This is a genomic window from Thiomicrospira sp. ALE5, assembly GCF_900112445.1.
GTDB lineage: Bacteria > Pseudomonadota > Gammaproteobacteria > Thiomicrospirales > Thiomicrospiraceae > Thiomicrospira.
This window is the reverse complement of record NZ_FOYY01000004.1, coordinates 1-115,343: the sequence shown is the minus strand read 5'-3', so window position 1 is coordinate 115,343 and position 115,343 is coordinate 1. Positions and strand designations below refer to the sequence as shown.

Annotated in this window: 114 protein-coding genes, 3 tRNA genes, 1 rRNA gene, 1 other RNA gene, 3 pseudogenes and 1 riboswitch (1 of these 123 running past the window's edge); of the genes and pseudogenes, 81 read left to right on the top strand and 41 right to left on the bottom strand. The window is 45.4% G+C overall.

Annotated elements, in window-relative coordinates; genetic code table 11:
- From BM293_RS07305 to BM293_RS07135, 35 genes are all read left to right on the top strand, one after another.
- Positions 1 to 321, top strand: the end of a protein-coding gene (locus BM293_RS07305) for a motility associated factor glycosyltransferase family protein (protein ID WP_093448061.1). Its footprint begins 2,148 nt before the window's first position; only the last 321 of its 2,469 coding nucleotides appear in the window; the start codon falls outside the window, past its left edge; the stop codon is at positions 319 to 321.
- Positions 322 to 395: 74 nt separating this feature from the next.
- Entirely contained in the window at positions 396 to 1,325 is a 930-nt protein-coding gene (locus BM293_RS07300) for a flagellin N-terminal helical domain-containing protein (RefSeq protein WP_093448060.1), read from the top strand.
- 267 nt (positions 1,326 to 1,592) lie between these two features.
- Entirely contained in the window at positions 1,593 to 2,522 is a 930-nt protein-coding gene (locus tag BM293_RS07295; protein ID WP_093448058.1) for a flagellin N-terminal helical domain-containing protein, read from the top strand.
- A 27-nt stretch (positions 2,523 to 2,549) separates the two neighbouring features.
- Positions 2,550 to 2,975, top strand: a complete 426-nt coding sequence (locus BM293_RS07290) for a flagellar protein FlaG (RefSeq protein ID WP_093448057.1) — start codon at positions 2,550 to 2,552, stop codon at positions 2,973 to 2,975.
- 146 nt (positions 2,976 to 3,121) lie between these two features.
- The gene (fliD, locus tag BM293_RS07285; RefSeq protein ID WP_093448055.1) at positions 3,122 to 5,149 is read left to right on the top strand and encodes a flagellar filament capping protein FliD; all 2,028 of its coding nucleotides are present in this window, start codon (positions 3,122 to 3,124) and stop codon (positions 5,147 to 5,149) included.
- A 23-nt stretch (positions 5,150 to 5,172) separates the two neighbouring features.
- Positions 5,173 to 5,619 (top strand): flagellar export chaperone FliS, encoded by a 447-nt coding sequence (gene fliS, locus BM293_RS07280; RefSeq protein WP_093448053.1) that lies wholly within the window; start codon positions 5,173 to 5,175, stop codon positions 5,617 to 5,619.
- A 25-nt stretch (positions 5,620 to 5,644) separates the two neighbouring features.
- Positions 5,645 to 5,947, top strand: coding sequence for a hypothetical protein (locus BM293_RS07275; protein WP_093448052.1), 303 nt, complete (start codon positions 5,645 to 5,647; stop codon positions 5,945 to 5,947).
- A 78-nt stretch (positions 5,948 to 6,025) separates the two neighbouring features.
- Positions 6,026 to 7,195: a sensor histidine kinase gene (locus tag BM293_RS07270; RefSeq protein WP_093448050.1), complete on the top strand. Its 1,170-nt coding sequence runs from the start codon at positions 6,026 to 6,028 to the stop codon at positions 7,193 to 7,195.
- A gap of 12 nt (positions 7,196 to 7,207) precedes the next feature.
- Positions 7,208 to 8,539 carry a sigma-54-dependent transcriptional regulator gene (locus BM293_RS07265; RefSeq protein ID WP_093448048.1) on the top strand — a complete coding sequence of 444 codons (1,332 nt, stop codon included), beginning with the start codon at positions 7,208 to 7,210 and terminating at the stop codon, positions 8,537 to 8,539.
- A gap of 71 nt (positions 8,540 to 8,610) precedes the next feature.
- The gene (gene fliE / locus BM293_RS07260) at positions 8,611 to 8,937 is read left to right on the top strand and encodes a flagellar hook-basal body complex protein FliE (protein ID WP_093448046.1); all 327 of its coding nucleotides are present in this window, start codon (positions 8,611 to 8,613) and stop codon (positions 8,935 to 8,937) included.
- 29 nt (positions 8,938 to 8,966) lie between these two features.
- Positions 8,967 to 10,643 (top strand): flagellar basal-body MS-ring/collar protein FliF, encoded by a 1,677-nt coding sequence (gene fliF / locus BM293_RS07255; RefSeq protein ID WP_093448045.1) that lies wholly within the window; start codon positions 8,967 to 8,969, stop codon positions 10,641 to 10,643.
- Positions 10,644 to 10,646: 3 nt separating this feature from the next.
- Positions 10,647 to 11,672 carry a flagellar motor switch protein FliG gene (gene fliG, locus BM293_RS07250; RefSeq protein WP_093448043.1) on the top strand — a complete coding sequence of 342 codons (1,026 nt, stop codon included), beginning with the start codon at positions 10,647 to 10,649 and terminating at the stop codon, positions 11,670 to 11,672.
- On the top strand, positions 11,672 to 12,412 hold the full coding sequence (locus BM293_RS07245) for a FliH/SctL family protein (RefSeq protein WP_093448041.1): 741 nt from the start codon (positions 11,672 to 11,674) through the stop codon (positions 12,410 to 12,412). Before fliG ends, BM293_RS07245 begins: the two co-directional genes overlap by 1 nt.
- A gap of 2 nt (positions 12,413 to 12,414) precedes the next feature.
- A complete protein-coding gene (gene fliI / locus BM293_RS07240) occupies positions 12,415 to 13,776 on the top strand; it encodes a flagellar protein export ATPase FliI (RefSeq protein WP_093448040.1) in 1,362 nt (453 codons plus the stop codon).
- Positions 13,773 to 14,219 (top strand): flagellar export protein FliJ, encoded by a 447-nt coding sequence (fliJ, locus tag BM293_RS07235; RefSeq protein WP_093448038.1) that lies wholly within the window; start codon positions 13,773 to 13,775, stop codon positions 14,217 to 14,219. The genes fliI and fliJ overlap by 4 nt, the downstream gene beginning before the upstream one ends.
- Before the next feature lie 53 nt (positions 14,220 to 14,272).
- The gene (locus tag BM293_RS07230; protein ID WP_093448037.1) at positions 14,273 to 15,661 is read left to right on the top strand and encodes a flagellar hook-length control protein FliK; all 1,389 of its coding nucleotides are present in this window, start codon (positions 14,273 to 14,275) and stop codon (positions 15,659 to 15,661) included.
- 9 nt (positions 15,662 to 15,670) lie between these two features.
- The gene (locus BM293_RS10420) at positions 15,671 to 16,708 is read left to right on the top strand and encodes a methyl-accepting chemotaxis protein (RefSeq protein ID WP_093448035.1); all 1,038 of its coding nucleotides are present in this window, start codon (positions 15,671 to 15,673) and stop codon (positions 16,706 to 16,708) included.
- 47 nt (positions 16,709 to 16,755) lie between these two features.
- Entirely contained in the window at positions 16,756 to 17,607 is an 852-nt protein-coding gene (motA, locus tag BM293_RS07220) for a flagellar motor stator protein MotA (RefSeq protein WP_093448034.1), read from the top strand.
- An 18-nt stretch (positions 17,608 to 17,625) separates the two neighbouring features.
- Positions 17,626 to 18,477 carry a flagellar motor protein MotB gene (gene motB, locus BM293_RS07215; protein WP_093448033.1) on the top strand — a complete coding sequence of 284 codons (852 nt, stop codon included), beginning with the start codon at positions 17,626 to 17,628 and terminating at the stop codon, positions 18,475 to 18,477.
- 14 nt (positions 18,478 to 18,491) lie between these two features.
- The gene (gene fliL / locus BM293_RS07210) at positions 18,492 to 19,031 is read left to right on the top strand and encodes a flagellar basal body-associated FliL family protein (protein ID WP_093448031.1); all 540 of its coding nucleotides are present in this window, start codon (positions 18,492 to 18,494) and stop codon (positions 19,029 to 19,031) included.
- Between the two features lie 6 nt (positions 19,032 to 19,037).
- A complete protein-coding gene (fliM, locus tag BM293_RS07205; protein WP_093448030.1) occupies positions 19,038 to 20,057 on the top strand; it encodes a flagellar motor switch protein FliM in 1,020 nt (339 codons plus the stop codon).
- Positions 20,050 to 20,526 (top strand): flagellar motor switch protein FliN, encoded by a 477-nt coding sequence (gene fliN, locus BM293_RS07200; protein WP_093448028.1) that lies wholly within the window; start codon positions 20,050 to 20,052, stop codon positions 20,524 to 20,526. The genes fliM and fliN overlap by 8 nt, the downstream gene beginning before the upstream one ends.
- On the top strand, positions 20,527 to 20,889 hold the full coding sequence (gene fliO, locus BM293_RS07195) for a flagellar biosynthetic protein FliO (protein WP_093448027.1): 363 nt from the start codon (positions 20,527 to 20,529) through the stop codon (positions 20,887 to 20,889).
- Positions 20,886 to 21,644, top strand: coding sequence for a flagellar type III secretion system pore protein FliP (gene fliP / locus BM293_RS07190; protein ID WP_093448025.1), 759 nt, complete (start codon positions 20,886 to 20,888; stop codon positions 21,642 to 21,644). Before fliO ends, fliP begins: the two co-directional genes overlap by 4 nt.
- Entirely contained in the window at positions 21,644 to 21,919 is a 276-nt protein-coding gene (gene fliQ, locus BM293_RS07185; RefSeq protein ID WP_093448024.1) for a flagellar biosynthesis protein FliQ, read from the top strand. Before fliP ends, fliQ begins: the two co-directional genes overlap by 1 nt.
- A complete protein-coding gene (gene fliR, locus BM293_RS07180; RefSeq protein WP_093448022.1) occupies positions 21,916 to 22,695 on the top strand; it encodes a flagellar biosynthetic protein FliR in 780 nt (259 codons plus the stop codon). Before fliQ ends, fliR begins: the two co-directional genes overlap by 4 nt.
- Positions 22,696 to 22,716: 21 nt before the next feature.
- A complete protein-coding gene (flhB, locus tag BM293_RS07175; RefSeq protein WP_093448021.1) occupies positions 22,717 to 23,841 on the top strand; it encodes a flagellar biosynthesis protein FlhB in 1,125 nt (374 codons plus the stop codon).
- A gap of 10 nt (positions 23,842 to 23,851) precedes the next feature.
- Positions 23,852 to 25,945, top strand: a complete 2,094-nt coding sequence (gene flhA / locus BM293_RS07170; RefSeq protein ID WP_093448019.1) for a flagellar biosynthesis protein FlhA — start codon at positions 23,852 to 23,854, stop codon at positions 25,943 to 25,945.
- A gap of 22 nt (positions 25,946 to 25,967) precedes the next feature.
- Positions 25,968 to 27,113, top strand: coding sequence for a flagellar biosynthesis protein FlhF (gene flhF, locus BM293_RS07165; protein ID WP_093448018.1), 1,146 nt, complete (start codon positions 25,968 to 25,970; stop codon positions 27,111 to 27,113).
- Positions 27,106 to 28,005, top strand: coding sequence for a MinD/ParA family protein (locus BM293_RS07160; protein WP_093448016.1), 900 nt, complete (start codon positions 27,106 to 27,108; stop codon positions 28,003 to 28,005). The genes flhF and BM293_RS07160 overlap by 8 nt, the downstream gene beginning before the upstream one ends.
- A gap of 26 nt (positions 28,006 to 28,031) precedes the next feature.
- On the top strand, positions 28,032 to 28,757 hold the full coding sequence (locus BM293_RS07155; RefSeq protein ID WP_093448015.1) for an RNA polymerase sigma factor FliA: 726 nt from the start codon (positions 28,032 to 28,034) through the stop codon (positions 28,755 to 28,757).
- A gap of 49 nt (positions 28,758 to 28,806) precedes the next feature.
- Complete coding sequence (locus BM293_RS07150) at positions 28,807 to 29,202, top strand: chemotaxis response regulator CheY (RefSeq protein ID WP_200770627.1); 396 nt, start codon at positions 28,807 to 28,809, stop codon at positions 29,200 to 29,202.
- A gap of 21 nt (positions 29,203 to 29,223) precedes the next feature.
- Positions 29,224 to 29,679 (top strand): protein phosphatase CheZ, encoded by a 456-nt coding sequence (locus BM293_RS07145; protein WP_093448012.1) that lies wholly within the window; start codon positions 29,224 to 29,226, stop codon positions 29,677 to 29,679.
- Between the two features lie 44 nt (positions 29,680 to 29,723).
- On the top strand, positions 29,724 to 31,856 hold the full coding sequence (locus BM293_RS07140) for a chemotaxis protein CheA (RefSeq protein WP_093448010.1): 2,133 nt from the start codon (positions 29,724 to 29,726) through the stop codon (positions 31,854 to 31,856).
- An 8-nt stretch (positions 31,857 to 31,864) separates the two neighbouring features.
- The gene (locus BM293_RS07135; protein WP_093448009.1) at positions 31,865 to 32,347 is read left to right on the top strand and encodes a chemotaxis protein CheW; all 483 of its coding nucleotides are present in this window, start codon (positions 31,865 to 31,867) and stop codon (positions 32,345 to 32,347) included.
- Here BM293_RS07135 and queG read toward each other — a convergent pair.
- Complete coding sequence (gene queG / locus BM293_RS07130) at positions 32,313 to 33,515, bottom strand: tRNA epoxyqueuosine(34) reductase QueG (RefSeq protein ID WP_093448007.1); 1,203 nt, start codon at positions 33,513 to 33,515, stop codon at positions 32,313 to 32,315. The two genes, BM293_RS07135 and queG, sit on opposite strands and share 35 nt — an antisense overlap.
- Between queG and tsaE the strand changes: the two genes are divergently transcribed.
- The 11 genes from tsaE (at position 33,507) to BM293_RS07075 (ending at position 45,288) form a co-directional block, all read left to right on the top strand.
- Entirely contained in the window at positions 33,507 to 34,010 is a 504-nt protein-coding gene (gene tsaE / locus BM293_RS07125; RefSeq protein ID WP_093448006.1) for a tRNA (adenosine(37)-N6)-threonylcarbamoyltransferase complex ATPase subunit type 1 TsaE, read from the top strand. The two genes, queG and tsaE, sit on opposite strands and share 9 nt — an antisense overlap.
- A 101-nt stretch (positions 34,011 to 34,111) precedes the next feature.
- Entirely contained in the window at positions 34,112 to 35,773 is a 1,662-nt protein-coding gene (locus BM293_RS07120; protein ID WP_093448004.1) for an N-acetylmuramoyl-L-alanine amidase, read from the top strand.
- A gap of 72 nt (positions 35,774 to 35,845) precedes the next feature.
- Entirely contained in the window at positions 35,846 to 37,690 is a 1,845-nt protein-coding gene (gene mutL / locus BM293_RS07115; RefSeq protein WP_093448003.1) for a DNA mismatch repair endonuclease MutL, read from the top strand.
- Positions 37,690 to 38,670 (top strand): tRNA (adenosine(37)-N6)-dimethylallyltransferase MiaA, encoded by a 981-nt coding sequence (gene miaA, locus BM293_RS07110; RefSeq protein ID WP_093448001.1) that lies wholly within the window; start codon positions 37,690 to 37,692, stop codon positions 38,668 to 38,670. The genes mutL and miaA overlap by 1 nt, the downstream gene beginning before the upstream one ends.
- Before the next feature lie 59 nt (positions 38,671 to 38,729).
- Complete coding sequence (gene hfq, locus BM293_RS07105; RefSeq protein ID WP_093448000.1) at positions 38,730 to 39,002, top strand: RNA chaperone Hfq; 273 nt, start codon at positions 38,730 to 38,732, stop codon at positions 39,000 to 39,002.
- 12 nt (positions 39,003 to 39,014) lie between these two features.
- Entirely contained in the window at positions 39,015 to 40,313 is a 1,299-nt protein-coding gene (gene hflX, locus BM293_RS07100) for a ribosome rescue GTPase HflX (RefSeq protein ID WP_093447998.1), read from the top strand.
- Between the two features lie 126 nt (positions 40,314 to 40,439).
- Positions 40,440 to 41,675: an FtsH protease activity modulator HflK gene (gene hflK, locus BM293_RS07095; protein WP_093447997.1), complete on the top strand. Its 1,236-nt coding sequence runs from the start codon at positions 40,440 to 40,442 to the stop codon at positions 41,673 to 41,675.
- A gap of 1 nt (position 41,676) precedes the next feature.
- Positions 41,677 to 42,525 carry a protease modulator HflC gene (gene hflC, locus BM293_RS07090; RefSeq protein ID WP_093447995.1) on the top strand — a complete coding sequence of 283 codons (849 nt, stop codon included), beginning with the start codon at positions 41,677 to 41,679 and terminating at the stop codon, positions 42,523 to 42,525.
- 43 nt (positions 42,526 to 42,568) lie between these two features.
- On the top strand, positions 42,569 to 42,757 hold the full coding sequence (locus BM293_RS07085; protein WP_093447994.1) for a DUF2065 domain-containing protein: 189 nt from the start codon (positions 42,569 to 42,571) through the stop codon (positions 42,755 to 42,757).
- 23 nt (positions 42,758 to 42,780) lie between these two features.
- The gene (locus BM293_RS07080; RefSeq protein WP_093447992.1) at positions 42,781 to 43,959 is read left to right on the top strand and encodes an ATP phosphoribosyltransferase regulatory subunit; all 1,179 of its coding nucleotides are present in this window, start codon (positions 42,781 to 42,783) and stop codon (positions 43,957 to 43,959) included.
- 12 nt (positions 43,960 to 43,971) lie between these two features.
- The gene (locus tag BM293_RS07075) at positions 43,972 to 45,288 is read left to right on the top strand and encodes an adenylosuccinate synthase (protein ID WP_093447991.1); all 1,317 of its coding nucleotides are present in this window, start codon (positions 43,972 to 43,974) and stop codon (positions 45,286 to 45,288) included.
- Positions 45,289 to 45,339: 51 nt separating this feature from the next.
- On the opposite strand, the gene BM293_RS07070 is transcribed toward BM293_RS07075, so the two are convergent.
- Both BM293_RS07070 and BM293_RS07065 read right to left on the bottom strand, forming a co-directional pair.
- Positions 45,340 to 45,555, bottom strand: coding sequence for a SlyX family protein (locus BM293_RS07070; protein WP_093447989.1), 216 nt, complete (start codon positions 45,553 to 45,555; stop codon positions 45,340 to 45,342).
- A gap of 2 nt (positions 45,556 to 45,557) precedes the next feature.
- Positions 45,558 to 47,357 (bottom strand): M61 family metallopeptidase, encoded by a 1,800-nt coding sequence (locus BM293_RS07065; protein WP_234968938.1) that lies wholly within the window; start codon positions 47,355 to 47,357, stop codon positions 45,558 to 45,560.
- A gap of 139 nt (positions 47,358 to 47,496) precedes the next feature.
- Between BM293_RS07065 and BM293_RS07060 the strand changes: the two genes are divergently transcribed.
- From BM293_RS07060 to BM293_RS07015, 11 genes and pseudogenes are all read left to right on the top strand, one after another.
- Positions 47,497 to 48,597, top strand: a complete 1,101-nt coding sequence (locus BM293_RS07060; RefSeq protein ID WP_093447986.1) for a mechanosensitive ion channel family protein — start codon at positions 47,497 to 47,499, stop codon at positions 48,595 to 48,597.
- A complete protein-coding gene (locus tag BM293_RS07055; RefSeq protein WP_093447984.1) occupies positions 48,594 to 49,478 on the top strand; it encodes a DUF5718 family protein in 885 nt (294 codons plus the stop codon). Before BM293_RS07060 ends, BM293_RS07055 begins: the two co-directional genes overlap by 4 nt.
- Before the next feature lie 66 nt (positions 49,479 to 49,544).
- The gene (gene gltX, locus BM293_RS07050) at positions 49,545 to 50,957 is read left to right on the top strand and encodes a glutamate--tRNA ligase (RefSeq protein ID WP_093447983.1); all 1,413 of its coding nucleotides are present in this window, start codon (positions 49,545 to 49,547) and stop codon (positions 50,955 to 50,957) included.
- A 3-nt stretch (positions 50,958 to 50,960) separates the two neighbouring features.
- Positions 50,961 to 52,349 (top strand): anti-phage deoxyguanosine triphosphatase, encoded by a 1,389-nt coding sequence (locus tag BM293_RS07045; RefSeq protein ID WP_093447981.1) that lies wholly within the window; start codon positions 50,961 to 50,963, stop codon positions 52,347 to 52,349.
- A 22-nt stretch (positions 52,350 to 52,371) separates the two neighbouring features.
- Positions 52,372 to 52,729: a transfer-messenger RNA gene (gene ssrA, locus BM293_RS07040) on the top strand.
- A 181-nt stretch (positions 52,730 to 52,910) separates the two neighbouring features.
- A complete protein-coding gene (locus BM293_RS07035; protein ID WP_093447979.1) occupies positions 52,911 to 53,153 on the top strand; it encodes a ribbon-helix-helix domain-containing protein in 243 nt (80 codons plus the stop codon).
- Positions 53,153 to 53,515 (top strand): type II toxin-antitoxin system PemK/MazF family toxin, encoded by a 363-nt coding sequence (locus BM293_RS07030; RefSeq protein ID WP_093447978.1) that lies wholly within the window; start codon positions 53,153 to 53,155, stop codon positions 53,513 to 53,515. Before BM293_RS07035 ends, BM293_RS07030 begins: the two co-directional genes overlap by 1 nt.
- 28 nt (positions 53,516 to 53,543) lie before the next feature.
- Positions 53,544 to 53,630 (top strand): annotated as a pseudogene (locus BM293_RS10455) (Fic family protein); the annotation flags it as partial.
- A gap of 299 nt (positions 53,631 to 53,929) precedes the next feature.
- Positions 53,930 to 54,220 carry a helix-turn-helix domain-containing protein gene (locus tag BM293_RS07025; RefSeq protein ID WP_093447976.1) on the top strand — a complete coding sequence of 97 codons (291 nt, stop codon included), beginning with the start codon at positions 53,930 to 53,932 and terminating at the stop codon, positions 54,218 to 54,220.
- Between the two features lie 19 nt (positions 54,221 to 54,239).
- The gene (locus BM293_RS07020) at positions 54,240 to 55,244 is read left to right on the top strand and encodes a YecA family protein (protein ID WP_093447975.1); all 1,005 of its coding nucleotides are present in this window, start codon (positions 54,240 to 54,242) and stop codon (positions 55,242 to 55,244) included.
- A gap of 120 nt (positions 55,245 to 55,364) precedes the next feature.
- Positions 55,365 to 55,826 (top strand): YaiI/YqxD family protein, encoded by a 462-nt coding sequence (locus BM293_RS07015; protein ID WP_006461063.1) that lies wholly within the window; start codon positions 55,365 to 55,367, stop codon positions 55,824 to 55,826.
- On the opposite strand, the gene recD is transcribed toward BM293_RS07015, so the two are convergent.
- From recD to folD, 4 genes are all read right to left on the bottom strand, one after another.
- Positions 55,806 to 57,398: an exodeoxyribonuclease V subunit alpha gene (recD, locus tag BM293_RS07010; protein WP_093447973.1), complete on the bottom strand. Its 1,593-nt coding sequence runs from the start codon at positions 57,396 to 57,398 to the stop codon at positions 55,806 to 55,808. The genes BM293_RS07015 and recD overlap by 21 nt on opposite strands.
- The gene (recB, locus tag BM293_RS07005; RefSeq protein ID WP_093447972.1) at positions 57,395 to 60,898 is read right to left on the bottom strand and encodes an exodeoxyribonuclease V subunit beta; all 3,504 of its coding nucleotides are present in this window, start codon (positions 60,896 to 60,898) and stop codon (positions 57,395 to 57,397) included. The genes recD and recB overlap by 4 nt, the downstream gene beginning before the upstream one ends.
- Positions 60,891 to 64,148: an exodeoxyribonuclease V subunit gamma gene (recC, locus tag BM293_RS07000; protein ID WP_093447970.1), complete on the bottom strand. Its 3,258-nt coding sequence runs from the start codon at positions 64,146 to 64,148 to the stop codon at positions 60,891 to 60,893. The genes recB and recC overlap by 8 nt, the downstream gene beginning before the upstream one ends.
- Before the next feature lie 197 nt (positions 64,149 to 64,345).
- Positions 64,346 to 65,194 carry a bifunctional methylenetetrahydrofolate dehydrogenase/methenyltetrahydrofolate cyclohydrolase FolD gene (gene folD / locus BM293_RS06995; protein WP_093447969.1) on the bottom strand — a complete coding sequence of 283 codons (849 nt, stop codon included), beginning with the start codon at positions 65,192 to 65,194 and terminating at the stop codon, positions 64,346 to 64,348.
- A gap of 174 nt (positions 65,195 to 65,368) precedes the next feature.
- On the opposite strand from folD, the gene BM293_RS06990 reads away from it, so the two are divergent.
- The 8 genes and pseudogenes from BM293_RS06990 to BM293_RS10335 all read left to right on the top strand — a co-directional run bounded on the left by BM293_RS06990 (position 65,369) and on the right by BM293_RS10335 (position 73,141).
- Positions 65,369 to 65,446, top strand: a tRNA-Pro gene (locus BM293_RS06990).
- 48 nt (positions 65,447 to 65,494) lie between these two features.
- Positions 65,495 to 65,571: transfer RNA gene (locus BM293_RS06985), tRNA-Arg, on the top strand.
- Between the two features lie 20 nt (positions 65,572 to 65,591).
- A tRNA-His gene (locus BM293_RS06980) sits at positions 65,592 to 65,667 on the top strand.
- A 203-nt stretch (positions 65,668 to 65,870) separates the two neighbouring features.
- Positions 65,871 to 68,777, top strand: coding sequence for a chemotaxis protein CheB (locus BM293_RS06975; RefSeq protein ID WP_159428466.1), 2,907 nt, complete (start codon positions 65,871 to 65,873; stop codon positions 68,775 to 68,777).
- Positions 68,758 to 70,956: a putative bifunctional diguanylate cyclase/phosphodiesterase gene (locus BM293_RS06970; RefSeq protein WP_093447966.1), complete on the top strand. Its 2,199-nt coding sequence runs from the start codon at positions 68,758 to 68,760 to the stop codon at positions 70,954 to 70,956. The genes BM293_RS06975 and BM293_RS06970 overlap by 20 nt, the downstream gene beginning before the upstream one ends.
- Before the next feature lie 2 nt (positions 70,957 to 70,958).
- Positions 70,959 to 71,537 carry a hypothetical protein gene (locus BM293_RS06965; RefSeq protein ID WP_093447964.1) on the top strand — a complete coding sequence of 193 codons (579 nt, stop codon included), beginning with the start codon at positions 70,959 to 70,961 and terminating at the stop codon, positions 71,535 to 71,537.
- 117 nt (positions 71,538 to 71,654) lie between these two features.
- Positions 71,655 to 72,268 (top strand): annotated as a pseudogene (locus BM293_RS10450) (diguanylate cyclase domain-containing protein); the annotation flags it as partial.
- A 21-nt stretch (positions 72,269 to 72,289) separates the two neighbouring features.
- Positions 72,290 to 73,141: a putative bifunctional diguanylate cyclase/phosphodiesterase gene (locus tag BM293_RS10335; protein WP_369793726.1), complete on the top strand. Its 852-nt coding sequence runs from the start codon at positions 72,290 to 72,292 to the stop codon at positions 73,139 to 73,141.
- Here the strand turns inward: BM293_RS10335 and BM293_RS06955 are convergent.
- Positions 73,138 to 74,232, bottom strand: a complete 1,095-nt coding sequence (locus tag BM293_RS06955; protein ID WP_093447963.1) for an ADP-ribosylglycohydrolase family protein — start codon at positions 74,230 to 74,232, stop codon at positions 73,138 to 73,140. The two genes, BM293_RS10335 and BM293_RS06955, sit on opposite strands and share 4 nt — an antisense overlap.
- Before the next feature lie 123 nt (positions 74,233 to 74,355).
- Here BM293_RS06955 and cobU point away from each other — a divergent pair, with 123 nt between their 5' ends.
- The 4 genes from cobU to cobS are packed head-to-tail and all read left to right on the top strand — an operon-like array spanning position 74,356 to position 77,385.
- Positions 74,356 to 74,877: a bifunctional adenosylcobinamide kinase/adenosylcobinamide-phosphate guanylyltransferase gene (gene cobU / locus BM293_RS06950; protein ID WP_093447961.1), complete on the top strand. Its 522-nt coding sequence runs from the start codon at positions 74,356 to 74,358 to the stop codon at positions 74,875 to 74,877.
- Positions 74,878 to 74,907: 30 nt separating this feature from the next.
- Positions 74,908 to 75,960 (top strand): nicotinate-nucleotide--dimethylbenzimidazole phosphoribosyltransferase, encoded by a 1,053-nt coding sequence (gene cobT, locus BM293_RS06945; RefSeq protein ID WP_093447960.1) that lies wholly within the window; start codon positions 74,908 to 74,910, stop codon positions 75,958 to 75,960.
- A 29-nt stretch (positions 75,961 to 75,989) separates the two neighbouring features.
- On the top strand, positions 75,990 to 76,601 hold the full coding sequence (locus BM293_RS06940) for a histidine phosphatase family protein (RefSeq protein WP_093447958.1): 612 nt from the start codon (positions 75,990 to 75,992) through the stop codon (positions 76,599 to 76,601).
- Between the two features lie 4 nt (positions 76,602 to 76,605).
- Positions 76,606 to 77,385, top strand: coding sequence for an adenosylcobinamide-GDP ribazoletransferase (gene cobS, locus BM293_RS06935; RefSeq protein WP_093447957.1), 780 nt, complete (start codon positions 76,606 to 76,608; stop codon positions 77,383 to 77,385).
- Here cobS and BM293_RS06930 read toward each other — a convergent pair.
- The 11 genes and pseudogenes from BM293_RS06930 to BM293_RS06880 all read right to left on the bottom strand — a co-directional run bounded on the left by BM293_RS06930 (position 77,344) and on the right by BM293_RS06880 (position 85,374).
- Positions 77,344 to 78,207, bottom strand: a complete 864-nt coding sequence (locus BM293_RS06930) for a cobalamin-binding protein (protein ID WP_093447955.1) — start codon at positions 78,205 to 78,207, stop codon at positions 77,344 to 77,346. The genes cobS and BM293_RS06930 overlap by 42 nt on opposite strands.
- Positions 78,194 to 79,138: an adenosylcobinamide-phosphate synthase CbiB gene (gene cbiB, locus BM293_RS06925; RefSeq protein ID WP_093447954.1), complete on the bottom strand. Its 945-nt coding sequence runs from the start codon at positions 79,136 to 79,138 to the stop codon at positions 78,194 to 78,196. The genes BM293_RS06930 and cbiB overlap by 14 nt, the downstream gene beginning before the upstream one ends.
- Positions 79,132 to 80,181: an aminotransferase class I/II-fold pyridoxal phosphate-dependent enzyme gene (locus BM293_RS06920; protein WP_093447952.1), complete on the bottom strand. Its 1,050-nt coding sequence runs from the start codon at positions 80,179 to 80,181 to the stop codon at positions 79,132 to 79,134. The genes cbiB and BM293_RS06920 overlap by 7 nt, the downstream gene beginning before the upstream one ends.
- Entirely contained in the window at positions 80,182 to 80,790 is a 609-nt protein-coding gene (cobO, locus tag BM293_RS06915) for a cob(I)yrinic acid a,c-diamide adenosyltransferase (RefSeq protein WP_093447951.1), read from the bottom strand. It lies immediately after the preceding gene.
- 184 nt (positions 80,791 to 80,974) lie between these two features.
- The gene (locus BM293_RS06910) at positions 80,975 to 81,229 is read right to left on the bottom strand and encodes a VF530 family protein (protein ID WP_093447949.1); all 255 of its coding nucleotides are present in this window, start codon (positions 81,227 to 81,229) and stop codon (positions 80,975 to 80,977) included.
- Positions 81,226 to 81,612, bottom strand: a complete 387-nt coding sequence (locus tag BM293_RS06905) for a YaeQ family protein (RefSeq protein ID WP_093447948.1) — start codon at positions 81,610 to 81,612, stop codon at positions 81,226 to 81,228. The genes BM293_RS06910 and BM293_RS06905 overlap by 4 nt, the downstream gene beginning before the upstream one ends.
- A gap of 98 nt (positions 81,613 to 81,710) precedes the next feature.
- Positions 81,711 to 82,382, bottom strand: a pseudogene (locus tag BM293_RS06900) (methylenetetrahydrofolate reductase); the annotation flags it as partial.
- Between the two features lie 21 nt (positions 82,383 to 82,403).
- On the bottom strand, positions 82,404 to 82,625 hold the full coding sequence (locus BM293_RS06895; protein ID WP_093447945.1) for a hypothetical protein: 222 nt from the start codon (positions 82,623 to 82,625) through the stop codon (positions 82,404 to 82,406).
- Between the two features lie 33 nt (positions 82,626 to 82,658).
- Positions 82,659 to 83,333 carry an FAD-binding oxidoreductase gene (locus tag BM293_RS06890; protein ID WP_093447943.1) on the bottom strand — a complete coding sequence of 225 codons (675 nt, stop codon included), beginning with the start codon at positions 83,331 to 83,333 and terminating at the stop codon, positions 82,659 to 82,661.
- 2 nt (positions 83,334 to 83,335) lie between these two features.
- Positions 83,336 to 84,373, bottom strand: coding sequence for a methionine synthase (locus BM293_RS06885; protein WP_093447942.1), 1,038 nt, complete (start codon positions 84,371 to 84,373; stop codon positions 83,336 to 83,338).
- 26 nt (positions 84,374 to 84,399) lie between these two features.
- The gene (locus tag BM293_RS06880) at positions 84,400 to 85,374 is read right to left on the bottom strand and encodes a DUF1852 domain-containing protein (protein ID WP_093447940.1); all 975 of its coding nucleotides are present in this window, start codon (positions 85,372 to 85,374) and stop codon (positions 84,400 to 84,402) included.
- A gap of 155 nt (positions 85,375 to 85,529) precedes the next feature.
- Here BM293_RS06880 and BM293_RS06875 point away from each other — a divergent pair, with 155 nt between their 5' ends.
- Together BM293_RS06875 and BM293_RS06870 are read left to right on the top strand one after the other, a co-directional pair.
- On the top strand, positions 85,530 to 86,336 hold the full coding sequence (locus BM293_RS06875) for a sulfite exporter TauE/SafE family protein (protein WP_200770614.1): 807 nt from the start codon (positions 85,530 to 85,532) through the stop codon (positions 86,334 to 86,336).
- Between the two features lie 16 nt (positions 86,337 to 86,352).
- Positions 86,353 to 87,243, top strand: coding sequence for a LysR family transcriptional regulator (locus BM293_RS06870; RefSeq protein WP_093447939.1), 891 nt, complete (start codon positions 86,353 to 86,355; stop codon positions 87,241 to 87,243).
- 27 nt (positions 87,244 to 87,270) lie between these two features.
- Here the strand turns inward: BM293_RS06870 and BM293_RS06865 are convergent, their stop codons facing one another.
- From BM293_RS06865 to purM, 21 genes are all read right to left on the bottom strand, one after another.
- Positions 87,271 to 87,606 (bottom strand): type II toxin-antitoxin system HicB family antitoxin, encoded by a 336-nt coding sequence (locus BM293_RS06865; RefSeq protein WP_093447937.1) that lies wholly within the window; start codon positions 87,604 to 87,606, stop codon positions 87,271 to 87,273.
- Positions 87,603 to 87,857 (bottom strand): type II toxin-antitoxin system HicA family toxin, encoded by a 255-nt coding sequence (locus tag BM293_RS06860; protein WP_006461017.1) that lies wholly within the window; start codon positions 87,855 to 87,857, stop codon positions 87,603 to 87,605. Before BM293_RS06860 ends, BM293_RS06865 begins: the two co-directional genes overlap by 4 nt.
- A 49-nt stretch (positions 87,858 to 87,906) precedes the next feature.
- Positions 87,907 to 89,394, bottom strand: a complete 1,488-nt coding sequence (locus tag BM293_RS06855) for a cobyric acid synthase (protein ID WP_093447935.1) — start codon at positions 89,392 to 89,394, stop codon at positions 87,907 to 87,909.
- A complete protein-coding gene (locus BM293_RS06850) occupies positions 89,395 to 91,239 on the bottom strand; it encodes a TonB-dependent receptor plug domain-containing protein (protein WP_093447934.1) in 1,845 nt (614 codons plus the stop codon).
- A 153-nt stretch (positions 91,240 to 91,392) separates the two neighbouring features.
- Positions 91,393 to 91,608, bottom strand: a riboswitch (cobalamin riboswitch).
- A gap of 20 nt (positions 91,609 to 91,628) precedes the next feature.
- Complete coding sequence (locus tag BM293_RS06845) at positions 91,629 to 91,856, bottom strand: hypothetical protein (RefSeq protein ID WP_093447932.1); 228 nt, start codon at positions 91,854 to 91,856, stop codon at positions 91,629 to 91,631.
- A 30-nt stretch (positions 91,857 to 91,886) separates the two neighbouring features.
- Positions 91,887 to 92,312: a DUF1841 family protein gene (locus tag BM293_RS06840; protein WP_093447931.1), complete on the bottom strand. Its 426-nt coding sequence runs from the start codon at positions 92,310 to 92,312 to the stop codon at positions 91,887 to 91,889.
- A 53-nt stretch (positions 92,313 to 92,365) separates the two neighbouring features.
- A complete protein-coding gene (nth, locus tag BM293_RS06835; protein WP_093447929.1) occupies positions 92,366 to 93,007 on the bottom strand; it encodes an endonuclease III in 642 nt (213 codons plus the stop codon).
- Positions 93,008 to 93,021: 14 nt separating this feature from the next.
- On the bottom strand, positions 93,022 to 93,441 hold the full coding sequence (locus BM293_RS06830) for a type II toxin-antitoxin system VapC family toxin (protein ID WP_093447928.1): 420 nt from the start codon (positions 93,439 to 93,441) through the stop codon (positions 93,022 to 93,024).
- A 14-nt stretch (positions 93,442 to 93,455) separates the two neighbouring features.
- A complete protein-coding gene (locus BM293_RS06825) occupies positions 93,456 to 93,698 on the bottom strand; it encodes a FitA-like ribbon-helix-helix domain-containing protein (protein ID WP_093447926.1) in 243 nt (80 codons plus the stop codon).
- Positions 93,699 to 93,881: 183 nt separating this feature from the next.
- Positions 93,882 to 94,586: an electron transport complex subunit E gene (locus BM293_RS06820; RefSeq protein WP_093447925.1), complete on the bottom strand. Its 705-nt coding sequence runs from the start codon at positions 94,584 to 94,586 to the stop codon at positions 93,882 to 93,884.
- Positions 94,579 to 95,202 carry an electron transport complex subunit RsxG gene (gene rsxG / locus BM293_RS06815; RefSeq protein ID WP_093447923.1) on the bottom strand — a complete coding sequence of 208 codons (624 nt, stop codon included), beginning with the start codon at positions 95,200 to 95,202 and terminating at the stop codon, positions 94,579 to 94,581. Before rsxG ends, BM293_RS06820 begins: the two co-directional genes overlap by 8 nt.
- Complete coding sequence (locus BM293_RS06810) at positions 95,199 to 96,227, bottom strand: RnfABCDGE type electron transport complex subunit D (protein ID WP_093447922.1); 1,029 nt, start codon at positions 96,225 to 96,227, stop codon at positions 95,199 to 95,201. The genes rsxG and BM293_RS06810 overlap by 4 nt, the downstream gene beginning before the upstream one ends.
- Positions 96,220 to 98,124: an electron transport complex subunit RsxC gene (gene rsxC, locus BM293_RS06805; protein WP_234968937.1), complete on the bottom strand. Its 1,905-nt coding sequence runs from the start codon at positions 98,122 to 98,124 to the stop codon at positions 96,220 to 96,222. Before rsxC ends, BM293_RS06810 begins: the two co-directional genes overlap by 8 nt.
- Positions 98,121 to 98,699, bottom strand: coding sequence for an electron transport complex subunit RsxB (rsxB, locus tag BM293_RS06800; protein ID WP_093447920.1), 579 nt, complete (start codon positions 98,697 to 98,699; stop codon positions 98,121 to 98,123). The genes rsxC and rsxB overlap by 4 nt, the downstream gene beginning before the upstream one ends.
- The gene (gene rsxA, locus BM293_RS06795; protein WP_093447919.1) at positions 98,696 to 99,274 is read right to left on the bottom strand and encodes an electron transport complex subunit RsxA; all 579 of its coding nucleotides are present in this window, start codon (positions 99,272 to 99,274) and stop codon (positions 98,696 to 98,698) included. The genes rsxB and rsxA overlap by 4 nt, the downstream gene beginning before the upstream one ends.
- A 12-nt stretch (positions 99,275 to 99,286) precedes the next feature.
- The gene (gene metG, locus BM293_RS06790; protein ID WP_093447918.1) at positions 99,287 to 101,314 is read right to left on the bottom strand and encodes a methionine--tRNA ligase; all 2,028 of its coding nucleotides are present in this window, start codon (positions 101,312 to 101,314) and stop codon (positions 99,287 to 99,289) included.
- Between the two features lie 63 nt (positions 101,315 to 101,377).
- Positions 101,378 to 102,514, bottom strand: coding sequence for an iron-sulfur cluster carrier protein ApbC (apbC, locus tag BM293_RS06785; RefSeq protein ID WP_093447916.1), 1,137 nt, complete (start codon positions 102,512 to 102,514; stop codon positions 101,378 to 101,380).
- Between the two features lie 81 nt (positions 102,515 to 102,595).
- On the bottom strand, positions 102,596 to 103,210 hold the full coding sequence (gene dcd, locus BM293_RS06780; RefSeq protein WP_093447915.1) for a dCTP deaminase: 615 nt from the start codon (positions 103,208 to 103,210) through the stop codon (positions 102,596 to 102,598).
- 16 nt (positions 103,211 to 103,226) lie between these two features.
- On the bottom strand, positions 103,227 to 103,943 hold the full coding sequence (locus BM293_RS06775) for a DUF3108 domain-containing protein (protein ID WP_093447914.1): 717 nt from the start codon (positions 103,941 to 103,943) through the stop codon (positions 103,227 to 103,229).
- Positions 103,944 to 103,959: 16 nt separating this feature from the next.
- Positions 103,960 to 104,622: a phosphoribosylglycinamide formyltransferase gene (gene purN, locus BM293_RS06770; protein ID WP_093447912.1), complete on the bottom strand. Its 663-nt coding sequence runs from the start codon at positions 104,620 to 104,622 to the stop codon at positions 103,960 to 103,962.
- Between the two features lie 6 nt (positions 104,623 to 104,628).
- The gene (gene purM / locus BM293_RS06765) at positions 104,629 to 105,669 is read right to left on the bottom strand and encodes a phosphoribosylformylglycinamidine cyclo-ligase (protein WP_093447911.1); all 1,041 of its coding nucleotides are present in this window, start codon (positions 105,667 to 105,669) and stop codon (positions 104,629 to 104,631) included.
- Positions 105,670 to 105,786: 117 nt separating this feature from the next.
- Between purM and BM293_RS06760 the strand changes: the two genes are divergently transcribed.
- From BM293_RS06760 to BM293_RS06730, 7 genes are read left to right on the top strand one after another with little or no spacing between them, the layout of a single operon-like run.
- Positions 105,787 to 106,866 (top strand): DUF2066 domain-containing protein, encoded by a 1,080-nt coding sequence (locus BM293_RS06760; protein ID WP_093447909.1) that lies wholly within the window; start codon positions 105,787 to 105,789, stop codon positions 106,864 to 106,866.
- A gap of 19 nt (positions 106,867 to 106,885) precedes the next feature.
- Positions 106,886 to 107,590 carry an HdaA/DnaA family protein gene (locus BM293_RS06755; RefSeq protein WP_093447908.1) on the top strand — a complete coding sequence of 235 codons (705 nt, stop codon included), beginning with the start codon at positions 106,886 to 106,888 and terminating at the stop codon, positions 107,588 to 107,590.
- Positions 107,591 to 107,628: 38 nt separating this feature from the next.
- Positions 107,629 to 108,144 carry a TlpA family protein disulfide reductase gene (locus BM293_RS06750; RefSeq protein ID WP_093447907.1) on the top strand — a complete coding sequence of 172 codons (516 nt, stop codon included), beginning with the start codon at positions 107,629 to 107,631 and terminating at the stop codon, positions 108,142 to 108,144.
- 10 nt (positions 108,145 to 108,154) lie between these two features.
- Positions 108,155 to 108,667, top strand: coding sequence for a thioredoxin family protein (locus tag BM293_RS06745; RefSeq protein WP_093447905.1), 513 nt, complete (start codon positions 108,155 to 108,157; stop codon positions 108,665 to 108,667).
- Between the two features lie 8 nt (positions 108,668 to 108,675).
- On the top strand, positions 108,676 to 109,977 hold the full coding sequence (locus BM293_RS06740; protein WP_093447903.1) for a TolC family protein: 1,302 nt from the start codon (positions 108,676 to 108,678) through the stop codon (positions 109,975 to 109,977).
- A complete protein-coding gene (locus BM293_RS06735) occupies positions 109,970 to 110,500 on the top strand; it encodes an efflux RND transporter periplasmic adaptor subunit (protein WP_093447902.1) in 531 nt (176 codons plus the stop codon). The genes BM293_RS06740 and BM293_RS06735 overlap by 8 nt, the downstream gene beginning before the upstream one ends.
- Positions 110,493 to 110,744, top strand: coding sequence for a hypothetical protein (locus BM293_RS06730; RefSeq protein ID WP_093447900.1), 252 nt, complete (start codon positions 110,493 to 110,495; stop codon positions 110,742 to 110,744). Before BM293_RS06735 ends, BM293_RS06730 begins: the two co-directional genes overlap by 8 nt.
- A gap of 43 nt (positions 110,745 to 110,787) precedes the next feature.
- Here the strand turns inward: BM293_RS06730 and BM293_RS06725 are convergent, their stop codons facing one another.
- On the bottom strand, positions 110,788 to 112,503 hold the full coding sequence (locus BM293_RS06725; protein ID WP_093448534.1) for a proline--tRNA ligase: 1,716 nt from the start codon (positions 112,501 to 112,503) through the stop codon (positions 110,788 to 110,790).
- A gap of 142 nt (positions 112,504 to 112,645) precedes the next feature.
- Between BM293_RS06725 and BM293_RS06720 the strand changes: the two genes are divergently transcribed.
- The 3 genes from BM293_RS06720 to BM293_RS06710 all read left to right on the top strand — a co-directional run.
- The gene (locus BM293_RS06720) at positions 112,646 to 113,260 is read left to right on the top strand and encodes a Maf family protein (RefSeq protein WP_093447899.1); all 615 of its coding nucleotides are present in this window, start codon (positions 112,646 to 112,648) and stop codon (positions 113,258 to 113,260) included.
- An 11-nt stretch (positions 113,261 to 113,271) separates the two neighbouring features.
- Positions 113,272 to 114,744: a ribonuclease G gene (gene rng / locus BM293_RS06715; protein ID WP_093447897.1), complete on the top strand. Its 1,473-nt coding sequence runs from the start codon at positions 113,272 to 113,274 to the stop codon at positions 114,742 to 114,744.
- 424 nt (positions 114,745 to 115,168) lie between these two features.
- Positions 115,169 to 115,343, top strand: a 16S ribosomal RNA gene (locus BM293_RS06710); the annotation flags it as partial.

Sequence of the window (115,343 nt, the reverse complement as noted above, 5' to 3'; positions counted from 1 at the left end):
CAATATGCTGCAGATATTGCTATTGACCTTCAGCGTTACCATGATGCGATGCAAGTTCTTGAAGAGTTGTGTCGATTCTCTATTGACTACATGTTGCCATACGCTGATCTTGTTGATTTGCTTGGTCAAACTGCGTTTGCTGTAGATATTTTAAATCTATATATCACTCAAAAGCCTGATGCATACCTTATAAATGTAAAAATAGCAAATATGTATACCAAGCTTGGGCAAAAAGCTGATGCAATTGCTGCATTACAAAGAGTTTTACTAGTGGAGCCAGAGAATAAAACAGCACTATCTCTATTGAAAGCGCTTCAATAATTGGCATGATTATAGCTTGTTAGAATGAAGAAGATCGTTTTTCAATTTTAACAATCTGTTTATGGAGACAAATCATGTCAATGGTAATTAACACAAACATGGGTGCTGTGAACGCGCAACGTATATTAGACACGACTTCACGTCAGCAAGCAGACTCAATGGAGCGCTTAACATCTGGGTTAAGAATCAATAAGGCGGCTGATGATGCGGCAGGTCTTGCCGTAGTTACCGGCATGGATACCCAGTCAATTGGTACACAGCAAGCAATACGCAATGCTAACGACAGTATTGGAATGGTTCAAACATTGGATGGCGCATCTGAAGAAGTCGTTAATATGTTGCAACGCATGCGTGAACTTTCCCTGCAGTCGATGAATGGTACCTACAACAACGAAAACCGGGTACAGATGCAGTCTGAGTTTACTCAGCTGCAAAATGAAATTGGTCGTATTGCAGATACGACTAAATTTAATGGTCAGAATATTATGAACTCAGCAAGTTTTGTCGGTTCAGCTGTTCTTGGTATTGGTTCGGCAAATAACGCGGATTTTGCCATTGCAGCCAGTGCAGCAGGAGCATTTAGGGCGCATGTTGGCTGGGAAGGTGGTAGTGATAATCGAGTTGGTGTAGCTTTACTTGACTTTAATACTTTGTCTGCAAGGTCAAGTACTGTGTTTCTGTTTTCTGGTGATACAGCAACTGTTCCTTTTGTTTCCGCAGTTGCTTATGCTTCAGCGGCACTTAATGCAATTGATAATGACCTTGAGGCGCTTTCCACTATGCGGGCAAATTGGGGTGCCATTCAAAACCGTTTGGAGTACACTGTTTCCAATTTACAAAATGTAGATGAGAATATTCAAGCCTCGCGTTCACGCATCGAAGACGCAGACTTTGCTGCCGAGTCGGCAAACCTAGCTCGTACTCAGGTGTTGCAGCAAGCCGGTATGACTATGTTAAGTCAAGCTAATCAAGAATCACAAAATGTGCTTTCGTTACTAAGGTAAAAGATCAATTTTTATTAACAATATTTAGTTTTAATTGCCGTATTGTATGAATTGACCTTGGTTGATAAACAATACGGCACAAGCCAGGTTGTAACCTAAGTAACCTAATGATCGCCTAACCGCATTGTTCACGTACACGCTTAAATCCCCAAAGTAAAATTTTTTAAAAACATTATTAAAGTTTCATTGGCATGAGCCGTTATCTATTTCAGGAACCGGAGCCTAGGTGGCAAATGGTAAGTCTAGAGAGTAGAAAGGAGAAATATCATGTCAATGGTAATTAATACAAACATGGGTGCTGTGAACGCGCAACGTATTCTTGATACAACTTCACGCGAACAATCAGTTTCGATGGAACGTTTAACGTCGGGTTTAAGAATTAATAAAGCGGCTGATGATGCAGCAGGTCTTGCAGTTGTAACGGGCATGAATACTCAGTCTATTGGTACGCAACAAGCCATTCGAAATGCCAATGACAGTATTGGTATGGTGCAAACGCTTGATGGTGCATCTGAAGAAGTTGTGAACATGTTGCAACGTATGCGAGAACTTTCATTGCAATCGATGAATGGTACCTACAACAACGAAAACCGTGTACAGATGCAAGCTGAATTTTCGCAGTTACAAAGTGAAATTGAGCGTGTGGCGGATACCACTAAGTTTAATGGTCAGAATATTATGAATGCATCAAGTTTTGCTGCAAGTGCTGTTTTAAGTATTGGTCAGGTGGCTAATTCAGCATTCGAAGCTGCTGCAAGTGCTGCGGGTGCCTTCAGGGCTCACGTTGGTTGGGAAGGTGGCAACGATAATCGTGTTGGCGTCGCATTACTCGACTTCAATACATTGCAGGCTGCAAGTACGGGTACTCAATTGATGACTGGTAATGGTTCTGGTATCACGTTTGCATCTGCTGTTGAATTTGCCTCTGCCGCATTGAGCGCAATTGATAACGATTTAGAAGCTATTTCAACCATGCGCGCAAACTGGGGTGCTATTCAGAACCGTCTTGATTACACTGTTGCGAATTTACAGAATGTTGACGAAAACATTCAAGCTTCACGCTCTCGTATTGAAGATGCCGATTTTGCTGCAGAATCAGCTAACCTAGCGCGTACTCAGGTATTGCAGCAGGCCGGTATGAGTATGTTGAGTCAGTCTAACCAGCAGTCGCAAAACGTGCTATCATTATTAAGATAATCAATGATTAGCTAGGAGGGTTGTGTCATGGACTCCACGATACAAAATCCAACCGCTGTTGAGTTTAAACCGGTCGTCTCCGGTTTAAACTCGGGTACGAATCTTAAAGAATCGACTGAACTTGCGAAAGCCAATGCGCTTTCGCAAGAGGTTTCACAGGTACAGCCTGAATCAGAAGAGTTAAAACTAAACATTAATGATGCATTAATTGAACGTATCAACCAGCGACTTGAAGATCTCAATGTTGGTCTTGCATTTAGTTTAGATGAGGCAACACGTTCTTCTATCATGAAGTTGATCGATCGATCGACTACAGAAGTAGTTAGGCAGTATCCTAGTGAAGAGGCTTTAAGAGTTATACAAAATATTCAAGCGTTTTTGGATTCATCAACGGTGGTGCCAGCTAAAGATGGCAAAGGTTTAACTGGCGCATTACTAAATCAGATTATTTGACTTAAATCATATATATTATAAGTCTAGTGACCAATGTGTTGCTAGGCTTTTTTTGTATCTAATAGTTATTAAAGTTTAAACTAGGTTCTTAAGGTTTCTATGTTTATGCCGTTAATAATACTAGTAAGATATTTTCGAGGTGGATCATGGCTAATACAATCGGTAGTAATATTGTAAACAGCATTACCGGGGGGCGTTTAGATGCTGGTAATATGGCTAAGGTTATTGCAGAAGCTGAGGTGGCTGGACAACGTGCCATTGTCGATAGAAATTTATCTCGAGTAGAAAAAGAGCAAAGTGGACTTGAGTATCTTAATCTCAACCTAACAGGCTTTAATAGTTTTCTAACTGATTTATCTCGCCCAGACTTTTTCCGTGATATCAATGCTTCTGCAGCTAATCCAGAACAGTTGGGCGTCAGCGTGAGTGAAAATGCGGCACCAGGTAATTATAGTGTTGCGGTTAATCAGTTAGCGCAGTCCCAGACGATTGTATTGAATCAGGTTTTTAGCTCGCAAGACTCTGCGCTTGCAGAAGGTACGGTGGTTTTTAATCAAGGTGGTCAATCTAAGACCTTTGAAATTGGTCCTGCCAATAATACACTTGAAAGTTTTCAACGAAGCTTAAATGCTGCGGATTTGGGTGTGACCGCTGCGGTAATTAATGATGGTGGAGAGTTTCGGTTAATGTTAAGTTCATCGTTAAGTGGTGAGCAGCAAGCATTCAGTGTAAGCGGTATGCCTGGTTTTAATTTTGATATCAATGACCCTGCAAGTGGTGATGCACAACTGACCTCAACGGCTCAAAATGCCCAGATAGCAGTTAATGGTGTGACAATCAACAGCAACACGAATCAGTTTGATAATGTGATTGGTGGTTTGAATTTTACGGCCAAACAAGTCGCTGGACCTCAGCTTGTATCTGTTGAGCGTAATACGGCGGATGTTGTTGAGGCGGTTCAAGATTTTGTATTGGTCTACAATCAGCTGCGTGATATTCTGCGCGATGTGGGCTCAACTGAAACGCTAACTGAGGCGCAGCGTGAAGACCCTGCTAAAGAATTTACTGGTGTGTTGGCTGGTAGTTCCATTTTGCGTAATGTGCAAAGCCAGCTACGCGAATTGGTAACCTCAACGGTGCCTGGCCTACAGGCTCCATTAAATAATCTCGGCTCTATTGGTGTTAGTGTGAATGCTGAGGGTGAAATGTCGCTAGATGAAACTATGCTTAACCAAGCACTGACCGCTAACCCCGCTGCGGTAGCGGCTATTTTTTCTAGGGGTGGACAATCTGACGAGGGACTGGTTGAGGTATTAGGCGGGTCTGATCGTACGGAAACAGGGGATTACCAAGTCTTTGTGACGAGTCATGCAACGCGTGCAAGTTTGCAAACAGATACCACTACATTAAATGCCAGTAATGAAATTGAAATTGGTCCTGACGCTAGCTTTGATATTGCATTAAATGGCTTAGATCCTGTTAGTATATCTTTGGCGGAGGGCAATTATACGCAACAAGATTTTGCGCAGGCACTCCAGTTGGCTATTAACAGTCAGCCCACCATTGCGGCGAGTAGCGCGAGAGTAGATGTCCAGCTTGATAATAATCAGTTTGTGTTAACATCAAGCCAGTTTGGTCGCAACTCTGAAGTACGGTTAGAAAATGTTACTAACCTTGCAAATGCTGGGCTTGTAGATGATGCTGCATCAGGGAGCGATGTGCAGGGGCAAATAGTTACTGCCTCTGGTGATGCGGTGGATCTTGGGACATATGCCAATGAATCGGATGGTCGTCGTATAAAGGTCTCCGAATTCGCGGTAAGTTTATCGGGTAACCCGGTTGGTGTAAGGGGATTAGAACTTAGGGTGTTAGGCGGGAATACAGATGGGGCTACACCTACGGCTAATATTACCTTTAGCCAAGGTTTTGCCGCTCAGATGAGTGAGCGCGTGAGTAACATTCAAGATAAGGATACGGGTTTAATCGGCCAGCGGTTAGCAGGTCTAGAAACGCGAGCAGAGAACTTAGCCGAGCAACAATCAAAACTGGATATACGTTTTGAATTAGCCGAACAACGATATCGCTTACAGTTTTCGGCATTACAAACGCTATTATCACAATTTGACCAAACCCGTGAGTTTTTAACTAACACCTTTAACAGACCCAGAAATTAAGCATTGATTTGAGGAGAAGATTGATGAGTTATGCAATGCAAAAAATGGCACAACAATACCAGAATCATGCTTTGGAAACGTCTATTCCTCAGGCTACGCCATTTCAGCTTGTGAAGATTTTATATGAGTCTGGCATTAAGCACATGAAGGTTATGCGGTTTTTTATTGAGCGCAAGCAAATTTCCGAAAAAACACAAGAGGCTAACCGTGTGATTGGGATAGTTTACGGTTTAAAAGGTGGCTTAGATTTGGAAGCGGGTGGTGAAGTCGCACAAAATTTAAATAGCTTGTATGACTATATTGCTAGACGAGTGACTGAGGCATCTTTTCATAATGATGTAGCTATTTTAAACGAAGCTGTAGAGTTAATGGAGAGTTTACAAGAAGCGTGGTTGCTCATGCCAGATAACTATCAGCAGTTGACTCAACAAGAGCTTAATGACATGCGAAGCCAACGATTAGCCAGTTGATCTATCTCTAGAGTTCAGGACTTGTATGAATGAAAAGCAATCGCTTAGACTAGGATTACTCGCTGCTTCACAACATCAGGTGTTGCTGGCAGAAAAGGGGGACTGGCTTGCCCTTGAAGCCGCGCATAACCAGTTTGTTCAGCAGTTAGAGAGCTACAAAAGTAGCTATTCCATGCAGCAACTTCAACAGGATTCAGCGCTTTATGAAGCCTTAATGTCTAACAATCAGCAGTTGATTCGGTTAACTAAAGATCAGCAGGCCTGCTTGCAAAGTGATTATGTTAAAGAAAAAAAACAGTTTGCTCAAACACGCCAATATGTGACTTAATGTCATTATTATAGCGAATCCTATATACTAGCCTCTAAGTCTTATTGTACGATGATTTGGTACTAAGGGAGCTAAGGTGTGTCGATAAAAGATAGTGATAGACTCGCTGAACTAGAGCAGGCCTTTAGTCTGTTCAACAAAACGTCTGAAAACCTTACCAAAGCTTACTCTTCTCTGCAGCAGCAGGTTGTTCACTTACAGTCTCAGCTTACTCAAAGTAATTTGGAAAAACGGCGCGTTGCCGATCGTTTAGAGCGCCTATTAGCTTTATTGCCAGCAGGCGTTATGGTGCTAAATGATGATAACCAAGTTATTGAGATGAATGCGAGTGCTCATGATATTCTGGGTGCAGATGCACTGGGAATGAGCTGGGAGGGCCTTGTTGAGCAGCGTTTTACTTCTCGTAATGATGCACAGGAATTAGTATCGGAATCTGGCTCTATTTATCATTTGTCACAAGTCGCGCTTGACGAAACCTTGGGTAAAATTTTACTGATTCAGGACGTCACTGCAGCGCGACAATTGCAAAATCATGTTAACCGTCATCAACGCCTAAAATCAATGGGTGAAATGGCGGCCTCTCTTGCCCATCAAATTCGTACACCCTTATCAGCTGCATTGCTATACATTTCCCAGTTAGAACAAGTTTTAACGCGTGAACAAAATGATCGAGCGGCGCGTTTTTCACAAAAGGCGTTAACGAATTTGAAGCATTTAGAATCTTTAATCACTGATATGCTGCAATATGCTAAAGGGGGAGAGGTTGGCCAAAACCCAGTTGAAGTAAGTGAACTAGTACAGCATGTTATGTTGCAACTTGAGCCAGTTCTGAGCAAGTCAAAAAGTGAGGCACTGTTTCAGCCCAATCCTGAGCGAGCATGGGTATTAGGTGATGCGGATGCGTTGCAGACGGCCTTACAAAATTTAGTGGTTAATGCGACTGATGTTGTTAAAGAGCAAGCGGTCATTAGATTGGCGGTCTATTTGAAACCTGACTGGGTAGATTTGATTGTTTGTGATAATGGTCCCGGTATATCGGCTGATTTGTATGAGAAAATTTTTGAGCCTTTTTATACTAGTCGAGCCAAGGGCACGGGTTTAGGTCTAGCGGTCGTTCGTGCGGTTGCTGAGGCTCATGGTGGTCATGTTTGGGTGGAGTCAACTGAAGGAAAGGGTAGCTGTTTTGGATTACGTTTACCTCGTTGTTACCCACAGCAATCGAGTGAACGGCAAAATGAATCTAGTTAAAAAGGGATATCAGTGTTTGAAACAAAAATCTTAGTTGTTGAGGATGATCCAGCGTTACAAGAAGCGCTAGTCGATATCTTATCGGTGCATGATTATGATGTTGTAGCGGTCAGTAACGCCGAAGATGCCTTGGTGGCGTTAAATGATGAAATTGCGATGGTTTTCAGTGATATACGGATGGATGGCTTGTTGGATGGTTATCAGCTAATGCAGCGAATCCGTGCACTTAAACCACATTTGCCCATTGTGTTGATGACCGCCTATGGCTCGATTGAACAAGCGGTTTCAGCGATGAAGTATGGCGCCGTTGACTACTTAGCAAAGCCATTTGAGGCGTCTGTACTGGTGGAAAAGGCTAAACTCTACTTTCAAAGGGATGCGAGTCAGGAAGATGCTTTTATTGCCGTCGACCCAAAAACACAGCAGGTCAAAAAACTAGCAGATAAAGTGGCAAAGACTGAGGCGAGTGTATTGATTCAAGGGGCCAGTGGATCTGGTAAAGAGGTGTTAGCACGTTATGTTCACCAGCAGTCGATGCGTGCTGACCAGCCTTTTGTGGCAATCAATTGTGCAGCTATTCCCGAAAATATGATTGAGGCCGTCTTATTCGGTTATGAGAAGGGGGCTTTCACTGGTGCGCTAAAAGCGATGCCAGGAAAGTTTGAACAAGCCCAGGGTGGAACACTTTTTTTGGATGAAATTGGTGAGTTGAAGGCGGATTTGCAAGCTAAGTTGTTACGTGTTTTGCAAGAGCGCGAAGTGGAGCGGATTGGTTCGACCAAAACCCTATCACTTGATGTGAGGGTGATTAGTGCAACCAATATTGATATGTCTAAAGCGATTCATGAAGGCGGTTTTCGTGAAGATTTATACTATCGTTTAAATGTTTTTCCGCTGACGTTGCCGGCATTGTCAGCGCGACCAGACGATATTGAACCGATTGCACAGCGGTTGATTAAGCGTTATCAAACACTTGGCCAGCCCTGTGAAGGTGTTGCAGAAGAGGCACTAGTTTGTTTAAAACAGCATAATTGGCCTGGAAATATTCGAGAGCTTGATAACGTTATTCAAAGAGCAATGGTCATGCGTACAGGAACAAAAATAGAGCGGGATGACTTGCTGTTTGACGCTGTGTCAGTGCAGAACCTTGAGCAGAATAACCATGTGGATACGAGCAGTTCTGGTGACAGTGATCTTAAAACACAAGAAATGAAATTGATCTTAACGGTGTTAAAGAAACATAACGGTCATCGGCAAAAAACAGCAGATGAACTTAACCTAAGCACGCGCACGCTGCGTTACAAGTTAGCAAAGTACAAAGAGTTGGGTATTGAGTTCAATTAATTGGCACATGGATTGCTGTAAGATCATATTAATTATGATACTATTTTCACATCAATAGGTAGTGAGTCCTTATGGATAAAGTGGATACACAAAGTTTATTGCTACAAATGCAGGCTTTGAGTGCTCAGGCGCAAAATAAACCTCAGGACATTAGTGCCGCATCTAGTGCAGATGCGGCCGGGTTTGGTCAAATGTTGCAGGAGTCTTTGGCGGCAGTTAATTCTCAAGCTCAACAAACAGAGCAAATGAGAGAAGCCCTTGTAACAGGTGATCCGTCGGCTGATTTAACAGAGGTTATGCTGCAAGCACAGAAAGCAAGCTTGTCTTTTGAAGCCATGACCCAGGTACGCAATAAACTCGTTGAAGCTTACAAAGATGTTATGAATATGCCTATATAGGTTTAAAGAATTTCAATTAAGAGACAGGTATGGCGGAATCGGCTTCAATAAATAAAAATGACAATGCCCGTCAGTCTTTTAGTTTTGATAATATAATCAATAATATGACCGCTCTACCGGTCGCTCGTCAAATAAGCCTAATTGTAGGCCTTTCTGCTTCAGTTGCGCTCATAGTTGCGATTTTACTATGGTCGCAGTCCACAAACTACGCATTGTTGTTTGGCAATATGGAGCCAAGCGAACTCAATGAAGTGGTTCAAATTCTTGATTCTCAGCGAGTTAATTATAAGCTTGACTCAACGGGTTCTAGTGTCTTGGTTCCTGCTAATCAGGTGCATTCATTGCGGTTGCAGCTTGCTGCTGACGGTTATCCACGGCCAGTTGAATCAGGTTACCAGCTGCTTGATCGGGATCAGGGCTTTGGCATTTCGCAGTTTCGTGAAACAACCCAATTTCATCGTGCCTTGGAAGGTGAGCTAGCAAGGTCTGTTGCCTCAATTAATCAAGTCGAATCGGCACGTGTCATGCTTGGTTTACCCAAAAGGTCCGTTTTCGTGCGAGAGCAGCAGGCGGCTAGTGCATCAGTCGTTTTGCGTTTGCGTTCTGGCCGTAGTTTAGATGAGCAAAATGTTGCCGCTATAGTGCACCTTGTTGCCGCTAGTGTCCCGAACTTAGATTCAGCTAATGTTACAGTGGTAGACCAGTTTGGTAATCTATTGTCTAATTCGTTGCGTACCTCAGATTTGCACTTAAGCATGCGCCAATTAGATTACACGCGTGACATTGAAGACTCCTTATCACAGAGAGTGATCAATTTAATGGCGCCGATTTTAGGGGGCGCCAATCGCGTTAGAGCGCAAGTGAGTGCAGAGCTTGATTTTACGCAAGTTGAGCAGACAAGAGAAAACTTTGATCCTGATCCTCGAGCCATTCGTTCAGAGCAGGAGATTCGAGAAATTAATCGTGATGTTGGTCCCCAAGGGATACCGGGCGCTTTAACTAACCAGCCACCACCAGCAGGCCTGGCGCCAGAAGAGTTATTAGATCCTGCTAATGATCCAAGTGTACGCAATTTATCAGAGCGTCGCACGCGTAATTTTGAAATTGATCGCACTATCAGTCATATTAAAAATCCTGCTGGCGCGCTAAAACGTTTGTCAGTAGCTGTTGTCTTAGACGATCGTTTAGTGAATGTTGATGGTGAAATACAACGCCAGGCACTTACCGAAGATGAATTAGCCAGCTTTAGACAAATTATTTCGGATAGTTTAGGGCTTGATACCGCACGAGGTGATACTTTATCGTTAATAAATACCGCGTTTGTAGCGCCTGAGGAATCATTCTTTGAATCGGGTCCTATTTGGGAGGAGGTTTGGTTCTGGGATGCCATTAAGCATTTGGTTGCAGCGATTGCTATTTTAGTAATTGTATTTGGAGTTGTGCGACCCATGCTTCGTGACCTTGGTCAAAAAAACTGGGAACAGGTTGCTTATCCTGAGGATGTGTTAGATGAAGAGCTTACACTGGCTACGCCTGATATTAGTCAAGCACTGGATCAAATGAACAGGGAAATTGGCAACGAAAGTCAAACAGAGGATGAGTCCACAAATAACTCGGAATTGTTTGATAAGGTCAGGGAGTTGGCAACAAGTGATCCTAAGCTTGTTGCAATGGTGCTCAAAGAGTGGATGCAGGAGAAAAAGTAAGATATGGCTGATGAGTCTGCTGAGTTAGAAGTGCCCGAATTTGATCTATCAGGCACTGAAAAAGTGTCCATTCTATTGTTATCACTTGGCAAGGAGACAGCCGAGGGCATCTTAAAACATTTAAATCCGCGTGAGGTGCAACGCTTAGGCAATACGATGGCTGATCTTGATAAAATCAGCCATGATAAAGTTCAGTTTGTGATGAAAAGCTTTCTGGATACGCTAAGCATGGATGCGCTGGGTGTTGACCCGGGCGAGTATGCTCAGTCATTGATGTCTGATGCCTTAAGTGGAGGCAGCGGGGGGTACAGTATGGATGCTTCGATGCTAGCAGACCAAGTACGTGGTTTGGAGGCGCTAAAATGGATGCATCCTTCATCTATAGCCAACATGCTAAAAAATGAACATCCACAAGTCGTGGCCATTATTCTGTCTTATTTTGATGCATCTACGGCGGCCGAGGTCTTAAAAGGTATTCCAGAACGTTTTCAAGCAGAGGTTATTTATCGTGTGGCCAACCTCTCCACCATTCAGCCTAGAGCACTCTTTGACCTTAATGATGTGTTGGAAAGTGCTTCACGCGATGGTGAGGGCGGTAAGCTTGCTACGATTGGGGGGGTTAAACGTGCTGCGGAAATGTTGAACCTTGTCGGTGGCGGTTTAGATAAGAAAATCCTGGATAAAATTTCAGAGGATAGTGCCGATTTGGCCACGTCTATTGAAGATAAGATGTTTGTATTTGACGATATGGTTGGTATTGATGACCGAGGCATGCAAACCTTTGCAGCTGAAATTCCCCCCGATGTATTGGTGCTCGCTCTTAAGGGGGCAGATAACGAATTGAAGGAAAAAATCCTCAATAATATGTCAAAACGCCAAGCAGATATCTTGCGTGATGATCTTGAGGCCGGCGGTCCAGTTAAATTGAGTGAAGTTGAAGAAGCGCAGCGCACCGCCGTGCAGCTGGTTCGTCGTTTAGCCGATGAAGGCAAGTTGATGATGCCTGGCGGTGGTGAAGAGATGATTTGATGAGCAAGACATCCGATGCAGCAGACTTTACTATCTTAAAAAATAACCAGGTTGATCAGCAGGGCGTTCAAGCTTGGCAATTTGTAGACTTAGACCAACAGCGTAAAGAGCTGATCGCTCGTCAAGCAGCAGAAAATAAAAATAAAGCCGCGCAGCCCGCTAAACTAATCAAACAAGAAGCGTTTGAGCAGGCAAAGCGAGATGGTTTTGAGCAGGGCTACCAAGAGGGCTTTGAGCAGGGGCAAGAAGCAGGCCTGCAGGCGGCAGCGCAAGAGAATAACCAGAAGTTACAAGAACTCGAACAGCGAGTTAAGTCGCTCATCAGTTTTTTAAAGCAGCCGCATCAACAGCTGCAAGATATTGTTTTTGAACAGGTTGCTGAACTTGCGATACAGCTTGCTGAAAATTTTATTTCGAGTGAGGTTCCAGCCAATAAAGAGCAGTTAATTGCGCTGATCAAAGAGGCCATCACGCAACTCAACCCACATCCACAAACTGACGATCCCGTTATGGCCCTGAAATTAGCTCATGAAGACTTGGCCGCAATTGAAAAAGTACTCAAGTCTACAGAGACTAATCTAAAAATCATTGTGGATGAGCAGCTTGAATCGGGTTGTTTTAAGCTGAACTATCAATACTCTGAGGTGAGTTATGATTGGCGAGCTGAAATGAAAAACTACCTTGAAAATGCTGCGGAAGTTTTGCAGCTTGTACAGCAAAAAGAGCATGTGACGGGTTAGTTATGGACGATGCGATAAATGCATTAAGTCAGCAGGTCAGTGATCGTTTAGTTCAGTCATGTTCAAAAATCCCACCTAAGCCAAGTATCAAAGTAACGGGTCGATTAGTGCGCGTCGTCGGCATGACGTTAGAAGTTGTCGGTACGTTTGCCCCTGTTGGTAGTCGTTGTTTGGTGTCTCATCCTAAAGGCCATAGTGTCGTTGCTGAAGTCGTTGGTTTTCAGCAAGATCGTTTGTTTTTAATGCCGATATCACGTACCCATGGTTTGGCTCCCAATGCTAAGGTAACGCCCTTGGAAGGCGGTGTGTCTGTGCCGGTAGGTGAAGCAATGTTAGGGCGTGTTATTAATGGTCATGGTGCCCCCTTGGATGGTAAGGGAGAACTCAAGACGTCTGCTTGGGTAAGTTTGGTGGGTGAGGCGATTAATCCCTTAGATCGTGCACCGATTGAACAACCTTTGGATGTAGGCATTAAAGCGATAAATGCCTTATTAACATTAGGCCGTGGGCAGCGTTTAGGTTTGATGGCGGGTACCGGTGTGGGTAAAAGCGTCTTGATGGGTATGATGACGCGTTTTACGCAAGCGGATATAGTGGTTGTCGGTCTCGTGGGCGAGCGTGGGAGAGAAGTTAATGACTTTGTACGGCATAATTTAGGCGAGGAGGGTTTAAAGCGTGCGGTTGTGATTGCGTCTCCCGCGGATGACCCTCCGCTCATGCGCTTGCATGCGGCTATGCTGGCAACTGCGGTGGCAGAATATTTTCGCGATCAGGGGCGTCATGTATTGCTGTTAATGGATTCTTTAACGCGTTTTGCCCAAGCCCAACGTGAGATTGCGCTTGCGATTGGTGAACCCCCTGCAAGCAAAGGCTATCCACCTTCTGTTTTTTTTCGGTTGCCTCAGTTGGTTGAGCGAGCGGGAAATGGGCGAGAGCATAGTGGCTCAATCACAGCTATATATACTGTCTTAGCAGAAGGCGATGATCAAGCCGATCCCATAGTGGATGCCGCTAGAGGCGTTTTAGATGGTCATATTGTTTTATCTCGAACAATTGCAGAGTCGGGACGATATCCAGCAATAGACATTGAGGCATCCATTAGTCGACTTATGATTGAGGTGGCAAAACCTGATCAGTTTAAGCAGGCTTTAGTGATAAAAAAGTGGTTGAGTCTGTATGAGCAACAGAGAGATCTTATTAACTTAGGGGCTTATCGAAAAGGAACGCAACCAGAACTGGATTTAGCTATTCAAAAGTTGCCTGAGATACAGCAGTTTCTTGCTCAGGGTATTGATGAGTCTTTTACATTGGAGCAGAGTGTTGCCGCTTTAGCTCAGGTTGTTTCCACTAAGGTGGGTGGATGAATTGGCGGCATAGAATTGAGCGCCTAGAGCGATTGCGAGTTTGGGCTGAGCAAGAACGTGACCAGGTATCGAGTCAGTTGGCGGCGCTTGAAGAGCAGAAGCAAGCACTTTCTTTACAAGTTGATCAGTTAAAAAATTATTTGGGAGAATATGTCGATGATATGGGCAAAGACATCAGTTTTGTGTCGCAACTGGTTGCCCAGCATGAATTTGTCGAGCGTATCAATCAAGCCATAACTGCGACTTTGGCCAAAATTTCGCCCTTGGACGATCAGATTGATGGCTTGCAGAAGGTGTTTGCCGAGAAGCAACAGCGCGTTAGGTTATTAGAGATCTTATCTGAGCGCTGGCAAAAAAGTTATCAAAAACATCTTTCAAAACAAGAACAACAAATGCTCGATGAGTGGGTGCAACAAAAAAATAGTAATCTGTTTCAGGAATAGGCACGCATGTTGCTAGTGTTTAAATAGGTTTTAAATGCTAAGGGTCATGCGCTATGCTGCCATTTTTACTGGGTACAAGTTCATCAGAGTCATCAAAGTGGGTGGTGTCTGATAGTGGTGTAGCAAAAGCTTTCAATCAAAATCAATCTGGCGAACTGAGTGGTTTTGAAACCTTGCTAAACAAAGTTTTAGAAAGTCCGGTGTTAGAAAGCCCATTACCAGCGGGTGGGGTTGATATACCGCTTGAAGTTGACCTGCTAGTATCTACTCAAAATCCTGAGTATCAAGAAGGTTTTGCTAACCATGAGCGTTTTAATCCGTTCGCAGAGTTGTTTTATAGCTTAAAATATCAGCAAGCTAACAGTGAAGCTGAGCAGGCTACATTCTCGTCTCTAGCCATTTCTGACTTGGATCCATTACGCCCTCTAGTACCAGTGTTAGCGGAAGATAGCCGTTTAGAATTAACTGATACAATAACATTCAATCCGCTGATAGCAAGTCTAGAGCTGGAGGGTATGCCGGTTCAGGGTATGCCGGTTCAGAACTTACCAATACAAGATCTACTGACTGCTTCTTTGTCGCCTTTAGCAGAATCGATCCTGCAGGAAATAACTGATGCTAATCCTGTCGCAATTAATCATGCTTTGCCCTATACCACTAGTGGCATTATGCCAGCAAATTATGCAGCGCGATTCTTTGGGGCTCAAAATGACGCTGCTAGTATAAGGTTGCCAGAATTCTTGAGCTCAAAAAATCAGCTAACAGGGTTACCTATCTTTTCCAGCGATTCTTTAGTTAAAGAGAACCTTCAGGCTAAGTTTTTTTTCAACCAAATGACATTGGGACAAAATCAGCAGTTAATAGAACAGTTTGTGACCAATCAAATGAGTTTAGCGGGAGGGGCAGGTTTAGATCGGGAAGTAGAATCGAGTGCGCAAATTTTAAATACGGGTCAAAGCAGTACGAGTTTAACGAGTACTGAACGGCTAGTAGTGAACTTACCGACAATTAATTACGCCCTGCGTCAATCGCAGTGGGAGACCGCACTAGGCCAACGGCTTATGTATATGGTCAACCAGCAGGTGTCACAAGCACAAATTCAACTTAATCCTGCTCATCTTGGTCCTATTAGGTTAATGATTAGTTTAGATAGAGAGCAGGCTGTTCAGGTTCAAATGTTTGCTCAACACCCTCAAACTAAAGAGGCTATGGAGCAAGCTCTGCCAAGGCTTAGAGAAATGTTAAATGAGGCAGGTATTAAATATGACCAGCTTAATGTAGCACAAGACAATTTGTCTGATAGCCAGTCAGGCTTTTTCAATGGTGAGCAGGCAACGAACGATTTACGGGATGGCATTGGAGAAGACAGTGATGAAGACGAGTCCACTTCTCAACGGTTGCTAGGTAGGCCAGAATTAAATACTATAGATTATTATGTTTAGGAGAGTGGGATGAAAAACCTATTTCGTCCAATCGGACTGAGTTTGAGCTTGTTGCTTTGGCCAACATGGGTGTTAGCTAGTACTGATTCATTAAGTGCATCAGCACTATTAGGGTATGGTGCGATTTTAGTGGGTGTAACCAGTGTGATAGTGGCAGCCATCGTATATCTTTTTTGGTGTAATAGACAAGCTGAGTTCGATCAAGGTGAATTGATTGGTACTTTGCATGATCTAAATCGCGCAGCAGAAATTGATCCGCCTGTTGCTGCACGCTATGATCAGCGTGTCATTGATTTACTTAATCAAGTTCTTTTTAAAATAAAAGATCAAACAGACAACCTCAAATCCCAGCTTAGCCAAAAAGAACAGCAGGTGTATGATTTAGAGTCAAAAATCCAAAACTATTCCTCGTCTTTGGCCAATATGGAAGAGCAGCTAGCACAAGCGGAACAAGCCAAATTGGCCAGTAATGAAGCAGCGCTAACTTCATCGCCCGCGCCATCGGTTAATCCTGCTTTATTGACCTTGGTTGAGAAAATGGGTACTGAGATGGTACAGGCATCACGTAGTTCAGAGGCTGGTTTATCGTCTGTGAATCAAGTGGTTTCAGAAGTGGATGGACTTGGTCAAGAAGTGTCTAGAGCAACTGAAGTGATTGAGCAGCTTGAATCAGATAGTAATAATATTGGAACCGTGTTGGTGTTGATTCGAGATATTGCTGAGCAAACAAATTTATTGGCTTTAAATGCGGCTATCGAAGCAGCACGTGCTGGTGAGCATGGTCGAGGTTTTGCTGTTGTGGCCGATGAAGTGCGTGTCCTAGCCGGTAGAACACAGCAAGCAACGAGAGAGATTCAAGGTATTATTGAAGAGCTTCAAAGCCGCGCAAGGAGTGCCGTTCGGGTCATGGAGGATGGTCAAAGTCGTGTTGATTCTAGTCGTTTGCAAGCAACCAAAGTATTAGACAGTTTACAGCTAATTGAACAAACTCTTGATGCATTAGAGCAAACACAACTAGATATTTCGAAGCTTATGCCCTTAAGCTAGTTAGCTTTGTTATAATTTCAACGGTTGTCATTAACTGGATCTGAGTCGTGAAAGCAATTGTTGGAACAATTATTGTATTAGTCTGTTTTTTTGGGGGATATCTTCCTCACGGCAGTGCTGCAATTTTATTTCAACCGCTTGAAATGGTTATCATTTTCGGATGTGCTTTTGGTGCTTATGTTATTGCCAATCCGGGTTGGGTTATTAAAGCAGGTTTGACGCAAGCATTGGGTTTGGTTAAAAAACCTGCTATTAGTAAAGCGCTCTATGTTGATTTACTGGGTCTATTATTTCGTCTTTTTAATCAAGCTCGTCGCGAGGGTTTGATGTCTTTGGAAGCGCATATTGACGACCCTCATTCCAGTGATATCTTTAACCGTTTTCCCTCTTTGCTAAACAATCAACATGCTGTTGATTTTATATGTGATTATTTGCGGTTAATTATTACTGGGGTTAGTAACCCTTATCAGCTTGAAGATTTGATGGTTATGGAGCTTGAAGTGAATCATCATGAAGAAATGATGCCGGCAGAAGCAGTTAACCGAGTGGCTGAAGCACTGCCAGGTTTTGGTATTATTGCGGCTGTTCTGGGTATTATTATAACCATGTCTTATCTTGATGCTGGACCACTTGAAATTGCGCATCACATGTCCGTCGCTTTGGTAGGTACTTTCCTAGGCATTCTAGCGTCTTATGCATTTGTGGGTCCCATTGCAAATGATATGCGGGGGCGCGCTGAGCAGGTTAGTGCCTTTTTTCTGACGATTAAAACTTGTTTAATGGCTAACGTTAATGGTTATGCGCCAACAATTGCTGTTGAGTTTGGTCGTAAGTCTATTCCGGCTCATTATCGTCCTAGCTTTCACGAGTTGGAGGATTATCTGCGAACGCAGAAGTAATTCCTAAAGGGTGCTTGGGTGAATAAAGAGCCAGCGGTTATTATAAAAAGAGTAAAAAAGGCTCCCCATCATGGCCACGGTAGTAGTGCATGGAAGGTTGCGCTAGCGGACTTTATGACCGCTGCAATGGCATTTTTTTTAATGCTATGGATTTTAAGCGGTAGTAGTGATTCTGAACTTAAAATGATGGCGGAATACTTTCGTGACCCAAGTATAATCAGTGGTTCACCTCATACATTAATCGAATCTGAACGTCAGGGACGTGCAACAGATTCGATCATAGATATGGGTGGTATGTTAGATCCAAGTCGATCGGCTGATCCTGATTTACAGCAGGAACGAGATCTTGAAGATATGCAGCGACTCAAAGAGGAAATCGAAAATCGGATTGAGGCGTCACCCGTACTTCAAGAATTTAAAAACCAAATTCGTTTAGACATTACGCCTAATGGTCTACAAATTCAAATTATCGATGACCAAGGACGCCCCATGTTTGGTACTGGAGGCGACCAGCCTAGAGCTTACGCACAAACAATTATTCGCGAGTTAGGCACTGTTTTAGGACGGTCCTCGAGTAAAATTAGTATTACTGGGCACACAGATTCTATTTTATTTGGCGGTGAAGCTGTCTATACTAATTGGGAACTTTCTGCCGATAGAGCTAATGCAGCTCGGCGTTTAATGCTACAGGGTGGTGTGCAACCGGAACAGGTAGTTCAGGTTGTGGGTTTGGCTGATACAGTTCATCTTGATAAGGCTGACCCCTATAATCCTCGCAATCGCAGAATCAGTATTGTGGTATTAAATAATGAAGCTATTAGTAGAATTCGATCAATTACTGATGCACCAGCAGCATCAACTATTCAATAGTTTAAGGAGGGAGTATGGCGGATACAAAACCAACTGATGGCGATGATGGTGAACAACCAAAATCAAAGAAGGGCTTAATAATTGCGTTAGGCGCTGTTGTTGGTCTACTTATAATTGCACTGATCGCAGTCGTTTTTTTATTTGTTTTAAAAGACTCCGAACCGCTAACACCGGAACAGCAGGCACAAAAAGAGTTTATGGCGCAGTTTAAGGATTATTCAGATCCGCCCTCTGGTACCCCACCCGCATTTTTTGACATGAAGTTCGTGGTGAACTTTCAAGGTGAAGGGCGAGCAAGATTTTTAGCTATTGATTTACAATTTATGTCTAGTAATCCAGCGGTTATTGAAGATATGGAGGTTATGCGTCCTCATTTAATGAACGATATCCAAAATGTATTAAGACGTAAAACCTATAGTCAAATAAATGATCCTGATGGTGTGGAAGAATTAAGGCTGGAACTTCTTGAGATCGCTCGGGAAATTTCACCTCGCTACCGTATCTTTCCAGAATTAATTGAAGATGTTTTTTTAACTCGAATTGTGACCCAGTAGTCGTTTATGGATGATATCTTAAGTCAAGACGAGGTTGATGCGCTCCTTCGAGGCATGGGTGATGGTGATGTAGACGTTGAAGATGACGCTGCTTCCCCTGCAGGTGAGGTGAAAAGTTTTGATTTTACCAATCAAGAACGTATCATTCGTGGCCGCCTGCCTGCTTTGGATATTATCAATGAGCGTTTTTCACGAGGGTTTCAGCGCCATTTTAATGAAATGATCTTAGCGAGTGTTGAAGTCAGTGCATCAGAAGTTAAGATCATTAAAATGATAGATTACCTGCGTAATTTATATGTTCCAACCAGTCTTAATATATATCGTATTAATCCGCTCAATGGTGTCGCGTTATTTACGTTAGATTCTAAACTTATCTTCACTGCCGTAGATATTTATTTTGGTGGCAATGGCACACTACCCTTTAAAATAGAAGGACGTGACTATACGCCCGTTGAAATGAGTATGATTCGTAGTGTGCTTGATATGATTAATGAGCATCTGCGACGTGCTTGGGCGCCACTGATGAATATTGAAGTAGAGTATATGCATTCAGAAATGAATCCAAAGTTTGCTTCGATTGTTGATGCAACTGATATGGTTGTAGTTAGCCCAATTAATATTCGTTTTGAGCAAATCGATGGGCGTATTGACCTTGTTTTGCCCTATGCCATGCTTGAACCCGTACGAGACAAGCTTGAAGAGGCGATGCAAAGCCTCAAAGGTGAAGCAGACAACCGCTGGTCCAAAACGCTTAAAGATGAAGTTCAGGGTGTTAAAGTGGGTGTTTCGGCTAACTTGGCTGAAATTGGATTGAGTATGGCAGATGTGATGAATATGGAAGTAGGCGATATTATTCCATTTGAGATGCCGAATACGGTCACATTGTTAGCCGAGGATATTGCATTTGCGCGGGGTAAGCTTGGGCGTAAAGAGGATAAAAAAGCTATACAAATCAATGAAGTGTTGCATCACCCGGCTTATAAAGAGAAAATGGTTAAAAATGTGAAGGATTGGTTTAATGACTGAAAAAGAAGAAGATGCGGCGGATTGGGGGGATGCGCTTGCGGAGCAAGCTGCTGCTGAAGGTGGTGAAGACGCACAAATCGCTGATGAAGATGATCCTTGGGGTGCGGCACTAAGTGAACAAGCTGATGCAGAACAATCTGCGGAGAAAGGAGCAGGGGAGGCAGCAAGTTTAGATGCATTAAAAGCGCAGGACTCTTCTGGTAAAGAAAAAGTAGACATGGATGTACTACTGGATATTCCGGTCACTTTGCAACTTGAAATTGGCCGAGCTAAGGTGTCGATTCGAAATCTACTTTCATATACTCAGGGATCCATTGTTGAGATGGATCGGTTAGCTGGTGAGCCACTCGATCTTTTGGTAAATGGTACCTTAATAGCGCATGGCGAAGTGGTCGTAGTAAATGATAAGTTTGGTGTGCGCTTAACTGACGTGATTAGTCCTCAAGAGCGAATTAAGAAGTTGCGTTAAATGGAACAGGTATTTAATCCCGCCGACTACTTAGGCAAGATTATGCTCGCACTTGTGTTTGTGCTGCTGGCTATTTTTGCTTTAGCTTGGTCGTTGAAACGATTTGGGCAGTTTGGACAATTGTCTGATTCACAGTTGCGATTAGTGGGTCAAGTATCAATAGGGCAGCGCGAAAAGCTTGTGATTGTGGAAGTAGGTCAAGAACAATTATTGTTAGGAGTCACCCCCTCGCAGATTACGATGCTGCACCAATTACCTGCGCCTGTAGAGTCCGACAGCGCTATTAAAAAACAAGCCCCCCCTGCATTTGCAGCACGCTTACAGCAAGCGTTTAATGAAATTAAGCGAGGCAAAAATAGATGATAAAGCATTCACTGGTTGGTGCTTTAGCATTGCTTTTTAGTGTTTTTCCTCTCGTTGCTTTTTCGATGCCCACGATCCCTGCTTTTACCATTGAGATGGATGACCAGGGCAACCAAGATATCTCTTTGAGTTTGCAAATTCTGCTAATTATGACTGCGCTAACACTGTTACCCGCGGTTTTAATTGCAACAACAGCATTCCTTCGTATCATCATTGTACTGGCTTTGTTACGACAAGCGCTTGGCACCATGCAGACCCCTTCAACCCAGGTGTTAATTGGATTGGCACTGTTTTTAACCTTCTTTATTATGGCACCGGTATATGACCGGATTAACCAAACAGCGATACAGCCCTATTTAAGTGAAGAACTCGGTTTTGAAGAAGCGGTTAACCAAGCATTGATACCGATGCATCAATTTATGATCGAGCAAACGCGTGAAAATGATTTGGCTCTTTTTGCTGAAATGGCTGGCGAGACGTTGATGTCGCCTGAAGAGGTTCCGTTACGCATTTTGGTGCCGGCGTTTATTACCAGTGAACTCAAGACGGCGTTTATGATAGGGTTTATGATTTTTATCCCATTCTTAATTATTGATTTAGTCATTGCCAGTTTGCTGATGTCCATGGGGATGATGATGCTTTCCCCTATGATAATTTCGCTACCATTTAAGATTATGTTATTTGTATTAATAGATGGCTGGACCCTCATAGTAGGTACCTTGGCGAACAGTTTTGTTGTTGCGGGAGCGGTTTAATGGCACCAGAAATGGTTCTTACCCTTGGAACGCGTATGCTAGAAGTCACGGTGATGTTAGCTGCGCCACTGTTAATTCCTGCGTTATTGGTAGGCTTGCTTGTGGGGATGTTTCAAGCTGCGACTCAAATTAATGAGATGACCTTAAGCTTTATCCCAAAATTAGCTGTCGTGGTGATTGTTTTGATGGTGGTTGGCCCATGGATGTTAACTACTTTGCTTTCTTTTACGCTCGAACTTTACCAACTTATCCCTGAGTTGATAGGTTCGCAATGACCTTTACTTACACTGAATTTATGCAAGGCCTTGGACTATATTTTTGGCCTTTTGTAAGAATCGGTGCCATGTTATCAATCCTGCCATTGTTTGGTATGCGAGGTGTTCCCGCCCGGGTACGAATTTTATTGTCACTTCTGGTTGCAATCGTGATTGCGCCCATGATTCCCTTACCGCCTCCAGTTGATCCACTGTCTTGGACAGGTTTGAGTTATATGCTACAGCAAATAATAATTGGTCTTGCAATGGGGGTGATTTTTTTGGTTGTGTTTCAAGCATTCGTGATTGCGGGGCAAATAATTGCGATGGGTATGGGGTTGGCATTTTCGGTAATGGTCGACCCTGCAACCGGGGTTCAAACGCCGGTGGTGTCGCAATACTTCACCATTCTTGTTACGTTATTATTCTTGGCGCTTGATGGTCACATGATGGTCATTTATGTGCTTGTGGGAAGTTTTGAGTTATTACCCATTGGCGCTAATTTACTCACGGTTGAAAGTTTCCGGTTAGTTTATGAATTTGGGCGTTTTATTTTTAGTGGCGGGGTTTTAGTTGCATTACCGGCCATTACCGCCTTGCTATTAATTAATATTTCGTTTGGTGTTATTACTCGAGCGGCGCCTGCGCTAAATATTTTTGCGGTCGGCTTTCCTGTTACTCTATTAGCAGGCCTGGTTATGCTGATGTTTATAACGCCGATGGTTTTACCTCATTTACAAGAAATGTTGCACAGAGCCATAGATACGATTGAGCAGCTACGGCTCAACCCTGTCTAATGAATACAAAGGTGGTAAATAATGGCTGAGAATGCTGACGGCCAGGAAAAAACCGAAGAACCCTCCGAAAAAAAGCTTCGAGAAGCACGTGAAAAAGGGGATATTGCTCGCTCGCGAGAGCTGACTACCTTTTTAATGGTGATATCGGCAGCACTATTCCTGTATTTCTTTGGCCCAGGGATGATGGCCTCCTTTGAACAGATCATGGTTTCTGCGATGAGCCTTGATCGAGATCATATTTATGACCTCAAAAAAGCGGTCGATTTAATTATGGGAATGGCTGCAGCGGCTTTGCTAATGATCTTACCTTTTTTAATTGTTATGCTGGCTGTTGCGGTGATTGGCTCATCGTTATTGGGTGGGTTTAATTTTAGTGTCAAAGCCTTGGCCCCCAAGTTTGAGAAACTCAATCCGCTCAAAGGCATCAAGCGGATGGTATCTATGCAGGCGCTTATGGAGTTACTTAAAGCCCTTGCGAAGTTTAGCTTGGTGCTGTTAGTAGCTGTTACCTTCATTTATTTTGTGTTTGGCGAATTGTTATCACTGGGGCTTGAAGCTGAAAAGCAAGCGCTAGCCCATGCAGCCAAAATTATCATTGAAGCTTTTATTGTTGTGAGTTTAGCATTGATTGTGGTCGCGATTATCGATGTACCATTTCAGTTGTGGCAGCATCAAAATAAATTGAAAATGACTAAGCAAGAAGTTAAAGAAGAATTTAAGCAGCAAGAAGGTAACCCTGAGGTTAAGGCAAGAATTAGAGCGATTCAGCGTGAAATGTCCCAAAAGCGTATGATGCAGAAGGTTCCTGAAGCGGATGTCATTGTAACCAACCCCACCCATTTTGCAGTCGCCTTGTCATATAAGCCGAATAAAATGTCAGCTCCTATTGTTTTGGCAATGGGGGCCGACTTTCAGGCTCTACAGATCAGAACCTTAGCCAATGAAAATGATGTCGCAATTATTGAAGCGCCTGCTTTAGCTCGTGCGTTATACTATAATGCTGAGATAGATCAGCCCATTCCAGATGGGTTGTTCCGTGCCGTTGCTGCTGTATTGGCTTATGTCTTTAGCTTGCGTGACGGCCGGAATGCAAGTTTTGATCCTGAAAACTTATTTATTCCTCCTGACCTAAAACAAGAGCCCTAAGTAAAACAACATGATTGCCGAAACAACGCGAATACAACAAGTGCAACGTTGGTTTAAGCAGGGCTTAGGGGCACCGCTCGCTATCCTCGCTTTGTTAGGCATGATTACCATTCCGCTGCCACCATGGCTATTGGATGTTTTTTTTACCTTTAACATTGTGCTTTCGTTAGTGATTCTGATGGTCACTGTATATGCTCGTAAGGTGTTAGATTTTGCCGTTTTTCCGACTATTATTTTGGTGGCAACACTATTTAGGCTGTCATTAAATATAGCTTCTACGCGCGTTATATTACTTGAGGGTCAAAATGGAGGTGATGCCGCCGGTAAGGTCATTGAAGCCTTTGGTGCTTTTGTCATTGGCGGCAATTACGCTGTCGGGATCATCGTTTTTGCAATACTGGTTATTATTAACTTTGTTGTGGTCACCAAAGGTGCAGGGCGTGTTGCAGAAGTCAGTGCAAGGTTTACCTTAGACTCGATGCCTGGTAAGCAGATGGCAATTGATGCAGACCTAAGTGCGGGTTTGATTACCCAAGAGCAAGCCCAAGAGCGGCGAAAGCAAATCACGCAGGAAGCTGATTTCTATGGTTCTATGGATGGTGCAAGCAAGTTTGTACGAGGTGATGCTGTAGCCGGTATTATTATATTGTTAATCAATATTATTGGTGGCTTTGCAATTGGTGTGGGGCAACATGGTTTAAGTTTTGGAGAAGCCGTTGAGATTTATACGCTCTTAACGATTGGCGATGGTCTGGTTGCCCAAATTCCAGCACTGTTATTGTCATCGGCAACGGCCATTATCGTAACCCGTGTGTCAGGAGAGAGCGCTGACATGGGAGAGCAGGTAGAGAGCCAGCTATTTTCAGACCCAAGAGCCTTGGGTGTGACAGCGGGTATTATGGCTGTCATGGGCGTGATTCCAGGGATGCCCAATTTTGCGTTTTTAACTTTTGCCTTGATTGCAGGAGCCGGGGCGTATTTGATCTATCGCAATCAGCAGCAAGCTAAACGCGCACAGCCGTTAACCAACGAAAGCGAGGATGATAAGCCGGCCAAACCAGCCGAGTTGGGTTGGGATGATGTGAATCATGTTGATTTATTAGGTTTAGAGGTTGGGTATCGGATTATTTCGTTAGTTGATCAGTCACAAAATGGTCAGTTGCTTGATCGTGTACGAGGCGTTAGAAGAAAGATTTCACAAGAACTCGGTTTTCTCGTGTCGCCGGTGCATATTCGTGATAATCTTGAACTAAAACCTAATCAGTACCGAATAATGTTGATGGGTGTAGCTGTGGGTGAAGGTGAGGTTATGCCTGATCGTGAATTAGCCATTAACCCTGGGCAGGTTTTTGGAGACATCGCTGGCACCAAGACGAAAGACCCGACATTTGGGCTTGAAGCCGTTTGGATCAAACTGGAGGACCGTGAAGAAGCGCAAGCTTTGGGTTATACCGTTGTTGATGCGAGTACGGTTATTGCTACTCATATCAGCCAGGTTATTCAAGATAATGCAGCCGAACTACTTGGTTTTGATGAAACGCAGCAGCTGCTCGATAAATTGAAGCAAAGCGCGCCCAAGCTAGTTGATCATTTGGTGCCAGAAAGCTTGCCTCTTGCAACCGTGGTAAAGGTATTACAAGGGCTATTAGCTGAAAAAGTACCCATTAAAGACCTACGTAATATAGTTGCGGCACTGGCTGAGAAGGCTGTTCATACAAAAGACGCTGCTCAGTTATTGATGCATGTACGTGCTGCGCTGGGACGCGCGATTGTACAAGCGATTATTGGCATGAAAAATAACATGCAAGTTATCACACTGGACCCTTCGCTTGAACAGCTGCTTATGCAGGCAAGTCAAGGCGCACCAGAAGGTCAGTTAGCTATCGAGCCTGGTTTAGCTGATCGGTTACACAAAACTTTGAAGGCCGAAATAGAAAAGTTGGAAGTTCAAGGTGAACCATCCATTTTATTGGTGTCACCGCAAATTAGAGCTCAGTTGGTCAAGCTGTTTCGTTTCAGTTTGCCAAGTCTAAATATTTTGGCGTACACTGAGGTGCCGGAGGGGTTGCAAATCGGTGTAGTAGCAAGGGTGGGTAATAGTTGATCAAAGCAACAAGGTGCGCAGGGTGAAAGTAAAACGTTTTACTGCAGACACAATGCGGCAAGCAATGGCAAAAGTGCGCCATGAGCTTGGTGATGATGCGATTATTTTGTCTTCTCGCCAGCTTGATCGTGGAGTAGAAGTGGTGGTTAACTTAGATGTTAAACCATCATCTACCGAGCGAGCCGATGCGGCATCAAGCTTGTTGCGCCCTGAGTTAGTTGCCATGAACCATCAACAAGACATGAACCGGATGGCTCAGGACATCCAAGCATTAAAAAGTTTGGTGGAACAGCAGTTGTCCAGTCTTGCATGGGGACAGGTTGCGCAGGCAAAGCCGGCAAAAATGCAGCTAATAAAGCGGTTAATGGCGATTGGTCTCAGTGTTGAATTATGTCAAAAGCTTGTCGCGGATTGTGAACAGGACGAAGACCAGGCCTGGTCATTTATTATGCAAGATATTGAAGCTATGATACCAACCATGTCTCAGGATGTTATTGAGCAAGGGGGCATCATTGCTTTGGTAGGACCCACAGGCGTTGGTAAAACTACCAGTATCGCCAAAATTGCAAGTCGCTTTGTTCTACGTTATGGTGCAAGTCATCTTGCGCTTATCACCACAGATTGCTATAAAATTGGCGCGCAAGAGCAGCTAAAAACCTTTGCTGATTTAATCGGTGTACCAGTCTATGTTGCTAACACGCAAGCGGAACTCAACATTTTACTTGACACCCTAACCAATAAGCGACTGATCCTGATTGATACAGCGGGCATGAGCCAACGTGATTTGCATTTGTCTCGCCAATTAACCGCGGGCCAATCAACGCAACGCTCACTGCGTAATTTGCTTGTTTTATCAGCCGCTACACAACTTAATGTTATGCGTGACATTGTGAAATCCTTTAGCCAGGTTACATTGCATGGCTGTATTCTGACTAAGCTTGATGAGGCACTTCAGTTGGGTCACGCAATTAATGTGTTAGTAGATACAGAGTTACCGCTAGCCTATACCTCAGTAGGGCAGCGAGTGCCAGAAGATCTGCAACGCTTGACTGCTCATGAGCTTGTAGATCGTGCCATGTTGTTGGGACAGCAAAATCTAGCACAAAATACGACTGATTATGATCAGTTACTCAAAATGGGTTGGGCGAAGGAGGTAGGCGGTGCTTAAAGACCAAGCTGCGGGTTTGCGTGCTATGAAAAGCCAGTTTAAGCAAACTGTTGCATCACCCAAAAAAACGCCTGATAGTGAAACGGGTGCAGATAATCTGGTGCGTGTTATCGCGGTCGCCAGTGGTAAAGGTGGCGTGGGCAAAACCAATGTCTCAGTTAATTTGGGTGTAGCCTTGTCCAAGCTAGGGCAGAAAGTGATGTTGATGGATGCAGACTTTAGCCTTGCTAATGTTGATATTATGTTAGGTTTAAATACCCCGTTTAACTTATCGCATGTCATTAATGGCGAAAAGACGTTGCGAGATATCTTACAATCTGGCCCATCAGGACTCAAAATCATTCCTGCATCCTCGGGGGTAAAACGCTTAGCCAATTTGTCGCCACAAGAAAATATGGGGCTGCTAAGAGAGTTTGAACGTCTTGGCTCGGACATGGATATACTGATAATTGATACTGCTGCAGGGATCGCGGATAGTGTTGTTACTTTTTGTCAAGCTGCAAACGATGTATTAGTGGTAGTATGTGATGAACCTGCATCAATTACTGATGCGTATGCGCTGGTGAAGGTATTAAGTAAAGACTATCAAGTACAAGACTTTAAACTTGTCGTAAATATGAGCCGGTCGCCGGCACAAAGTAAGCGCTTGTATGAAAAGTTTTCTCGAGTGTGCCAGCAGTACTTGGGTGTTTCGATAACATTTTTTGGGGCAATCCCGTTTGATCATGACTTACGTAGTGCTGTCCAAAAACAATCGCCCGTCATCTTGAGCTTTCCCGAGAGTGCTGCGGCAAAGTCATTTAGAGCAATGGCAGCAGGTCTTACAAATAAATCCGCTCACAAAAGTACCCATTATTTTGGACAGTTTGTGCGAAATATGTTGAAACTTTAAATTTATCAACCTTGATGAGAGTATAAATGAGTCAAACGCTTGCTTATCAACAAATTGCTAACCAACAACCCAATTGGCAAGAAGTTGAGCAACATATGCCACTGGTAAAAAAGATTGCTTTTCACTTGCGTGGAAGGTTGCCGAGTTCGGTGTTGGTAGATGACTTAATTCAAGCGGGTGTTGTAGGGTTACTTGAGGCGTTACAAAAATATTCACAGCAGCAAGGTGCTAGTTTTGAAACCTATGCGTCGATTAGAATTCGCGGTGCTATGATCGATGAAATGCGCCGCGGTGATTGGACACCACGATCAGTCCATCGTAAATCGCGAGAAATTAGTCGTGTGATTGCCGAACTTGAAAAGCAGTTGGGTCGCCATCCAAGTGATGATGATATTGCTGAAGCTTTGGGCACAACACTTGCTGAGTATCATCAAATGTTACGAGACACTCAGGGCGCATCTTTATTATCTATCGATGAACCGGATCATTTTGAGTTAGCAGAATCTCAAATACCGGACGAAAAAGATGAAAACCCACTGAGTATTTTGTCTCAAGATAAATTCAAGCATGCCCTTGCTAATTATATTGGACAACTTCCAGAAAAAGAGAAGCTAGTCATGGCTCTTTATTATGATGAAGAACTTAATTTAAAAGAGATTGGTGAAGTTTTAGGCGTGAGTGAATCTAGAGTGAGCCAGATTCATTCGTCTGCGATAAAAAGATTACGCTCAAAATTAATAGATTGGATGTGATTTAAATCTTAAACTATATAAAAGTTAATAACGATAGGTGCTGTTGATGATAAACCGTGATATGAAAATTCTAGTTGTTGATGACTTCTCAACTATGCGTAGAATTGTTAAGAATCTCCTGAAAGAACTAGGTTTTAGTCATTTTGATGAAGCTGATGACGGAGCGACTGCATGGCCAATGGTGCAAACAGGTAAATATGACTTTATTGTAAGTGACTGGAATATGCCTAAAATGACCGGTATTGACCTTTTGCGTCATGTTCGAGCCGACCCGAACTTAAAATCCACGCCATTTTTGCTGATCACCGCTGAAGCAAAACGCAGCCAAATTTTAGAAGCAGCACAAGCAGGCGTGGATGGTTATATTGTAAAACCTTTTACGGCGGCTACACTGAATGAAAAAATTGAAAAGATTTTTGAGCGAGTTGCTCAACGTTCAACTTAACCCAGTAATCGAGGGTCGTATATGAATGATGCTAACGCGCAAAACAATCAAAAATTTTGTGATGAGATGATAAGTCTATGGCGAGATCAGCTTGGTGATCAGCAATTACAGTGGCTTGAGGCTTATGATTATTTGTTTAACCGTAGTCAAGATGCGGCTAATGAAGTGCTTGAGGTTTGTGAGCAGCTGCAGAGCAGTTTAACCAAGGAAGATGCCATGCATTTGGCTATTCAAAAAATAATTCAAGCTCAAGAATTTGCTGACTTGCACGGACAGTTAATTAATCGATTAAAAGCAGAACTACTGGATCAGCACCAAAAAATGTCAGCGCTCCTAGGTGAGTTTAATATTGCAGAACGCGACGAAGGAAGCAATCTAGCTCATGGTGTAGGACCTAACATAACGCAGCGTAGTAAGAAAGACAGTGTGTCGTCACAGCAGGAAGCAGATGATTTACTTGCACAACTGGGACTATAGCAGCACTCTGCATCATTAATTAATACTGAAAAGGATTGTTGGCAGTGGATGAAGAAATATTACAAGACTTTTTAGTTGAGGCTGATGAATTATTGGTTCAGCTAGATGAGCAATTAATCTCTCTTGAAGCGGCTCCGCAAGACACTGACCTCTTGAATGCAATTTTTCGCGGTTTTCATACTATCAAAGGGGGTGCAGGGTTTTTGGGTGTGACCCCGTTGGTTAGCGTATGCCATCTTGCAGAAAACGTTTTTGATCGTATTCGTAACCAACAGATTGACTATGATCCAAGTGTTGCAGATGCTATTCTCAATGCATTTGATGTGGTACGCGACATGATCAGCGCGCTCCAGCAAGGAGAGCGTGAGTTAGAGGAACCGCCTGCCAGTTTACTCACGAGTCTTGAAGCTATTTATCGTGGTGATGTCTCTGAGTCAGCAGATGATAGTACAGGCTCGGAACCATCATCTACCGAGTCTGAAGCAAGTGATGCGGATCTGACCACGCTAGCATTGCCAGATGATTTAGATCCCGATGGTGACATAACCGACGATGAATTTGAAGCTTTACTTGCACAGCGTGATAACCTAGGCTCTGCCACAAAATCGAATGAACCGGCTTCATCTGTTAGCCTAGCGCTGCCAGAAGGTGTTGATCCTGATGGTGAAATAACCGACGACGAATTTGAAGCCCTGCTTGCACAACGTGATAGTCTTGACTCTGCCACAAAATCGAATGAATCCGCATCAGCCGTTAACCTAGCGCTTCCAGAAGGGGTTGACCCAGATGGAGAAATAACCGATGAAGAGTTTGAGGCGCTGCTGGCGCAACGTGATCAAACAGTTTTGGCTGCAGACAATTCCATGCCTACAACATCGGTTAAGCCCAAAGTTGATCAAACCGAACCACCTAACTCAGTCTCAAAGCCAGTCTCCAAGACTGCCCCGACAGTATCTAAGTCCGTTGCTAAAGCCGATACAGCGCCAAAACATAAACTAGCGCCAACGGCTGCAGCACCTGAATCCACTGTTAGGGTGGATACGCGTCGTCTTGACGAAATTATGAACCTTGTGGGCGAACTGGTGCTAGTAAGAAATAGACTTCTGACTATTCGAAGTCAGGATGCAGAGACCGAAGCCTTGGCCAATGCCGTATCTAATCTTGATCATGTTACAACCGATTTGCAAGCTGCGGTGATGAAGACGCGGATGCAGCCGGTTAAAAAAGTGTTTGGGCGTTTTCCACGTGTTGTTAGAGATTTGTCACGAAAACTAGGTAAGCAAATTGATCTTGAGCTGCGTGGTGAAGATACCGATCTCGATAAAAACCTCGTTGAGGCCTTATCAGACCCTTTAGTGCATTTGGTACGCAATTCGGTGGACCATGGTATTGAAATGCCGGAGGATAGAGCAAACCAGGGCAAGGATAAGACGGGAAAAATTATCTTGGCAGCGGAGCAAGAAGGTGACCATATCTTGTTGTCAATATTAGACGATGGCAAGGGAATGGATCCAGACCTTTTAAGGCGCAAAGCTGTTGAAAAAGGTTTAATGGATGAGTTAGCCGCACAACAGCTAGAAGATAGCAAGGCATTTATGCTGATTATGGCGGCAGGTTTTTCAACGGCCGAGCAGGTGAGTGATATTTCTGGTCGTGGTGTCGGTATGGATGTGGTTAAGAATATGATCACAAAATTGAACGGCAGTATTGAGATTGACTCTCGTTTAGGAGAGGGCACGCGTATTTTGATTCGTGTACCCTTAACGCTTGCTATTTTGCCAACCTTAATGGTGTCGTTTGATGGTGATAGTTACGCTATTCCGTTGACAAGTGTGCAGGAAATATTTGATTACAATGCTGATAACGTTAACTTTATTGATAATCGTAAAATGGTGCGCTTAAGAGATAAAAGCGTTCCCCTATTATTTTTGTCTAACTGGTTAAAACCTGATGCTATGGTAGATGATTTTACCGGTTACAAGGTTGTGATGGTGTCGTTTGGTAACCAGCGAGTAGGCTTCGTCGTTGAGCAGGTTAATGGCCAGGAAGAAGTGGTTATCAAGCCATTAGGGGTTAAATTATCTAATTTACAGGGTTATGCGGGTGCTACCATCACTGGTAATGGCAGTATTGCACTTATTTTAGATGTTCCAGGTGTGGTTGAACGATTTGAGTAGGTGTTCTAGTGAAAGAAGCAGATAGAGCAATGTTAGAGGATGCTGATTACGATGAAGATAACCGTCTTCACAATACAGTTCGTTTTGTGGTGTTCAGTCTTGAAGGCGAGCGATATGGTTTAACGGTTAGTCGTATCCGTGAGGTATTACGTGTGGGTGAGATTCGTGATGTGCCCGGATCAGCGGCGGAAGTATTGGGTGTGATTAATGTGCGTGGGATCATTATTACCGTGCTAAGTGCCAGGCGATTATTTCAATTACCAGATAAACCACATCAAGATCAGGCGCGAATCATTGTTGTCGAGCTTGACGAATCCCATGCAATTGGGCTACTGGTTGATCAAGTTCAAGAAGTACAAGATATTCCTGAACACTTGTTTGAACCTTTATCTAACTATAACAATAGCCGTGGCGCTAAAGGCATTTCAAGTATTGCGCATTATCGCGATCAAGTAATTATTCAGGTGGATTTAGAAAGTTTATTTGAGTGATTTTTCCAGTTGTTTTGGGTACATAATATTTTGCAGCGTGAACGGGCCGACCTATTGTGCTAGGAACGTTATCTTTGGTTAGTTTTTCTTTAACCTTTTGTTGTGCTAACGCCCAAAGGATATGTTCGTCGACCATCTCACTCACCATACCCAGTTTTTGCTTTAAAAGCGCAGTAACATTCGAATTATGAGGGGCGTTACCAAGTGCAATTGCTAAATTCCGTTGCCATTTTTCAAATCCTATTCGTCTGATAGCTGATCCCGCTGTTCTTGTTTCAAATTCATCTAAAGTCCAGTTAAATAGCTCAAGTAAAGTGGCTTGATCTAAATCATGGCGAACTTTAAAGTCTTGTTGTTGGTTTGCAGGTGTAAAGTGGTTCCAAGGGCACACTAGTTGGCAATCATCACACCCGTATATCCGATTCCCCATAAGGGGGCGTAATGACTCGTCAATTGAACCTGGGTGCTCGATTGTCAAATAGGAGATGCATCGGCGAGAGTCGATTACGCCATCAGCGACTATGGCTTGGGTAGGGCATTCTACTTTACAGGCCTGGCAACTACCACAACCGTCTTTAATTGGGTTGGTATTGGCAGGCAGGCAAAGATCGGTATAAAGTTCACCAATAAAAAACCAAGAGCCAGCTTTAGGGTGAATAAGAAGACTGTTTTTGCCAAGAAATCCCAGTCCAGCACGATAAGCAAGTTGTCTCTCTAGAACGGGAGCGGAGTCTACAAAACCTCGCAAAGCCGCCGTTGGCTGCAAAGTGAGAATAAACTCAGCGAGTTTTGCTAGCTTTTTGCGAAGCAACTTATGATAATCTCGTCCAAGTGCATAACGTGAGATATACGCATGCTGAGGTGATTGCAGTTGCTGAATGGGATGGTGTTGATCATACTCGAAGTAGGGCATCAATAGGCTAATTACACTTTGAGTGCCTGGAATAAGTTCCGAGGGGCGTGTTCTTTTTGTGCCATGTTTATCCATGTAGCTCATTGTGCCATGATACTTTAACCCTATCCAATTGAAATAGTCTGCCTCATAGGCACTTAGGTCAGTATCACTAATACCGCAATGACTAAAACCCAGCTCCAATGCTTGTTGGGAAATAAGTTGGGTCAATTCAACTAAATCGTTATCTTTAGACGAGGAGTATTCATGTTTCATAATGCCTATACTACCAAACAATGTTATCTTGCGGATAAAGATGCCACAGATTCATTTGCACAAAACTTGGCCGAATATTGGTTACAAAGCCCCGTGCATACTCGTCCAAAAGTTTGGTATTTACAAGGTGACTTGGGTGCAGGCAAGACGAGTTTTTCGCAAGCATTTATTCGTGGTTTGTTAAAAGATCCGACATTAAGAGTAAAAAGTCCCACCTATACGTTACTTGAAAGTTATGCAACGGAAGTCTGTTATGTGTTGCATGCTGACTTATATCGTCTTGTAGAAGCTGAAGAACTTGAGTATTTGGGTTTTCGAGATTTTGAGCAACAGGCTGATGTGATTTTACTGGAGTGGCCATCTAAGGCCGGGGGTTTGTTACCCGTGCCCGATATAATATTGGACTTAAGTATTCATGAAACTGGTCGTTATATATCATTGCAGTCAATAAAGATGCCAATGCAATTATGGTTAAGTGGTTTTAAGTTAAGCTAGTTTTTACTTTAAGTCTTGCTCACAACTTATTGTTGTTGTTGATTTTTGCATTAATTGTGGTCTATACTGATTCCAAGAACTAATCAGCAGGTGCTGTTACGATGTATGTCTTTAAATTAATACATATTAAACATAAGCTGGGTATAGCGCTCAAAGCGCTGCTGACGGGCTTTTTATTAATGACAAGCCAAGTTGTGATTGCCGCTGAGTTGAATAGTGTTCGTTTGGGTCAAACACCTGATCAAACACGGGTCGTGTTTGAAATGGCTAATACCGATGTTTATCGTGTTATGCATCTAGACAACCCACCTCGAATTGTCATCGATTTTCCCAATGCGAAAAGTAACATAAGTTTCAGAAATCAGCGTTTTCAGGATGTACGTTTATCGGGTATTCGCATGGCGACTGATGAACGACGTACACGCGTTGTGCTAGACCTGTCGGAAAATTATCAATACAAACATTTTGTTTTAGCCAAAACAGCGCAGCGTCCACAACGTCTAGTTGTTGACATCAGTCAGCGTGTTAGACAGGCGCCGCAGTTAGCAGAAACGCTTATCGCTCAGGCTCCTGAATCATCGCAAACAGCTGTGAAGCCATCACCAGCTCCGTCAGTAGCAAGGCAAGTCAAAGCCGATGAAAACCAAGTTGCACAGCCGGTGCCAGTTGCTACACAGCCAGCTGTACGTGAGTCGTTACAACACCATAATAGAGTTGGTAGGGAGTTTGTAGTTGCTATTGATCCGGGCCACGGTGGTAACGACGTAGGTGCTATTGGCCCAACGGGTGTATTTGAAAAAGATGTGGTGCTGGCTATTTCTAAATTACTCAAAGACGAGATTGATCGATTACCAGGAATGCGCGCGGTTTTAACCCGTGATCGCGATGTGTATGTGAGTCTTGATGAGCGAGCTCGTATTGCACGCCGTCACCAAGCTGATTTATTCGTTTCAGTTCATGCAGACGCCTATACAAGCCCACAACCCCGTGGCGGTTCGGTGTATGTATTATCACAGCGTGGCGCGTCCAGTGCCATGGCGCGAGCCATGGCTGAGCGTGAGAATGAAGCCCTTGGAATTGTAACCTTGGCAGGGCGTAATGAAGATGTAGCATTTGTTTTGAGTGATTTATCACGCGAGTCAAGTTTACAAGCAAGTCGGAAATTAGGGTCGCAAGTATTATCTTCTATGAGCGGTGGCGGATTGCACCTACATAAATCAACCGTTCAGGCTGCAAATTTTGCGGTACTGCGTTCAATTGATATGCCCTCAATCTTAGTAGAGGCCGCGTTTATTTCTAACCCAGAAGATGAAAGATTACTCGTTAATCCAAGATTTCAGCGCCAGTTTGCCCGTTCTTTAGCTGATGGATTGCAAACCTTTGTAAAAGAAACTGGCCATAAGCCAAACTGGGGTGAACCATTATTCGTCCGTCATTCTATTCAAAGAGGTGACAACCTTTCAACAATAGCGGCTACTTATGGTGTAACCACACGTGAGTTGATGCGATTAAATGGGTTGCGTAACCCAAATCAATTAGTTGTAGGTCGTAGCCTTCGGATACCTGTTACTGATGCAATGACAGTACAGTATCATCGCTCATATCAAGTGCAGTCTGGAGATACACTATCTCGCATTGCACAGCGTCATGGTGTGTCTATTAATGAAATTATGCAAATGAATAATTTGACCAATGCGAATCAGTTAAGAGTGGGTACAGAGTTGCGCATTCCTATTAGACAGCAATTATTAGCGGCTAACTAATCGCCTTTTAAACTGGTTGGTTGTTGATGATATTGTTAGAATAACGCTCTTTTTAATTCACACTATTATCCTATGACTGACCATCGCATTATTCAAATGCCTGATAATTTAGCTAATCAGATTGCGGCTGGCGAAGTGGTTGAACGCCCGGTATCTGTGGTAAAAGAACTGGTTGAAAATGCGTTGGATGCTGGGGCTACTCAAATAAATATATGGCTTGAGAATGCAGGCATAGAGCTGATTGAGGTACAAGATAATGGTCGGGGTATTTTAGCTGAAGATTTACCGCTCGCTGTAGAGCGACATGCCACAAGCAAAGTAAAAAGCTACCAAGACTTATCCTGTGTTGCCAGTTTGGGCTTTCGCGGTGAGGCTTTGGCCAGTATTGCATCAGTCAGTCAGTTTGGCATATCTAGTTATCATCAAAGTGAATCTCATGCTTGGTTATTACAAAATAACCATGACGGCAGCTGGAACGCTTTAACGCCAGTAGCAGCACCTATTGGTACGCGTATAAAAGTGGCTTCTCTATTTTACAATACACCAGCACGTCGAAAATTTCTTAAAACACCTCGCGCAGAATTCACCCAAATAGAAGACTATCTCAAGCGCAGTCTGCTCGTTAACCCTGGTGTTGGGGTCAGCCTTGTTCATAATGGTAAGCAAGTGTTTGATTTTGCGCCTGCTAGTGAGCGTGAGTTGTATCTAGTCCGACTAGCAGCCTTGTTAGGTGAAGCTTTTGTAGAGCAGTCCTTGCATATCAGGCAGTCTTTGCCCGGTGTAAGCCTTGAGGGCTGGGTGAGTCTGCCTACTTATCACCGCGGATTGGCCGACAAACAGTTTGTATTTGTCAATGGACGCATTGTACGCGACCGCCAATTATTGCAAGCAGTCAAGCTGGCTTATGCCGATGTGCTTTATCATGGACGTCATCCAGTATTTGTACTATTTATTAATGTGCCCTTTGATCAAGTGGACGTGAATGTGCATCCGGCTAAGTATGAAGTGCGTTTTCAACATGCCAGGCAGGTTTTTGATCATGTCCGGCGCGCAATTCGAGATGCCGTGATGCAGCCGCTTGTATCGGGTCATGAGGGCGCGACCAGGCCTGCAAGCGAGCATGCTAGTAACGAATTGTCCGATCAGTCATTGTTACCATCAACGCATTTACGCCAAGCACCCCTGGTTTTAGCTGCTGATCATGCAAATTCAACTCAAGACTTAGCTGGTGCCTTTGCTTTTCAGCAGCCCGATCAATCAAGCTATGCCATAGGGATACAGTCAAATAGTCCATCAGTTATTCAAGAGTCTAGTGAGCAGCAATCACTGGCGCCCAAGTTGGGTTTTGCCAAAGCGCAAATAAAAGGGGTGTTTATTTTGGCGGAAAATGCAGCAGGCCTGGTACTGGTGGATATGCATGCTGCCCATGAACGCATTGTCTATGAAGATTTAAAAGAGCAATGGCGCAAGCAACAGATTGTCTCGCAACCTTTGCTGGTGCCTTTAGTGCTGCATCTTTCATCTGCAGCCATCATGCACTGGGAGGCGAATGTGGCTTGGTGGCAAGGCTGGGGCTTTGAGTTTGAGCAGCTTGGACCAGAACAACTTCGTGTTATGGCCGTTCCCGCAGTGTTGCAGGGTTTAAATCTGATGGAGTTACTTGAAAAAGTCTTTGCAGATTGGCTGACCGAGCAACGACCTGAAACAATGCTAGAAGAAGAGTTTGCCGCGATCTTATCCCGACGTGCTTGTCATGGTTCGGTACGCGCTAATCGTCAACTAACCCTTGCGGAGATGAATCAACTGTTACGTGATATGGAGCGCACGCCTGCCTCTTCACAATGTAATCATGGTCGTCCAACTTGGGTGCAGCTCTCCGTAGAGCAGCTTGATCAATTATTTATGCGAGGTCGTTAATGTCAGAGCCGACCTGTAACTGGAATCAGTTTATCGAGCAGCCCACTGCTATAGCCATTATGGGGCCTACTGCTAGTGGCAAGACTGCTCTAGCTTTAGCGCTCGCCAAGTATTTGCCTATCGAAATTATCAATGTAGATTCAGTGCTGATTTATCGTGATCTAAACATCGGCGCAGCCAAGCCGACGGATACGGAGTTAGCCACAGTACCGCATCACTTGATTAATTTCTTGGGGCAGGCGCAAAGCTATTCCGTGGCTGAATTTGTAACGGACGCACAGCGCATTGCTACAGAGATTTTTGCACGCGGTAAGATTCCTGTCCTTGTGGGCGGGACGATGATGTACTTTAATGCCTTGACGCAAGGGTTGTCGGATTTACCAACGGCCGATGCTGATATACGCGCTAGGTTGCAGGCTGAATTTGAGCAAAATCCAGCAGCGCTGCATGCCAAATTACGGAAAGTTGACCCTCAAGCGGCGGCGCGGATTAATCAAGCTGACCAGCAACGGTTGATTCGTGCATTAGAAGTTTATGAAGTCAGTGGTAAGAGTTTAAGTAGTTTGCAACATAGTCGCTCGACGCCATGGACCTACCCATTACTTAAGGTTGCATTGATGCCTGTATCACGTCAAGCCTTGCATATCAAAATCGCGCAGCGGTTACAGGGCATGTTTGCAGCAGGCCTGGTGGAAGAGGTGGCTTCACTGGCGCAGCAGCCAGAACACAACCCAGAAAGTCCAGCCATGCGCAGTGTCGGTTATCGTCAGGTGCTGGAGTTTTTTGCCGGTCACTACCCTGAAGACGTGTTATATGATAAGGCGTTAGTGGCAACTCGGCAGTTGGCTAAACGCCAGATAACCTGGTTGCGTAAAGAGACCGATGCTGTCATTTTGGATCCCTATGCCCATAGCCCTGAACAGCTGATCACGCGGGTGCTTCAAGAGGTGGCTCGAAAATGTAAAGATATGGCTGAATAGTTGTGATATGCTTTTTGGGTTAAAAAAATAATACCATTTACAATAATAAGGATAGCAAAATGGACAAGCTAAAACCGGCAAAGGCCGTTCCGATTCAAGACCCCTATTTAAACGCCCTGCGTAAAGAACGTATTAACGTGTCTATTTATCTGGTTAACGGTGTCAAGCTACAGGGTCGTATTGACTCGTTTGATCAGTTTGTGGTGTTGTTGCGTAGCAATGTCACGCAAATGGTTTATAAACACGCCATTTCTACTATTGTGCCAATGCGTGACCCGAAAGCCTATGATTTCGCTACTCAAAACGACTCTGACAAAGCCGACGCGGAATAACCACCCTTTAGTATGGAATTATTTGGGCGCTTAGAGCGTAAACAGCTTGATGTAGCAGTGCTGGTTCATGTCGATTTTGAAGATGAAACTTGTCGAGAAGAGTTAACTGAGTTTTTAGAACTAGTCGAATCGGCAGGCGCAGAGCAGGCCGAGTTAATCAAAACCAAGCGCGATCGTCCAGACGCTAAACTATTTATTGGTTCAGGCAAGTTAGATGAAGTCGCGGCAGCGGTGGCATTACACCAAGCCGATGTGGTGATTTTTAACCATGCATTAAGTCCGGGACAAGAACGTAATATAGAACGTGTGGTTAAAGCCCGCGTGATTGACCGAGTAGGGTTGATCCTGGATATCTTTGCACAGCGTGCGCGTTCTCATGAAGGTAAGTTGCAAGTTGAGTTGGCGCAGTTACGCCACATGTCCACGCGTCTGGTGCGTGGTTGGACTCACTTGGAGCGTCAGAAGGGCGGTATTGGGTTGCGTGGTCCGGGTGAGACACAGCTTGAGTCAGATAAACGTCTGTTGCAGGAGCGCATCAAGCATTTATTAAAACGTATTGATAAAGTTCGCAAACAACGGGCGTTAGGTAGGCAGTCTCGTCAACGCTCTGACCATCCTACTATTACGCTTGTTGGTTATACTAATGCGGGTAAATCAACACTGTTTAACCAACTTACATCGGCAGATGTGTATGCTGAGGATAGATTGTTTGCTACTTTGGATGCGACACTACGGAGTGTACACCTTCCGGGTGGTGGTCAAGCTATTATGGCCGATACAGTCGGGTTTATTCGACATATTCCTCATGATCTTGTTACGGCATTTCGATCCACCTTGGAAGAAACCAGTGAAGCTGATTTATTGATCCATTTGGTTGATGCAGCTGACCCACTTCGAGATGACAAGATAGCGCAAGTACAACAGGTCATAACAGAAGTGGGTGCGGATGAAGTCCCTCAGCTCCTTGTTTATAACAAGATTGATCTATTGCAACCCGCCTTGGAACCCCGTGTCGATTATGATGAATCGGGATACCCTGCTAGAGTATGGATATCGGCTCAAAACGATCTTGGTATATCGGCACTTAAAGACGCCCTAGCCAGTTTTTTTAAAGGTCAGTTTGTTAGAATGCACATCAAGCTAGGTGCAGAAGCAGGTCGCCGTCGAGCACAACTTTATGCTTTAGGTAAAGTAGAGCAAGAAGCGTGTGACGAGGATGGCACAATTGGTATGCAGGTGTACTTAACTGAACAGCAATATCATCAAGTTAGCAAATGGCCTGAGTGCCAATATATTGAAAAATTGCAGTAAGCTGCCCGTGTTAGACTAGCTATGAACTACAATTAATGCGATTATCCGCAATGAATATAAGTTAATGGATGACAACTCAGCCTTATAACCCTAAAATATAGCATCCCAAAATGACTGGAGAACAAAATGGCATGGAATGAACCCGGAAAGCCCGGACAGGACCCTTGGGGAAATCCTGGTAAAGGCTCTGGCAATAACAATGAGCCACCTAAACGACCACAGCGCAAATCAGATCAAGAACTTGATGAGTTGTTAAAAAAAGCGCAGCAAATGTTTAGCGGTGGCGGCGGAAACTTTAGTGGTGGTCTTACCGGTAAACATATTAGTGTTGCCTTTTTGGTTTTACTCGTAATTTGGTTATTATCGGGTGTTTACATCGTTGATACCGCCGAAAGAGGTGTCGTAAAACGTTTTGGTTCGTATGTAACAGAAACGGGCCCAGGACCTCATTGGCATATTCCATTTCCTGTTGAGTCGGTCACTAAAGTTAACGTAGATCGTATTCGTACCACTGAAATTGGCTATCGAACGGATGATCAAAATCGCACAGGCAGCATCCTATCAGAAGCATTAATGCTTACACGTGATGAAAATATCGTCGATGTGCGTATTGCGGTGCAATATCGTATTCAATCAGCGCCTGATTACTTATTCAATGTCCGTGATCCAGACACCACCTTACGGGCCGCTTCTGAAAGTGCGTTGCGTGAGATTGTTGGCCGTAACTCGCTGGATTTTGTATTGACCCAAGGTCGTACTGAAGTGGTAGCACTGGTACGTGAGCTTACTCAGCGTAACCTGGATCAATACGAAGCAGGTTTGTTTATTACGTCTGTGAACCTACAGGATGCACAGCCACCAGAGCAAGTTCAATCAGCATTTGCTGATGTTGTTAGGGCTCGTGAGGACCGTGAGCGTTTGATTAACGAAGCAGAAGCATATGCCAACCAGGTTATTCCAGAAGCGCGTGGTCAAGCAGCACGTATCGTTGAAGAAGCACGCGCATATCGCGACCAAGTCGTGGCCAGAGCAGAGGGTCAAGCATCACGTTTTGTGAGTGTTGTTACCGAGTATCAAAACGCGCCTGAAATCATGCGCGAACGTCTATATATTGAAGCCATGACCAATGTTCTAAACAATACGTCTAAAGTGTTTATGGGTGTTGAGAATGGTAACAATATGATGTTTCTACCCTTAGATAAGATGATGGGCGGTGCCGCTTCAGCTGGAAGTGTGCCATTTGCACCCATACAGCCGGCAGCAGGTTCTACGGCTAGTTCATCCAATCAAACGAATACAGCAAGTTCGCGTCAGGCGGAAAGCAATGTTCGTGACTTTTTAAGAAACAGGGAGTTACGTTAAGATGAAAGCGATTTTAGGACTTGGTATCGCAGCAGTACTCTTCATCGGCAGTAATTCGTTATTTGTTGTGCAAGAGTCGGAAACCGGCGTCGTGTTCCGCTTAGGTGAAATTGTCAGATCTGACCTTCAACCTGGCTTACACGTTAAGATGCCATTTGTAAACAATGTAAGAACCTACGATCAGCGTATTCAAACTTTAGATGCGACGCCAGAGCGTTATTTGACGGGTGAGTTAAAGAACCTTGAAGTAGATTCATACATCAAGTGGCGTGTGACGAGTGCGGAACGCTTCTACACTGCAATGGGTGGCGACTTCACCTTAGCGAATCAACGTTTGTCTCAAATTATTAAAGATGGTTTACGCTCACAGTTTGGTTCACGTACGGTTGAAGATATTGTTTCAGGTGAACGTGTTGCCATTGCTGACAACATTACTCGCCAAGCTAACAGAGAAGCTATCCAATTTGGTATCGAGGTGGTCGATGTGCGTTTGAAGCGTATTGACTTACCTCGCGACATTAGTGAATCAGTATTCCGTCGTATGGAAGCAGAACGTCAACGTGTGGCGGCCGACCTTCGCTCTTTGGGTGGCGAATCAGCTGAACGTATTCGTGCTGATGCAGACCGTCAACGCACAGTATTACTAGCAGAGGCCTTCCGAGAAGCAGAGCAAACGCGAGGTGAAGGGGATGCCATTGCTGCTTCTATATATGCAGAAGCCTATGGTATTGATCCTGAGTTCTACTCTTTCTATCAGAGTTTGAATGCCTACCAAGAGTCATTCTCGTCTAAAAGCGACATGATAGTGTTAGATCCTAACTTGGATTTCTTTAAACACTTAACACGTTAATCAAGAAGGTGGGCTAGCCCACCTTTTTTTTGGATACCTCAAGATGTTAGCCACCGCCTTAATAACAGCTTTTGCATTAGTGTTAATAATTGAAGGTTTGTTACCTTTGTTATTTCCAAAATTATGGCGAAGAATGGTTCTAAGTGCGGCTAATTTACCACTTAATCATCTCCGTATGACAGGCTTGGCACTTGTTCTAATTGGCCTGGCTATGTTAATGCTGTGGGGTTAAATTTTTAATATAAGATGAAAGTTATGCAACAAAATATATGGTTAACCCCAGAGGGGATTGAAGACCTTCTTCCGCCACAAGCGGCACGATTAGAATTCTATCGTCGTCATTTAGTGGACACATTTACCTCAGCCGGTTACGACTTGGTTCTGCCGCCTGTGGCCGAATTTACAGACTCTTTGTTAACAGGTACTGGACGAAAACTGGCACTGGATACGTGTCGTTTCACTGATAACGAGAGTGGTCGGATGATGGGGGTGCGTGCAGACATGACACCGCAAGTAGCCCGTATTGTGAGTAATAGACTTAAGCCAAGTGCTAATGCAATTACACGTTTGTGCTATGTCGGTGAGGTTTTAAAATCACGTAATAATAAAGCCAAAGGTTCGAGAAGCCCGATACAAGTCGGTGCAGAATTATTTGGTCATCAGGGTATTGCCAGTGATATCGAGATGATTGACTTGATGCTCTCGGGATCACAAGCACTTGGTTTTTCAAATGTATCATTAAGTTTAGGTCATGTTGGTATTGTGCAACGTTTAATGAACCTAGCCCAATTAGATACGAGCAATCAAAATGAATTGGTTGATATTCTAAAACGCAAAGCGCTACCTGAATACCAGGCCTGGTTAGACAAGCAAGCGTTTTCAGCTTCCCTTACATTGGCTTTTGCCAGCTTAATTACCTTTACGGGTGAGGCGACTGATGTACTAACTGCGGCAAGTCAATCATTACTTGGACTTGATGCTGAATTAGATCAGTGTTTGCAAGACTTGAATTTAGTGGTGGATTACTTTGTTGGCCTAAAAGGGATTGACATTCATTTAGACTTGGCAGATTTACGTGGTTTTCAATATCACACGGGCTTAATATTCGCATGCTATCAAGCTAATGTAAGTTCGATACTTATTGCTAAAGGCGGTCGCTATGATCGTGTATGTTCTGCTTTTGGCGCTGATTATCCAGCGACTGGCTTCAGTATTGATTTACGTAATCTAATAGATAGTCTTGCAGATCAGTCTGTTACGGATACACCTGTCTATGCGATTTTTGAAGCCTCTGAATCATGGCTAGAACAGGTTAATGAATTAAAAATATCGGGTAAACGTGTGATCCGTGCTTATCAGATAGCTGACATCCCCGCAGGTGCGCAACAATTGCTCAACCAAGATGGTCAGTGGGTTATTAAGATTAAAGAGTAGAAGATTAAATACATGAGCAAACGTAATCTAGTGGTAGTAGGCACCCAATGGGGCGACGAGGGTAAGGGCAAGATCGTGGATCTTTTAACGGATCGGGTTGCTGCGGTGGTACGATTCCAAGGTGGACATAATGCAGGCCATACGCTTGTTATTGATGGTCAGAAAACGGTATTACATCTTATTCCTTCCGGCATCCTTCGTGAGCACGTGGATTGTCTGATTGGCAACGGTGTGGTACTGGCGCCAGATGCGCTTCAAAAAGAAGTAGCAGAGCTCGAAGGTAATGGTCTTAATGTTCGCAATCGTCTAAAAGTAAGTGATGCTTGTCCTTTAATTCTTGATTATCATGTTGCGATTGATCAGGCACGAGAGCGTGCGAGGGGCAATCAAGCGATTGGTACAACGGGGCGTGGTATTGGGCCGGCTTATGAAGATAAGGTTGCTCGTCGCGGCTTACGTGCCGGTGATTTGAAAGACATGACCAAATTCAAGCAACTGTTAGCGGAAACGGTTGCTTATCACAATTTTATGTTAACTGAGTATTTTAAAGTTGAAGCGGTTGACTTTGATCATTTATGGCAAAAATGCCAAAGCTATGCCGCCTTGATTGTACCGATGCTAGCAGATGTGCCTGCCGTGATTGCTGAACTCAATGCAAAAGGTCAAAATATTTTATTTGAAGGTGCGCAAGGCACTTTATTAGATATAGATCACGGCACCTATCCTTATGTAACCTCGTCTAATACCACGGCAGGTGGTGCGGCGTCAGGTGCAGGCATTGGCCCGACGGCATTGGATTATGTGCTTGGGATTACTAAAGCTTATGCAACGCGTGTCGGGGGTGGGCCCTTCCCAACAGAGTTAGTTTATTCAGTTGAAGACGATAAAGGCGATGCGATTGGTAAGGAGTTGGGGCAACGTGGTTTTGAATTCGGTGCGACAACGGGTCGTCAGCGCCGCTGTGGCTGGTTTGATGCGGTCGCCTTGCGCCGTTCCGCACAAATTAATGGTTTAACCGGGATATGTTTAACCAAGCTTGATGTGATGGATGAGTTACAAGAAATAAAGGTTTGTACCGCTTATCGTTATCAAGGTCAACGGCTCGATCTACCGCCAGCAAGTGCCGATGAGTATGCGCAGTGTGAACCGGTCTATGAGACCATGCCAGGTTGGCAGTCATCAACAGTGGGGATTGCTAGCTGGGAAGCCTTGCCCGAGCAGGCTAAGCACTACATTCGCTTCCTAGAGCAGGCGGTAGGGGTGCCGGTGACCATTTTATCAACCGGACCTGACCGTGCAGAAACCTTGATTTTGGAAGAAATTTTTTAAGTTATTCCGTCAACTCACGCTTTCTTGATGATGAGCTGAAACCCCGCTTCTTCAGTAATGAGGGGGTGGGGTTTCTTCGTTTAGGGCCTTAATTTGAGGCTCTTTAAGAGATTTGAGGTAGTCGGTGAGCAAGTTTAACTGTCGCTCTAAGTGTTGAATTTGGCGCTGCTGAATTTGTAAAGTTTGTTGGGTGGCCTGCAAGGTGTCATCTTGGTAAGCCACCAACATTTCTAATTCATTTACTCGTTCAATTAACGGGCTATCCATCACTATTTCTCCGGCCAGTTACATGGCGTTGTTGGGCTAAGTACTACACGGTCAGCGGGTGGTATATCTAATGTGATTTCTGTCTGACCAAGCTCATCACGCCTAAAATAGTGGCAGGTCAAACGATCGCCGACAGGACGACGTTGTAAATAGGCCTCTAGTTGGCTGGCATTGTTCATGCGGATCCCATCAAGGGCAATGATTTCATCACCACCACTTAACCCGGCACGATGGGCTGGACGCTCATGCCACACATGGGTCAGCTTAACGCTGTTGTTGGTGCTGTTCACTAAATTGGCGCCTAAGTTTAAATAGGGTTTGGTACCTGCTTCAGTGGCTTTATCATGCGGACCGCCCAAATCCTGGCTCGCGTAGGGTGGGCGCAAGGAAAAATTAACACCAACTTGAGCAAATAATTGTTCAAGCGGTAGGTCCTCTGTGGCATAAAGTGCCTGATTAAAGAATTCGTTGAGATCACTACCTGCGAGTTGACTTGCTAGTTGTTCAATCGTGTGTTCAGTCAACCCCTGCTCTGTTATGCCGTAGTCTTGCCACAACAGTCGCATTAGATCATCTAGGTTTTTTTGTCCTTTCGTGCGAATGCGCAGGGTTAAATCAAGCGCAATAACCGCTAGGGCCCCTTTGGTGTAGTAACTAATAATCGCATTGGGGGCATTTTCATCTTGTTGATAGAATTTAGTCCAGGCCTGCTTACTCGCGTCGGCCAGGCTTTGCTGAAAGCGTCCTGGCATTCGATAAACACGAGTTAACTGTTCTGCGAGTTTATTAAGGTAGGTTGGATGATCTATCGTGCCTGCCCGATACAAAAATAACAGGTCGTAGTAAGAGGTCGCCCCCTCAAACCACCAAAGCAATTGCGTAGTCGCAGGGCTCTGCAAATCACTTTGTTGTAACCGTGCCGGTTGAATACGTTTAACATTCCAGCTGTGGAAATATTCGTGTGAGCAAAGTTCTAAAAATTGTTGGTATTTATCACTGGGTTCGCCCATGCCTTGATAGGGTAGACTATCGCGCGAACACATTAAAGCCGTAGAACTGCGATGTTCTAAGCCACCGTAACCATTACCGGTTACCATCACCATAAAAATATAGCGCTCAAAGGGAGCGGGCTGGCCAAAAAAAGCTAATTGGGCGGCACAAATCGGGGCTAAGTCCGCGGCAATCCTATCCAAATCGGCATCATGCACACCGGTTAAAACCATCCGGTGTTCAATTCCGCCCGCTTCAAAACGCAGCTCAGCAAATTTGGCCATTTCAATGGGGTGGTCAATCAGCTCGGCATAGTTTGCAGCCTGATAGCGCCCAAATCCCTGTTGATTAACCGCTAGCGCTGGCAAGGTGGTCGCCACTGACCAGGCCTGATGCTGTGCCCACTCATCAGCAAGAAGGTCCAAGGTTTGTGGTTGCTGGCTTTGACCAACCACTTCTAAAAAACAACTGGTGCCATTTAAAAAAGCGTGTTGTTGATCATAATGTGCGCCCCGGACTGACAAGTCCCAAGCATAGACTTCATAATGAACTTTGATGCTGCCATGATGCGGTGCCACTTGCCAATGGCTCGGATCGACCACGCTAACCTTCAAGGCCTCACCATCAAATGTGGTCGCGCGCACATTAATAATGTGTTTACTAAAATCGCGAATCATGTAACTGCCGGGAATCCACTTGGGCAACCGAAGCAATTGGCCAACTGGATCGGGTTGTTCAATAATTAAGGTGATGGCAAAACGGTGTGAGCGGTAGTCGTGCAGGGTTAGTTGGTAGTGGAGTGGGTTCATCATTATCCTAGAGTATTACAAAAGTTACGTTTATCTAATGAACGTTATTATGCCTTAAAGCGCAGATAACTTGCTAATTCTGCCGGTTATCCCGCAAAATAGCGCCTTAATAAAAAACATCAACTCAGGAGTAAGGCGCATCATGGAAACCTGGTTAGGCAGTATTGGCATTACCCATCCTATTCTGTTGGCAGTGGGATATTTATTGATCGCGGTGGTGGCCGCTTGGATGATTAATTTGGCTATTACACTCGGCCCCAAGCGTTGGGCGATACAAAAAAATCGCGAGATTTTAGCCTTTGCGCTGACCCATATTCGATTGCCCATTATGGTGTCGGTGGTGTTTATTGCGATTAGTACGATTATGAATTTGCAATTTAATCTGCCTGATGAGCTATTACTCTACGCCAATCGTATTTTAACCAGTATTAATATTTTAATTTGGGGGCAGTTTATTTATCGTGCTTCGCAATTTGGCTTGAAATTGCAAAGCACCCGTCAGCAAGAAGGGTCATTTATTCGACCACAAACCTTGCCGGTGTTGGATAACTTGTCGGCGGTGTTGATTATTTTAGTGGTGGTGTATTTATTGTTTTTAACCTGGAATATAAATATGACCGCTTGGCTCGCTTCGGCCGGTGTTATAGGTATTGCAGTTGGTTTTGCCGCTCGCGATACGCTCGCCAATATTTTATCCGGTTTGTTTATCATGGCCGATTCACCCTTTAAAATCGGCGACTACATTGTGGTGGATGGCACGGATCGTGGCAAGGTGACGCAAATTGGTTTGCGCTCGACCCGAATTTTGACCCGAGATGATGTCGAGATTAATATTCCCAACTCCGTGCTAGCCAACGGCAAAGTCGTTAACCAATCATCGGGTCGTTTTGTCAGTATGCGCATGAGTGTTAATGTCGGGGTATCTTATGATAGTGATATTGATCAGGTTCGCCAAATCCTGCTCGAGATTGCCCAAGCAGACCCACAAGTATTGCAAGACCCGGTGCCCGCAGTCAGGTTTATGGGCTTTGGTGCGTCAAGTTTAGATTTTTCATTGCGGGTATGGATTGCTGACCCTGAAATACGTTCGCGAGTGCTTGATAGTTTAAACACCACAATTTTCAAACGCTTTCAACAAGCCGGTATCGAAATTCCATACAGCAAGCATGATTTATATATAAAGTCTATGCCAGCAGGCCTGCAGGATAGTTTAAATCCATCGCGCAGCGAGGCGAAGGAATGAGTGATCACACGCAGTTAATGGCGTTTCAATTAAGTCAGGCACAATTAGCCGCCTTACCTGTGTTAGGTATTGCAGGTAATTTTGCTGAACACTTAAATCAGGCGGGTGAGGCAGCTGATTTTATCGCCATTGCCACTGAATCAGTTGAAGCGCCAAAAGGTTTGTTTCCAATCTATCTGCCCGACCAGCCAAGCTTTTTGGGAGTTTATCCGCTTTCTCATGAGCAGATTGTGGCTGATTTTAGTCAAACAGATCCGCTTCCCAAGTTGCAAATTGAACCTGAGCTCGCACTGTTGTTGGATGTTTTTTATGATGCAACGGGGCAGGTAACTGGATTAGCGCCTGTTGCCTTTAGCGCATTTAATGATTGTTCTAATCGGATTCATGCGCCCAAAATCAGCGTCAAGAAAAACTGGGGGCCTGCTTCAACCGGCATTGCGCAACACTGGTTTAAGCTTGAAAATTGGGGCGAGCATAGCGATTTGCAAAACTATGCCATTGCCTGTTATCACCAACGAGCAGGCCTGCTGCAAGCCTATGGTCAAACGACACCGGTTAAGCACTATAGTTATTGGAATGAACGATTAATAAACTGGATACTTAAACAGTTAAACACTCAGTTAGATGAAGGCCCGTTGGAAGATATGCCGGCGATATTACAGGCCTTAGATTATCCCAAGCAACTCATCGTGTCGTTGGGTGCAACGCGTTACACCACCTTTGGGGAGCAGTGTTATTTACAACCGGGTGACCAACTAAGTGTATGGCTTGTGCCCTTAGCGCTTGTTGAACAATTACCCCTATTGGAGTCTGAGCCAGCCGAAAGACTAGTTGATCAAGGTATTATTCGACTCAAACAATCAGTTCAAGATGGGCGCTAAGCAATAGTCGCTTTAAGGGCTAAGGATGGTTATAATTCAGTCTTATTTTTTGATAAGGAGTCTGCTGTGATTCGCACTCGATTTGCCCCAAGTCCAACCGGTTATCTACACATTGGTGGCGTTCGTACCGCCTTATTCTCATGGTTATATGCACGCAAAATGGGCGGCGAGTTTATTTTACGAATTGAAGACACAGATCTAGAGCGCTCCACACAAGAATCAGTGAATGCCATTTTGGAAGGGATGGCTTGGTTAGGCTTGGATTACGATCATGGTCCTTTTTATCAAACGCACCACTTTGATCGCTATAAAGCGGTTGTATCACAACTCTTAGCGCAAGGCGATGCTTATTATTGTTATGCATCACCCGAAGAGTTAGATGCGATGCGTGAGCAGCAACGGCAGAAGGGTGAAAAACCGCGTTACGATGGCCGCTATCGTAATTTTACCGGTACGCCACCTGAAGGCATTAAACCAGTCGTGCGCTTTAAAAATCCGCTGGATGGCAAAGTGGTAATTGATGATATGGTTAAAGGCCAAGTGACGGTCAAAAATGCCGAAATAGATGACTTAATTATTGCCCGTTCTGATGGCACGCCGACTTATAATCTAACAGTCGTAGTGGATGACTGGGACATGGGCATTACCCACGTTATTCGCGGTGATGATCATTTAAACAATACCCCTCGCCAAATTAATATTCTCAAAGCGCTAGGCGCGCCGATTCCAAAGTATGCGCATATACCCATGGTATTAGGCTCAGATGGTGCGCGTTTGTCAAAGCGTCATGGTGCGGTGAGTGTCTTACAATATAAAGAAGAAGGTTACCTGCCAGAAGCACTACTCAATTACCTAGTAAGACTAGGCTGGTCACATGGCGATCAAGAAATATTTTCAATGGATCAAATGGTCGAAGCCTTTGATTTGGATTCGGTTAATGCGGCGCCTTCCACATTTAATGAAGAAAAATGTATTTGGGTCAATCAGCAGCATATTCAGCAAGCTGCAGGGGGACATTTAACCAGACACTTATCACATTTTATGGCCGAGCGGGGCTGTGATTTATCGCAAGGCCCGGCACTAGATCAAGTGGCTGATTTACTGCGAGAGCGTGCGCGTGACTTGACTGAAATGGCCGACAGTGCGTTGTACTTTTATCAAGATTTTACCGAGTTTGATGCGACAGCGGCTAAAAAGCATTTGCGTCCGGTGGCGGCTGAGCCATTGGCTAAGTTGTTACAAAAATTTAGCCAGCTAAAAACGTGGGATACGGCCAATATTCATCAAGCGATTCAGGATACCGCAACCGAGCTAGATATAGGTATGGGCAAGGTGGGGATGCCTTTGCGAGTTGCGATAACCGGCGCAGGCCAGTCGCCGTCTATTGATGCAACGGCGGCGTTAATTGGTCAGCATCGTTGTATCGTCCGTTTACAAATGGCCTTGGATTTTATCGCCGCTCGGGCAGAGCAAGGCTAAGTGATGGCGATGGGTGACGCAACCTTCAGTCAAGATGATGCACGCATTTGGGTGGAAAAATTCACCGAAATGCTCGATCCGGCACGTAAATCGGCGCGCCCACCGCATATGGCCTATCAGCGTGATCGCGCTCGTGTTATTCATTCGGCTTCCTTTCGACGCCTACAGTCCAAAACGCAAATTTTCGGCTTAAATGAGTCGGATTTTTTTCGCACACGTTTAACCCATTCAATGGAAGTGGCGCAAATTGGCTCAGGTATTGTCGAGCATTTAGCCTTGCGTGAAGAGGCCGACCATTACCAGGCCTGGTTACCCTCGCCCTATTTAATTGAAGCGATTTGTTTAGCGCATGATCTGGGTCATCCACCCTTTGGGCATGGTGGTGAAGTGGCGCTTAACTACATGATGCGTCATCATGGTGGTTTTGAAGGTAATGCGCAAACCTTGCGTATTTTGGCTTACTTGGGCGAATACACGCCTCAAAATGGCCTAGACCTAACTCGGCGTGCAACGCTAGGTGTAATGAAGTATCCAGCAATTTATGAGGATATTATCCAACAAGATGCCGCTTACCAGGCCTGCTTAAACCTACCTACTATCACCGACTTTAAAACCTGGAATATGAAACCTTGGCATCCGCCTAAGTGTTTATATCAAGAAGAAGCATCGGTGGTTGACTGGGTGTTATCGCCCTTTAGTGAGCAGGATCGAGCGGTGTTTTTAGCCATCAAACCGCCAATTGATCCCGCATCAACCCAACGGGTTCGCACCCAATTTAAAGCCTTCGACACCACGATTATGGAGCTGGCTGATGACATTGCCTATGGCATCCATGATTTAGAAGATGCGGTGGCGATGAAAATGGTCACGCGTGATCTGTGGCAAGCCGAAGTGATGGAGCATCCGCATTTTATAGCGCATCGTTTATGGGATAACACCATGACCGAGCGATTGTTTAGCGGCAGCTCCAAGCAGCGCAAACATGCGGTATCAAAAATGGTTGGCATTATGGTGGAAGAGATTTTTGTGATTGAGCGTGATCAATTCGCGCATCCACTATTGCGTTACCAGGCCTGCTTACCGACGGCACAAGCGCAAGTGTTAGAACTGTTAAAACAATTCGTGTTTAAAAATGTCATCACCATTCCTGAAGTGAAGGGGATGGAGTACAAGGGGCAACTGATTGTGATGACCCTATTTGAAGCACTTGAGGCCAATGCCGATCGATTATTACCCGCTAATACCTTAGCCAAGTTTAATCAGGCGGATTCTGAACGGGCGCGTAAACGGGTGATTTGTGACTATATTGCCGGTATGACCAATAACTACGCGTCGAAACTCTATGAAAAATTCTTCCTACCTAAACAAGGTTCGGTATTTGATCGAATTTAGCGTATAATAATGAGTCACTCGCGGGGCTGTACTTGGTTTCGACGGGGAGATTGAAGTTTGAGAGGCATGTCGTGCCTGAATGATGCACGTAAATCTTAATTCACATTGTTATAGTTGCAAACGACGATAACTACGCTCTAGCGGCTTAATCCCGCTGGTGCGGCCCGGGGTAGTTGTTCGTGGCACCCGACGCCGTATCATCTCACACGGAATCGCCAACATCGCGTGTTTGGGTAGATGGTGGTTAAAACAGACAAACTCGTCGGACGCGTTCCCTGCTAGTCGGGCAGCGTTTTGATTAAATCAGTAGACTAAATAAACATGTAGATTCTCCGATGGATGCTTTCCGGACGGCGGTTCGAATCCGCCCAGCTCCACCAAACACCTAAGCCCGCCTCTGCGGGTTTTTTTGTGGCTTGAAAAAATGGGTTCCCAAGTACTAACCGACCATCCACAAAATTTTGATAGGTCACACTTTGCGGTGTTAGCGTTGTCGGTTTTAACGAGTGTTGCTATACCGGTGTTACTAAAGTATTACCAAGGCTTTATGAAGGAGTGGCGATGAAGACGATTACGATTAAAGCATCTGATGAGTTTGCGCAAAATCTGGTGGATTTAGCGGGGCAGTTGCACCTGTCTAAAAGTGAGCTGATTCGTCAAGCGGTTGAGCGTTTCCGTCAGCAACAAGAGCAGACTTTGTTAAAGGCCAAAATGCAAGCGGCCGCCAAAAAAGTGCGTTCACAGACATACGATGAGCTAAACGATTGGGAAGCAACACTGGAAGATGGTCTGAAGGGGTTGTGATGATGGAAGCACCACAACTACTGCGCGGCGGTGTTTATCTCGCCAACTTACATCCATCAAAAGGTAATGAGCCGGGAAAAGTGCGACCGGTATTGGTTTTGCAAAACAACTGGCTTAATGAATTCCCTCACCCAACAGTGATTGTATTACCCTTGAGTAGCAGTTTGATAGACGATGCCGAGCCATTACGGTTTCGATTGCAATCGAGAGATCGCTTGCACAAAGCATCGGATGCACTCTGCGACCAAATACGAGCCTTGGATATTTGCAGAATCACACCTGATTGTTTAACGCTGTTAACACCTAATGAAATGCAGCGAATTGAGCACAATATACAGCAAGTATTGGGTTTTTTGAACTGAGGGTGAAACTTGTCGGCAGGCGTTAGCAGGCCTGCTTACCATGACCCTACCGGACAAACCGAGTAGCCCAAAACAGAAATACCAAACCGTGCCAGTAGTTGTCAGCGAAGGATAATAATGACGAAATCAACCGACCTACAAAACACCGTAGCTACAGAATTGGGTAACCTAATCAGCGGCATTACGCGGATTGTTGAGCAGGCCGCAAAGTTGGCGGTGGGTTAGTTATTGTTAATTTGATTTTTAGTAACGATTTGGGTTGGTTTAGTTTGCCGTTTCGTTATGTCTAAAACGGTATAACGATTGAACAAAGCCTGTCGTTTGAGGTGTTTTTATTAAATTGGATATAATGGTAGCCATTTATGGCTTTTAACCCATATAATGGACATAACTGTATCCAACAGGTTGTTGCGGATGAATCTTACCTTACTTGATGATACCGATGTAAGCCAAGCTTATGCGGCTTATTTGCGTGGGTTACGCCAGCAAGCCAAACTGTCGCGCGCGGCCTTGGCAGAGCGAAGCTGCGTGCCTGCGGCCACGATTAAGAAGTTTGAGCTGACTGGGAAAATTTCATTTCGCCAATTGTTGTTGCTTTGGCAGACCCTCGATTCGCTAGACAGACTCTATCAACTCACACAATCTAACATAGCGCGCGACACCATGCCCTCTAGCATTGATGAGGTGCTAAAAGATGCCTTTTAAACCCATGTAAGGGATAACCATGAAGCTCGGTCGTAACGATCCTTGCCACTGTGGCAGCGGTGAAAAATTTAAACGTTGTTGTATGAACAACGTATCTAAGCAACATGCTCAAGTTATGGATGAGGTAGAAGCTATGCTGGCCATGAGTCCAAATTTGAGTATTGATGAACTTAATGTCGCTTTGCAACACAAAATGAAAGATCGAAACAATCAACCACAATCTGATTTTTGTGGCATGACGCCAACGCAAATGGCTAATTGGCTTTATGCGCCTTTTGATGAATTACAGTGGGTGACAATCAGCATACCAGATGAGTTTTGCTCCAGCCCTGTGATGCGTTATCTCGGCCTCATTCTTGATGAGGCGATGGCGCAAGAGGGGTCGTTTAAAGCCACAACTAAAGGCAACTTACCGGCAAAGTTGGTTAAACAGGCAAGTGAATTATTATCTGATTTTTCAGTTGCTCAATATGAAGATGACATCAGTATCAGTGAGTTTGCAGGCAGTAATGAAGATAAATTTAATGCCTTGCACTACACGAGGGTGTTAGCAGAAATTAGCGGCATTATTTATCAACGTAGCGGTCGCTATCATGTAAAAAAAGCCGCGCAAAAACAGTATCAGCAATTAGGTTTACAGGCATTTTTTACACCTATGTTAGAAGCCGCTGTTAGCCAATATAACTGGGGCTACTTCGACGGTTTTGAATACGATATCGATTTGCGATTCATTTGGGTATTTATGTTGTGGCGCATTCAGAGTCACAAGAGTGTAGATCTGTTGATTGAGGAAGTGATGACAGCCTTTCCAGATTTACTGAGGGCATTTCCTATGGATGATTACTTCTCGCCAGAAAAGGGTTTAAGCTTAATTATTGAATCACGGTTTATTAAGCGATTTTTACAGTTTTGGGGCTTTGTGATCATGGATCCAAGGCGTTATAAAGATGCTGAACCTGTCGCCAGAGTAGTTCAGCTACAGCCGTTGTTAAAGCAAACTTTTCAATTTAGCATTAACGCATAGGAAGTTTATCCTATGAGCAGGATGAGTTTGGTTTGGATGGCTAATCAAAACTACTGGCTTGGCTAGCGTTATGATTTTTAGCACCCGGTAGTCATGCCGTAATATTAAAAAGTGAACACTATGCAAATTTGGGTGGATGCGGACGCTTGTCCGGCGGTCATTAAAGAAATCATTTTTAAAGCGGCGAAGCGTACCGAAACCTCGGTGACCTTGGTCGCTAATCACGCGATGGCCATTGCGGGTAGCCCCTATATTCGCTTGATCCAAGTGCCTAAAGGTTTTGATGTCGCCGATAATCACATTGTGCAGGCGCTGTCTGCCGGCGATTTGGTGATTACGGCGGATATTCCACTGGCGGCCGAGGTGATTGCCAAAGGCGGTTTAGCGCTAAATCCGCGTGGCGAACTCTATACCGAAAGCAATATTAAGGCGCGTTTGACTATGCGTGATTTTATGGAAAACCTGCGCTCAAGCGGGATTCAAACCGGTGGGCCAGCGAGCTTTAATCAAGCTGACCGACAAGCCTTTGCGAACCAGCTGGATCGTTGGTTACAACAAAAGTCACGTCAAACGCCGCGCTAAACCACTGTGGCGCGCTATCGCGTTGTTAACGCATTGCGTGAGTAGGCTGTCACTGGCGACCAGTGTCACTTGGCGTTTGGCACGGGTGATGGCGGTATAGAGTAGTTCTTTGGTCACTAAGGATTCGGTTTGGCTATTGAGCTGGTTGCCCAGCGCAATCATCACGTGCGCAAATTCCGAGCCTTGGCTTTTGTGAATCGTCATCGCAAACGCGGTTTGATGGCTGGGTAAGCGACTGGGCACAAACGCACGCAGTTGGTTGGCGAGCAGAAAATACACTTTCAATTGGCCGCTGTTCGGTGCGTGAATATCCGGTAAACACAGGCCGATATCGCCGTTGTATAAACCGGTGCTCGGGTCGTTTTTGTCAATCATTACTGGGCGTCCGGCGTACCATGGCGTGGTCACCAGGCCTGGTTGCGCAAGCTGATTAAACGCACTTAAACCAAATTCGCCTTCACGCGTCGCGGTGAGAATTTTAAATTGGTTAAAGGTTTGAAACAGCGCGTGAATGTCTTGCTCGTTCTGAACGCTTTCCACTTGGGCAAAATAATCGCGGTAATGGCGTTGAATAAAGCCGCTCAGTTCGCTGGCTTTTTGCACGTTTTTTAAGCCAATGACGGCTTCGCTGTCGCGGTTTTCTGCCGCTTTGCACAGTGCCAATACGTTTTTAGCGTCTTGTTGATTCACCGCGTGTGCCAGTTGTTTGATCTGTTCGTTAAAGCGGTAGGTGGTTTGCAGTTCGACCCGATTATCGGCTAAGGCGCGATAACAATCGGACAGCACCGCACCGGATTCGACCGAGGCGAGTTGATCTTTATCGCCGAGCAGAATGAGTTTGGCATTCGGTTTAAGGGCATTGACCAATTTACTCATCAGCGCCAAATCAATCATGGAGGCTTCATCGACCACCAGCACATCGTGACTGAGCGGGTTTTCGGCATGGTGTTTAAATTCCGGCGTCAGCGGTCGTGCGCCCAATAAGCGATGCAAGGTACTGACTTGGTGAGGAATCTTTTCGAGCAGGTCGGCTGGAAACAAATCGGTCAGCTGCGCTTTGCTATTGGCGATGGATTCTTGCAAGCGCATCGCCGCTTTGCCGGTGGGCGCGGCCAACGCAAAAGTGGCGTTGGTATGTTGTTGAATGAGTAGGGCGAGAATTTTGACCACGGTAGTGGTTTTGCCGGTGCCAGGGCCGCCGGTAATCAGCGCGAGTCGTTTGGTCAGTGCCAATTCAGCGGCTTGTTGCTGCAACGGGTCGTTAAACAGCGCGTTCAGACTTTGCGCGTTTAATTGCAGCGGCTCGCTGGCAGCGGCTTTGCGTTTGAGTTGTTGCGCCAGTTGGGTTTCGTATTGATGGTAGCGGCTGAAATAGAGCAAATCGTCATCCAGCACCCAGGCTTCGCTCGGGTTGGCGCGAATCACCGCTTGTTGGTCGGCATCGAGTTGAATGCAACTGTGACCTTCACTGAGCGCGCGCGATAGCTGTTTAATGATTTGCGCCAGTTCGGGGTTGTGCGGCGTAAAAAACGCCGCTAAACGATGATCTAAAAACGATTGTTGTGGATTCATGATGCGACTCCCTGTGATGGCGCGTATTGTGGGCTTAAACATGCGGCTAAGCGTTCAAGGTCGGCCAGTTTGGGGCGATAGTGATACACGCCAGTGTCGGCGTTCTCACCGTTCATGCCGCGCACAAAACCATAGACTACGCCGGCAAAGTGGCGTTCGTAATCGTAGTCGGGCAAGCGATGGCATAAATATTGATGCAGTGCGAGGCAATAAAGCATAAATTGCAAGCCGTAACTGTGATGCTGCATTTCTGCAAACAGCCGGTCTGGCGTATAGTCGTTCGGGTCGGAACCGAGGTAATTGGTTTTGTAATCAAGCAGATAAAACTGTCCCTGATGCTCGAACACCAAATCGATAAAACCGTTCAGATAGCCGGCCAGTTGTTGCGCTTTGAGCGGTAAAAACGGCACGTCGCTGGGCATGGCGTGGTTCAGTTGCAAGGTCGAGCTAGGCGAGAGCGCATAGTAAAACGCCATTTCTTTCAGCACCTTATTGCTGGGCAGTTGCTCGAGAGTTAAACCGGGTTGATCGCTGCGCAGTGGTGTGGTGACGATGCGTTGCATTAAGTTATCCAACGCGAGTTGTTGGTTTGGGTTGAGTTTTAGGCCGTATTTTTGGCACAGCGCTTGGCGCAGTTCAGGATCAACGCCCTGCGCCAGTTGTGCAAAATCCTGCTGCTCCAATAGGTCATGTACCAGATTACCAAAGTCCGCTCCGCGCGCGATATCGCGCTCTTTATCGAACGCATCGATCGCCGCCGGTTCTTGTGGCAGCAGGTTTTCTTGTGCCTTATCGGTGGGGGTTTCGTTAACGGCTTCAAGTTCGGCGGAAGGCGTGCTGGCGGCACTGTGACCGGCTTTGACCAATCCGGTAAAGCTAAACAGTCGATAACGCGTATCCACCGAAGTGCGTTGCATTGAGCAGGCCTGGTAATCGCGTGGCGCACTGGGTGGTTGATAAACCTGCGGTTGAGCATCTAGTAAGAGTTCGCGGCGGGTAAACAGGCTGTCATGGCGTTCAGTGCGCGGTGGCTGTTGGTGCAAATACCCGAGCGGCGAGAGTTCAAAGCCTTTCAAGTTTTCGCCGGTCACCACCGTGTTGCGGATTTTGGCGCGGGTCAGCGCGACATAGGCCAGACGCAAGTCTTCGGCTTGTTGTTCTTGATAGGCTTGATCATGGTGTTGCGCAAATTGCTCGGAACCCAAATCCAATAGCCATTCGCCATTTTGATACACGCGTACCGGGTCTTTCGGGTTTTTTTCCGGGTCTTTGGCTTGCCATAAATCCGGGCAGAACACATAGTCGTATTCCAAGCCTTTGGCGGCGTGAACCGTGACGATTTGCAAGGCTTCGTCATCGCGGTCGAGGCGGACAATTGTGGCGTCCGAGCCATCCGGCTCCGTGAGCTGGTGCGCCAAAAAATCGAGGGTTTTGGCGGGGGTTAAATGGCGCTGATGGATTTCAGTTTGCAGGATTTCCGCCAGTTGTTGGATATTGGCAATGCGCCGTTCGGCATCGTTAAATTTCGTTAAATGTTCCAATACCTGTTGCTGTTCCAGCAGTGCATAGAGCGCGGCGATAAACGAGGTTTTGTGCCAGAGTTGATTGAGTCGTTGCATCAATTCAAACCAGTGTTCAAGGGCATCGCTGTGCAGAACTTGATACACCTGTTCGCTGTTCAAGCCAAACCAATCGAGTGCCAATAACGGCTTAATCAGGCGGCTGTCGTTGTGCTGTAACATCGCCGCCATCACCCGATAAAGTTGCTCGGCTTGTGCGGTTTGATAAATGGATTGGCGACTTTTAATCACCGCCGGAATGCCGAGTTTGGCGAGCGCTTGACGATAGGATTCAGCACGATGATTGGCGCGCACCAAAATCGCGATTTGTTTCGGTTGCACGCCGTGATGCTGCAACAAGTCGCTGATTTCAGCGAGCAGATTTTGTTGAATCAGCGACTCGGCGGCATTGTTGGCCCAGGGTTTGCCATCGTCTTTATCGGGAAGGGTAAGCCAATGCCACGCCGGTTGCGCCGCAAGTTGTGGGTCAGAATTGACGCCGGCGTTGACCGGTTGAAAATGCAGTGAGTCAAATCGAAACGGGTTGTCCACGTCAAACACCTGATTCACCGCTTGCACTAAATTCGGTTGTGAACGCCAGTTGGTATCGAGGGTGTAATGCGCTTGGCATTGGTTCGCGGCGGCAAAGTAGGCGTGAATATCGGCACCACGGAATTTGTAAATCGCTTGTTTGGGGTCGCCGATTAAAAACAAATACGCGGGGTCGGTTTGCGGATTTTGAGCGGTCTGTGTGTTTTGATTAAACAGCGCGGAAAAAATCCCCCATTGCCATTGGTCGGTGTCTTGGAATTCGTCAATTAGCGCCGCTTGATAGCTGCTGCGCACTCGCTCGATTAGTGTGCTCGCTTGCGGTTGTTGCAAAGCCTGATACAAGCGTTGAATGAGATCGTCAAAACTCATCAGGTTTTGCGCTTGCAGTTTGACGCTGAGTTGTTGTTGAAAGTGCGCGGCAAACGCCGATTGCAGCGCAATTTTCAGTTGCTGGTGGAGTTGCGTTTGGTTGGTAAGCAGGGTGTCACCGGGATGAATCTGGGCAACGAATTCAGCCGCAGCGGGTTTGCCTTGTTTGTTAAAGGGCGTGCCTTTCGCCAAATAATCAAGCAGCGTGAGTGGGTCGTTGTTGAAATTGGCTTGATGTCCAGCCAGCGCGCCTAAACTGCGCGCATTAATCCAGTTATGTGCTTGTGCCTCGGCGATAAAGGCGTCGATTTTCGGTTGCGTTTGCGTAAGCCAGGTTTGCCAGGCCTGCTGATGCGCGAGCAACTCCGGCATAAGCGTGTCGATGTCTTTCACTTCTGGCGTGATACGCAAGCCGGGTTGTTTAATGTCATACAGCAGGCTGTATAGGTTTTTCGGTGAAGGCAGCGCCGCTAAGATCAACGCCACCTGCTCTTTGGGGCGCTCGTAAACGGTTTGGCGCCAAAAGTCGGCGACCAATTCATCGTAAAGGCCGGTCATATCGGTGGTGAGGGTTTGCCCAAACGCCTGTTCGCTCTCCAGCGGGTATTCGGTGAGGATTTTTTGACAAAAACCGTGAATGGTCGAGATGCTGGCTTGGTCGATGTTCGCTAACGCCTGCACCAAACGAGCCTGAGCATCGGCGTGTTGCACTTGGGATGCCAATTGAGTCAGCCAGTCATTGAGCAGCTTATCTTCACTGGTGGCGCCGTTGAGTGCGTTTTTCGCTTCCACCAAGCGCTGGCGCACCCGTTCGCGCAGCTCTTGGGTGGCGGCATCGGTAAAGGTCACAATCAAAATCTGTTCAATCGGCAGTGCTTTTTCCACCACTAAACGCAACACCAAAAACGCAATCGAGAAGGTTTTGCCGGTGCCGGCGCTGGCTTCAATCAGGCAGGAGCCGGGATTTAGCGGATGGTTTAGTACATCAAACGGCGCAAGGGTGGGTGATGTATTAGTCATTTGCAGACGTCTCCTTGTCGTTCAGCGCTTGCCAGATCGGCGTGATCAGTTGTTCGGTGAGGGTTAAAAATGCGTCGCTGTAGAGTTCATCGACCATGATGCCTTGGTACAGCAAGGCGATTTCCGCTTTGGGCGGACGGCTGGTGTTGCTAGCCCAGTCTTTCGTGCCTTCCACTTTGTCACGCATTGCATTGAGCGCATCGCGTTCGGCGTTTTCCGGTTTTTTGGCGCTGACATACGCCCAAGCCGCTTCAAGAATGAGTGCCGAGGGTTCGGTTACGTTGTGTTGATAGGTTTGTAACCAGTTGTTCAACTGCGCCATGCGCTCGGTTTGATCGAGCGGCGCAAACGCATACGCCTGCGGTTTATTATTTTTGTCCAAACCAATAAGCCAAGTCGGTTGATCGCCGGTTAAATGCCACAACCAGGCCTGCACGAAATCCTTCGGTTTAAGTTTGCTGTAGCGATAATGCAATTGACCATTGGCATGATGCTGGCGCCAGCCGTTTAGGCGTCCGGCAGGCAAATCGAGTTCCAGCCAGTTGGCGGGTTGCGCTTTGCCGATGTGCGTTAGCGTGTCCTCAATCAACGCGGCGATGGCCTGCAAACCGCTGAGTTGCTCGTCGAGCTTTATGTCACCAAATTGACCGGATAACCATTCGCCGGAGTGTCGCAGACGCTCAACAAGCGCGTTGAGTTGCGCATCGCCTTTGAGTTTGGCGGCCAGTAAGCGTTGATTGAGATGGTAGTTTTCCAAACCATCGAGCGCAAAGGGTTCGCTGGCGCTTTGTTGTTGCGCCACGTCATCAAAGCGTATGCCCATGATGTTTTGCATAAAATACAACGGCGGGTCACCGGCAAAGCGCACCAGCTCCTCAATAAGCAGGCCTGCTGACGGGGTTTCATCCGAGTTTTGAGCGCCAATGGCGCCTTGCCACCAGCGCGGGGCCTGTTTAAAGCGTTCACTCTGGGCAAACGCCTGCGCAATCCGCGCAGCGCGCGGTTGGTAGGTTCGCAAGGCTTTGGGCGACGCTGTCGAGGAAAAATAGGCTTGCGAAAAGCCGTGTAGCGGTCTTTTCAGCGGTGTAAGCGCCAGCACATCGCGTAATTCACTCACCACCACCGACGGCGGTAAATCGTCATTGGTTTTTATCGATTGGCCGACATAACTCAAATACAGCGTCTGACGTGCAGATAAAATCGCGTCGAGAAATTGATAACGGTCATCGCGGCGTGCAGAACGGTCGCCCTGGCGAAATTGTCCCGCCAAGCCCATTAAATCAAAACTTGGATGGCGGTCGATTTTTGGGAAATCACCGTCATTGAGTCCCAAAATCGCAATCATTTTAAATGGAATCGAGCGCATCGGTAGCATCGAACAGAAGGTCAGTTGTCCGGCCAAAAAGCCTTGTGAGGTTTTGTGTTCACCCGCCGCCAAATCTAGCCAGCGCACAATCACACTGAGCGGATAGCTTTCGTTGCTCGGCATCTGCGCCAAACGTTGCAAAATGTCACGCAAGGGCGTGAGTTGTTGGTAGGCATTGTCTTGCAGGGTTTTGTCGATCAGGTTGAGCAGTAGCGTTGACCAGGCCTGCAAACTTAACGGTTTGCTGGTGCGCTCGGCATAGTCAAACAATACTTCACGTACAAACGCATCCAAGCCGCCGAGTGCTTGCGCGGCGGAGCCTTCGATTTCCAAACCGGTGCCTTGTTTAACAAAACCCCACATCATTTGGCTTAAGCCCGCGTGCCAAGTGTTTTGTTCCAAAGCCGGCAGTTGCAGTTGTTGGCGATGCGCGCCATCGCGTCCCCAGTGGATATGGGTTTGCGCAACCCAACTGCGAATATAGGCGAGGCTGTCGGCGTCCAAATCAAAGCGGGGATAGACCGATTCGCGCTCTAAAACATCCAACACCGCGTGCCATTCAAATCGGCTTGATAATAGGTTCAGCAGGTTAATTAAGGTATCGAGTAGTTCGTTTGACGAGCGCAAACTGCGGTCGGCAATCGCATAGCGAAAGGTGGGTTGGGTCGGCGAGGCACTTTGTGTGTTCGACGAAGCGCTATCAAACACTGCCGAGATAAAGGGTTCGTACACCGAAATGTCAGGCGCCATCACCAAAATATCGCGCAGTTCTAAGCTCGGATTTTGATCCAGTTGCTTTAAGAGCGCGTCTTTAAGCACTTCGAGTTCGCGCATCGGGCTGTGGCAACTGACCAGTTGAATCGAGTCGTCTTGCACCGCGATTTTATCGGTGTGCTGACCTTCAAGCAGACTGTTTTGCAATTGCACCAGTGCCGAGCGCGGGGTTGAATCGTCGCAGGCATCGTCGCTTGCATCGCCAAACGGCTCAAAACTGTCAAACTCCCAGTCGAGTTCGCCGCGCTCCAAAATCATCTGTTGAAACTCACGCCCTTGTTGCCCGAGCAGCGATAACAGCGGATGTCTGATGTCGCCAATCTGTTCCAGCTGTTCGGCTTGCAGGCGTTCGATGCGCATTTGTTTGCCGGAGCGAATGTCGCCCCAATAGTGTTGGCAAGGCTGCATTAAATACAAATGCACCTGGGTATGCCGCGCCAGCGCGTGCAAAAAATCTAATAACAGCGGGGGCATGGTGGTTAATCCAAAGACCGAAATGCGTTCCGGCAGCGCAAAGTCGCTGTTGTTGGGTTCGGTATTTTTTAGGCGCTCGATCACCCGTAACCAGGCCTGGCCACGATGCGGATGTTCGGTATCAGCGATTAAATCCAGCCACAAACGCCGTTGCCAGATTTCTGCCGGATGGGTTGTGAAGGTTTGGCCGGCTTGCCAGCGATCTAATAAATCCAAGCGCATCAGTTGATATTGGTCAAACACCTGCGCCAGTTGTTGCGCCAAACCAAAGCGTTTAATCGCCAACTGATCGCCTTGCAAATAGGTTTGTAACGGCGCCAATTCGGCATGACTGAGATCACGTAAGCGCGCGTCAAGCCGCCACATCAGCTGTTCGCGCTCAAAAAAATCACTTGCAAGTGTGGGATCAATCGCTTGTGCAATTTGATTGTAAAACTTGCCCGGAAACAGAAAATCTACGTTCGCGCAAACGCCGAACGCATCCGCTAGCCGTTGCGATAACCAACGCTCCATGCCTTGCGATTGAATTAAAAACACGTCGCGGGAAAATGGACTGGATAAAGGTTGCATTTCTAACACCTTATTCAGATGCGCCAGCAGATTTTCAGTTTTATTCGAGGTGTGGAGGGTAAACATAGTCAACGTGCCTTTGAGTCAAAATAAGGGAGATGTTCTACCTAATGTTGATATTGTAAAGGCTGAGAAGAATTTAGCTAGAGAGCTATGGATTTGTTGCGACAGCTGATGTCGCGTTTGAATGGCCAGTAAAGTTTTGACTAGCCGAGGGCACCACACCACCGGCTAAGTTGGTAAGTCTGCTAAAAGTAATGCTTTTATGACGCCTGTGCAACGGCCAAGGTATTTTGTAATAAGGTAGCGATCGTCATCGGACCCACGCCGCCAGGTACAGGTGTAATCCAACTGGCGCGCGTTTTTGCAGATTCAAACTCAACATCACCACATAAACGGCCATCGTCTAAACGGTTTATGCCTACATCAATGACAATTGCGCCCGGCTTAATCCAATCGCCTTTAACCATGTTAGGAATACCTACACCCACAACGACCAAGTCAGCTTCGGCAATTTTGGCAGGCAGGTCTTTGGTGGCACTGTGACAAATAGTCACTGTAGCGCGCGCGTTTAATAATTCCAGCGCCATAGGTACACCAACAATATTGGATGCCCCCACGACCACCGCATTTAAGCCGCGTAGTTCGATACCGGTTTTTGCCAACATTGTCATTACACCATGAGGTGTACAAGGGGCGAGTTTTGGCATCCGTGTCGCTAAGCGACCTACATTATATGGATGGAAGCCATCAACATCCTTGGCTGGGCTAATACGCTCAATCACTGTCTCAGGGTTAATATGATCAGGAAGCGGCAGTTGCACTAAAATGCCATGCACTTCAGGATTGTCATTAAGCTCGTCAATCAAGGCCAACAAATCTACTTGGGTGGTGCTTGCAGGTAGGTCATAGGCAAAGTCGGCAAAACCGACTTCTTTACAGGCATTTTTCTTATTGCGTACATACACCTGAGAAGCAGGGTTTTCACCGACTAAAATCACCGCCAAGCCTGGTGGCAGTTGATCTTGCTCTAAACGTTCAGTCACTTGTGTTTTGACTTCTGCGCGCACCTCGGCGGCAATCGCTTTACCATCTAAAATGTTTGCGGACATAGCTTAAAAAACTCCTTCTATTTACTCTGCAAATTATCATAACCGAAATATCACAAAATGAATGCAAAAAAAGCATAGAGGCTAGTTGACAGTATTAAATGTGGTCTATACAATACGCGCATCTTTTGGCAGTAAAGATAAATTTTATTAAATTCACTGCAATGTTTTATATTTCGGAGTGTGGCGCAGCCTGGCTAGCGCATCTGCTTTGGGTGCAGAGGGTCGGGGGTTCGAATCCCTCCACTCCGACCATTTTTCGTTTATTAAAGTCAATTTAATAAACAACCCAGGTTCGAATGAGCGCCCATAGCTCAACTGGATAGAGCATCGCCCTTCTAAGGCGAGGGTTGCAGGTTCGAGTCCTGCTGGGCGTACCATTTAACGCCTTTCAATTATGGTGACCGTAGCTCAGTTGGTAGAGCCCAGGATTGTGATTCCTGTTGTCGCGGGTTCGATCCCCGTCGGCCACCCCATTTTTTTCAAATAATGTATCTCTAAGTTACATCAGCAATAACAAAACTCCTGCTCGCACCTTAATTCTGTGGTTTTTCTGTAAAAATTGTGATTCCGGTTAATTGTTAATTTTACCCGTGGTAATATGCTATTGGTAAATTTAAAATTTAAATCATGTAGCATTTATCGCCTCATATCACTTTTAACTATACAGAATTTAACTATGTCGCCCAAAACCAAAGTAATATCACCGCCAGTTAACCCTTTCTGGGTGATTATTGGTGCCTCAGCTGGAGGCCTTGACGCGCTCAAAGAGCTGTTGTCTGACCTTGATAAATCGCTACCAGCAATCTATTTAATCGCGCAGCACCTTGATCCAAAACACCCAACCATTTTGCGTGATTTGTTATCTCGCATTACAGATATTCCTGTCGAGTTAGTTGATCAAGATATAGTGCCGAAACCGAACAAAATTTATATTGTCTCGCCCGGTCATAATGCGGTTGTAGAACAAGGTCGCATTAAATTAACACCTGCTGCAGAAATTGGTCCTAAGCCGTCGGTGAATTTGCTGTTAAATAGTGCCGCAGAAGGCTTGGGTGAAAAAGCAATTGCGGTCATTTTATCGGGAACAGGGTCTGATGGAGCGCAAGGAGTTGGTGCAATAAAAGCAGCTGGTGGTATTGTTATTGCACAAACTGAAAGCACGGCAAAGTATTCTGGCATGCCGAATGCGGCCATTGATTCAGGCGCTGTTGATTTAATTTTAGATCCAGAAAATATGGCTAAAGAGTTAAAAGGGTATATTGAATCATCAGGTACTTTGCTACAGAAGATTGCGATTCCGCAAGCTAAAACGACCTTAGAATCTATCTTTCAAAAACTATTAGATCAAACAGGTTATGACTTTAGTGGTTATAAACTTAAAACGATTCAGCGTCGTATTGCCCGTCGCATGGCCGTTCACAAACTCGTTGTGTTGGAAGATTATCTAACCCTGCTGTCGTCCTCAATTACTGAAGTAGAAAGCCTGTTTAAAGACCTACTGATCTCGGTAACAGATTTTTTTCGCGACTCAGAGGCCTTCGCCGATTTAGAATTTGTCATTAACCAGTTGGTGGATAATTGCGAGGAGGGTGGGCATATTCGTGTATGGGTTCCCGGGTGTGCTGGTGGCGAAGAACCCTATTCCATATCCATCCTGTTTCATCAATCAAGGCAAAAATACAAAAAACACGTCAATTTTCAAATTTTTGCAACAGATATTGATGAAAATGCTCTAAGTAGTGCCCGCAAAGGGCAATTTACCGTTACACAGGTTAAAAATCTAGACCCAGAGCTTTTGAAACAATATTTTGTCGAAAAAGATGGGATTTACAGTATTTATAAATCAATTCGTGATCAAGTTGTATTTGCGCGCCAAAACCTTGTTATGGATCCACCATTTTCACGATTAGATTTAATCAGTTGTCGCAATGTATTAATTTATTTCTCGCATGAGTTGCAAAAACAGGTTTTTCAAACCTTCCATTTTGCATTAAAACCCAATGGATACTTATTTTTAGGTAAATCGGAATCGGCAACATCATGTACCCCTGAACTATTTGATGTTTACAAAAAACGTAGTCAATTATTTAGGCGCAAAAAAACCAGCCTATCGAACCAGCTTGACCACGTCTCGAGTGCGGCATCCGTTGCGCGGATCAGGCAAAGTCGCGATATGGGTAAACCCTTGATGCAGAATAAAAATAGCATCGTTGATTCTCTTGATCAGATATTGTTAGATCAAATTGTGCCGACGGTTGTCGTCGTGGATGAGTCTGGTCACGTTATGCATATCCGAGGTGATGTCAGTCGTTATCTCAATTTCCCGCAAGGTCGTATTGATACAAACATACTAACCCTTATCCGCGATGATATTAAGGTTGACGTACGTGCTTTATTACAAAAAGCTAAGCGTGATGGACAGGCATCAACCCAAGCACTTTTTTATAAACATGATGATGCCGAGAGCGCGCTATTTATTGCTATTAAGCGTATTGCTATTGAAGGTATTGGCGCGCAGGGCGCCTTTTTGATTAGCTTTACCCTGGTTGATTTATCTGAAGCTTTTGTAAGTGGCACCGGCTTACTCAGTGAAGATGCACACGTGTCAAACGAAAATTTGCGTAAAGAAATTGCTGTTTTTAAAGAGCGATTGCAAACTTCGATTGAAGAGCTAGAGACGACAAACGAAGAATTACAGTCAACTAATGAAGAACTTCAGTCCGCAAATGAGGAGTTGCAATCAGCAAATGAAGAACTACAGACGGCGAATGAAGAGATGCAGTCAACCAATGAAGAGCTCTCAACCGTTAATCAAGAGTTAGAAGTTAAAACTTATGAGCTAGAACAGGTTAACAATGATTTAGAAAACATGCTTGCCAAAATGAACGAAGTGATTGTTTTAGTCGATAATCGCTTGCGCGTTCAACGTTTAACTAAATTAGCAAGGGAGGTATTGGGTCTTGATAAAGATGTTGTGGGTCAAACGATTACCACTCTGGGGATGCAGGTAGACGTACCTAATTTGCGCCAAGAGCTGTTAAATGTTATCGAAACAGAAAAGTCAGTCACTCTGCGGGTTCGGCGTGGATCCGTAGTTTATCACCTCAGAATGGTGCCCTATAAATCTGATCTAGTCAAAGTAGTGGGCGTCATGATGTTTTTTGAGAATACCGTACATAGATCAAAACTTGACCCTTCTATCGATTGCCATATCACTTTGAAGCATCTTGCAGACTATTTGCCCTTTACATTAATTAGTATTGATGAAATTGGCGTAATGACTTTTGTTAGTCCTAATATTATGGAACTGCTAGGTTACGACTCCAAAGAGTTGCTTCACCAGAATGTAAGCGTTCTAATGCCAGAACCCTATTCGAGTCATCATGACGGATATTTAACTGATTTTATTGATGGTAAAACTGAGGGAATGATGTCGCAGTGGCGTGATGTGACGGCATTGCACCAAAGCGGCAAGAGGATGTTGTTAAAACTCAGAGTTGAAGATACTTGGATTAACGCTGAACGTCATTTTTTAGGCTACCTGTGTTTGCCGGAGAAACTACATGAATGCGCAAGATTATAGCCATCTTGAACAAGATATCCTGGCCTATCGTGAAGAAAATTCTCGGTTGAATGAAGAGCGGCAATCTTTAGAGCATATAGCTGCTTTTTTTGAACAGCGAATCAGCGAACTTGAGGCAGAGCTTGAGCTGCAAACTCGCCAAGAAATGGATAATGAGGATGGAAGGGCTTTTTATCAAACTCTCTATATGGAGTCGCCACTTGCGCTTGTGTTGATTGATCATCATGGTGAAATACTATTAGTTAATACAAAAGCTAGATCATTGCTTGCAAACAAGGATAGTCAATTTGAGGGTCGTAATTTCCGGAAGTTTTTGAGTAAACCAAGTCGTATTCTGTTTATAAAGTTACTAAAAAACCTTAGTTTGTCTGAAAAAAATGTGACGGCTGATACGATTTTTACCCACCAAGATGGGCAAGATTTTACCTTGAGGGCTCAGAAAATAGTTTTGGGTGATGTTAAATCGCCACGCTTTTTAATGTCGTTAACTGAGGTTTCGTTGACGCAATTATCAGATAGTTCTATTCGACTGGCATCAAGTATTATTGATCAGATTCGAGAAGGTTTAATGATAACCGATCATCGAGGTAAGATCATTAAGGTTAACCATGCCTTTACCGAAATTACTGGTTTCTCTCAGCTTGATGCACTTGGTGCAACGCCTGCCATTTTACACTCAGGGCGTCATCCTCAAGAATTTTACCAAGATATGTGGACTGAAATTCATCACCATGGTTGGTGGGCTGGAGAGATTTGGAACAAGCGCAAAACCGGTGAGGTGTTTCCAGAGTGGTTACAAATAAGCCGAATCAAAGATGATGTGACGGATAAAGTATTTTATGCTGCAACCTTTTCTGATATCACAGATCGAAAATATCATCAAAATCAACTTGATCGTCTTGCCTTTTACGATAGCTTAACAGGCCTGCCTAATCGTACCTTATTGAACCAAACGCTAGATGCGCGATTATCGCGTTTGAAAAATGAGCATCCATACCAGATTGCGGTGATGTTTTTAGATCTTGATAAGTTTAAAGATGTTAATGACCATTATGGGCATGCGGAAGGCGATAAGGTTCTACGCGAAGCAACCCAGCGAATCGTTTCGAGGATTCGAGAAAATGATATGACAGCACGTATTGGCGGGGACGAATTTGTATTGGTGTTAACCAGGATTCAATCTAAACAAGATGCTGAGCATGTTACTGAGGATTTGTTAGCTATCCTATCGGAACCTTATGTAACCCAAAAGGGTAAACACTTTTTGAGTGCATCGATTGGCATCGCATTTTCACCCAAAGATGGAAACAATGTCGAGGATTTAATGCGCCGTGCTGATGCGGCAATGTATGTGGCTAAAAACAAAGGTCGAAACACATTTCATGTGTTTGAGCCCAAGCAAGAAGATCAACTTATTGAATCAAATGTGATGCTGAGTCAGATTCGTTTGGCAGTAGCTCAGCCGTTAAAGCATATTCAAATGCATTACCAGCCTATTTTTAGCGCAGATCAACCTGATAAACCTATTCATTATGAAGCCTTGATCCGCCTGATAGATACCCATGGAAATCTTGTTTATCCCAATCTATTCATTGAGCTGGCTGAACAGCATGGTTTGATTGGCCAGCTGGGTATGGCTTTGTTTGAAAAGGTGTGCGAGGATATTGCAGGCTCGACGCTTGATGAAACTATTAAAATAGCGGTAAATCTATCGCCTTTACAGTTTTATATTGAACATTTAGCGTTTCAGTTATCCTCGATTGCTGAAAAGTCAGGATTAAGTCTTTCGCGTTTTTATTTTGAAATTACTGAAACCGCGACCATGCAAAATCTGTCATTAATGATCAGTGTGCTCTCAGAGTTAAGGAGTCAAGGCGCTCAGATTATGCTCGATGACTTTGGGACGGGCTATGCTTCGTTATCAATGCTTAAAAATATTCCGGTTAACGTGTTAAAAATTGATCAGTCCTTTGTGTTTGAGTTGGCTGAGTCACCGCAAACACAATCTTTGGTTAGGGCGATGATCGGTATGGCGCAGGCGCTAGACTTGAAAACGGTTGCCGAGGGTGTCGAAACGCAGCAACAAGCAGAATGGCTAGAAAGGTATGGCGCGGATTATCTACAAGGCTATTTGTTGGGACGACCTCAGGCTGAGTTCTTAAGCAATGGAACTGTTTAAAAATGGCTCTGGACGCTGATTCATCAGACACGGGTCAAATGACTGTTGTTGTAGATCGGCATAACGTCATTATTTCATTGTCAACGCATTGGACAGAAGCTGCAGAGCAGGCTGGGGCAGCTGATTCCTTAGCACCCGAAAAAATCATTGGACGTCCTTTGTCATCTTTTATTCGCAGTGATTCAACTCGAATGTATATTGAAAGCTGCCTTCAGGTGTGCCGACTAAAGCAGAGTGTGATGTTTCGTGAATATAGGTGTGATAGCCCTAGTCACAAGCGTTTTATGGAGTTGCAATTAACGCCATGTCCTGATGGAGCTGTTGCAATGACGCATAGCTTACTCAGGGAAGAGGCTTTTGAATATAGTGTAAATATTGAAGATAGTACACCCGATGAAGGAAAACCTTCAGGAGTAGATTATAAGTATATTCGTTGTAGTATGTGTAATAGCCTTAAACCTCTTGGTTCGAATAGCTGGACAGATCCAGCGGAACTAGGTGACAAGTTGGTCAAGCCGACCAAGGTTATTTATAGCGTGTGCCCTAAGTGTCTCAATAAATTGTGGCAAAAACGTAACTAGTCCAGGGTAAAAAGGCGCTAGCTAATTCCGCAGCCCTCTGATTTTTTTCACTAGAATGCTTGGTTTTTATCCGTAATGAAGCAAATAAATAACGACAAATAGCGTTAATAAGCTTAATTGTTGGGCCTTTTAGCCAGAGAAGACCATGATCATGATAGTCATGGTGAAATAAGAGTTTGGTTGACCTCTAAACTCGCATTGCGTAACGAGCAAGGTGATGTGATTGGGATGTTGGGCTCGTATGAGGATGTGACTCATTTAAAAAAAATGGAGTTACAGTTGGAAAAACAGGCGGAATTGTTAGCGCATCAGCATTATCACGATAATCTAACTCAATTGCCTAATCGTGTACTAATGCAAGACAGATTGCAGCATGCGATAGAAAAATGCCAGTTACATGACCAGCACTTCTCGGTGTTGTTTATTGATTTAGACATGTTTAAAAAATCAATGATTCACTGGGTCATGAATTGGGCGATAAAGTGCTGTGTGAACTGGCCAAGCGATTAAGTATGTTGTTGAACGGCGATGATACCTTAGCGCGCTTAGGGGGCGATGAGTTTGTTATTTTGCATGAGTCCTTTGATCAGCTACACGAGGTGAGTGGGTTAGCGCAAAAAATTAATCAATCCTTAGCACAGCCTATTGTAATTGAACCCCATGAGTTTTATGTGTCTGCCAGTATTGGAATCAGCTTATATCCTCAGGATGGAACCAGTGTTGAGGATTTGCTTCGTTGTGCTGATGCCGCGATGTTTCGTGCAAAAGATATAGGGCGAAATCAATTTCAGTTTTACACCGAGGATATGACTTCTCAAGCCGTTGAGCAGATGGCAATACAGGCAGGATTACGACAGGCTTTAAGGTTTAATCAATTTGAAGTTCATTACCAGCCACAAGTCGATGCCTATTCAAATTCAATTGTTGGTATGGAGGCGTTAATTCGTTGGCATCACCCTGAGCAGGGCTTGCTCGCGCCAGATCGTTTTGTACCTATTGCAGAAGAGGCTGGCATCATGTGGGAAGTTGATCGCTGGGTTATTAATCATGCTACCCAGCAGCTCAAGTCATGGATTGATGAGGGACTCAAACCGGGTAAGTTGTCTCTTAACTTGAGCGTGAAGCAAATTCAACAAGATGATTTCATTGACTGGTTGCAGGCGTGTTTAAAAAGCAACGAGTGCCAAGCAGACTGGCTAGAGTTTGAAATAACCGAAACGCAATTGATGACTAATTTTGAGCAAGTCAAGTCGCGCTTACACACCATAGAACAGATGGGAATAAGCCTAGCCATTGATGATTTTGGCACCGGCTATTCTTCACTTGCTTACATAAAGCGTTTACCTATAAACAAAATTAAGATTGACCGATCCTTTATTCGAGATCTGTTAATTGATGAAGAAGATGCGGTTATTACCCGCACTATTATCGCCATGGCAAGTCAGTTGGGTTTGAATGTGCTGGCTGAGGGGGTAGAAACCCAAGCACAAAACACCTTTCTGCTTAATGAAAAGTGCTCGACTATACAGGGTTATTTGTACAGTAAACCTGTGAATCGGACACGAATGGGTGACTTATTAATAAAAGGTCTTCAATTTGACTAATCAGTTGCCGTTAAAAGCTTGTCTATTTCTTGTTTAAGCGCATTTTCATCCCTAAGCTGGTCAAACCAGTCGTCAAATGCATTAGGGTTTATCAGCCCTAATAGCACACCCAATATCATGCCTCGATGTGCGTTATCACCGCCTAAATTGGCGTTGGCCAGCAGGCCTGCTATAGGGTCCTGAGCGTATTTATGCGCTAAATAGAGCACACTTGGCCAGGAATCACTAATATAACAAGCGGGTGAAAACACTTGGCCGACCACCTCGCGATCCGTTAGGTTTTTAGCAAGCAGTTTTGGCAGGTTGAATCCGCTGTTTTTCGCGGTATGCTCTAGCTGCAGACGCGTGTCGTCTGGGTTAGCGGTGTGCCAAAGCGCGACTATTAAGCTTACGTACTGGTCACATACTTTTGCCAAGGATGCATCAGGATGGGTTAAATAAAGATGCTGTTTAGCCTGTTGTTGAATGCTCGCCAAGTCTGCGCCATGTAAATGGGCGGCAAAAACCAGTGGGGCGAGGGTGACCAGCCCGCCAACCGATGCCGTATCGTGGGTCACCGCTGCACATTTTTCTGGTGGGATGCCTTGGATGTAGTTGGCAAAAAACCCACGATGATAAGATTCGGCATAGGTGTCAGGGTGTTGAGCGGGATCGGCGGTCATAAACGCAATATAGTCGGCTAAAAAAGTCCGCGGATCATAGTGGCCTTGCTGACGTGCAAGGTTGCGCATCAGCAAACGTGCGCAATGCGCGTTGAGGGTATTGTCACCGGCTTGCATGCCCTGATGGTAGTGTTGAAAGGGTTGATCCCAAAATGCCCGTTTTCCTTTTAAAATCACCTCGCCAATAATGTGGGGTTGCGGCTGTTTGTGTGCGTTTTTGCGTCCGCCTGCTGCAGTGGAGTGCAATGACATGATCGATGATGGATGATGTTTCGGCGCGGCTTCGAATTGGGTAATGCCGCCGTTAAACGCCTGTTCGATATCAAATACCCGATAAAACCAGTGGGCGGGCATGGCAAGACTATCACCAATATACATGGCTTGCAGCGCACTGCGAGCTTGGGCGTGTTCGAGATTGGGTGGTGTCATGGTGGCTCCAAAGTATGGCGAGAAAAGTTTATGAATTAAGTTTAGAGGTTTAATTGTAAAAAGCTGTGTAAGTATTTTGATGTTATAGTGCGTACTTTTACAAAAGAATAGGGCTGAAGGTTTATGGCTATTCATCTGATTTTGGGTGGTGCGCGTTCGGGTAAAAGTGCTTATGCTGAAAAACTTGTCGAACAGTTTGCAGCCGTGCAGGGTGCTCCGGTTTGTTATATCGCCACGGCGCAGGTACAGGATGTTGAAATGCAACAGCGCATCGCGCACCATCAAGCGAGCAGGCCTGCTGGTTGGCAAACCTATGAAGTTCAAACAGACTTAGCCGGTGCACTGTTTCAACAGTCGCAGGAGGGTGTGGTGATCATAGATTGTTTAACCCTCTGGTTGATGAGCTGCTTTAGTCAGTATCCGACGATTAATCAGGCGGCGATTGATGAGTTTATGGCCGCTTTGTCGGTGTTTAAAGGCGAGCTTTATATGGTGTCCAATGAGATTTCAATGGGGGTCGTGCCAATGGGGGCGATCTCGCGAGATTATGTGGATGCCCTAGGGCGGATGCATCAGAATATTGCCGCTATGGCTGACCGAGTGACGCTGATGGTTGCCGGTATTCCGATGAAGGTTAAAGGATAGCAAGGGTAATAAGGATAACAAGGATGAAACATGTCAGATAAATGGATGCAGCAGCCGATCAAATTACTCGATGAGCAGGCGGCGGAGTCGGCGCGTTTGCGTCAGGCACAATTGACTAAGCCAGCGGGTTCGCTGGGTCGACTGGAGGAGTTGGCAATTAGATTAGCGGCAATCCAGGGCACCGAGCAACCGCAAATGCGCAAGGCTTGGGTGAGTGTATTTGCCGCTGATCATGGCTTAGCACAAGCGGGTGTGTCGGCTTTTCCAGCCGAAGTGACCGCTCAAATGGTGCATAACTTTTTGAACGGCGGGGCGGCGATTGCGGTGTTAGCCAAACAGCAGCAGATGGCGTTTGAGGTGGTGGACGTGGGCGTTAATGCTGAATTTACACCGCAACCAGGCCTGGTGATCGCGAAGGTAGCTAAAGGCACGGCATCGAGTTTAAACGGTACAGCCATGACGGATTCGCAATGTCTGGCGGCGTTGGAGGTTGGCAAACAGGCGGCTGATCGCGCTTTTCAAGCGGGGGTCGATTGTTTTATTGGTGGTGAAATGGGCATTGGCAATACCGCCGCAGCGAGTTTACTGATTGCTAAGCTAACGGGCTTGGATTTAGCGCCTTTGGTCGGTGCCGGTACCGGGTTGGATGCGACCGGCTTAGCGCATAAGCGTCAGGTACTTGCGCAGGTGATGGTGCAGCATCAAGCGTTGGATGCACGTGATCCTATCGCGGTGTTAGCCTGTTTGGGTGGGTTGGAAATCGCGGCGCTAGCCGGAGCCTATTTGCGCTGTGCGCAATTGGGTTTGCCGGTGTTGGTGGATGGCGTGATTACTACCGCCGCAGCCTTAGTCGCGGAACAGCTCGCACCCGGGGCCAAGCACGGGTGGCTGTTTAGTCATCGTTCGGTTGAACCTGCGCATCAAGCCTGTTTTGACGCCCTTCAAGTTCAGCCTTTATTACAACTCGATCTGCGTTTGGGCGAAGGCTCGGGTGCGGCCATTGCTTGGCCTTTATTGCAGCAGGGCTGCTGGTTACATAATCAAATGGCGACTTTTGCTGAGGCGGCCGTGTCTGCATCTTAATGGTCGCTTTTTAATGAATAGGTCTGTTGATGAATAGCATTTATCTGGTTCGCCATCCTGCTTTAATGGCACAGTTCTCAGGGACACCGTTTATTGGGCGCACCGATTGTTTGGCGGAGGCTGACAGTGCATCACGACTGCAGCAAGCCTTGTTGGCCTTGAAGGTGGATAGACTGGTGAGTTCACCGCTAGCGCGCTGTGCGAATTTAGCCCAGGACTTAGCCGCGCAAATGCAGCGTCCTTTGCTATTGGATAGCAACTGGCAAGAGCGCGATTGGGGCGCCTGGGATGGCTGTGCCTTAGCCGATATTAATCCCCAAGCCTTACAAGCCTATTACGATGAACCATTTGACTATGCTATTGCTCAGGCTGAAACCTTTGTGGCGATGCAAAGCCGTATTCAGCAGGCCTGGTTGGATTTGGTCGCGTTAAAGCAGGATGTGTTGTGTATTTGTCATGGCGGGCCGATGCGTTTGGTGTTGCAGCAGCAATTAGGTTTAGCAAATGAGGCGTTGTTCCAGTTGAGAATCGATTATGGTACTTTGATTGGATTTGAGGTGCATCACACCGAACAGGGCGTGTTTAGTCAATTATGTCTAATGCAGCCTCTGTTAGAACGCAGGTTAGATAGCAAGGGCTAGGTTTATGGCGCAGGGTTTGAAGTCTTTTTGGTTGGCTTTACAGTTTTTTACGCGCTGGCCGACTCCGCAGTTTGCCCAGGTGACCGAACAGGATATGGGGCGCGCTTTAGCTTGGTTACCGGTGATTGGATTGTTGATTGGGGCAGGCTTGTGGCTGCTTAGCCTAGTGCAATTTGCTTTGCCTACCAGTGTGGTGGCCTTGTTGATTTTGGCATTTTGGGTTTGGCAAACCGGCGCACTGCATATTGATGGTGTCGCGGATTTTGCCGATGGCTGGTTGGCAGGTTGTGGCAATCAGCAACGCGCGTTAGAGGTGATGAAGGACAGTCGAATTGGTACGGGCGGTGGCGTAGCCATCGCTTTGTTGCTGTTAGCCAAATGGGTGCTGTTGGTCGAGTTACTGACGTTGGATTTGGCGGTTTGGTTGTTGCTGATTCCGCTGGTAGCCAGGGTTGCCTCGTTAGTGTTAATGGTCACCACGTCTTATGCCAGTCAACATGGCATGGCGAAATCCATGTTCCGTTGTTTAAACCGCAAATGGGTGGTGTTTTGGAGCTTATTCGTGGTGCTCCTGTTGTTGGTGCTGCAACCAGGCCTGCTCTTGTTAGGCTTGGTTTGGTGGTGGGTTCGTTTTGTTATTGTTAGAACCCTCGGCGGGATGAATGGCGACACGGCAGGCATGATGACGGAGCTGATCGAACTGGCGATGATGCTGGGTTTGATTGCGTTAGTCAGTCTGAATCTAACGGGTTGGGCGAGCTTGATTTCGAGCTTGGTCAATTAGCTGACACAAATCCGCTAGGCCATCAATTAGGCGCGCCGTCGGGCGTTGGTATTGATCGGCATTCAGCGTGATGATCTGTCCATTTTGTTGTGCGGTTAAAAAGGTCAAGGCTTGCCAGCTTTTTAACCAGGCCTGCTGCACCTCGTCCATGCCACCGAGTAATATCATGTCCGGGTTAGCCTTAATCACCGCTTCTCGACTCACTTGGGGCGCGAGGGCCGTTTGGTCGGCAAAAACATTGATCCCACCGCACAGTGCCATCGCCTGACCAATAAATTGTTCACCATTGACGGTAATCAGCGGTTGGTTCCACACTTGGTAAAACACCTTGACGGGGCTTTTATCTTGATACTGTGCGCGCAGATAGTTTAGTTGTTGGCGTAAGCGTTCGGCTTCTGTTCGCGCTGTGTCAGTCTGGTCGGTCAGTCTACCGATTTCTTCAATTAAATTTGGAATGTCATCGAGTTGTTGGGTATCGCGCACCAATACACGAAAGCCCATGTTTTGTAAGCGAGCAATGTCTTGCGGTTTATTACCTGATGCCCAAGCGAGAATTAAATCGGGGTTGAGTTCGATAATGCGTTCTAGGTTAAGGGCATTGTAACTGCCGACATGGGCACGATTTAACGCCTCAGGCGGGTAATCCGAAAAGCTGACCACACCCACCAGTTTATCGCCAGCACCGGCGGAAAACACCAACTCGGTTAGGCTGGGTGCAAGAGAAATAATCCGCTCTACGGGTTGTGCTAAACTGGCCGATGAGGCGAGGATCAGCAGGCTAAATACCCAAGCCTTTAAAGGATTTGAATTAATAAAATGCATAGCTGATGATTCCTATCATACTTATCACGAGCAATAAACTGCCATCGATGCGATTACGCAGCGCCAACGCAGTTTGCAGATGCTTGAGGTCAATCTCGCGTGAAGCTTGTGCGGGCCCAAAATAGGGTTTGGCTTTTAATTCGCCAAAATAACGGGTTGGGCCACCGAGTTGCGCCTTAATCACCCAAGCCATTGCGCTAATTGGATAACCGGCATTGGGGCTGTCATGGCCTCGCGCTTGCTGCCAGACGTTTTTAGCGGCAGCTTGACGACCCAATAACAGGATCAAGCCAGCGGTTAGGCGCGCCGGAATCCAGTTGGCGAGATCATCCAGTCTTGCCGCGATTTTACCAAAGCGTTCATAACGGGGTGTGCGATAACCGACCATCGAATCCAAGGTGTTAATCGCCTTGTAGATGACTAAACCGGGGAGACCAAACAGTAACAAATAAAACAATGGCGCGACTAGACCATCACTGAGGTTTTCAGCATAGCTTTCAATTCCGGCTTTGTAACAGTCTGAGTGACAAAGGTCAGCAGTGTCGCGACTGACCAGCATGGCTACCGCCTGCTGCGGATGTGGATGGTTTTGTAAGGCGTTGACCGAGTCATAGAGCATGCGATGCGCCAACAGGGTGGAGGCGAACAGTGCACTGAGCAACAGTGCAAGCGTTGGATGAAGACTGTTTGTCATGGCATTTAACAGGTAAACCAGCGCAAAAGTCGCAAGTCCGCATAGCGTCAGGACCCAGATAACTAATAGCCCACCACGCAGCCGACTATCAAGATAAAACCACTTTTCAAACAGGCTGATGAGTTTGCCGATAAATACCACTGGATGTGTTCGGTTTAAAAACTCACCGCAGAGACGGTCTATCAGCAACGCCAATAGTGCGATTAGCAGGATCGTTAAAGGATCAAAGATTAACATGGGTAGTTATCAAGTGCGGTTGCGAGACGCTGGTGGGCGGCGGGTGTTTTAACCGCCAGCCGGATATGAGGTTGGTTAAAACCAAAGTTATCGCAGGCTCGAATCAGCAGGCCTTGGCGGGCTAAATACTCGGCTAGCGGTTGTGCCGGGGTATGGAGTTTAAGCAAGATAAAATTGGCTTCGCTTGGGTAGATTTTTTCAATCAAACGGCAATCATTTAATTGCGTAATCAAATCCTGTTTGGCTTGCTTTAACCAGGCCTGGGTGCGGGCATCAAAATTAGCCTGCAGCAAGGCTTGCGTCATTAAAAGGCTATCCAAGGTCGCAATCGGCCAAGTGGCCTGAGGCCAATTTTCTAGCTGAGTAGGGTGGGCCAATATTGCGCCAATACGAATACCGGCACAGCCATAGTATTTGGTCAGCGATTGAAAAATAATCAGTTTGGGATAGTGTGCAAGCTGGTCACGCAGGCTGTGCTCGGTTTGCCAGCCGATAAAGGGCAAAAAGGACTCATCAATACACAACCAGGCCTGGTGTGCTTGGCAATGTTGTAATAAGGCGATGAGCTGTGTACGTGGATACCGTCGTCCGTCCGGTGTGGCTGGATTGACCAATACCACGATACTATCAGCATTCAGTTGGCTGGGGAACACCAAGCTATCGCTATCAAGGTCGCGGCGTATCAATTGGGTGTGCGGGCTAAATAACTTGGCTGCGCGTGCATATTCACCGTAAAGCGGCGAATATAACAGGGTTTGTTTAGGACGCAGCCAGTTAAAAAAGTCAAAAATCGCTGCGGATATGCCGTTGGTTAAGCGAATCTGCGCGGTGTGGAGTTGCAGTTTTTCTGCCAGCAGCTGTTGCAGTGGACTAGCCTGTTCGGGCGGGTAGTGCATCAGTAAGGCTGGGTTGATGTTTAAATCAAAATCCGGCTGTAGCGGGTTTAAACTGGCCGAAAAGTCCAGCAATTGATTCAATGCCTGTTCTGTTGACCAGCCTAACTGCTGGGCCGCGGCAAAAAACTGCCCCCCGTGTGCCGTCATTTACAGATCGATGCCTTTTTGCGCTTGAATGCCGCTTTTATAGGCATGTTTCTCGTCTTTGATTTCAGATACCGTATCCGCAAGCTCTCGTAATTCGGCAATCGCAGAGCGTCCGGTGACCACGACATGCTGCATCTCGGGTTTTTGGCTTAGGCCATTAAGCACCTCATCTTTGTCAAGATAGTCATAGCTGAGTAGGTAGGTCAGCTCATCCAGTACAACCAGATCATAACTTGGGTCGGTCAGCATGTTCATTGCCACCTGCCAGCCATTTTTTGACGTGGCGATGTCCTGTTCGCGGTTCTGCGTATCCCAGGTAAATCCATCGCCCAGTACATGCCATTCGCAGTTTGGAAACTGACTAAAAAACGCTTCTTCGCCGGTGTCGGTGCGGCTTTTAATAAACTGACAAACGCCGACCTTCATGCCGTGGCCTAACGCACGCGCCACCATGCCAAATGCCGAAGTCGATTTGCCTTTGCCATTGCCGGTTATGACCAGCAGCAGGCCTTTTTTCTGGTCGGCACGCGCAATCGCGGCGTCGATTTGCGCCTTCTTGCGCGCCATACGGATTTTATGAAATTCGGATTTTTGCGAGTCTGTATGCATGTTTGTATCACCTTTAAAAATTAAGCGTACAGTGTACAAAAAGTTCAACAGAGGTGTTGATTAAAATTGGTGAACTCTAGGGGCAAACACCGACTTTGAACCCTTATGCCGCTAGTGAACCGGCTGAATTTTTGCGGTCAGCACGGAATATTTTTTTTACCGCTCCTGATCATCTCGCGCATCGTCAAGACCCACTAACTTGATTGGGTTGAAGAAAATTGGGTTTGTTGACGGAGTCGAGATAGAGTTGTTCAACTTGCGTGCGCGCCCAAGGCGTTTTTCTTAAAAATTTAAGACTGGACTTGATCGAGAGGTCTTTGTTAAAGCAGTTGATGCGAATTAGATTGCCCAAGCCAATCCAGCCATAATAGTCAACGAGTGCGACCAGCATTTTCTCAAGCGTCACGCCATGCAATGGGTTGTTAGCTTGGCTGTTCATCTGGATACTTCTTGAAGTTGAGTCCAGTGACATTCGCAGTCACCGCTATCGGTTGCAATATAGGCCGAATCGCCGGTTAGGCTGATCGAAAAATCCATCGTGCGGCTAATGCGTTTGGCCAGCGCCTGAACTTCATCCCAGTTAAACCGAATAATATCCACCTTGAGGCTTTGTAGCTTGGTTTGGTTTTGTGACCACCAAACGTCTGATTTGGAATTGAAACTGTAGATTTTGGTGGTGCGAGCCAAGCGGCTGGCTTTTTTTATGCGCTCTAGGTTTTCAGAAGGGTGTTGCGCCAGCGTTAGGTTAAGGGTTTGATATAAATGGCGGTTCATATCCGACAACGCAATATTAAATTTGTATATGGTTGGTTTTAACGCCACGTTATGATCCTGTTTTATTTTAAATGCTGATTAGTATAGCAAGCTTTTGTCGCAATACTGCTTATCGCTTTGATGGGCGGGATATTGAATTTTTAGGCTTAACGATTACCGACCAGATGGCATTTTTTGCAATAATGCAGCTCAAAGTCATCTAACGTTAGCTCAAACTGTCCTTTCGCGATTGCGTTACGCCACTTTGCTGTTTGTTCAAAACCGCCCAGAGGGAAGAGGTGGCAACCTGTGATCTTCGCCTCAGGCGTTTTTAATGTGTAATCTGCCAAATCACGAATGAGCTTATTGGGTGCTTGGAGTGATAAGAGTTTGTGAATGTTTTTGGCTTGTTTGAGCAGCAGGGTTTTGGACGCGCCAATGCCGCAGGCCTGTGCATGTCCTATCAAAGATCTAAGCGAGGCGATGCCTGGAATGCCGACATGAACCGCTAACGGATTGCCTTCTTCACGAATGCGTTCAACCCAGTCAATAATGGGTTGTGCTTCAAACACAAATTGGGTGACCATGTACATATCAATCTCGCTCACTTCGGAAAATTGAATTTTCCGTTGCTTATGCGCCTTTAAGCTAGCCGGTGCAATATCGGGACAGCCCTCAGGGTGGGCTGCGATACCGATGGATTGAATACCGTATTTTTCAAACAGGCCGGTTTCTAACATTGAAATAGTATCTGAAAATGCACCCGCTGGCTGTTTATCAGCACCGGCTAGTGCCAAGATTTGAGTGACACCACATTCCTCTGTTGCAGTCGCAAGTTGGAGTTCAAGCTGCGCTCGGTTTTAAAAGCGTCTGGCAGTAAAGTGAGGCACAGGAATCATGCCTTCGTTTGCAAGTCTTTTACAGGTGTGAAGGGTGTCGGCAAAATCCATACCAGGCAAAGCGGTGACATAAACGGGCGTGCTTGGTTGCAAAAAATCGGCAAAATTTGCAACGCTGAGTGAGCCCTTGGGGGTGACTTCGATAGAACTATGTTTGATTAAGTGGGTAATGGTGGGTTTCATTTTAATGTTTGAATATTTTAATGTTGTCCGAGCCTAAGCGATAAAGTGTTGTTTATCTAAACCAGCGGTTATAAATGCGTGCTTTGCCAATGGCAGCATCATGGGTGGGCCACATAAGTAAACACGGTGGGCGGTTAAATCTGGATAATCCTCTACAACCTTTTCGTGTACCGCGCCGGTTTCGCCTTGCCAATCCGCATCGGGTTCAGAAACCACGGCGGTGTATAGGATGTTTTGGTGCTGCTGTGCCAGTTGTTGCATCCAATCATGTTGATAGAGGTCGGCGGCTTGGCGCACGCCCCAATAAACATGAATTGGAAAAGTCGGCTGCGTTTTTAACAACGCTTCTAACAAGGATTGCACCAGCGCAAAGCCGGTTCCTCCGGCAACAAAAATCGTAGGCATCGCCTGTGCTTTTAAGCTGACATGATCGATTGGACCTTGCCAGTAGAGCGTCTCCCCCTGTTCTTTGCTGAATAGCTTTTGCATCCAAGGACTCGCAGGGTTTTTACGAATATGGCACTCCAATTCGCCGCTGCCATCTGGTGCGATGGCCAGGCTAAAGGGTTTGAGTTCTTCGCTATCTAAGCCCAGCAAAATATATTGCCCAGCTTGAAACTCAATCGGCAAGTCTGTCGCTAATCGTAAGCGCAGAATATCATCGGTAAAAAAGGATTTTTTTACAATTCGGATAGCGGCTGCAGACATCGTTATTGCCCTTGATTCAAAAATTCGTTGCGCAACAGCGCTGCGCCGTCATGCAGTGCTTTTAGCTTATTCCGCGCTACATGACGGGGTAGGGGAGTCATGCCGCAGTTGGTACAGGGATAAAGCTTATCGGCATCAACAAATTGCAACGCCTTGCGCAGGGTAGCGGCAACCTCCTCTGGTGTTTCAATCGCATGGGTCGCCACATCAATCGCGCCCACCATGACTTTTTTGCCACGAATCAGTTCCATTAAATCCAAAGGTACGTTTGAATTTTGATATTCCAAAGAAATAATGTCGATATTGGATTGCTGCAAACTCGGGAAGGTTTTTTCATAATGACGCCACTCTGAACCCAAGGTTTTTTTCCAATCGGTGTTGGCTTTAATGCCGTAGCCGTAGCAGATATGCACCGCTGATTCACAGGTTAAGTTTTCTACCGCCCGATTGAGCGCGGGTACGCCCCATTCATCGACCTCATCAATAAACACATTAAACGCCGGTTCATCAAATTGGATAATGTCGATACCGGCTGCCGCCAGTTCTTTGGCTTCTTCATTTAGGATTTCCGCCAACACCATCGCGAGGGTGGCGCGGTCTTTATAATGTCCATCGAACAGGGTGTCGATCATGGTCATCGGCCCAGGTAGCGTCCATTTAATCGGCTGATCGGTGAGTTGGCGTAAAAATTTGGCATCTTCGACAAACACGGATTTTTTTCGACTTACCGGCCCGACAATAGAAGGGACTTGGGCATCATAGCGATTGCGGATACGCATCGTGGTGCGTTTCTCGAAATCAACGCCAGCGAGGTTTTCGGTGAAGGTGGTGACAAAGTGTTGGCGCGTTTGCTCGCCGTCACTGACAATATCAATACCGGCATGCAGCTGCTCTTGAAGGGTGACGCGCAAGGCATCTTCTTTGGCTTCAATCAGTGCATCGCCTTCAAGTTTCCATTTTGGCCAAAGTTTTTCGGTCTCCGCCAACCAAGAAGGTTTGGGTAGACTGCCCACGGTAGAGGTAGGGAAAAGTGTATTCATTTAGTTGCTCCAATTCGTTGAAAGTTTTAAGCGTAATTCGCAGCCCATTGAGTCAGCAGGGTTTGATAGGGTTTTATAAAATGTTCTTGCGCCCATTTGCCTTGTTCAATCGCCAAGCGGCTGCGTTCTTCGCGGTCATAAACAATACGCGTGAGTGAGTGGTCTTCATGTTTTAAACTCGGTTTAAAGACATCTCCAGCGTAGGCATTGGCGTTGTAAATTTCAGGGCGGTAGATTTTTTGGAACGTCTCCATCGTACTTAGGGTGCTGATGAGCTCAAGGTTGGTATAATCGGTCAGTAGATCGCCAAAGAAAAAGAACGCATAGGGCGCAACACTATTGGGCGGCATAAAATAACGCACTTCGAGCCCCATTTTTTTGAAATAAAGTTCAGTCAAAGAGGATTCGTTTGGCAGATATTCAACGCCCAGTACCGGATGCTGGTTTTCACAGCGCTCATAGGTTTTGTTTTCCGATACACTGAGACAAATGACTGGGGGTTTGTGAAAGTGTGTTTTGTAGGCCTCTGAGTGAATAAAAGCTTTAAATAGCTTGCCATGCAGGTTGCCAAAATCATCTGGCACGCTAAATTGGCTTTTACCTTTGTTGTGCTCCAATAGACGGACACTGAAATCGTAATCCCGCACATAGGACGAGAAGTTATTGCCAATAATGCCATTAATCCGCTGTTGGATTTTGTGATCGACAATCGTAGTTTTCAAAATTTCAATGGTTGGGAAGGTTTTGCCATTGCCTTCTACATCGACATCGACATGCACAATCTCCAGTTCAATGGCGTAGCGATCCGCATTGGGGTTGTCCCAGTGAGCGCGTGCATTGAAGTTGTTGTTAATCATGTTGATGGCTCTGCGCAAGTTTTCTTGGCGGCGTTCACCGCGCGCTAGGTTGGCAAAGTTAGTTGTTAATCGTGTATCGTTTGATGGCGAATAGTGTTCATCAAACACAATACGTTTAATGCTAAAGGTGAGTGAGTCTTTCATTATTGTTAATCCTGCATTTAATTGACGGGTAAATGTTACGGATGCCGCGCAAAAAATAAAAATGACTTTATTTCAACTCAACTTGAATAAATATCATGCGGTTATTTAGGCTTTGCTCTCTATAATTTGGCCAGAACAAAATTGAAGGATTCAGTGTGGCGGAACCATTTTTATTGGAATTTTTACTCTACTTAGTAACCGGAGCTGTTGTTGGCTTGGCAGCGGGTTTGCTCGGCATTGGCGGTGGGTTGATCATTGTGCCGGTGTTAGCAACCGGGTTAACCTTCTTTATTGATTCTGAGCAGATCGTGCATATCGCAATTGGTACGTCTTTAGCCACCATTCTGGTGACATCGCTCGCGTCTGCCTATGCGCATCATCAGCATGGCGCTGTGCGTTGGGATATTTTTCGCATGTTGGCTGTGGGTGTCTTGGCTGGGGCGTTTATTGGCGGTTGGCTATCCCAGTTTATTGCATCGGCGACACTTGCAAAATTGTTTGGCATTTTAGGGGTATTGATTGCCCTAAATATGTTGTTAGCATTTAAACCCAAGCCGACTCGACAATTGCCCGGCTTGGCGGGTAATACAGTGGCAGGCAGCGTCATTGGCAGCTTGTCGTCCATTGTGGGGATTGGCGGTGGCACCTTTACCACGCCTTATCAAGTTTGGAACAATGTATCCATGCATCAAGCTGTTGCGACCTCTGCCGCCGTCAGTCTGCCAGTGGCTTTGGCCGGTTCGATCGGTTATGTGCTGGCAGGACTTCAGGCGACGGATTTACCCGCTTACACCACCGGCTATATTTACTGGCCAGCCTTTTTGGGGATAGTACTGGCCAGTGTTTTTACCGCCCCCATGGGCGCAAAACTCGCGCATCAGCTGCCAGTGAAGGTTTTAAAGCGCGCTTTTGGGGTCTTTTTGCTGTTACTTTCCGCTAAGATGTTATTTTTTACTCACTAGAGGTGTTCGCAAAATCATGTTGGATATTAAACACCTGAAAACAATGGAAGCCCTGCACAAGCAGGGGAGTTTGGTAAAAGCGGCCGATTCCATGAATATGACCCAGTCGGCTTTGTCGCACCAAATTAAGCTTTTGGAACAGCATTTAGAAATGGAGCTCTTTAAGCGAAAAACCCATCCATTGCAGTTTACCCCTGCCGGGCGTTTGTTGTTAGACAGTGCGCTGACGATTTTGCCGCAGATGCAACAACTTGAACGCCAGTTGGTCATGCTAATCCAAGGCGAGACCGGGCGTTTATGGATTGGGATTGATTGTCATACCTGTTTTGAATGGATCTTACCGTTGTTGAAGCCTTATCTGGAAAAATGGCCAAGCGTTGATTTCGATATCGTTCCTAGTTTTCAAGCGCCGCCTTTACAAAAGTTGCAGCAACAGCAAGTTGATTTTGTGGTGACGTCTGACCCTGAAAAAATAGAGGGCATAGACTATACCGCGCTATTTAGTTACGAGTTGGTTGCGGTTTTGCCCCCCAATAGTGAGTTGTCTAAAAAAGACTATTTGTTGCCGGAAGACTTCAGTGACCAGACCTTGATTACCTATCCGGTGTCGGAACAGAAGTTGGACGTGTTTAAACAATTTTTAACGCCAGCCGGCATTGAACCTCAAGCGGTCACCTATTCGGAATTAACCTTAATGATGTTGCAAAGAGTGGCGGCATCCAGAGGGATTTGCGTGCTGCCGCAATGGTTGGTTGATAATCAGGTTGATTTCCAACACCTGCCGCGCCGCGCTTTAGGTAAAGAGGGCTTATGGACTAAACTCTATGCCGCCACCCCGCAAGTGCTGACGCAACAGCCCTATATTCAAGAGTTCATTCAGCTTATTGCTAATGAGATGGATGTTTAAGTCTTCGGCTTGCTCGATTTTTAGCGATTAAGAATGAATCGTTTTAGCCAATACACTTTCAACCCATTTATTCATGCTTTTACCACTTTGTTGCGCCGATTTCAAGGCAGCGGCGTGAATTTTTGGTGAAATACGCAGCATTAATTTGCCACTTGCAGGCTTCTCAGGCACTTGTTCAAGTTGTTCACAGGCTGCTAAATAATCATCAATGGATTGATGAAACGCTTGTTCAAATCCGTCAACTGATTCGGCATGAAAACTGATAATGTCGTCAATGTTAAGCACGCGCCCGACAATAATTTTATCGTCCGGATCAAACTCCATGCTTGCACTGTATCCTTTATAAGTCATGATGTTTTTCATGGCTTGACTCCTAATTTTAGTAAAAACTCGCGTACTAATTTAACGCGATATTTAAGCGCTTCCTTTTGTGGGTGCGGGCGATGAAAGTAAGCGCGTTTACCATCCTTTTCAAAGGTCACTGATGAGCCTGAACCTTCAATCACTTGGCACCCCAATGCAACGAGCAAGCTTTCAATTTTTGACCACTCAATGTTGCCGTTGACGGGGTCGTTAAAAAGGGTAGCGAGTGTTTTTTGATGTTTGTTATTCATAGCGCAATGATAGCACTTTTGGATTTATGTGCAATCAAAAATCTAAAGCTTAGCGTTCTAGAAGGTTTAAGATATTTTCTAGGTCTAGATGCTGTTCCAGCGTGTCGGCAAGGCGATTGAGTTGTTGTTCGCGTTGTTGGTTGAGGTCAAAGGTTTCGGTTTCCGCCAGGCCTGCCCAGTTAAGTAGGGTTTGCAGGGCTTCGGGCTGGTCGAATAGACCGTGACAATAGCTGACAAAAATTTGATTATCGTTGGACACGGCACCATCGGTGTCGCCATTTTGCCATTGAATGGCGGGCGCATAGTGGTTAAAGTCGGTTATGCCTTGATGGATTTCATAACCGCTGATCTTGGCCGGTTCAACCAGGCCTGGTAGCTGCAATAAACCTTGGCGATTGATGAGTTGTTTGTGCGGGTAAAAGGTCGTGGTGTAATCCATTAAACCCAGGCCGGGTATTTGGGTTTGATCAGACTCAATATGATTCGGGTCGTTGATCATTGTGCCGAGCATTTGCAAGCCACCGCAAATACCGATTAGTTTGCCGCCATAACGTAAGTGTTTTTGTAAGTAGGGCAACCAGGCCTGGTTGTGGTTTTGTAACCAATCCAAATCAAACGCGACATTTTTTGAGCCGGGCAGAATCACTAAGTCCGCCGCTGGAATGGGTTCATTATGTTTTACCCATTGAAAATCGACTTTTGGATGCTGAATCAGCGGATCAAGATCGGTATGGTTAGAAATATGCGGAAACAACGGGGCAATCACTTTTAAAACGTCGTGGCCTTCGTGTACTTGGTGGTTATATTCCAACGAACCAACCGCATCTTCGGCATCCAAGTGTAAGCCGTGTAAATAAGGCAATACACCTAAAACGGGTTTGCCGGTTTCACGTTCCAGCCAATCCAATCCGTCTTGCAATAACGCAATATCGCCACGAAAACGGTTAATCACAAAACCTTTAATTCGATTCCTTTCAGATGCTGACAAACAGGCGAGGGTGCCGACAATGTGCGCAAACACGCCGCCCTTGTCGATGTCGGCAATTAAAATCACCGGACAATCCACCGCTTCGGCAAACCCCATATTGGCAATATCGCCTTCACGCAGATTGATTTCGGCAGGCGAGCCAGCGCCTTCGACCAAAATAAACGGATAGTCATTTGACAGCATTTGAAAAGAATCGGACACCGCTTGCGCGGCCTTCGGTTTATAAGCATGGTAGTCAAGCGCGTTGAGATTGCCGATCGACTGACCTTGTAAAATCACCTGTGCACCGGTATCACTACTGGGTTTGAGCAATACCGGGTTCATGTGAACCGTGGGCGCGATATTAGCCGCTTGCGCTTGCAACGCCTGCGCCCGACCAATTTCGCCACCATCGGAGGTGACGGCGCTGTTTAGTGCCATATTTTGTGGTTTAAACGGCGCGACGTTAAAGCCGCGCCGCACCAACACCCGACACAAGCCTGCGACCAAGGTGCTTTTGCCGGCATCCGAGGTGCAGCCTTGAATCATGAGGGTGGCGGATTTGGTCATTTATAACTTGCCTCGGATACCGACAAAGTACTGGGTGCCGCCATTACCATAAACGAAACGTGGCGTTATGTCGTCGGCTTCGTATGCTGCAACTGCCGGGATAAAATCTTCATTAAATAAGTTTTGCACTTTGCTGTACAAGCTGATGTGTTTATTTAATTGGTAATCAGCCGTGATATCCGTTACAAAGTATTCACCAATTTGTGCGCCTTTTTGATCTGCTTTGTCATAGGTTGTCCCTATGTAACGAGTTTCTAAGCCTAATCGAGTATTGTTGAAACCATAAAAGTCTAGGCTGATATTTGCTTGCTGTTCTGGACGACGTGCAAACCATTTACCTTCGCTATCTTTTGCAATTAGGTGGGTATAGCTAAGATTCAGGTCGGTTTGAATGGCGTTTATGTGACGTTTAAACAAAACCTCCATGCCTTCAAAGGTCGATTTTCCTTCCGTGTTTCGATAGTTAGTAATCGGCCAGCCGCTGACATAAGTAATTTTATTGTCGGTGATTTGATGGTAGTAGGTTACCTCTAACCCATAAGCGCCTAGCGTAATGTCATGCGCTTCGGTGGATTCAGGTTTTAAGCGAGAATAGGCGCTCTCGGATAAATTGGGGGCACGGTAACCCGTGCCGTAGTTGGCGCTGATAAAAATATCGTCGGTAAAATAATTTTTTACGCCCAATTTTCCAGTTACCTTATCTTCAAAGGCATTGTATCTGTCAGAGCGTATTGCTTGAGTAATAATTAAGCTTTGGTTATTGAATTGGTTGGTGTTTGTAATACCTAACCCAGTATTAATATAGCCTTGACCATTGAGTTTGTTTTCTAATGTTCGTTCATTGGCCGAAACTTGGATCTGATGCACACCATATTGATAACTTACGAGCGCACCTAAATCTACAATGCTGCTGTCAGCTTTAAAAGGAAAGTTGTCAAAACTTTCGCGCTGAATTTGATTATCTTGCGCATAGAGCTTCAACCTTAATTGATTAAAGTTGCCTTGATAATTTATTTGTCTGAGTGTGGAGGTGAATTCGCTATAAAAATCAGCATTCGGTGCGTTTGTACCGGTCGTAGCATCATAGTCAGTAGTTGCATCCGATTGTTGAAGATTTGCTTCAATACGCTGGGTGGATGTTAAATTAAATCCAAGTTTAAGACTTAAGTCAGTTTGCTGATAACCGTCTCTTTCGAAGTCGTACTCTGACCTTTTATAGGGTTTCACTGAAGAGAACCCATCTGTTTTGATGTTGGTAAGTCCAAATAAAAAATCGAACCGATCGTTGCCGCTGCCAACGTGCCAAGAAAGTTTTCGAAATGCATTTGAACCAATTTCCAGGTCTGCATTTAGAATAGTGTCGCTCTCACTGCGGCGAGTAATGATGTTGATGACCCCTGCCACTGCATCAGCTCCCCAGACACCTGATTGCGCACCTTTAACTACTTCTATACGTTCTACGTTATTTATTAATATGTGGTTAAAGTTTGCACCACTCAGTCCCATTGGTTCATTGACTGTAACACCGTCAATGAGCACAAGAATATTTTTGCCATCTAAGCCGCGCATGAATATTGTTGTAGAGCTTCCCATTGAGCCGTTGCTGTAGGTGTTAATACCTGGTATAGCTCTTAATGCCTCGGCGACAGTCTTGTATTGTCTAGCTTCAATCTCCTCCCGCGTAATAACGTGCATATTAGCGGTTACGGAGCGCTGGGTTTGTTCGGTGTTATTCGCTGTCACCACTATCTGAGACAATGGATTGTCGGCCGCCACCAGGCCTGGTGATAGTGCAAGCGCAACAATAAGGGGTTTTAGAGTCAGGTTTTTGGGTTTGTGTAACATGGATATGTCCTTCAATTCATTTAGTATGAACGAAGGCAAAACGGACTTAACCCAAAGCCATGCAACAAAATGCAGGATGCTTTAGGTGTTTCGAGTTTTAACGCGAAATTTTTACAAGTTCCCGTATTGCCCACCGCAATAGGTTAGTTTGAAGCAAGCTTCAAGACCTGAGGCCGGTATCCGGGCTGAGGAGCGGTTTCCTTTCCCTTCCCAATTCAGTGGCTTGCACCTGGCTGAATCAGTGGGTTATTAAAGGTCTTCTCCATCACCGTTGCGGGGGCAGCGTTCGATTTGAGGCTAGTTAGCCTCGTACGACTCTTCCCGTTTAACGCAGTATCTAAACCGCGCACCTTTAGGTTGTGCAAATTATAGAGGGTTAAAGGATTTATTCAATCTTTGTTTTCAGGCGATTGGGCGTGTTTATCGGCCATTTTTTTCGCGAGTTTATTGGCCAGTTGATAAGAAAACCAAAATGCAGGGGTGATAATCATAAAGGTGAACAGGGCCGTGAGTCCCGACTCCATCAAACCATTGTCTTGCCACAGCATCACTAAACCGACGGCTATACTGAGAAGTGCGCTGTTGCGAAGGGCGCGTTTAAGCGGATTGAATAACATGATGTAAGCCTTTGTTGGATGGGTTTAAGGTTAGTTGATTAATTGCATTAAGCAGGCCTGGTAGGCAAGCTCGTCAGGCGCTTGTTGGTTTTTTTGGCTTTGCCACAGGGCTTCGGCCAGGCAGTCCATCATTGCGTGTTCCGCCTCTAACGCACTGCCTAGTTTTAAGCTTAATACCCGGTGAACCTGCGCGATGCCGGCAGGGCGGTCGGTAGCGACTTGTTCACGAATGCCTAAATGCATCCCCATGTGCAAAAACGGATTGGTTTCGCCCATTTCGGGCAGGTATTCGTTTTTGATATGTTGGCGGTTTTCGAGCATTTTATGATATTCCGGGTGTTGCTCAATCACCAATGCGATTTGCTGTTCCAACGCATCGAGCGGTTGATTGGCGCGCGCTTTTTGCCAAATATCGGCATAGTGTTGGCGCAGTTTGTCACGTTCTGAAGTGTACATAGTTTCTGTTACTCTTTTATGAAAAGGGTGTTGAATTGCATCACCAGGCCTGGTTATTCAATATAGCGTTCTTTATCTTTAAATTCACACAGATCAAAAATGACGCAACTGCCACAGCGGGGTTTACGCGCCATGCAGGTGTAGCGGCCGTGCAGAATCAGCAAATGGTGTGCATCCATTAAATGTTCTTTAGGGGTGAATTTTAACAGTTTCTTTTCTACTTCAAGCACATCCTTACCCGGTGCAATTTTAGTGCGATTGGACACGCGGAAAATATGGGTATCGACCGCCATCGCAATTTGCCCAAATGCGGTATTGAGCACCACATTGGCGGTTTTGCGACCGACGCCGGGCAGGGCTTCGAGGGCTTCACGGGTTTGCGGCACTTGGCTGTTATGCAATTCGATCAGCATCTTGCAGGCTTTGATAATGTTCTCGGCTTTGGAGTTAAACAAACCAATGGTTTTGATATAGCTTTTTAAACCGTCCACACCGAGTGCATAAATGGCTTCCGGCGTATTCGCCACCGGAAAGAGTTTAGCCGTGGCAATATTGACGCCTTTATCCGTTGCCTGCGCCGACAAAATCACCGCAATCAACAGTTCAAACGGCGTGCTGTAATTCAGCTCGGTTTCCGGCTCAGGAATCGCTTCGGCAAGTCGATCAAAAATCTGTTGGCGCTTGAGTTTGTTCATAATCTAGGGTGTCTTTATTTCCAAGGATTAACAATATGCAATTTGGCTATGGATTCAAAGTCCTTTGTATTGCGCGTGACTAGGGTAAATTGATGCGTCAGAGCTATGGCTGCGATTTGAGCGTCTTCAACACTGCTGGCTAATTCTAGTTTTCTTCGCTGAACAATGACTTCCGCATAATGCTTGGCCGCTTGTTTGTCGAAGTCTAAACAGCGACCTTGAAAGTCATGTTCAAACATTTCTAATGCTTTTAGGGTCAAATCAGTTTTGCATTTGCCATCGTCTAACAAGCCTAAACCTAGCAAAATCTCGGCTTGGCTTATGGCAGAAATATAGAGTGTGGAAGGGTTTTGAGCATCTAGCCATTCGACAACCTTGGTGGACGGGTTAGGGCGCATAAATTCTGAAAGCACATTGGTATCAAGCAAATACATTGCTATATTTCAGCTTAATCAAAGTTTGCTATGCGCGGCGTTTGGCGTTCCGGCAGGCTAAACGCCTCGGTGGCTACGTCTTCAAACCGGGCTTTTAGTTTTGAGCCGAGTCCTTTTTCAAGCGGCGCGCGCTGACCAATAACCTGACGCAAAATACAACGCACCTCCTCTTCCATCGAATGACCATGTTGCGCCGCAATAATGCGCAAGTTGGCTTTTAAATCCTCTTCAAGGTTCCGAATTGTAATACTTGCCATTTTGCTCTCCGTGCAATCAATGATTGCGCACTATTGTAACTCAATTGTATTTACTTTTTTAACCTGAAGTGGCGGATGTTAAAGCGATTCGTGCGGAGCTGAATGTGACTCAAACCGAGTTCGCAATCGCTTTAGGTACGAGTGTTGGCACTGTTTTTATGGGCGCGTGAGTCAAAAACAGTACTAACTTGTGGGTTTCACTTCTACCGGGATAGCCGTCAGAGTGGTTTTTTTGACTTTTTGGTCAACCAGGTTTTTAAGCGCAATCAGTAGACCAAGAGCAATAAATGCACCGGGTGGCAGAATGGCTAGCATCACGGGATTGTAGCTGTCGGGCAAGTGTATAGTCCAGTTTTGCGCCACATCGCCAAACAATAACCAGGCCTGGTCAAATAAGGTGCCATTGCCGATTAGCTCACGCAATGCACCCAGCACAATTAGCACTAACGTAAAGCCTATGCCAATAAACAGGGCATCGACAATCGATTTATCAACGGGATTTTTGGAAGCAAAGGCTTCAGCACGCGCCAGAATCGCGCAGTTGGTTACAATCAAGGGAATAAATATCCCCAAAATGCCATGCAGGGTATAGAAATAGGCGTGCATGAGCATGTCAATCACCGTCACCGCGCAGGCGATGATAGCAATAAATACTGGGATACGAATCTCTGAGGGAACATGGTCCCGAATCAGTGATACCAGAATATTCGAGGTCAGCAGTACCGCCATGGTGGCCAGCCCCAGTCCCAAGCCATTAACGGTGTTATTGGTCACGGCCAGTAATGGGCATAACCCTAGCAGGGCAACTAGGGCTTGGTTATTATTCCACAGGCCTTTTTGGGCAATATCTTGATAGTCTTGCCATTTTTGTTGCCATAGGCTACTCATAGAGGCGCACTCCTTGTAGGTTGACATAGTCAAGCGTATGTTTAACGGCGTTTATGACTGCGCGTGGTGTGATGGTTGCACCAGTGAATTGCTCAAAGTCGCCGCGATCCCGTTTGACGGCCCAAGTGTGAGCATTGTCTTTAGTGAGTTGGCGACCATTAAAGCTTAATATCCAATTGTCTTTTCGTAGTTCTATTTTATCGCCAAGCCCGGGGGTCTCGCGATGACTCAACACCCGTACCCCAGCAATACGGCCATCGGCAAATACACCCATTAGAAGATGGATATTGCCACTATAACCATCGGGTGCGATCGTCTCAATCACCAGGCCTGCTGGTTCGCCATCAAGGCGCGCTCGATAGATGGGCATCGGCTGTGTTGTGCCGAGCGCGTCAGGCGCAGTCACCCAGGTCATATCCTCAATTAGATTATTGTTGTAATAGCGAGTTGGCATGACTTGGTTGAGTGTATTAAGCATAACTTGACGTTCTACTTCAGCAATTTTGGGTTGAGTGAAACTGTTAACGGCCACCAGTAAGCCAACACTTACAACGACAAATAATCCCATTAAACCGGCGGCACGGAGCATTGTTGTAGAGAGCGTGGTCGTTTTCATCGGCTGTGTCCTACTACTCTGGGTTGCGTATAACGATCTATTAAGGGTACAGCAATGTTCATTAATAAAATAGCAAAGGCTATACCGTCTGGGAAGGTGCCCCAGTTACGAATGACATACACCAATAACCCAATACCCGCGGCATAAATTAAGCGACCATAGGGTGTGGTGCTAGAGCTGACCGGGTCGGTGATGATAAAAAAAGCGGCCAGCATCGTACCACCGGCAAGTAAATGAAAACTGACTGGTGCGTAGACGTCAGGGTTTAGGGTATGAAAAAACCAAGCGGTAATAATCAGCGCACCTAAAAAACCGACTGGGTATTGCCAACGAATTGTGCGCGTAAGGAGTAAATAGAGTCCACCAATAAAAAAAGCAATATTGACCCACGCCCAGGCATTCAGTCCAAACCAACCACTACCTAGAATAGGACTCATCATGACATTAACCGCAGATACACCTTCATGTAACCCAGAGCGCATTAGGCTCAACGGAGTGGCTCCGGTATAAATTTCAGGTTCGGTACTGAGGCCAAAAAAGATGACTTGAAAGGTGTCCCAAAACGGACGGTGCAAGCCAGTAAGCTCAGTCGGTAACGTCCACTGGGTCATTTGTGCGGGAAAGGAAAGCAGCAAAAATGCATAACCTAGCATCGCGGGATTAAAAGGATTGTAGCCTAAGCCGCCATAAAGATGTTTGCCAAAAATTAATGCAAACGCACTGCCCAGTACTACGACCCACCAAGGCGATTCCGGTGGAATACAAAACACTAAGCCTGTGACGGTAATCAGCGCGCTGAAATCCGTCATATTGGGCAGTAGTGGGCGGCCACGCAGTTTGAGCATGACATATTCCACTAGCAGTGCGGTGGCCACGGCTAAAAACCATTGAATGACTATGCCGTATCCAAATAGGAGCAAATGAACAACAAGCGCAGGTAGGGCGGCCAGTTGCACTTGGAGCATCACTTTTTGGACTGAGCTGTTATTGTGCGCAAAGGGTGAACTGGTATAAATATTATGCATCGGATGATTCCTGTTGCGCTTTTTTAGCAGCGGCACGGGCTTTTGCTGCGGCCATGGCTGCCTTACGTTTATCTTCTACAGATACGGACTCTGTAGCAGACTTTTTGTCTGATTGTTGAGCCTGTTTTGCCTGCTTAGCAGCGGCACGGGCTTTTGCGGCCGCCATCGCAGCCTTACGTTTATCCTCCGCTGAAGGTGCGGCTGGCTCGGATTTTACAGCTGCGGAATCTGCTTTTTTAGAGGATGCGGCAGCGGCGGCTTGACGTGCTTTTGCCGCTTGCATGGCTTTTTCGCGTGCAGAGAGTTTTGTAGTAGCTGGCTCGGCTGTCACGTCTTTTTTGGGGGTGGCTTCGGCTGCCTGCGCCTTAACGGCCGCTTTTTTTGCTGCTAATTTGGCTTCTCGTTCTAATTTTTCTCGTTCTATGCGAGCAAGGCGCGCTTCATGTCGTTGTTTAGCTTGTTCCGCGAGTGCGGCTTGGGCGTGCTGTTCACGAATTTCTGCTTTCGCATTCCGGTAATATTGCACCAGTGGAATATGACTAGGGCAAACATAAGCACAGCAGCCACACTCAATACAATCAAAGAGTTTGTAATCTTGGGTTTTATCAAATTCTTGGGCTTTTGCGTGCCAATAAAGTTGTTGCGGTAAGAGGTTGACGGGGCAGACTTCGGCACACTCACCACATCGAATACAGGCCATCGCTTGATGGATCGGCTCTGGCGGGTTCGCCAGAATACAGTTGGTGGTTTTGATGACTGGCACATGATTGTTGACTAAACGCACGCCCATCATCGGACCCCCCATAATCAGAGAGTAGTTGATGGAAGAGGCGGGCTTAGCCAGCATCGCAAGTTCATCAAAAGGGGTGCCTATCATCGTTTCAATGTTAAAAGGCTCCTTCAAGCCGTGCCCAGATACGGTCACAAAACGTGATACTGAGGGTAAGCCTAAATTAATAGCATGATGAATAGCGCGCAAGGTGGCCACATTCATCATCACAATACCAATATCAATCGCATGTTTGTTGTGGGGGATTTCAAGACCAAGCAATTCTTGAATAAGCTGTTTTTGGCCACCCATTGGATAAACCGTGGCAACCTCAACGAGTTGAACCTTGACGACAGAATTGGACGCTTGCCCAGCTATGGCGTGACGCACAGCTTTAATTGCATTGGGTTTATTGCTTTCAATTGCAAAAATGATATTTGGAATTTGAAACGCGGTTGCCAGTGCGTGTGCTCCAGCGAGTATTTCAGCCGGATGGGTTTGCATGAGCATATCATCACAGGTGATAAAGGGTTCGCATTCGGCACCATTGATAATAAGGTGTTTAACCAGGCCTGGTTGGTTGGGTAATTTGGCATAACTTGGAAAGCCCGCGCCGCCCATGCCGACCACACCTGCATTGAGTATTGTATGTTTGAAAGCGGCGATGGGGTCTTGTTTGTTATTAGGAGGCAGTTGATCTTGCTGTAATGGATTTGTTAAGGCTTCATCTAAGCCATCCGGCTCAATAACAATAGCCATTTCGGCCACGCCTGAAGCATGAGGCAGGGGTTGGGGCGCTATCGCTACTACTTTGCCAGAGGTAGGGGCATGTAAGGGTACACTGCGCGGCTCAATCGCTTGAGCAATAACCTGATATTTAAGTACATTCTCACCAACCTTAACACAAGCTGTAGCCGGCTCACCCATATGTTGTTGTAAGGGCAGAATCAGTTTTTTGGGCATATAGCCTTGGCGAAGTGGTTGTTTGAGGGCTAAATCTTTATGATAGTCTGGGAAAATGCCACCATGAAATTTGTATAGCCAATGTTTTGCCAGCGGCACAATAGCACTTAGTTTGGTGAGAAATTGATGTGACAATTGACTCATACGCATAGTTTTAGTGCTCATGACTCCACCGCCTTTACCTCAACAGGGATTCGAGTAACCGAGTTAGGTTGTGGCCATTTCCAGTTTTTACTGCTGACTTCTTCAGTGACCATGCTAATACAATCAACTGGACATACTGGAATGCAAAGTTCGCAGCCGGTACATTCTTTAGCAATCACCGTGTGCATCATTTTGGTTGCACCCAGTATTGCATCCACCGGACAGGCCTTGATACATAATACACAGCCGATACATAGATTTTCATCAATTAAGGCAACCATTGGCGGCTTGGGTTCTGTCGCTTCGGCTGCCATTGGCTTAGGGTCTTTTTTTAAAATCTCAGCAATTTCAAGCATGGTCGGCTCACCACCTGGAATGCAAAGATTGACGTCTGCTTCACCTTTCGCCAATGCTTCGGCATAGGGTTTACAGCCCGGGTAGCCACATTGACCGCATTGAGTTTGCGGCAGTTTCTGGTCAATGATCTCAACAACTGGATCGCCTTCTACTTTAAAGCGCACCGCCGCATAGCCCAGCAATAAGCCAAACGCAACCGCAAGGGCTAAGAAGAGTAAAATGCCTAACCATGCATTCATGGCAGCATGCCTCCAAAGCCCATAAAGGCTAGGGACATTAAACCAGCGGTAATTAAGGCAATGGGCGCGCCTTTAAATGGTGTGGGCACATCGCCAGCGTCAATGCGTTCACGTAACGAAGCAAAAAGCACCATGACGAGTGTAAACCCAATCGCTGCACCCATGCCGAACACCGCTGATTGTAAAAAGTTATGGTCTTCACCAATATTAAGGAGCGCAACTCCGAGAACCGCACAATTAGTGGTGATGAGCGGCAAATAAATACCAAGCACTTGGTAAAGCACCGGACTGGTTTTGTGAATTGCCATTTCAGTAAAGCCAACAACTGTTGCAATGGCTAAAATAAATCCAATAGTACGTAAGTACTCAAGCTCGAAAGGGACAAGTAGATAAGTATAGAGTAAGTAGCTCATGACCGATGACAGGGTTAGCACAAAGGTGGTGGCTAAGCCCATGCCAAGCGCCGCATCGGTTTTTTTCGACACGCCCATAAACGGGCACAGGCCAAGAAACTTGACCAGTACGAAGTTATTGACCAGTACGGTGCTAATTAAAATAATGACGTATTCGGTCATAAGCGTCTCTAATTATTTAACGCGCATGCCCGGTTGAGCGCCGTCATCCGGGTTAAGGATAAACAGGTCCTTGCCACCCGGGCCTGCTGCCAGCACCATGCCCCCAGATAATCCAAAGCGCATTTTACGCGGTGCAAGATTGGCGACCATGACGGTGAGTTTACCAATTAAGTCTTCGGGTTCATAGGCGGATTTAATGCCGGCAAATACTTGGCGTTCGCCCAGGCCAATATCAAGCGTCAGTTTCAGTAGCTTGTTCGCTTCCGGAACCGCTTCGGCATTGACAATCTTGGCGATGCGTAGATCAATTTTAGCAAAGTCGTCAATGGTGATTTCTGGTGCAATCGGGTCGATAGCACTATCAGCCGCAGGTTGTTGTGTAGCCTGTAAGGTTTGTTTTGAATCTTCGAGCATTTTGTCTACCTGTGTCATATCTAAACGCGTTAATAGGGCTTGGTAAGTTTGAATCTGGTGGCCTAATAAAGGTGTATTGGCCGAGCTCCAGTCCCATACGTTTTCGTTAAAGAATTCGCGTGCTTTTTGCGCGGTTTCCGGCAAGACCGGGGCAAGATAAATCATCAGCACACGGAATAGGTTTAAGCCTAAACTGACCGATTCATGCAATTCAGCATCCTTGCCTTCTTGTTTGGCTAGAACCCAGGGGGCGGTTTCGGCAATATATTCATTGGCCTTATCGGCCAGCGCCATAATGTCTCGCATCGCTTGACCATATTCACGTTTTTCATAAAGTTCGGCAATGGCGTCACCTTGATCGGCAAACTGTTGGAATAGCGCTTGTGCCTCGGATGACCAGGCCTGGTTGAGCTTGCCATCAAAGCGTTTGCTGACAAATCCGGCGCAGCGGCTGGCGATATTGACCACTTTGCCAATCAGGTCTGAGTTAACCCGCTGAACAAAGTCGTCCAGATTTAAGTCAAGGTCGTCAATGCGACTATTGAGCTTGGTGGCAAAGTAATAGCGCAGATACTCCGGGTTAAGGTGTTTTAAATAGGTGCTGGCCATAATAAAGGTGCCACGCGACTTGGACATTTTCGCGCCATCTACCGTCAAGAAACCATGGGCGAAAATCGCCGAAGGCGTTCTAAAACCGGCACCGGCTAACATCGCCGGGAAGAACAGGGCGTGGAAATAGACGATGTCTTTGCCGATAAAATGATACAGCTCCGCGTCAGAATCTTTGGCCCAGTAGTCATCAAAGTTGACTTGGTTCCTGTCGCAGTATTTTTTAAATGATGCCAAATACCCAATCGGTGCATCTAGCCATACATAGAAGAATTTATTGTCTTCGCCGGGTATTTCAAAACCAAAGTAAGGCGCATCACGGCTGATGTCCCATTTTTGCAGGCCGGACTCAAACCACTCATTGAGTTTGTTGGCAATTTGGCTTTGTAGGTGACCGCCTTGGGTCCAGTCTTTTAACATTGGCTCAAAATGGCCGAGTTCAAAAAACAGGTGTTCACTGTCTTTTTCTATCGGGGTCGCACCGGACACGACTGATTTTGGATTTTTCAGTTCGGTTGGGCTATAGGTCGCGCCGCAGACTTCGCAGTTATCGCCGTATTGATCTTCAGCACCACACTTAGGGCAGGTGCCTTTGATAAAACGGTCCGGCAAAAACATGTTTTTTTCCGGGTCAAACGCCTGCTTAATGGTTTTGCGGCTAATGTGATTATTCGCTTTGAGCTGGTTATAGATAAAGCTGGAATAATGGCGGTTTTCGTCTGAGTGGGTGCTGTGATATTGATCAAATTCAATATGAAAACCGGCAAAGTCGCGTTGATGTTCTTCAGAAACACGTGCAATCAGCTGTTCCGGGCTAATGCCCTCAGACTGCGCACGTAGCATAATTGGGGTGCCATGGGCATCATCGGCACAGACATAAATACAGTGGTGACCGCGTTGTTTTTGAAAGCGCGACCAGATGTCCGTTTGGATATATTCAACTAAATGACCTAAATGAATTGGGCCATTGGCATAGGGGAGCGCACTGGTAATTAAGATTTTTCTGGCCTGAGTCATCACATTATCCGTTTTAAAATTTAAAACCCCAAATTATAAAGGGTTTTATAGGGCTTTGCTGAGTTAGCTGTTTTGTACTACGATATTTGGAAAAGCGTGGCTGTAATTTTTTCGGTGCTGCAACAGTTGTGCGCCAAGCTTGTGTGCGATTTTTATGTAACGCTGTGCTAAATCCTGTGCCGGATCATGTGCTACCGTTGGGCAGCCTGAGTCGGCTTGTAAGCGAATGTCAATGTTTAGTGGTAGTTGACCTAGTACATCGATCTTGTATTCTTTAGCCAGTTTGACTCCGCCATCATGGCCAAAGATGGCTTCTTCGTGGCCACAGTTGCTACAAATATGAGTACTCATGTTTTCGACAAGGCCAAGCACAGGAATATTCACCTTTTCAAACATCTTAACCGCTTTTTTGGCATCAATTAAGGCAAGATCTTGTGGGGTAGTAACGATAATTGCACCCGTGACCGGAATTTGTTGTGCAAGTGTTAGCTGGACATCTCCCGTTCCTGGCGGCAGGTCAATAATAAGAAAATCAAGTGCTTGCCAGCGTGTTTCTTTAAGCAATTGAGTGAGGGTTTGTGTGACAATCGGACCACGCCAAATCATCGGTGTATCTTCTTCAATTAGACAGCCAATAGACATGGCTTGTAGACCGTAAGCTTGCATGGGTTCCATACTCTTGCCATCGCTGGTTTGCGGCTTTCCTGTTAGTTTTAACAATGTCGGTATGCTTGGGCCATAAATATCGGCATCTAAAATTCCCACATTCGCACCTTGATTCTGTAAAGCCAAGGCCAAGTTAACACTGGTCGTTGACTTGCCAACTCCGCCTTTACCCGATGCCACAGCAATAATGTTTTTAATACCGGGTAGTGCGGCCACACTGGGCTGAGTTTGATAGGCTTGAATTCGTGTAATGGGTTGGATGCTAAGTTGAGTCACCCCTGGAATTTGGCTAGCAGCTTGCTCAATGGTTTTATTAAGTTGATTGTGAAGTGTTTTTGCAGCAAAAGGCCAAATGAGGTCGAACGAAAGACGTCCATCCTTAAACGCTATATTTTTAATGGCATTTGATTTATTGAGTGACTGCTCTGTTAAGGGGAAAGTCAGTTGGCCAATATGTTGTTCAAATAAAACGCGCTGCTCATCGTCAAGTGATGGTGCGGCATTGTTGCCAAGTAGTTTGCTAATAAGTCCCATGAATAGCCCCGTGTTAAAGCCCTAAAATAATTCCCGACTAATTTTATCAGGAATTAGCTTGCTAACCAAATATCATTGGGGTTAGCCAAGTAAATTAAGTTGTCTTTCGTCAGGTTGGTCGTGGTTAATGCGACTGGCAGTGGGACCGTTTTGATTACGATATTTTGCATCGGCACGTTTGTTATAGGGAGTAGTGCTTGGACTTGATAAGGTTTCAAAGTTTATTGCACAAATATCCATGCCTGGTCTAAGTGCAAGAGGGAGTTTACCGCTGTTAAAAATTTCCAGCACAATTTGTCCTTGCCAACCTGGATCAATACGGTGAGCGGTAACGTGTACCATTAAACCGAGTCGTGCAAGGCTTGAACGACCATCTAGCCAGCCTACCAAGTCATCAGGAATGCGGATAGATTCAAAGGTGGATGCGAGCGCTAATTCGCCAGGGTGAAGGAAAAAAGCTTGGTCATCCTCGATCAAAATTTCATTGCCCATGACTTTATCGAGCAGTGTTTGCACTTCTTCACGCGGACCGCTCAAATCAATAAAAGGTGCTGTGTGATCGTTAAAGACGCGGAATCGATTGTCCAAGCGTAAATCTACGCTAATGCCTTTAATTTTGTTGGCAGCAGGTTCAGGCTCGATGCCGATTCGCCCTTGCTTTAATGCGCTAATAATGTCTTGATCGGAAAGTTTCATGTTGAATTAAATCTCATTAAAAAGTGGGTTCAGATCGTAAACTAAGAATAACGCTGCGGTTACTATCCTGATGGGTAAGTTCGATTCGGCCAGGAAAGAAATCCAACGCATCAAGCAACCATATTTTGACCTGAATATCTTCAGATGCCCATTCATAGAAGCGGGCGTTCATGTTACTTCGAAACTGGGTGTGAACCTGTGTTTCGAGGTTGGCTTTTACAAAATTTATCTGAGTCTGGCGCTTGTCTTCCTGAAGAAACAGTGTCGGGTAAGGTTGGCCGTTAAGCAAGTTCTGCCGTAATGCATAAATGATCGAGATCATGTCAAATGCCTGATCATTAGCAGGCCAGCTTTGATTGCGGTCAGGGTTTAATATTTGGTCTGATGCTTGATCCCAAAAAAAGTGTGTAACCTGTGGTGCGGTATTACCTCGATAACGCTCTAGCGTTTTGTGGTAACTTAGCCAACGAAGTTGATTATTAGTTGTTAGGTTTAATTTAATACGTTCATGGGTTTGTTCGTTAGCAAGACGGCGTGCCCAGCGATCAGGTATGGCACTCGTTTCTAAGATACAAGACCCTGTTTCACATTGAAGTCTTTGGGTGGCAGTGCCAACATTAATACCCATAACGCGAACCGAAAACTCGGCGTCAAAATCAGGCGTGTTGGTCGCGTTTGCAGTATTCAAACTGAATACAAGTAGCAGTCCGATGACTTTATGAAATAAACGCATGGTTTACTCCTGTTGGCTAATTGAGGTCAGCAAGCATCTCAAGTGAGAGTGGCTGAATAAGCTGGCTTTGGTTAAATATCACTTGGTGAGCATGACTGTTATATCTAATCTTATTACTTGCGATAGCCGTTACGACAGCCGGCAGCAGTTGGTGTTCAAGATGATGGATGCGCTCTGCGAGTGTTTCCGCATTATCATTTGAGGTAATGTTGAGTGACGCCTGAGCAATTATTGGCCCCCCATCGACTTCAGCATTCACATAGTGAATGCTGATGCCGTGTATGCTATCGCCGGCATCAATAGCGCGTTGATGGGTGTTTAAGCCTGGGTATTTCGGTAAAAGTGAGGGGTGGATGTTAATCAACTTGTGCTGCCATCGGTCGGTAAACTTAGCCGAAAGAATACGCATGAAACCCGCCATTACAATCAAGTCGGGTTGTAACTCGTCAAGCTGTTGACTCAATTTTTGGTCATAATCATCACGTGTTTGACCCGGTTTAGCCGAAATAACATAACTAGGTATGTTGGCTAAACGCGCACGTTCCAGAGCATAGACCTGTTCTCGATTACTGATGACCGCTCGAATACTGAAGGTGTCAGGTTCTTGCTGGGCTTGATTGATAAGCGCTTGTAAATTTGAGCCAAAACCTGACACAAGTACAACAATTTGAAAAGCCATGCAAAATTAACTGAGTTCTACATAGGGTTGTTGTGTATCAGAGTGAACGATGTCACCAATCATCCACGCTGTTTCGCCAAGCGCTTCGAGTTGTGCTAAAGCAGATTCAGCCTGATCAGCCGCTACAATAATTACCATGCCAATACCGCAATTAAAGGTGCGGTGCATTTCAATGTTATCAACGTTACCTTGTTCTTGTAGCCAATCAAATACCGCTGGTCGCTGCCAAGTTTGGCTGTTAATCCTAGCGCAGGTATTATCGGGCATCACGCGCGGTAGGTTTTCAATTAACCCGCCTCCGGTGATGTGCGATAGCCCATGTATGTCAATTGTTTTTAGTAATTCCAGTAGGGACTTTACATATATTTTGGTGGGTGCCATCAATGCATCAATCAGTTTTTGGCCGTTTAGGTCTTGGTTTAAATCGGCTCCGCTAACATCAATGATTTTGCGTACCAATGAATAGCCATTGGAGTGGGGGCCTGACGAGGCGATGCCAATTAATTTATCGCCCGCTTGTACTTTTGAGCCATCAATTAATTGATCTTTTTCAACTATGCCTACACAGAAACCAGCTAAATCATAGTCACCTACAGGATACATTCCCGGCATTTCAGCTGTTTCGCCACCAATAAGTGCACAGCCTGCTTGTTGACAGCCTTCTCCGATGCCACTTACAACATCTTTTGCAACGTGGATATCAAGCTTGCCTGTTGCGTAATAGTCTAGAAAGAACAAGGGTTCGGCACCTTGTACAATAAGATCATTTACACACATAGCGACTAAGTCAATACCTACTTGGTCGTGCTTGTCGGTATCTATGGCTAAACGTAGCTTAGTACCTACACCATCTGTTCCTGATACAAGTACAGGGTTTTTATATTTATTAATGGGCAGTTCGAAAAGCGCACCAAACCCACCTAAAGATGCCATTACTTCAGGTCGTGCAGTGGCTTTAGCAATGGGCTTAATCGCTTGGACTAGGGCATCACCAGCATCAATATCAACGCCGGCATCTTTATAGCTTAGGGAGGGTTTTGTAGACATAGTAATTTGATAAGTTAACTTTAATTAAATGAATTCTTGCAACAGAATATTGTAAATCTGCCGCACGGGTCTGATTAAAAACATTATTATATTGTAACTAAAAATTCTGAGAGACGTATGAGAAGTTTATCTAACATTACCTGGTTGTATGGGTTTTTGTTTATCTTGTTTTGGCCGGTGTTTGCCCCTGTACAGGCTAGTGAGGACTTTTACACAGTCGATATCGAGGTCGAAAGTTTTCAGCAAGCAGAGTTAGATAATTATTTTGCCGAGGCGATTAAAGTATTGTCGGTCAGGTTGTCAGGTAACCCTGAGATAACAGTGCACCCAGCGGTGCAAGCGTTAATACAACAACCAAGAAGTTGGGTACGAAATTATCAGCTGGTCAATAGACAAGTAGACGGCGTTGTATTGGGACAGAATGTTCGTGTTGAGTTTAATTCGGCTAGAGTTATTGAGCAGTTACAGCAAGCCACTATTCCGGTATGGCCTGAATCGGAACGTCCAACTATTCTAGTTCTTGGGGATTGGTTGCAAAGTGGTCTTCGTGCCGATTTTTCTGCTGAAGGGTTAAGTTTTAGACCAGACCTCGACTTTAGAGGCTACCCTGACATGATTGGTTTGCCGCAAATATATTTGCGGGACACTAACACCTACTCTTCTTTGGAATTGGTGCCAGTGCCTTCAAATCTTAATCAGCGTCAGTTGCAGCAGTTAAAAACACAGTTTCAATCGGCTAGTCACGTATTAGTTCTTTCGGCTCAAGTAGTCGGTGAAGTTGTGCAGGTACGGGGCCAGTTTTATGATCTATTGACTGGGCAACTGGTATGGTCGGAGTTAGCGTTAGGTGATACCTTGCAAAGCTTAATTGAAGACCAATTTGATAGAGTGTTGCGTGAAGAGTCAGCACGTTATTATGCCAGCATCGATTTGATGTCAGAGTTTTGGCTAGAAATAAATGATATACCCGATGCCAAGACGCTAACTAGTTTTGAACAGCAGTTAGCCCAATCAAGGTTAATTTTCGATCAAATTCGCTTAATACAAGTTGAAGGTCGCGCAGCAAGCTTTGTAATTCGCTATCGTGGTGACCTTGATGTCATGTTGCGTAACGTTGAACAGGCTTTACCGCTTAATGTGGTCGTGGATGATAGAAACCTAAGTTACATGCGATACCAATACCTTTATTTACCTTAATTTGCATAGCTAAATCTTAATGTTAATTCAATTACCCCTTAAAATTAATCTACCAGATACGGCCTGTTTTGAAACCTTTGTTGCGCCAGATGCGTCTGTTGCGCTTACATTGAGTCGACTTCAATCTGCGGACTCAGCTGGCTTAAATCAGGGCGTTTATTTTTATGGTGCAAGTGCGGTTGGCAAAACACACCTTTTACAAGCGGCTTCTCGAGCCGTATCCTTAAGAGGCGGACGTAGTGTTTACTTTCCACTGAAGGATAAAAATTTACCGCTTATACCGGATGTGTTGAAGGGTTTAGAAGTGATGGACTTGATTTGCTTAGATGATGTAGATCACGTGATTCATCAACCCGCTTGGCAAATTGCGCTGCAGGATTTACAAGCTAAATCAAGTGCATTGGGACATCCTCTGTTGTTATCAGGGCGGATGCCAATGAGTTTATGGCCAACTTCTGTGCCGGAATTGCGCGATGCAATGTTTACCTTGCTGCCAGTGGAACTTAATCCGCTAACAGAGATTGATGATTTGATTTTGGCTTTGCAGCGTCATGCGATGATCAGGGGGTTTGATTTGCCAAAAGACGTTGCCAAGTTCATTATCAAGCGCTTTTCGACTAGCTTGGAAGAGTTGTTAGCCGTTTTGCAAATGCTCGAGCAGGCCACATTGGCAGAGCAGCGACGTTTAACCTTGCCTTTTGCTAAATTGGTATTAGCTCGCTAGCTTGTTGAAGTTTTTTTTAGTTATATTAGGAGTGTTTTGTGAAGTTAGATCTTAGTAGTGTCTTTAAAAAATGGCGTAATTTTGTACTAGCAGGCCTGCTTGTTATAAGTGGTCATGCGATTGCGGAGCCCATGGATGTTGAGTTTGTTGACATGGAGGGTAACACGGTAATGTTGTCAGATTTTAGAGGTCAGTGGGTGGTGGTTAACCTATGGGCAACCTGGTGTCCTCCTTGTATTAAAGAGATGCCGGATTTAACCTTGTTTCATGAAGAACATAAGGACTCTAAAGCCATTGTGCTAGGGGTTAATTATGAAAATATCCCTATAGAAAAAATCAATAATTTCACCGAAGAATTAATGATAACGTTTCCAATAGTCAGGTTTAAAGAAATAGATTTAAACGCAAACCACACCCCATTTGGCCCATTGCGCGGATTGCCTAGTACTTATATGGTGACGCCAAGTGGTCATGTTGTTGCCGGTCGTGCAGGCCTGGTAGATGGTGAGCTGTTAGAAAACTTCATTGCCGAATTTGAGAGTCGAAATCCATAGGAGCTTTTTGATGCGTACTACCTTGACTTTGTCTGTGCTACTCATGTTTGTGATTGCAGCGCCACTAAAAGCCGCAGAGTTTTTTGATCACAGCTTCGGTAACTATCTAGAAGAACTTGAGATAGCACGTGAAGAAGGCAAAAAAGGAGTGTTTGTTTTTTTTGAAATGGATGATTGTCCATTTTGTCATCGCATGAAAGAAACGATTCTGCAGGAACAGGATGTGATTGAGTATTTTCATGAGCATTTTAAGGTCTACCGCTTTGATATTGAAGGTTCTAATCCAGTGACTAATTTTGATGGACGTGAGTTTGACACTGAAAAAGAAATGGCTGAACGTCAGTTTCGTGTCAGAGCAACGCCTGTTATGATTATTTTTGATTTGAACGGTGAACCAGTAGCACGTTTTACAGGGCCGACGCGTAGTAAAGAAGAGTTTTTGCTTTTCGGACGTTTTGTGGTGGAAGGCCATCATAAAGAGATGAACTTTAACCGGTTTAGACGCCAAGCAGACGCATTTTGAGGCTGCAGATGAAAGCACTGTTAGTCGTCTTACTATTATCAGCTTCAATGGTTGCGCCGGCCCAAGCTGACCAGAGTATGCTACCTAATCCATTTACATTAGATGATGCACTCAATTGGTCAGTTGAGGCCAGTCCCGCTTTCGTGAGGCAGCAAGCACTTCAGGCATTGAACGATGCTAAGCAAGCCGAAGCTTCTGCTCAGCAGGGCTTAAACATTGGCTTTGTTGGTCGATTAGGGCAGCGTGAGTTTATGAATGAGCGTCAAGACTTTAATCTAGCCGCGTTATCTTTTTCTGCCCCATTGTATGATTTTGGTCGACATGATCAGTTATTGTCGGCACTTGCTATAGAGTCATCTGCCAATGAACAATTAAAGCACTATTACACGCTACAGTATCGTTGGGCACTTATGCAGGGTGTTTTTGATGTTTTATTGGCCGATTTGCATTATCGTGTTAAGAACGAAGCCATGGCGATTGCCTTTGTTACGCTAGATAGAGTAGAAGAAGACTTTGCGCTTGATCGAGTTTCTGAGCAAAGGTTAACCGAGTCTCGGCGTGATTATCAAGCTGCGTTTTTGGCCCGGCAACAAGCTCAATTGGGCATGCGTCAAGCTAGAATGCGCTTAGGAAATGCATTAGGCCTTGGGGCAACCATCGTACCGCGTGTCGAAGTGCCGCGAGAAATCAAGTTGCCTACCCAGTTAGAATCCTTGGATACATATCAACAGCGTTTAGAGGCTCAAAACCCGTTACTTCGAGCCTTAAATTTTACCCAACAAGCTAAGCAGCAGCGTGTGGATTTTGCGCGTTACGGGCAAAGACCACTTATTCGTGCAGAAGCAAGAGTTGGGCAACTATCAAGTTATCCTAGATTGCGAGAAGGTCGCTGGGAGGCTGGATTAATCCTCGAAGTCCCGCTTTATGACAGTGGTCTTACGCAGACCCATGTAGATAAAGCAATGGCAAATGTTTCGCTGGCTCAAGCGGATTATGATCAACAGGCACAGTTATTACGAAATCAACTGACAGAATTATATTTTGAGTTAAGCTTGCTTGCTGTCGAAGAGCAAGCAATAAAAGAGAATCAGAATTTCGCTCATGTGAACTTTGATTTGGCTCGCGCCTTGTATGAAAATGAGTTGCAAGCGGACTTTGGCAATGCATTAGTAGAAATTTCACAATCTGACTTAGATGAACTAGCTTTTCGTTTTCGTAAAGTGCTCTTGTGGTCACAGTTAAATCTATTATTGGGTGCGGAAGATTTATTAAATTTTGATCAGATGGTTAAGGAATCAACAAATGATTAAGTTAGCCGATTTATGTCAGCGTGTTGTTGCGGTAGGTTTTTTGGTAACTTTGAGTGCATTTGCACTAACGGTTCATGCACAAACATTGGTGGTGGGTTCACTGGTTTCAGGCCAAGTAATGCAAGTTTTACATCCAGAAGGCAGCCAGGTTAACCAAGGTGATTTAATTTTGGTCATTGATGATCGTGAATATCAAGCACGCTTACGTATGCTGGAAGCAAAGCGTGATCGTGCGGCAGCACTCTTTACAGATGCTGAAATTGAAATGGCCAATGTTGAAGACTTATTTGATAGAACAGTTATTGCCCAAAGGCCCTATCAACAAGCGCAACGCGATTTTGCGGTTGCAAAAGCCAATTTAGCCATAGCTGAAGCGAAATTGGCCGCACACCAGACCTGGTTAAATTATTATCATGTTCGCGCACCCCAGCAGGGTAGAATCAAACAACTCATCGTGAACGCGGGTTCGACCGTATTTAAAGAAAACCAGCCATTATTTGAATTGGAGGTAGGTGTTGAATAAGTTGCAATATTGGCGTTTAGCCGTGCATTTGATTTTTAAAACGCAGCATTTTGGGGTGAATAATCAATGGTGGTCACGTCACCCTTCGGCAATTGGGTGGAGCTGGTCACAACGTATAGTGGGTATGTTGACCATTATGCCCATAGTGAGAAACTATCAGTCGCTCAAGGTAAGAAGTCGGATTGGTTGGATGCCCGATGCAGAAGCAACGAGTTTGTTTGGTAAGGATCCCCACTTTAAATAAACCGGTTATAAAAGTGGGGCAAATGAGCAATAAACGATTGAGTTTATTTGTTTAACTGAGCCATTAAGAACGATATAAATTCAGCTTCAGCAATATTCTGAGGTTCGGCGTCGCGTCGATGCTTATATTCAATCTGTTGTTGATCTAATCCACGCTCACCAATAACAATACGATGCGGGATACCAATCAGCTCCATGTCATTGAACATGACGCCTGGGCGTTCATCACGATCATCAAGTAACACACTCACGCCTTGTTTTTGCAAGCTGTCATAAAGTTGTTCTACTGCCTTGGCAACGCGTGGTGACTTATGCATCTGCATGGGTACAATGCAAACTTGGAAGGGCGCGATAGCGTCTGGCCAAATAATGCCTTTGTCATCATGGTTTTGTTCAATCGCAGCCGCAATAACGCGGGTCACTCCAATACCATAACAACCCATTTCTAAAATCTGAGCGCGACTATGTTCATTCAATACATTGGCATTGAGCGCCTTAGAGTACTTGTCACCCAATTGAAAGATGTGCCCGACCTCAATCCCCCGTTTGATTTGAATTTCACCTTTGCCATCCGGACTTGGATCCCCTTCAACGATATTTCGGATATCGGTCACCAGGCCTGGTTGCACATCTCGATCCCAGTTAACACCAGTTAAATGGAAGCCGCTTTTATTTGCACCACATACAAAGTCAGCACAGTGAGCGGCTGCACGATCAACTACCATAGGAATGGTTAAACCCACCGGGCCAATTGAACCCGCATCACAACCGCACACTTGTTTGATTTGATCCGCAGAAGCAAACGTCATAGGGCTTGCGACTAGTGGATGTTTTTCGACTTTAATGTCGTTCACTTCGTGATCACCACGTAAAACCAAGGCAATGACGGGGTTATCTTCATTGGCACCCAGTACCAGTAAGGTTTTAAGGGTTTGACTAGCTTGAACGGATAAAAATTGACACACGTCTTCAATACTGTGGATGTTTGGTGTGGCGACCTCTGTTAAGGCTTGAGAGGGTAATGGGCGTGGGCCAGTAGGTGCAAGCGCTTCAGCCAGTTCAATATTGGCTGCAAAATCGCTCGCGGATGAAAACGCAATCGCATCTTCACCAGAATCAGCCAAAACGTGAAACTCATGTGAGCCATCGCCACCAATCGATCCCGTGTCGGCTTGAACGGCACGAAAATCCAGTCCAATACGTTCAAAGATACGATGATAGGTGTCATACATGACTTGATAGGTTTGTTCTAAACATTCACGATTTAAGTGGAATGAGTAGGCGTCCTTCATAATAAATTCACGGGAGCGCATCACGCCAAAACGAGGTCTAATTTCATCACGAAATTTGGTTTGAATTTGGTAGTAATTGGCTGGCAACTGTTTGTAGCTGCGAATTTCTTTGCGCACCATATCGGTGATGACTTCTTCATGAGTTGGACCTAGGCAAAAGTCGCGTTGGTGTCGATCCTTAATGCGCAGTAACTCTGGTCCATATTGTTGCCAGCGTCCTGATTCTTCCCAAAGTTCAGACGGTTGAACCACTGGCATTAATACTTCTTGTGCGCCTGCACGATTCATTTCTTCGCGAATGATCTGTTCAATGTTGCGTAGCACGCGAACACCCAATGGCAGCCAAGTATAAAGACCACCGGCTAGGCGGCGGATTATGCCTGCGCGAATCATTAATTGATGGCTGATGACTTCAGCATCAGCTGGGGTTTCACGGGTTGTGGCTAGTAATAATTGGGATGTTTTCATAGTCATATGTATGTAAATTAAAAAGCAGATTTTAGCATAGTGATTATGGTTGACATGCAGCTTATTCATAGTTTGCGTTTATGTGCCTGTCGTTTTGGGTAAAATGGCCGTCATCAAGATTAAATTTTAAAGGTTAATAAAGGTGTCTAGTGTAAAAGAGATGGCGGATAAGCTTTTTTTAGCCTCGGGGTCACCAAGGCGTTTAGCGCTGCTAAACCAACTTGGTTTGTCGGCTAAAGTCGTGGACGCACCGATTGAGGAGGTGGCATTGCCTAATGAATCGCCGCGATCATTTGTGATGCGTATGGCAATTGAAAAAGCTTTTGCAGGCTATAACAAATTAGAGGGACATGATATTTGGGTGATGGGTGGCGATACCTTGGTTGAATTAGAGGGGGTTGTATTGGGTAAACCCAGAAATCAACTGCAAGCACGTGATTATTTAACCAAGCTGTCTGGAAAAACCCATCAAGTGATGTCAGCTGTTGCAGTTATTCATCAAGGCGAGGTTTTTTCTGACTTGTGCTTGACCAAGGTAACCTTTACTAAACTGACTGAAACCCAGGTTTCACATTATTTGGCTACTAATGAGTGGCAGGGTAAAGCGGGTGGGTATGCGATACAGGGCGTAGCAGCACAATTTATTAATAACATTAACGGTAGTTATTCTGGTGTAATGGGATTGCCACTATTTGAAACAAGCGAACTATTGGTTCGTGCCGGCTTCCCAATATATAACTCTAGCTCTACAAAATAAGATAACAATTCATGAACGATGAACAGAAGGTTTTAGTTAATATCACACCCAATGAAACCCGGGTTGCTTGGATTGAAAATGGTGTGTTGCAAGAAATTTGGGTTGAGCGCAATAAAAAGCGTGGTTTAGTAGGCAACATTTATCTGGGGCGTATCGATCGTGTTCTACCTGGCATGCAAGCTGCGTTTATTGATATAGGTTTAACTAGAGCCGCTTTTTTACATGTTTCGGATGTGACGCAAGCATTAGTATCAGCTCGCAGTCCTGACGATCCCGAAGATATTGGTCGGCTGCTTTATGAAGGGCAGCGTGTTTTGGTTCAGGTCGTAAAAGACCCATTAGGTACCAAGGGGGCTAGGGTAACGATGCAGGTTTCGATCGCATCGCGTTTATTGGTTTACATGCCAGATGAGCAAAATGTGGGTGTGTCACAAAAAATAGATTCATCTGTCGAGCGTGAGCGCTTGCGTGAGATGGTGAAGTTGATTCCGGAATCTTCTCCGTCTTCGGGTGGTTTTATTGTGAGAACGGTTGCAGAAAACGCAGATTTTCACGAACTTCGGGCTGACGTCATGTTTTTGCAGCAGCTATGGAAGCAGGCAAGTCATAGAGCTGTTGAATCGAAAAAGCCGCGACTTGTCTATGAAGACTTGCCACTCTACCTACGTATCTTGCGTGATGTACCGAAAGAGGGTATTGAAAAAATCCGTGTGGATTCTGCCGAAACCTTTCAGAAGATGAAAAGTTTTGCCAAGATGTATTCACTTGAAATAACAGATAAGATTGGTCATTATCAGGGTGATCGTCCCATATTCGATTTATATAACATAGAAGATGAAATTCAAACCGCACTTGAAAAGAAAGTGATGCTCAAGTCGGGTGGTTATCTCATCATTGATCAAACTGAAGCGATGACCACAATAGATGTGAATACTGGCGGGTTTGTCGGTCATAAGAATCTAGAGGAAACTATTTATCGCACTAACCTTGAGGCAACGCAAGCGATTGCAAGACAGTTAAGGCTGCGCAACCTTGGTGGCATTATTATCCTTGACCTGATTGATATGGAGGATGATGAACACAAGAAGCACGTTTATGAAAGTCTGCAAAAAGCATTGATGCAAGATCGGGTGAAAACGTCGATAAGTGAAATATCGCGATTAGGTTTAATTGAAATGACCCGTAAACGTACCCGCGAATCCTTAGAGCGGACATTGTGTGAGCCTTGCCCTATGTGTCATGGACGTGGAGTAGTTAAAACGGCTGAAACAGTAGGCTATGAGATATTCAGGGAGATAACCCGTATGGATAAATCTTTTAATGCCGAGCGCTACCGTGTTATTGCTGCAGAAAGTGTAGTGGCCAGAATTCTTGACGAGGAATCTGATAGTGTTGCTGCTCTGGAGGCCTTTTTGGGTAAATCAATAAGATTTCAAGCTGAAAGTAGCTATCCTCCAGAATATTTTGACGTGGTGATGATGTAGCTGTGGGTAAGTCTGTTATTAACTCAGGTAAATACTGTTGATAAAAAAGAAAATTAAAATTTATTAAAAAAATCTAAAAAAAGAGTTGCAAGGAAGCGGGGAGTCTGTAGAATACGCCTCACTTCGAAGCGATGCGCTAAGAAGTGAAGAAACAAGCGGTTTGAGTGAAAAGATATTTGAAAATAAATATTGACACTAAAACGCAGGCCTGGTTATAATAGCGGGCTTCCAAGCGACGATATGTTGGTTTGGTAAAGTTAGAAAGAAGTTCTTTAAAAAGTAGGTAATTCAGAGATAATTTATGTGGAAGTGCTTGAATGAGTATCTGCAAAAATTAACTCGAAACGACAAATGTAAGTATAGGTAGAAGTAATTCTTCCATGTTAACTTTGTCAATTCCGAGTGTTTATATATGTTCAAGATTAAACTGAAGAGTTTGATCCTGGCTCAGAATGAACGCTGGCGGCAGGCCTAACACATGCAAGTCGAACGGTAACAGAAGAGCTTGCTCTTGCTGACGAGTGGCGGACGGGTGAGTAATGCATGGGAATCTGCCCTTTGGTTGGGGATACCGTATGGAAACGTACGTTAATACCGAA

Coding starts and splice junctions, on each gene's coding strand:
- fliI (WP_093448040.1), top strand. CDS start 12,415: ATGGACGATGCGATAAATGCATTAAGTCAGCAGGTCAGTGATCGTTTA.
- BM293_RS07300 (WP_093448060.1), top strand. CDS start 396: ATGTCAATGGTAATTAACACAAACATGGGTGCTGTGAACGCGCAACGT.
- fliN (WP_093448028.1), top strand. CDS start 20,050: ATGACTGAAAAAGAAGAAGATGCGGCGGATTGGGGGGATGCGCTTGCG.
- fliF (WP_093448045.1), top strand. CDS start 8,967: ATGGCGGAATCGGCTTCAATAAATAAAAATGACAATGCCCGTCAGTCT.
- BM293_RS07075 (WP_093447991.1), top strand. CDS start 43,972: ATGAGCAAACGTAATCTAGTGGTAGTAGGCACCCAATGGGGCGACGAG.
- BM293_RS06725 (WP_093448534.1), bottom strand. CDS start 112,503: ATGAAAACATCCCAATTATTACTAGCCACAACCCGTGAAACCCCAGCT.
- BM293_RS07025 (WP_093447976.1), top strand. CDS start 53,930: ATGAATCTTACCTTACTTGATGATACCGATGTAAGCCAAGCTTATGCG.
- BM293_RS06820 (WP_093447925.1), bottom strand. CDS start 94,586: ATGAGTAGCCTATGGCAACAAAAATGGCAAGACTATCAAGATATTGCC.
- tsaE (WP_093448006.1), top strand. CDS start 33,507: ATGTTTCATAATGCCTATACTACCAAACAATGTTATCTTGCGGATAAA.
- BM293_RS06775 (WP_093447914.1), bottom strand. CDS start 103,943: ATGCGTTTATTTCATAAAGTCATCGGACTGCTACTTGTATTCAGTTTG.
- BM293_RS06970 (WP_093447966.1), top strand. CDS start 68,758: ATGAATGCGCAAGATTATAGCCATCTTGAACAAGATATCCTGGCCTAT.
- fliL (WP_093448031.1), top strand. CDS start 18,492: ATGGCGGATACAAAACCAACTGATGGCGATGATGGTGAACAACCAAAA.
- BM293_RS06865 (WP_093447937.1), bottom strand. CDS start 87,606: ATGAAAAACATCATGACTTATAAAGGATACAGTGCAAGCATGGAGTTT.
- BM293_RS07085 (WP_093447994.1), top strand. CDS start 42,569: ATGTTAGCCACCGCCTTAATAACAGCTTTTGCATTAGTGTTAATAATT.
- queG (WP_093448007.1), bottom strand. CDS start 33,515: ATGAAACATGAATACTCCTCGTCTAAAGATAACGATTTAGTTGAATTG.
- BM293_RS06885 (WP_093447942.1), bottom strand. CDS start 84,373: ATGAATACACTTTTCCCTACCTCTACCGTGGGCAGTCTACCCAAACCT.
- recB (WP_093447972.1), bottom strand. CDS start 60,898: ATGACTAATACATCACCCACCCTTGCGCCGTTTGATGTACTAAACCAT.
- BM293_RS06895 (WP_093447945.1), bottom strand. CDS start 82,625: ATGAAACCCACCATTACCCACTTAATCAAACATAGTTCTATCGAAGTC.
- cobT (WP_093447960.1), top strand. CDS start 74,908: ATGTCAGATAAATGGATGCAGCAGCCGATCAAATTACTCGATGAGCAG.
- BM293_RS06930 (WP_093447955.1), bottom strand. CDS start 78,207: ATGCATTTTATTAATTCAAATCCTTTAAAGGCTTGGGTATTTAGCCTG.
- BM293_RS06855 (WP_093447935.1), bottom strand. CDS start 89,394: ATGACCAAATCCGCCACCCTCATGATTCAAGGCTGCACCTCGGATGCC.
- BM293_RS06740 (WP_093447903.1), top strand. CDS start 108,676: ATGAAAGCACTGTTAGTCGTCTTACTATTATCAGCTTCAATGGTTGCG.
- nth (WP_093447929.1), bottom strand. CDS start 93,007: ATGAACAAACTCAAGCGCCAACAGATTTTTGATCGACTTGCCGAAGCG.
- BM293_RS07015 (WP_006461063.1), top strand. CDS start 55,365: ATGCAAATTTGGGTGGATGCGGACGCTTGTCCGGCGGTCATTAAAGAA.
- cbiB (WP_093447954.1), bottom strand. CDS start 79,138: ATGTTAATCTTTGATCCTTTAACGATCCTGCTAATCGCACTATTGGCG.
- BM293_RS06845 (WP_093447932.1), bottom strand. CDS start 91,856: ATGTTATTCAATCCGCTTAAACGCGCCCTTCGCAACAGCGCACTTCTC.
- rng (WP_093447897.1), top strand. CDS start 113,272: ATGAACGATGAACAGAAGGTTTTAGTTAATATCACACCCAATGAAACC.
- fliR (WP_093448022.1), top strand. CDS start 21,916: ATGACCTTTACTTACACTGAATTTATGCAAGGCCTTGGACTATATTTT.
- BM293_RS10420 (WP_093448035.1), top strand. CDS start 15,671: ATGAAAAACCTATTTCGTCCAATCGGACTGAGTTTGAGCTTGTTGCTT.
- fliD (WP_093448055.1), top strand. CDS start 3,122: ATGGCTAATACAATCGGTAGTAATATTGTAAACAGCATTACCGGGGGG.
- BM293_RS06735 (WP_093447902.1), top strand. CDS start 109,970: ATGATTAAGTTAGCCGATTTATGTCAGCGTGTTGTTGCGGTAGGTTTT.
- BM293_RS06870 (WP_093447939.1), top strand. CDS start 86,353: ATGTTGGATATTAAACACCTGAAAACAATGGAAGCCCTGCACAAGCAG.
- flhA (WP_093448019.1), top strand. CDS start 23,852: ATGATTGCCGAAACAACGCGAATACAACAAGTGCAACGTTGGTTTAAG.
- BM293_RS07145 (WP_093448012.1), top strand. CDS start 29,224: ATGAATGATGCTAACGCGCAAAACAATCAAAAATTTTGTGATGAGATG.
- recC (WP_093447970.1), bottom strand. CDS start 64,148: ATGTTTACCCTCCACACCTCGAATAAAACTGAAAATCTGCTGGCGCAT.
- fliS (WP_093448053.1), top strand. CDS start 5,173: ATGAGTTATGCAATGCAAAAAATGGCACAACAATACCAGAATCATGCT.
- fliQ (WP_093448024.1), top strand. CDS start 21,644: ATGGCACCAGAAATGGTTCTTACCCTTGGAACGCGTATGCTAGAAGTC.
- BM293_RS07245 (WP_093448041.1), top strand. CDS start 11,672: ATGAGCAAGACATCCGATGCAGCAGACTTTACTATCTTAAAAAATAAC.
- BM293_RS07035 (WP_093447979.1), top strand. CDS start 52,911: ATGAAGACGATTACGATTAAAGCATCTGATGAGTTTGCGCAAAATCTG.
- purN (WP_093447912.1), bottom strand. CDS start 104,622: ATGGCTTTTCAAATTGTTGTACTTGTGTCAGGTTTTGGCTCAAATTTA.
- fliJ (WP_093448038.1), top strand. CDS start 13,773: ATGAATTGGCGGCATAGAATTGAGCGCCTAGAGCGATTGCGAGTTTGG.
- BM293_RS06755 (WP_093447908.1), top strand. CDS start 106,886: ATGTTAATTCAATTACCCCTTAAAATTAATCTACCAGATACGGCCTGT.
- BM293_RS06825 (WP_093447926.1), bottom strand. CDS start 93,698: ATGGCAAGTATTACAATTCGGAACCTTGAAGAGGATTTAAAAGCCAAC.
- BM293_RS07065 (WP_234968938.1), bottom strand. CDS start 47,357: ATGATGAACCCACTCCACTACCAACTAACCCTGCACGACTACCGCTCA.
- cobO (WP_093447951.1), bottom strand. CDS start 80,790: ATGCATACAGACTCGCAAAAATCCGAATTTCATAAAATCCGTATGGCG.
- BM293_RS07055 (WP_093447984.1), top strand. CDS start 48,594: ATGAGTGATCACACGCAGTTAATGGCGTTTCAATTAAGTCAGGCACAA.
- BM293_RS06860 (WP_006461017.1), bottom strand. CDS start 87,857: ATGAATAACAAACATCAAAAAACACTCGCTACCCTTTTTAACGACCCC.
- BM293_RS07295 (WP_093448058.1), top strand. CDS start 1,593: ATGTCAATGGTAATTAATACAAACATGGGTGCTGTGAACGCGCAACGT.
- BM293_RS07275 (WP_093448052.1), top strand. CDS start 5,645: ATGAATGAAAAGCAATCGCTTAGACTAGGATTACTCGCTGCTTCACAA.
- miaA (WP_093448001.1), top strand. CDS start 37,690: ATGTCAGAGCCGACCTGTAACTGGAATCAGTTTATCGAGCAGCCCACT.
- cobS (WP_093447957.1), top strand. CDS start 76,606: ATGGCGCAGGGTTTGAAGTCTTTTTGGTTGGCTTTACAGTTTTTTACG.
- BM293_RS07080 (WP_093447992.1), top strand. CDS start 42,781: ATGCAACAAAATATATGGTTAACCCCAGAGGGGATTGAAGACCTTCTT.
- BM293_RS06760 (WP_093447909.1), top strand. CDS start 105,787: ATGAGAAGTTTATCTAACATTACCTGGTTGTATGGGTTTTTGTTTATC.
- BM293_RS06810 (WP_093447922.1), bottom strand. CDS start 96,227: ATGCATAATATTTATACCAGTTCACCCTTTGCGCACAATAACAGCTCA.
- BM293_RS07290 (WP_093448057.1), top strand. CDS start 2,550: ATGGACTCCACGATACAAAATCCAACCGCTGTTGAGTTTAAACCGGTC.
- hflX (WP_093447998.1), top strand. CDS start 39,015: ATGGAATTATTTGGGCGCTTAGAGCGTAAACAGCTTGATGTAGCAGTG.
- BM293_RS06830 (WP_093447928.1), bottom strand. CDS start 93,441: ATGTATTTGCTTGATACCAATGTGCTTTCAGAATTTATGCGCCCTAAC.
- hfq (WP_093448000.1), top strand. CDS start 38,730: ATGGACAAGCTAAAACCGGCAAAGGCCGTTCCGATTCAAGACCCCTAT.
- rsxG (WP_093447923.1), bottom strand. CDS start 95,202: ATGAAAACGACCACGCTCTCTACAACAATGCTCCGTGCCGCCGGTTTA.
- hflK (WP_093447997.1), top strand. CDS start 40,440: ATGGCATGGAATGAACCCGGAAAGCCCGGACAGGACCCTTGGGGAAAT.
- rsxA (WP_093447919.1), bottom strand. CDS start 99,274: ATGACCGAATACGTCATTATTTTAATTAGCACCGTACTGGTCAATAAC.
- dcd (WP_093447915.1), bottom strand. CDS start 103,210: ATGAAACTTTCCGATCAAGACATTATTAGCGCATTAAAGCAAGGGCGA.
- fliM (WP_093448030.1), top strand. CDS start 19,038: ATGGATGATATCTTAAGTCAAGACGAGGTTGATGCGCTCCTTCGAGGC.
- BM293_RS06745 (WP_093447905.1), top strand. CDS start 108,155: ATGCGTACTACCTTGACTTTGTCTGTGCTACTCATGTTTGTGATTGCA.
- BM293_RS06940 (WP_093447958.1), top strand. CDS start 75,990: ATGAATAGCATTTATCTGGTTCGCCATCCTGCTTTAATGGCACAGTTC.
- BM293_RS07045 (WP_093447981.1), top strand. CDS start 50,961: ATGGCGATGGGTGACGCAACCTTCAGTCAAGATGATGCACGCATTTGG.
- BM293_RS06890 (WP_093447943.1), bottom strand. CDS start 83,333: ATGTCTGCAGCCGCTATCCGAATTGTAAAAAAATCCTTTTTTACCGAT.
- fliG (WP_093448043.1), top strand. CDS start 10,647: ATGGCTGATGAGTCTGCTGAGTTAGAAGTGCCCGAATTTGATCTATCA.
- BM293_RS07060 (WP_093447986.1), top strand. CDS start 47,497: ATGGAAACCTGGTTAGGCAGTATTGGCATTACCCATCCTATTCTGTTG.
- purM (WP_093447911.1), bottom strand. CDS start 105,669: ATGTCTACAAAACCCTCCCTAAGCTATAAAGATGCCGGCGTTGATATT.
- BM293_RS06975 (WP_159428466.1), top strand. CDS start 65,871: ATGTCGCCCAAAACCAAAGTAATATCACCGCCAGTTAACCCTTTCTGG.
- recD (WP_093447973.1), bottom strand. CDS start 57,398: ATGAATCCACAACAATCGTTTTTAGATCATCGTTTAGCGGCGTTTTTT.
- mutL (WP_093448003.1), top strand. CDS start 35,846: ATGACTGACCATCGCATTATTCAAATGCCTGATAATTTAGCTAATCAG.
- cobU (WP_093447961.1), top strand. CDS start 74,356: ATGGCTATTCATCTGATTTTGGGTGGTGCGCGTTCGGGTAAAAGTGCT.
- BM293_RS06850 (WP_093447934.1), bottom strand. CDS start 91,239: ATGTTACACAAACCCAAAAACCTGACTCTAAAACCCCTTATTGTTGCG.
- BM293_RS06840 (WP_093447931.1), bottom strand. CDS start 92,312: ATGTACACTTCAGAACGTGACAAACTGCGCCAACACTATGCCGATATT.
- BM293_RS06955 (WP_093447963.1), bottom strand. CDS start 74,232: ATGACACCACCCAATCTCGAACACGCCCAAGCTCGCAGTGCGCTGCAA.
- BM293_RS10335 (WP_369793726.1), top strand. CDS start 72,290: ATGTTTCGTGCAAAAGATATAGGGCGAAATCAATTTCAGTTTTACACC.
- apbC (WP_093447916.1), bottom strand. CDS start 102,514: ATGGGACTTATTAGCAAACTACTTGGCAACAATGCCGCACCATCACTT.
- BM293_RS07155 (WP_093448015.1), top strand. CDS start 28,032: ATGAGTCAAACGCTTGCTTATCAACAAATTGCTAACCAACAACCCAAT.
- BM293_RS07120 (WP_093448004.1), top strand. CDS start 34,112: ATGTATGTCTTTAAATTAATACATATTAAACATAAGCTGGGTATAGCG.
- BM293_RS07070 (WP_093447989.1), bottom strand. CDS start 45,555: ATGGATAGCCCGTTAATTGAACGAGTAAATGAATTAGAAATGTTGGTG.
- rsxC (WP_234968937.1), bottom strand. CDS start 98,124: ATGAGCACTAAAACTATGCGTATGAGTCAATTGTCACATCAATTTCTC.
- fliO (WP_093448027.1), top strand. CDS start 20,527: ATGGAACAGGTATTTAATCCCGCCGACTACTTAGGCAAGATTATGCTC.
- hflC (WP_093447995.1), top strand. CDS start 41,677: ATGAAAGCGATTTTAGGACTTGGTATCGCAGCAGTACTCTTCATCGGC.
- BM293_RS07020 (WP_093447975.1), top strand. CDS start 54,240: ATGAAGCTCGGTCGTAACGATCCTTGCCACTGTGGCAGCGGTGAAAAA.
- fliE (WP_093448046.1), top strand. CDS start 8,611: ATGGATAAAGTGGATACACAAAGTTTATTGCTACAAATGCAGGCTTTG.
- metG (WP_093447918.1), bottom strand. CDS start 101,314: ATGACTCAGGCCAGAAAAATCTTAATTACCAGTGCGCTCCCCTATGCC.
- BM293_RS07230 (WP_093448037.1), top strand. CDS start 14,273: ATGCTGCCATTTTTACTGGGTACAAGTTCATCAGAGTCATCAAAGTGG.
- fliP (WP_093448025.1), top strand. CDS start 20,886: ATGATAAAGCATTCACTGGTTGGTGCTTTAGCATTGCTTTTTAGTGTT.
- BM293_RS06880 (WP_093447940.1), bottom strand. CDS start 85,374: ATGAAAGACTCACTCACCTTTAGCATTAAACGTATTGTGTTTGATGAA.
- BM293_RS06910 (WP_093447949.1), bottom strand. CDS start 81,229: ATGAACAGCCAAGCTAACAACCCATTGCATGGCGTGACGCTTGAGAAA.
- BM293_RS06920 (WP_093447952.1), bottom strand. CDS start 80,181: ATGACGGCACACGGGGGGCAGTTTTTTGCCGCGGCCCAGCAGTTAGGC.
- folD (WP_093447969.1), bottom strand. CDS start 65,194: ATGTCCGCAAACATTTTAGATGGTAAAGCGATTGCCGCCGAGGTGCGC.
- BM293_RS07030 (WP_093447978.1), top strand. CDS start 53,153: ATGATGGAAGCACCACAACTACTGCGCGGCGGTGTTTATCTCGCCAAC.
- BM293_RS06965 (WP_093447964.1), top strand. CDS start 70,959: ATGGCTCTGGACGCTGATTCATCAGACACGGGTCAAATGACTGTTGTT.
- rsxB (WP_093447920.1), bottom strand. CDS start 98,699: ATGAATGCATGGTTAGGCATTTTACTCTTCTTAGCCCTTGCGGTTGCG.
- flhB (WP_093448021.1), top strand. CDS start 22,717: ATGGCTGAGAATGCTGACGGCCAGGAAAAAACCGAAGAACCCTCCGAA.